This window comes from Streptomyces longisporus (assembly GCF_039532765.1).
GTDB lineage: Bacteria > Actinomycetota > Actinomycetes > Streptomycetales > Streptomycetaceae > Streptomyces > Streptomyces longisporus.
In genome coordinates, this window is record NZ_BAAASG010000004.1 from 167,298 (window position 1) to 282,640 (window position 115,343).

Here is a 115,343-nt window from a genome sequence, read left to right on the forward strand (position 1 = left end):
GCGCCAACGCGTGCGCGACGGCCAGCGCCACCGACTGCAGCCGCCCGGAGGACAGCGGGCCACCCGCCGTCACATGCTGGTGGAGCGTGGGGCCCGGCACGAACTCGCTCACGATGTACGGATTCCGCCCGGACAGGTCGGCATCGAGGACCCGCGCCGTGGCCAGCTCGCCGACCCGGCTCGCCGCACCGAACTCCCGCCGTACGCGGGCGAGCGCGACCTCGTCGTACTCCTTGCCCGGCAGCAGGAACTTCACCACGACCCGCCGCCCCGCCCGGTCCCGGGCGAGCCACACCACCCCCTGCCCGCCCCGGCCCAGCTCACGCTCGCAGACGTATCCGCCCACCGACAGCTGCATCCGTGGATCCATGCCCCCGCCCCCAGCCCCGCCCCCGGTCCATGGCCGTTCTCCAGCGTATCGGCCCCCTTGGGCCGTGACAGGGCTCTTGTCCGGGTTTCACGCCTCAGCCCGAGCGGGGATCCACATGGATCTTGGGGCCTGGCCCGGCGCCGGGCGGGCGCTCGCCGGAGAGTACGGGGCCTGCCCCGTCGAGGCCCACGGTGGCGGCGACCAGGGGCCTGGGGTCGACCGACCCGGCGGCGTAGGCGCGGATCGTGGCGTCGAGGCCCGGGGAGGCGGAGAGGATGCCCACCGCGGTGACGTCCTTGAGGGCGAGCGTGCGGGTGTCGATCCTGCTGGGCTCGCCGGCCAGCCCGATGTACACGACCCGGCCGGACGGCTCGACCACATCCAGGGCCCTGTCCGGCAGATGGGCGGCGTTCGAGGCGTCGACGACCGCGTCGTAGGGCAGGTCCGGCAGGGAGTCCCCGGACCAGACGTGCTCGAAGCCCAGCGCGCGGGCGAAGGCGAGGGAGCTGCCGGTGCTGCCCATGAGGTGGACCTCCGCACCGGTCGTACGGAGGAACATCGCGGCCAGCAGTCCGATGGTCCCCGGGCCCAGGACCAGGACTCGGTCCCCGGGGCGCGGTGCGGCGGCCTCGGCGGCCCGCAGGGCGTTGCCGCCCGGCTCCACCAGCGCCCCGAGCACGGCGTCGACGGCGTCGGGCAGGGCGTGCAACGAGGAGGCGGGGACGGCGAGTCGCTCGGCCAGGGCGCCTGGCCGGTCCCCGCGTATGCCGACCTCCTGCCGCTTCTCGCACACGTGCCGGCGGCCGCGCAGGCAGCGGCGGCACGTGCCGCAGCCGAGCATGGTGTCACCCATGACGCGGCGCCCGAGCCAGCCGGTGTCGACACCGTCGCCGACCGCCGCCACCCGCCCCGCCCACTCATGACCGAGCCGCATCGGATAGGCGGCATGGCCCTGGTGGAGGTAGGCCATCGCGCCGGTGAAGAACTCCACGTCGGTGCCGCACACGCCGACCCGTTCGACGTCGACGACGACTTCGCCGGGGCCCGCCACCGGCGCCGCGACCTCCTGTACGGCGTACTCGCCGGGGCCGGTCAGGACGAAGGCGCGCATCAGGCGACGGCTCACCGGGGCCCGAGGACGTGCTGACGCTGGGTGCCCAGCTGCTGGATGCCGAGCTCCATCACGTCGCCCGGCTGGAGGTACACGGGCGGGGTGAGGCCCATGCCGACGCCGGGCGGAGTGCCCGTGTTGATCAGGTCGCCGGGCTCCAGGACGAGGAACTGGCTGAGGTAGTGCACGATGAAGTAGGGGTCGAAGATCATCGTCTTGGTGTTGCCGGTCTGCCGGCGCACCCCGTTGACGTCCAGCCACATGTCGAGCGCGAGGACGTCCTCGATCTCGTCGGTGGTGGCCAGCCACGGGCCCGCGGGGTTGAAGGTCTCCGCGGACTTGCCCTTGGCCCACTGCCCGCCCCGCTCCAGCTGGAAGGCACGCTCGCTGACGTCGTTGACGACCACATAGCCGGCGATGGCCTCGCGCGCCTCTTCCACCGAGTCCAGGTAGCTCGTGCGCCTTTTGATGACGATGCCCAGCTCCACCTCCCAGTCCGTCCTGGTGGACCCGCGCGGGATCCGCACGTCGTCGTTCGGACCGACCAGGGTATTGGGCGACTTGGTGAACAGGATCGGCTCGTCGGGCACGGCCATGCCGCTCTCGGCCGCGTGGTCGCGGTAGTTGAGGCCGATGCACAGGATCTGATGCGGGCGGGCGACGGGGGCGCCGATGCGCTCCCCGGCGAAGCGGGACACCTGCCCGGCCGCCGCCCGCTGTGTCACGAGCGGGCGGACGCGGTCGAGGCCGCCCGCGCCGAAAAACGCCTCGTCGAAATCCGTGACGACGTCCGAGAGGTCCACGTAGGTCTCGTCGTCGATGCGGGCGACGGGCTTTTCGGCGCCGGCGGCGCCGATGCGCATGAGGTACACGAGCTCAGTCTCCAGGGTGGGTTCGGCGGGGTGGGTGGCCCGGCGGGGCTTCAGCGGTGGGGCTCCCCGAGGGGACCGAGCAGGGCACGGATCTCGTCGGCCGCCTCGACCAGGGTGCTCAGCGGTGTCCGGTAGGTCAGCGCACTGACGCTGACGGCTCCGGACGGCGTCCTCGGCGAGGTCGCGTACACGGGCAGGGCGAGGCAGTTGACGCCGGGCTCGTTCTCCTGGTCGTCGAGGGAGTAGCCCCGCTCACGTATGGTCTCCAGCTCGCGGTGCAGGGCGTCGGCGGTGCACAACGTCCGCGGGGTGCGCCGCTCCAGGGCAGAGCCGCCGATCCATGCCTCCACCTCCGCCAAGGTCTCCAAGTGGCGGGCCAGCAGCAGCTTCCCGACTCCGGTGGCGTGCGCGGGGTTGCGGCCGCCCACCATCGACGTGAGCCGGACGGCACCGCTGGGCGGATCGACCTTGGCACGGTAGACGACCTCACGGCCGTCGAGGACCGCGTAGTGCGCGGTCTCCCCGAACCGCTGCGCCAGCGCCTCCAGGACCGGGCGGACCCGGACGTGGTCGGGCCGGGACTCGTGGTGGGCGAAGGCCATCCGCAGGAACTCGTCCCCGAGCGCGTAGTGGCCGCGGGCGTCCTGCCCGGCGAGCCCCGCCCGGCGCAGGGCCGCAAGCGCCCGGTGCACGGTCGGCTTGGGACTGCCGATCACCCGGGTCAACTCCTCGAGGCCCACGCCCTCGGGATACCGGGCAAGCTCCTTGAGGACGGCGAGCACCCGGTCCGACCCCACGAGCCGGCCGCCGTCGGCGTCGGTCGGGCCGTCCGTGCCGGGGTCTGTCGCACCCTCGTGCGTCTGCGTACCCTTCATGATGTTCCGGACTCTAGAGCGCCGTACCGACTATTGGAAGAGGCCATGGTGACGCTCCGCAGCGCGCAGTGGTACGAGGGCCAGGACCGCAATGCCTACATCCACCGGGCCTGGATGCGGCGGGGCGCTCCGGACGACGCCTTCACGGGCCGCCCGCAGATCGCGATCGCCAACACCGCATCCGACCTGACCCCCTGCAACGCCCACCTGAACGAGGTCGCGGCGTCCGTGCGCAACGGCGTGTACGAGGCGGGCGGGATCCCCCTAGACCTGCCCGTGGTGTCGCTCGGCGAGACGAACGTCCGTCCCACGGCCATGCTGTGGCGCAACATGGCGGCGATGGCCACCGAGGAGATGCTGCGGGCCAACCCCGTCGACGGCGTCGTCCTGCTCGGCGGCTGCGACAAGACGATCCCGTCGCTGCTGATGGCCGCCGCCTCGGTGGACCTGCCCGCCGTCGTCGTACCCGGCGGTCCGATGCTCACCGGAACCTTCCGCGGCACGCCCCTGGGCTGCGGCACCGACGTGTGGCGGCTGTCCGAGGAGGTCCGCGGCGGCACCCTCTCCCAGGAGGAGTTCACCCGCTCCGAGTCGTCGATGATCCGCAGCCGCGGCCACTGCAACACCATGGGCACGGCCTCGACGATGGCGCTGGTGGCCGAGGCCCTGGGCACGGTCGTGCCCGGTACGGCCGGAACTCCCGCCCCCGACAGCCGACTTCTCAAGGCCGCACACCGCACCGGCCGGCTGGCGGTGGACATGGTGGGCGCCGACCGGCGGCCCGGTTCCTTCCTCACCAAGGCCTCCTTCCACAACGCGATCGTCGCGCTCGCCGCCGTCGGCGGCTCCACCAACGCGGTCGTCCACCTCCTCGCCATCGCGGGGCGCCTCGGCATCGACCTGTCCCTCGACGACTTCGACCGCATCGGCTCCCGGGTACCGGTCCTCGTCGACCTCCAGCCGGCCGGCCGTTTCCTCATGGAGGACTTCCACCGCGCCGGCGGCCTCCTTGCCGTCCTGCGCGAAGTCCGCGACCTGCTCGACCCCGACGCCCTGACCGTCACCGGCAGCCCCCTGGTCGACTTCCTCGACGACGCCCCGATCTGGGACACGGAGGTCATCCGCCCGCGCGCCCAACCGCTCGTCGCCGAGGGCGGAATCGCCGTCCTGCGCGGCAACCTCGCCCCCGACGGCGCCCTCGTCAAACCGGCCGCCGCCTCCCCGCACCTGCTGCGCCACCGCGGCCGGGCGGTCGTCTTCGACTCGATCGAGGACTTCCACGCCCGTATCGACGACCCGGACCTCGACGTCGACGCCGACAGCGTGCTGGTCCTGCGCGGCTGCGGCCCCAAGGGCTACCCCGGCATGCCCGAGGTCTCCAACATGCCGCTCCCGAAAAAGCTCCTCGAACAGGGCGTCCGCGACATGGTCCGGGTCTGCGACGGCCGGATGAGCGGCACGGCGTACGGCACCGTCGTCCTGCACGTGGCCCCGGAAGCCGCGGCCGGCGGCCCCCTGGCGCTGGTGCGCACGGGGGATGTCATCTCCCTCGACGTCGAAGCCCGCCGTATCGACGTCGAGGTACCCGCCGACGAACTCGCCCGCCGAACCCCGAACAAGGAGACCCTCACGGGTTTCGCCAACCCCCGCCGCGGCTGGGAACGCCTCTACGTCGACCACGTCCTGCAAGCCGACACGGGCGCCGACCTGGACTTCCTCGTCGGCTCCAGCGGCTCGGAGGTGAGCCGCGAGTCGCACTGAGCGACGCACCTCTTGGGGACTGGGGCAAGTCGCGGGGTCGCGGGCCACGGGAAGGTGTCGCGCTGATGGGGGGCTGGTCCGGGAAGACGGAGCGGGTGGTGTTGCGCTGCCGGCAGGTAACCGCGATGGCGGTGAGCCGGCACAGTTCGCCCGCCGGCCGCCGACAGGCCACCGACCGGGTCGGAGACCGTTTCAAGGCCGGCGGTATCACCGGAGACGCAGAGCGGCCTCCCTCGTCCGGCAGGACCTGGCGGTCTACGCGTGGGAGACGCCCGCCGCCACGGGGATCGGCCGGTGGGTGGTGAGTGCTCGGTCGAGGTCGGTCATCAGGTCCTCCGGGTCCTCCAGGCCGATGGACAGCCTGACCAGGCCGGCGGCCGGGCGGGCCTCCGGGGCGACGGGTCGGTGGGTCAGGGAGGCCGGGTGCTGGATCAGTGAGTCGACGCCGCCCAGGGACACCGCGTGGGTGAAGAGGCTGACCGCCGAGGTGGTGTGCGCGGCCTGTTCGTAGCCGCCGCGTAGGTCGACGGAGATCATCGCTCCGGTGCCCTTCAGCTGTCGGCCGAGCAGCCCCTGCTGGTCTCCGTCGAGCCCGGGGTAGTGGACGCGGTCGACGCTCGGGTGGGTCGTCAGCCATGCGGCGATGCGCCGGGCGTTCGCCTGCTGGGCTCGTACTCGCACCGGGAGCGTGGCGAGCCCCCGGTGCAGGAGGTACGCGCCCAGCGGGTGCAGCAGACCGCCGGTGACCGCGCGGACCCGGCGCAGCGCGGCGGCCTGCTCCTCGCCGCACGCGATGACACCGGCGATCACGTCGCCGTGCCCGCCCAGGTACTTGGTCGCGCTGTGCAGCACCATCGCAGCACCGAGGTCGACGGGATTCTGCAGGACCGGCGTCGCGAACGTGTTGTCGACGAGCACCGGAACGCCCTGGGCCGCCTCGACGACGGCACGGATGTCGACCAGTTCGAGGGTCGGATTGGCGGGCGTCTCCAGCACGATCATCGCGGTGTCGGGGCGGATGGCGGCGGCCACGTCCGGCGCCGAGCAGTAACTCACCTCCGTGCCGAGGAGGCCCGAGGCCAGCAGATGGTCCGTGCCGCCGTAGAGGGGGCGGACGGCCAGGACATGGCGGCGGCCGGTCTCCTTCACGGTCGCCAGGATCGCCGCGGTCATCGCCGCCATGCCCGAGGAGAACGCCACGGCGGCCTGAGCGTGCTCCATCTGGGCCAGCGCCGACTCGAACCGCGCCACGGTCGGGTTCCAGAGCCGCGCGTAGACGGCTCCGCCGTCCGCGTGCGGTGTCCCTCCGCCCGCCATGGCCTCGTAGGACAGCCCGCCGGTCTCGATGTCCGGCAGCGGACTGGTCGACGACAGGTCGATGGGAAGCGCGTGGACGCCGAGCTCTGTCAGGTCCTCACGGCCGGCGTGGACCGCCAGGGAGTCGAGTTGCAGATACGACGAGTTCATGCCCAGAGGGTGAGGCGATCCACAACCTTCCGCAAGAGTCATTGTGGAAGCCATGGCCAAGGGCCGATATTGGTGCAGATTCGGCAAGAGGAGGGCTCATGACAGGCCGGCAGCTGAAGAAAACACAACCCGCCGCGGCGGGGCTCGACGGCACCGATCTGGCCATCCTGGTCGCGCTCCTGGAGGACGGCCGGATGACCAACGCGGCGCTCGCGGCCCGGGTGGGCGTCGCCGAGTCGACCTGTGCCTACCGGGTCCGTGCGCTGCGGGAGTCCGGTGTCATCACGAGCATCAACGCCCGGCTCGACCTCGGCGCGCTCGGCCACCCGATCCACGCCATCATCAAGGTCCGTCTCGGCAGCCACAGCCGCGAACATGTCCGCACCCTCTACGACCGGCTGGTCAAGGTTCCCGGAGCCCTGACGGTGTGGCACGTCGGCGGGGACGACGACTTTCTTCTGCATGTGGCCGTGGCCAGCCCGGAAGAGCTACGGGATCTCATCCTGGAGCATGTGACCGTCCACCCGATGGTGCGGCAGACCGAGACCCAGCTGGTCTTCGAGGTCCGCGACGGCCGCGGCGTGCTGCCCGAGTGAACCCGGGCCACCGAGAGTCTTGTCCGTGGGAAGTGTTTCCTCATCGGCAAGCGACCGCTTAGTATGCGATGGACCCCGGTCAGACAGAGCAGTCCCCTGGAGGCACCGCATGCAGGCATGGCAAGTGCACGAGAACGGCGAGCCGAGCGAGGTGATGCGGCTCGAGGAGGTGGAGCGGCCCACGCCCGGGGACGGCCAGGTGCTGCTGAAGGTGCGTGCCGCGAACATCAACTTCCCGGACGTGCTGATGTGCCGGGGCCACTACCAGGTGCGCCCGCCGCTGCCGTTCACGCCGGGCGTGGAGATCTGCGGGGAGACCGAGGACGGCCGGCGGGTCATCGCCAACCCCGCCCTGCCGTACGGCGGTTTCGCGGAGTACGCCCTCGCGGACGCCGTCACCCTGCTGCCCGCGCCCGACTCGCTGGACGACGCCGAGGCCGCCGCCCTGCACATCGGCTACCAGACCGGCTGGTTCGGTCTGCACCGTCGCGCTCACCTGGAAGCAGGCGAGACGCTGCTCGTCCACGCCGCCGCAGGAGGGGTCGGCAGCGCGGCCGTGCAGCTCGGCAAGGCGGCCGGGGCCACCGTGATCGGGGTCGTCGGCGGGGCCGACAAGGTGGCCGCGGCCAGGGAGTCGGGCTGCGACGTCGTCATCGACCGCAAGAGCGAGGACGTCATCGCCGCCGTCAAGGAGGCCACGGGCGGCCGCGGCGCCGACGTCGTCTACGACCCGGTCGGCGGCGAGGCCTACGCCCAGTCCACGAAGGTCGTCGCCTTCGAGGGCCGGATCGTGATCGTCGGCTTCGCCAGCGGAGTCATCCCCAACCCGGGGCTCAACCACGCCCTGGTGAAGAACTACTCGATCCTCGGACTGCACTGGGGCCTGTACGGCACCAAGAACCCGAAGCTGATCGCGCACTGCCACGAACAGCTCACCGAGCTGGCCGCCCGGGGCGCCATCAAGCCGCTGGTCAGCGAGCGCGTGCCGCTGGCCGGGGCCGCGGCCGCCGTACAGCGTGTCGCCGACGGCGTGACCACCGGCCGCGTGGCCGTCCTGCCGTCCCTGGAGAACGGAGCCGCCGCATGACCGACGCAGCCGAACTGCGCAGCCGCACACAGGAGTTGCTGGCCGCCCACCCACCGGCGACCACCGACCGCCTGGACTTCCTGGGGGCCCGCTTCGACGCGGGTCTGGCCTGGGTGCACTACCCCGAGGGCCTGGGCGGGCTCGGCGTGCCCCGCTCCCTCCAGGCCGTCGTGGACGCCGAGCTGGAGGCCGCCGGCGCCCCCGACAACGACGCGCGCCGCAACGGCATCGGACTCGGCATGGCCGCCCCCACCATCCTCAAGTACGGCACCGAGGAGCAGAAGCAGCGCTATCTGCGGCCCCTGTGGATCGGCGAGGAGGTCTGGTGCCAGCTGTTCAGCGAGCCCGGCGCCGGCTCCGACCTCGCAGCCCTCGGCACCCGGGCCGTCCGGGAAGGCGACGAGTGGGTGGTCAACGGACAGAAGGTGTGGACGTCCGGCGCGCACAACGCCCGCTGGGCCATCCTCATCGCCCGCACCGACCCCAACGTGCCCAAGCACGCGGGCATCACCTACTTCATCTGCGACATGACCGACCCCGGTGTCGACGTCCGCCCACTGCGGCAGATCACCGGTGAGGCCGAGTTCAACGAGGTGTTCCTCACCGACGTTCGCATCCCCGACTCCCGCCGCCTCGGTGAGATCGGCGACGGCTGGCGCGTCGCGCAGACCACCCTGAACAACGAGCGCGTCGCCATCGGCGGCATGCGGCTGCCCCGCGAGGGCGGCATGATCGCCCCGGTCGCCAAGACCTGGCGCGAGCGCCCCGAGCTGCGCACCCACGACCTGCACCAGCGGCTGCTGAAGCTGTGGGTGGAGTCCGAGGTCGCCCGGCTCACCGCCGAACGCCTGCGCCAGCAGCTCGTCGCCGGGCAGCCCGGCCCCGAGGGCGCCGGCATGAAGCTCGCCTTCGCCCGCCTCAACCAGGAGCTCAGCGGTCTGGAGGTCGAACTCCTCGGCGAGGAAGGGCTGTTGTACGACGACTGGACCATGCGCCGCCCCGAACTGGTGGACTTCACCGGCCGTGAGGCCGGCTACCGCTACCTCCGCGCCAAGGGCAACAGCATCGAGGGCGGGACCAGCGAGGTCCTGCTGAACATCGTCGCCGAACGCGTCCTGGGCCTCCCGTCCGAGCCGCGCACCGACAAGGACGTCGCATGGAAGGACCTCGCCCGATGAGCGCACAGCCCGATCTTCTCTACTCGGAGGAGGAAGAGGCCCTCCGGTTGGCCGTACGGGACCTCCTCGCCGACCACTGCGACGCGCCCGGCGTCATCGCACGCACCGAGTCCGACGCCCCGCACGACCTCGCGGCCTGGAAGGCCCTCGCTGACGGCATGGGCCTGGCGGGCCTGCTGGTGCCCGAGGCGCAGGGCGGCCAGGGCGCCACGCACCGCGAAGTCGCCGTCGTACTGGAGGAGCTGGGGCGCGCGGTAGCCCCCGTGCCCTACCTCTCCAGCGCCGTGGTCGCCACCGAGGCCCTGCTGGAGTGCGGGGACGAGGAGCTGCTCGGGCGGCTGGCCTCCGGGCGGGCCATCGGCGCGCTCGCGGTGGCGCTGCACCGCGCCCCCGGCACCGCCTTTCCCGCCGTACGACTGGAGAACGGCACCCTGCACGGGGAGCTGACCGGCATCGCGGACGCGGCTGCCGCGGACGTGCTGCTCGTACCGGCCGAGGACGGCGGGCTGTACGCGGTGGACGCGTCCGAGGCCACCGTCACCCCGCAGGTGTCCCTCGACCTCACCCGGCCGCTTGCGACCGTCACCCTGAACGGGGCGCAGGGGCGTCGGCTCGGTGGCGCCGAACCCGCCGTACGACGTGCCCTGCGGTCCGCGGCCGGGCTGCTCGCCTCCGAGCAGTTCGGGCTCGCCGACTGGGCGTTGACGGAAACCGTGCGCTATCTGAAGGAGCGCAAGCAGTTCAACCGGCCCGTCGGCGGCTTCCAGGCGCTCAAGCACCGCCTCGCCCAGCTGTGGCTGGAGGTCGTCAACCTCCGCGCCGCCGCCCGCAATGCCGCAGACGCGCTCGCCAACGGGGATTCCGCCGGGGAAGTGGCGGTGGCGGTGGCCGTGGCGCAGGCCTACGCGGCGCCGGTCGCGGTGCACGCCGCCGAGGAGGCGCTCCAGCTGCACGCCGGCATCGGCATGACCTGGGAGCACCCCATCCACCTGAACCTCAAGCGGGCCAAGGCCGACTCGATCGCCTACGGCACGGCCGGCGCCCACCGGTCCGCCGTGGCCGAACTCGTCGACCTCCAGGCACCCTGACGTCCCCCGACGGTCACCCGGTGAAGCCCGCCCCACCTGGGGCGGGCTTTTCCATGCCGTCGTACGGCAGGAGTGAACGGACAACGGCGGTCCGGCCAACTCCTGGCACGTACAGGGCCCTTGGGGCCCTTTCCGCCCGATACTCCCTGTGGTTCGGACCCGCCCCACAGGGAGGCAGAACATGGCCCTCGTCACCCGTCGCAGAGCCCTCACCGCGTTCGGCGCCACACTCGCGGCAGTGCTCGCCCCGCCCGCCGGACGTGCGTTCGCCGGTGGACACAGGCACCGTGTCCCGTTGTGGCGCGCCCACGCCCACAACGACTACGAGCATCCGCGTCCCCTCTTCGACGCCCTCGACCACCGCTTCGGCAGCGTCGAGGCCGACATCTTCCTCGTCGGCGACCAGCTCCTCGTCGGCCACACCGCGGACGAGCTCGACCCGAAGCGGACCCTGGAGTCCCTCTACCTCGACCCCCTGGCCGACCTGGTCAAGGCCAACCACGGTTCCGTGTACCGCGGCCACCGCAGGCCGCTCCAGCTGCTCATCGACATCAAGACCGAGGGCTCGTCGACGTACCTCGAACTCGACCGCCATCTGCGCCGCTACAAGCACCTGTTCACGACCTGCGCCCACGGCCGCATACACCCCGGCGCGGTCACCAACGTGATCTCCGGCGACCGTGCCGCCCGGATCCCCATGGAGGCCCAGACCGTACGGCGGGCCTTCTACGACGGCCGGCTCACCGACCTCGGCACCTCGGCGCCCGCCTCCTTCATCCCGCTGATCAGCGACAACTGGCAGCTCAACTTCACCTGGCTCGGCGACGGACCGTTCCCCGAGGCCGAGCGGCAGAAGCTGCGCGGCATCATCGGCCAGGCGCACGCGCGCGGCCAGAAAGTGCGCTTCTGGAACACCCCCGACCTGGCCGGGCCCGCCCGGGACGCCCTGTGGACCGAACTGCTCGACGCCGGCGTCGACTACTTCAACACCGACGACCTCGCCGGGCTCGAGGCGTTCCTGGACGCCCACCGGGTGGCGTAGACACCACACGTTCGGCGGACAGGTCAGCCGCACGGACGAACCCTCCGCTACGCCACACTTGCGGCCGAACGCCGCGAACCGGAAGTGGCGGCGCAGCGGAGGAGGGTGACAATGGCAATTTCCATCTCAGTGGTGGTGCTGCTGCTGGTCCTGGCGGTGATCTTCACCCGCAACGGCGGACTGAAGATCTCCCACGCCCTGGTGTGCACACTGCTCGGCTTCTACCTGGCCGGCACGAACATCGCGCCCACCATTCACAGCGGCGTGACGGCGACGGCAGGCATCGTCAGCAGCCTCAGGCCCTGAGGTCCACGACGCCGTTCATGGCGTCGTTCATGACGTCGAGAACACCCCGATTCCGTTCGGGACCGGCCGTTCCGCATCGCCGGACGGATGATTGCGTACGGAGACGGTGGCCGACCCGGACACGCGGGCGACCAAAGTCGTCGATCCGCCGCCGTCCAGGCTGAAGGCATCGGTCGAGCCCAATGCCCGCAGGGTGTCGGCCACTTCGGCGATCGTCAGGCCCTTGCGGTAGGCGGGTGCACCGTCCAGGGCGAACAGCAGCAGCCGCTTCCCGCCGTTCGCGATGCCGACGGCCGTACGCACGGCCCCGGTCCTGTCGTCCAGGCCCGCGAGGGGCTGGCCGCCCTTCAGGACGGGGTAGCCGCCGAGCGCGAAGCTGTACGCCTTGCGGGTGGTGGCGGAGACCAGCCGGTGCGTCACCGTCACCGGCTCGCCCTTGAAGAACTTCCGCAGCCGCTGCGCGCCCGACTCCCGGCCGACGAGCACCGTGGTTCCCACGGCGATGGCACCCTTGCCGGGGGTGCCGGAGGTGGCGACGACCCGGCCCCTGCGGACCGTCACCTCGTAGGTGTCCGTGCTGCAGGCGGCCGCCCGGTCGGTGTCCGTGCCGCAGGTGGCGCGGACCCGGGAGGCACTGCCCCAGTCGGAGGTGAAGGCGCCGACCGAGTTCTCCGGGAGCGCGAACTGGTTGAACCCGCCCAGCCGCAGCCGTCCCGCCGGAGTGCCGACCGACCCGGCGAGGGTCAGACGGTCCAGCCGGGCCCTGCGGTCCACGCCCACACCGAGCACGTCCCGGGTGGTGGTCCCCGGCGGCAGGGCCGGCCCGAAGCGCTGGCCGTCCGGCACGGACGCCTTGAGCACATGCCCGTTCGCGATCGCCGGTCCGTCGCTCGAGCCGGTCACCTCGACGCCCGGGTGCTGGGACTCGGAGATGTCGAAGAAGTCGCCGTTGATGCCCGCGACGGCCCCTTGTGCGTCGGCCATCCTGGAGACGGTGGCACGTGCGGCCACGGCTCCCGGATACAGCAGGCCGAGGCGTACGTGCCTGTTGCGCAGGTCCACGGTGAGCAGATGGGCGTGGGTCACACCCTTGGCTCCCTGGACGTCGAACTGCTTGTAGGTGACTCCCGGCGCGAGCGCTGTGCCGCTCTCCACACCACTGGCCGGTGCCGCCCCCACCAGGGCCGCACCGGCCAGTGCGCCGAATGCCGTGAGAAACGCCAGTGCCGATCTGACCGACGTCCGAACCGTTGCCTCGGATCTGCCTGCTGCGAAACGCTTCTGATGACGCGTCACAGTTCCCCCTGAGGGATCGTCAACTGTCTCGGGTCTCAGGGGAAGTGCATCAGATCGCGGTGGTCCGCGGGACGGCTATGCGCCGACTACGCGAGAACGGGTGAGAAAACGCACCCCCTCGGGTGCCTCCAGCGAGAAACCGCTGCCGCGGCCTGCTACGACGTCCACGATCAGCCGGGTGTGGCTCCAGACCTCGTACTGGCTGCGCGACATCCAGAAGGTCACCGGCTCCGGCACCCCCTCGACCTGCAGTTCCGCGAGCAGCACATCCGAGCCGCCGGTGCGGAACTCGCCCTCCGGGTAGCACATGGGCGCGCTGCCGTCGCAGCAGCCACCCGACTGGTGGAACATCAGCGGACCGTGCGAGGCACGCAGCCGGCGCAGCAGGTCGGCGGCGGCGGGGGTGAGTTCGACGCGCGGGGTCTCCTCATGCATGAGTTCAGGGCAGCACGGGCAAGGTTGCGAGAGGGTTGCAGCACCCCGCGCCCTCACTCGGGGCGTCGAGCCGCCACGAAGACACTCAGCCGGTAGGTGGTCGGTTGCCTCAGCCGTCCGCAGAGTGTGTCCACGCGAGCCGCCGACCAGTCGATCCGCCGGTCCGTGACCCGCAGACGCCGGAGATGCGCCCGCCATTCGGACTCGTCCTGAGTCTCGAACACGACCGCCCAGCGGCCGGCCCCGGGAGCGAGATGTTCGGCGGCATGCCGCCGCTCTTCCCGTTGCCGGTGTTTTCGCCTGCGCTGCCCTGACACCGGATCAGCATCGTCGCCGCACCCCACCGCGGCAAGGCGATTACGGCTGCCCGGGCGCCGCATAACAACGCAGCGACACCACCTGCTCCGGTGCCCAGCGCTGTTCGACGACATCGAGCAGTTCCCAGCCCAGGCGCTCGTACAGGGCCGTCGCCGCGGTGTCGGAGCCGACGACGTCGAGCACGGGATGCAGCCCCAGTGTCCGGGCCTCCTCGACGGCTCGTGCCACCAGCGCGGCGCCCAGCCCGTGCCCGCGTGCGGCCGGTGACACGAACAACCGGCCGACCACGGCGGTGACGTCGACGCCGACCCCCGCGCGGGCGGCCCACACTGCGGGCGCCGTGTCCCCCTCGGCGGCCCGGGACAGACTGAGATGGCCGACCACACAGCCGTCGCACTCGGCCACCCAGGCCGCGAGCTGAGAGCGTGTGGTCAGCCAATCGGCCGGGTGGCGGGGCCAGTTGACGGGGTAGCCGCTGTGCCGGTGGACGGCGGCCAGGACCTCGACGCAGGCGGCGAGGTCACCGTCCGTTCGCGGCCGGACGAGTTCGGACGGGTCGGTGGTCCTCATGATCAGCACGCATCAGGTGTCGGCAGCGACCGGCTGCGGCGTCAGCCGTTGGTGGCCCTTGCGGTCGTAGTACCGCGTCATCGCGAAGCCGAAGAGCAGGCCCAGGGCCGCGCCGACCGCGATCATGATCCAGGAGCGGGTCAGGCCGGCATCCCCACGGGCCTCGAAGTACAGGATGGCGCGGACACCGTCGCTGAGCTGGCGCATGGGCTCGAAGTGGGACAGGAAGCGGTAGAAGCCGGGGACGGCCTGGAGGGGGACGGTGGCGCCCGAGGACGGCAGGCCAAGGACGATGAACACGAACATCGACACCAGCTGCCCGATGCCGCCGAACGCCGCGTTGATGGCCTGCACACCCAGGCCGACCGCGAGGGAGGCGCAGTAGGAGTAGATCCACAGCAGTGGGATGTGGCCGGCGTCCATGCCCAGGACGCTGATGGTGGCGAGCATGACCAGGGAGACGCTGAGGACCGTGATGCCCGCGGTCATAACCATCTTCAACAGCAGTGTCTGGGTGCGGTTGATCGGGACGGTGGGGCGGCGGGTGTGCCAGGGGCCGATCTCGTTGTCGGCGTAGCCGAGGGCGGTGTCGACGGCGTTGCTGATGACGTTGCCGCCGAGGAAGCCGGCCAGCACCAGCAGCAGCGTGTAGTAGAAGGCGCTCAGCCCGAGGCCGCTGTGGCTGCCGATCGGGTGGCCGACCTGGGTGACGACGTTCACCGGGTCGGCCAGCAGCAGCTTGGTCGTGGAGTTCGCCCGCGTTCCCACGGCCGCGGTCAGTTGTCTGCCGATGGTCTGCGAGGCCTGGTGCGCCGCCGCCGTGGTGATCTGACTGGCGAGGGAGGAGCCCAGGCTGCCCTTGCCGGGGTTGGTGAGCACCGTCATCGTCGGCCGCGCGGTGGCTCCGGGCGTGGTCAGCGCGGTGATGGACGCGGTGAAGTCGGAGGGGATGACCAGGGCGCCGTAGACCTTGCCGGAGTCGAGGTCGTCCCGGGCCTGGGCGAGGGTGCGGGTGCGCCACTCGGCCTTGTCGTTCGACCTGTCGGCGGTGATGGCCGCGGCGATCTGCGTGCCCGCGTTCTGCTGCTGCCCGGCCGGCGGTCTGCCGGTGTCGGCGTTGACCAGGGCGATGGGCAGATGGTGCAGATCGCGCTGTGGGTTGACGATGCCGCCCATGTACAGCAGGGCCAGCAGGAAGGCGAGCAGTCCGGTCAGGACGGTGGGCATGAGCCACAGCTTGGGGCGGCCCAGCAGGGTGACGGCACGGGCCCGGGGGCTGGCGTCGGCCATGGTTCTCCGTAGGTTGGGGGGACGGAACGTCTGCCTCACGGCTCCTCTACAGCAAGCAGAGCCTACGGAGGAGCGGGCGCCGCGGCAGCCGGGCCGCGCGCGACAGTTCCCTAACCGCACGGCGGCGTGACGGCTCCCGGGCAACCCACGGTCCGAGCGGCCCCTCCTACCTGTTGACCCATCAGTCGGACGACCCCGCGAGGAGTGTCTGTTGGACGGCATCGAGTCCTCCGCCGCACCCACCGGCCCGGCCCAGGACACAGGCGCCCCACGGCGCGCGGTGTCCCGCCGCCGGTTCATGGTGTACTCCCTGGCGGCGTCGACGCTCACCGTCGCGGCCCCGCTCGCCTGCGACACCTCCCCGGCGCAGGGCTCCGAGCCCGCCCGCGGACCGTCCGACGTCCTCGTGACCGGCGCCGACGCCGAGATGCTCGTCCTGGAGGTCACGCACGCCAACAGGATCGTCGTACGGCTGCCCCGGGTCGAGGTCGGCCAGGGCATCACGACCGCCGTCGCCATGATGATCGCCGAGGAGCTCGACGCCCGCCTCGCCGACGTCGACATCCCCCTGGCGGACGCCCGGACCAAGGGCAACCAGTACACCGGCGGCTCGAACTCGGTCGTCTCCCTGTACGGCCCGGCCCGCCGGCTCGCGGCCACCGCACGCGCCAGACTGGTCACTGCCGCCGCCAGACGCTGGCATCTGCCCGCCTGGAGCCTGCGCACCGGGAACACGATGGTGATCGCACCGGACGGCCGCACCGCCACCTTCGGTTCGCTGAGCGCGAGCGCCGCCCGGATCCGCCGTACGGCCGTGTCCGCCGAGCCCAAGCCGGCCTCCCGGCACAAGCTGATCGGCCGGCCCACGACGCGTATCGACGCCCGGGACATCGTCACCGGAAAGGCGCAGTACACCGGGGACCTGTCGGTGGCCGGTGCGAAGCCGACCGTGGTGGCCCGGCCGCCGACGCTCGGCGGGAGGCTCGTCTCGGTCGACGACCGGGCGGCCCGCGCCCTGCCCGGTGTGCACGCCGTCGTCAAGGTTCCCGGCGGGGTCGCCGTGGTCGCCGAGTCCTTCCACCACGCCTTCCAGGCACGCGACGCCCTGAAGATCAAGTGGGCGCCCGGCCCGCTGGCCTCTCTGTCCGACGCGCAGATCCGTTCCCGGCTGAGGGCCGCGGTCCCGCACCTGGGCTCTCCGCCGCACGGATCGACGCAGGTGGAGGCCGAGTTCGAGTTCGCCTTCGTCAGCCACGCCCCGATGGAGGTGCTGACCGCGATCGCCGACGTACGCGCCCACACGGCCGAGATCTGGTTCTCGTCGCAGACGCCGACGGACGCCCGCGACAGCATCGCCTCGGCGACCGGACTGCCGGCGTCCGCGGTCACCGTGCATGTGCTGCGCGGCGGCGGCTCCTTCGGACGGCGGCTGAACTTCGACGCGGCCATCGAGGCGGCCCTGATCTCGAAGGCGGCCCACCGGCCGGTCAAGCTGATGTGGAGCCGGGGCGACGACACCCGCCACGGCAGGATGCGCCCCGCCACCCACCACCGCTTCCGCGCCAGCCACGCCGACGGCAGGGTGGTCGCCTTCAGCCATGCGATGGCCGGGGTGGGCGAATCGTCCGCCGACAAGGGAACCGCGAACCAAGCGGCCTTCGTACGGCGGCCGGGGCGCGTGCAGACGGCCGGGCCGCGGCCCGGCGACTCCGGGCTGTACCACTTCGGGCGCCTCTCCGCAGATGCAGGCGGTATCGAACTGGCGATCCCGCTGGGCGCCTGGCGGTCCGTGGACTCCGGGATGGTGCGCACCGCCGAGGAGATCGTCGTCGACGAGATCGCCGGGAGCCTCGGCAAGGATCCTGTCGCCTTCCGCCGTACGACACTGCGCAGCAGGTCCGTCAAGGCGGTCCTCGACAAGGTGGCCGCCGCCGGGAGTTGGGGCCGGACCATGCCGGACGGGCACGCGCAGGGTGTGGCGGTCCACGAGGAGTACGGCTCCTGCGTGGCCTGTCTCGCCGAGATCGACGCGACCGATCCGAAGCACCCCCGGGTGACCAAGGTGGTGATGGCGGCCGACGTCGGCACCGCCGTCAATCCGCGCGGCCTGGAGGCGCAGCTCATGGGCACCGCCGTCGACGGGATCTCCACCGTGCTGCAGGCCGGCCTGCACATCGACCGCGGCGCCGTGCGCGAGGGCAGCTTCGCCGACTTCCAGTGGGCCCGCCAACGCCATGCCCCCCTGCACTTCGAGGCGCACATCATGCCGTCCGCGGGGGAGCCCGGCGGCGCCGGCGAACTCGGCGTCCCGGCCGCCTCCGGAGCCGTCGCCAACGCCTACGCCCGCGCCACCGGCACCAGGCCCCGCCGCTTCCCGCTCAACTTCTGACCGCCCCCGGACCAGCCTCCGAGAAGGTATCGATGCCCTCCTACTCCTTCACCCTCAACGGCAGACCGGTCACCGTCGAGGCCCCCGCCGACATGCCGCTGCTCTGGGTGCTGCGCGACCTGCTGCACGTCACCGGCCCCAAGTACGGCTGCGGCGTCGGCGTCTGCCGCGCCTGCACCAGCCATCTCGACGGGGAGGAGTTCCAGCCCTGCGTCGTGAAGGTCAAGGAGTGCGCGGACCGCACGGTCACCACCATCGAGGGCCTGGCCGACGGCGACACCCTGCACCCCGTGCAGCAGGCCTGGATCGACTGCGACGTCTCGCAGTGCGGCTTCTGCCAGCCCGGGCAGATCATGGCCGCGGCGGCCCTGCTGAAGAAGACGCCCGAGCCGAGCGACGCCGACATCGACGGCATCGAGAACGTCTGCCGCTGCGGCACCTACGCCCGCATCCGCGAGGCCATCAAAAAGGCGGCGGCCGACCTCCGTTCCTGACGATTCTTCGGTCTGCGCGACGACACGCGGGGTGAGTGGCCCGGCTCACATGGCCAGAAGGGCATGTCACCGACACCATGGGGGACGTCATCCGCAGGCTGAAGGGAGCGGCGATGTTCCGCAAGGTGCTGGTAGCCAACCGTGGTGAGATCGCGATCAGGGCGTTCCGCGCAGGCTACGAGCTGGGCGCAAGGACCGTCGCCGTCTTCCCGCACGAGGACCGAAATTCGCTGCACCGGCTCAAGGCCGACGAAGCGTACGAGATCGGCCAGCCGGGCCACCCCGTCCGCGCGTATCTGTCCGTCGAGGAGATCGTCCGCGCGGCGCGCCAGGCGGGCGCCGACGCCGTCTACCCCGGTTACGGCTTCCTGTCCGAGAACCCGGAGCTGGCCAAGGCCTGCGAGGAAGCGGGCATCACCTTCGTCGGGCCGAGCGCGCAGACCCTGGAGCTGACCGGCAACAAGGCCCGTGCGGTGGCCGCCGCCCGCGCGGCCGGCGTCCCGGTGCTGGGCTCCTCCGCGCCCTCCACCGACGTCGACGAACTCGTCCGCGCCGCCGAGGAGATCGGCTTCCCGGTGTTCGTGAAGGCGGTCGCGGGCGGCGGCGGGCGCGGTATGCGGCGCGTCGAGGACCCGGCGCAGCTGCGCGAGTCCATCGAGGCGGCGTCCCGCGAGGCGGCCTCCGCGTTCGGCGACTCCACCGTCTTCCTGGAGAAGGCCGTCGTCGACCCCCGCCACATCGAGGTGCAGATCCTCGCCGACGGCCAGGGCAACGTCATCCACCTCTACGAGCGCGACTGTTCCGTCCAGCGCCGCCACCAGAAGGTCGTCGAACTCGCCCCCGCACCCAACCTCGACCCGGAGCTGCGCGACCGCATCTGCGCCGACGCGGTCCGCTTCGCCCGCGAGATCGGCTACCGCAACGCGGGCACCGTCGAGTTCCTGCTGGACCGCGACGGCAACCACGTCTTCATCGAGATGAACCCCCGCATCCAGGTCGAGCACACGGTCACCGAGGAGGTCACCGACGTCGACCTCGTCCAGTCCCAGCTGCGCATCGCCTCCGGCGAGACCCTCGCCGACCTCGGCCTGTCCCAGGAGACGGTGAAGCTGCACGGCGCGGCCCTGCAGTGCCGTATCACCACCGAGGACCCGGCCAACGGCTTCCGCCCTGACACCGGCCGCATCAGCGCCTACCGCTCACCCGGCGGCTCCGGCATCCGCCTGGACGGCGGAACCACGCACGCGGGTACGGAGATCAGCGCCCACTTCGACTCGATGCTGGTCAAGCTGACCTGCCGAGGCCGGGACTTCAGGGCCGCGATCGGCCGGGCCCGGCGCGCCGTGGCCGAGTTCCGCATCCGCGGTGTGGCCACCAACATCCCGTTCCTGCAGGCGGTCCTCGACGACCCGGACTTCCAGGCCGGGCGCGTGACGACGTCGTTCATCGAACAGCGCCCGCACCTGCTCACCTCCCGCTCCTCCGCCGACCGCGGCACCAAGCTGCTCACGTACCTGGCCGACGTGACCGTGAACAAGCCGAACGGCGAGCGCCCCGAACTGATCGAACCCGTGAGCAAGCTGCCGGTGCTGCCCGCGGGCGAGCCGCCCGCCGGCTCGCGTCAGCGGCTGGTCGAGCTCGGCCCGGAGGGGTTCGCCCGCGCGCTGCGCGAGTCGCCGACCATCGGCGTCACCGACACCACCTTCCGCGACGCCCACCAGTCGCTGCTCGCCACCCGCGTCCGCACCAAGGACCTCCTCGCGGTCGCCCCGGTGGTCGCGCGGACCCTGCCCGAGCTGCTGTCCCTGGAGTGCTGGGGCGGAGCGACGTACGACGTCGCCCTGCGCTTCCTGGCCGAGGACCCCTGGGAGCGCCTGGCCGCTCTGCGTGAGGCCGTCCCCAACATCTGTCTGCAGATGCTGCTGCGCGGCCGCAACACCGTCGGCTACACCCCGTACCCGACCGAGGTGACCGACGCCTTCGTGCAGGAGGCCGCCGCCACCGGCATCGACATCTTCCGCATCTTCGACGCACTCAACGACGTCGGCCAGATGCGCCCCGCCATCGACGCCGTACGCGAGACGGGCACGGCGATCGCCGAGGTGGCCCTCTGCTACACCTCCGACCTGTCGGACCCCAACGAGCGCCTGTACACGCTGGATTACTACCTTCGCCTCGCGGAGCAGATCGTCGAGGCGGGTGCGCACGTCCTGGCCGTGAAGGACATGGCGGGCCTGCTGCGCGCCCCGGCCGCCGCCAAGCTCGTGTCCGCGCTACGGCGGGAGTTCGACCTCCCGGTCCACCTGCACACCCACGACACGGCGGGCGGCCAGCTCGGCACCTATCTCGCCGCGATCCAGGCGGGCGCGGACGCGGTGGACGGCGCGGTGGCGTCGATGGCGGGCACGACGTCCCAGCCGTCGCTGTCGGCGATCGTCGCCGCGACCGACCACTCCGACCGCCCGACCGGCCTCGACCTCCAGGCGGTCGGCGATCTGGAGCCGTACTGGGAGAGCGTCCGCAAGGTCTACGCCCCCTTCGAGGCGGGCCTCGCCTCCCCGACCGGCCGCGTCTACCACCACGAGATCCCCGGCGGTCAGCTCTCCAACCTGCGCACCCAGGCCGTCGCGCTCGGCCTCGGCGACCGCTTCGAGGAGGTCGAGGACCTGTACGCCGCCGCCGACCGGATGCTGGGCCGCCTGGTCAAGGTCACCCCGTCCTCGAAGGTGGTCGGCGACCTCGCCCTGCATCTGGTGGGCGCCGGGGTGGATCCCGCCGAGTTCGAGGCGACCCCGAACCGGTACGACATCCCGGACTCCGTCATCGGCTTCCTGCGCGGCGAGCTGGGCACCCCGCCCGGCGGCTGGCCGGAGCCCTTCCGCACCAAGGCACTCCAGGGCCGCGCCGAGCCCAGGCCCGTGCAGGAGCTGAGCAGGGAGGATCGCGAGGGCCTGGCGAAGGAGCCCCGCGCCACCCTCAACCGGCTGCTGTTCCCCGGTCCGACCCGCGACTTCGAGACCCACCGTCAGGCCTACGGCGACACCAGCGTGCTGGACAGCAAGGACTTCTTCTACGGGCTGCGCCCGGGCAAGGAGTACGCCGTCGACCTCGAACCGGGTGTCCGGCTGCTGATCGAGCTGGAGGCGGTCGGCGAGGCCGACGAGCGCGGCATGCGGACCGTGATGTCCACCCTGAACGGCCAGCTCCGCCCGATCCAGGTGCGCGACAAGGCGGCCGCCTCCGACGTCCCGGTGACGGAGAAGGCCGACCGCACCAACCCGGGCCATGTCGCCGCCCCGTTCGCCGGCGTGGTCACCCTCGCGGTCGCCGAGGGCGACGAGGTGGACGCCGGTGCGACGGTGGCCACCATCGAGGCGATGAAGATGGAGGCCGCGATCACCGCCCCCAAGGCGGGCACCGTCGGTCGGCTGGCCATCAACAGGATCCAGCAGGTGGAGGGCGGCGACCTCCTCGTCGAGATCGGCTGAGCCGGGGCACTCCGCGGCGGGGGCCGGGGTCGATGCCGACGGCATCGACCCCGGCCCGCTGCCTCGACGTCGACCGCCGGCGGGCAGGTAAAGTCTGTGGGATGCCGAGAGTCAAGGTCAGTGTCGTCGTGCCCGTGTACAACACCGGGAAGTACGTCGACGAGTGCGCGCCGTCGCTGCTGGGACAGTCCCTGCCCGCCGACGAGTACGAGGTCATCTACGTCGACGACGGTTCGACGGACGACACCCTGGCCCGCCTGGAGAAGATCGCGGCAAAGCACCCGAACGTGCAGGTGCACACCCGCCCCAATTCGGGCTGGCCCGGCGCACCGCGCAACCTGGGCATGAGCCACGCCCGGGGCGAGTACATCCAGTTCGTCGACCACGACGACACCCTCGGCCCCGAGGCGCTGGAGCGGCTCTACGAGTTCGCCAAGCGCAACGACGCCGACGTGGTGCTCGGCAAGATGTCCACCACCATGGTCCGGCCCCGACGGCTGTTCCGGCACACGGTAGACGCCTGCACCATCGAGAACGACGAGCTCATGCAGAGCATGTCGCCGCACAAGATGTTCCGGCGCGCCTTCGTCGAGGAGCACGGCCTGCGCTTCCCGGAGGGTCCCTGGATCCTGGAGGACCTGCTCTTCGTCAGCGCCGCCTACCTCAAGGCGGAGCGGATCTCGATCCTCGCCGACTACCCCTGCTACTACTGGATGAAGCGGGACGACGGCGGCAACAACACCCAGCACCGGTTCAGCCCCCGGCACGGCTTCTGGTCCAACTGCCGCACCATCGTCCGTCAGATCAAGGACGGCACCGAGGCCTCCGACGACATCGACGCCCTGCAGAACCGGCTTCTGCACCGCCTCTACCACGTCGAGATCCTCTCCCGCACCCGCGAGCCCGAGATCCTGCGCGAGGACCCGGCCGAGCAGAGGCAGCGCTTCGAGGCGGCCCGCGAACTGGCGCTGACGGAGTTCCCGGCGGCCGTACGCGAAGGCCTGCCCACCGTGTCCCGGCTGCGCGCCGACCTCCTCGAACGCGGCGACTTCGACGGCGCGGTGGCTCTGGCCGAGCGGGTCCGCGAGGTGAAGGCCCGCAGCGAGGTCGGCGCACTGCGCTGGGAGGGCGGCCGGCTGGTTGCCGACGTCACCCTCGACCTGCTGCGCGGTGACGGCGAACCCCTGGCCCTCGTCGAGCGGGACGGCAAGCGATGGCTGGACCCCGAGCTGCTGGCCGGCGTGCCCGGCGCGGAGGACGGCTGGGAGGTCCGCGACCCGTTCCGGCTGGCGTACGCGGAACTGGTGGTCAAGGACCGCGACCGCGAGGACTGGTGGTACCCCGAGGGTGACCTGGAGGTGCGCCTGGAGCCGCTCGGAGAGGGCCGCTCACGGCTGGTCGCCTCCGGACGGCTGCTCCTCGACCCCGAGCGCCTGGCCGGCGGCCGTCCGCTGGAGCGCGGGGTGCACGACGTGTGGGCGTACGTCCAGCTCCTCGGCATCGACCGGATGGTCCGCGTCACCGGCGACGGCACCCCGGGCGCCCCGGCCACGGGCCCGGCACTGACCGGTGGCCGCCTCGCGCTCCCGTACTGGACGGCCGGCGGCCAGCTCGCCCTCGACGTGGACCAGCGCCAGCGCAGGCTCGGCCCCGACACGGCCGGCGCCGCCGCGGCGAACACCGGACGCGGCAGGCGTTCCCTGCCACTGCCGTACATAGCGGCGGCGGCCGGAGCCCCGGCCCGCATCAAGGTCACGGTCTCCTCCCTGACCCTGGACGCCGAGCTGATCCCCGCCCCCGAGGGCATAACGGCCGAACTGCGCCTGCCCGCCCGTCTCGCCCTTCCGGCCGGCCGCCACCCGGTCACCCTTCCGAAGACGGACACCCCGGTCGCCCACGCCGTCGTCCGCGACGGCGCCCTGCTCCGCCTGGAGGGCCCGGCGTACGAGCCCGGCACCGGCCGCCGGCTCCTCGACTCGGTCGCGGACAACGGGCAGGTACGCCGGGTACGGCGGCGGTTGGGCCGCTGAGTCTGCGGCCCTACCGGGTGCCGGCGGACCGGCGCAGACGGACGGTGGGGGATTGAACCGGAGCCGACACCGGGGCGCCGCGCAGGCCCGGGAAACAGGGCTTCGGCGTTGGTGCGGTTGACGGCCGCGAGTATGCCGGGATCGACGCCGGTGTCCAGGCCGTTCGCGGAGTACTGCCCGGCCGCGGTCGGGGCGAAGGGCCAGTCGCTGCCGAAGAGGACGTGTCCGGGGCGGGCGAAGGCGAGCAGGGGGGCGGGGCCGCCTGGCCGCAGGACAGCGGGGTGTCGAACTAGCAGCCGCGCAGGTCGTTCGGCGGGCTGCGTCCGGTGTCGCTCGCGATCGCGACGGCCTTCCGGTGTGAGGCGTACGGCACGAAGCCGCCCGCGTGGCCGAGGCTGCAGTTGTCGTGACGATCGCTACGGCAAGAGGGGCGGAAACGTCCGTCAATGGTTGGGATCGCCGATGTCGACCGCGCGCCTCCGAGAGCCTTGACCCGGCGTCTGTGCTCCAGGATGCTGTGTTGCGGCACATGAAATCTGTGCCGTATTGAGCAACATCTGACTCAGTCTCGTACCAGCCGAGGAGTGGCCATGACGCACCAGGTCCGTGGAGTCGTCGCGCGGGGCAAGGGCGCCCCCGTCAGCCTGGAGACGATCATCGTGCCCGACCCCGGTCCGGGCGAGGCGCTGGTGAAGGTCGAGGCCTGCGGGGTCTGCCACACCGATCTGCACTACCGCGAGGGCGGCATCAACGACGAGTTCCCCTTCCTGCTGGGCCACGAGGCCGCGGGCGTGGTGGAGTCGGTGGGGGAGGGCGTCACCGATGTCGCCCCCGGTGACTTCGTGATCCTCAACTGGCGTGCCGTGTGCGGGCAGTGCCGGGCCTGTCTGCGCGGGCGCCCCTGGTACTGCTTCAACACCCACAACGCCAAGCAGAAGATGACCCTGGAGGACGGCACCGAGCTGTCCCCGGCGCTGGGCATCGGCGCGTTCGCGGAGAAGACGCTGGTCGCGGCGGGGCAGTGCACCAAGGTCGACCGCGCCGCCTCTGCGGCCGCCGCCGGCCTGCTGGGCTGCGGCGTGATGGCGGGCATCGGCGCCGCGATCAACACCGGCAACGTCGGCCGCGGGGACAGCGTGGCGGTCATCGGCTGCGGTGGCGTCGGCGACGCCGCGATCGTCGGGTCGAACCTGGCCGGCGCCGCGAAGATCATCGCGGTGGACCTGGACGACCGGAAGCTGGAGACCGCCCGCAAGCTGGGCGCGACCCACACCGTCAACTCCAGGGAATCCGACCCCGTCGACGCGATCCGCGAGCTGACCGGCGGCCACGGCGCCGACGTCGTCATCGAGGCGGTCGGCCGCCCGGAGACGTACAAGCAGGCCTTCTACGCCCGCGACCTCGCCGGCACGGTCGTCCTGGTCGGTGTGCCGACCCCGGAGATGAAGCTGGAGCTGCCGCTCCTGGACGTCTTCGGACGCGGCGGATCGCTGAAGTCGTCCTGGTACGGCGACTGCCTGCCCTCCCGCGACTTCCCCATGCTCATCGACCTCTATCTGCAGGGCCGTCTGGACCTGGACGCCTTCGTCACCGAGACCATCGCCCTGGACGAGGTCGAGAAGGCCTTCGAGCGGATGCACGGCGGCGACGTGCTGCGCTCGGTGGTGGTGCTCTGATGGCCGCCCGCATCGAACACCTCGTCACCTCGGGCACGTTCTCGCTGGACGGCGGCACCTGGGACGTCGACAACAACGTATGGATCATCGGCGACGACCACGAGGTGATCGTCATCGACGCGGCCCATGACGCCCAGGCCATCGCCGAGGCCGTCGGCGACCGGACCCTGCGGGCGATCGTGTGCACCCACGCCCACAACGACCACATCGACGCCGCGCCCGACCTCGCGGCGCGCACCGGCGGCCCGGTCCTCCTCCATCCCGACGACCTGCCGCTGTGGAAGCAGACGCACCCGGAGCGTGCGCCCGACGCGGAACTGGCCGACGGCCAGGTCCTGACGGTGGGGGGCGTCGAGCTGACCGTGCTGCACACGCCCGGCCATGCCCCCGGAGCGGTCTGCCTGTACGCGCCGGCGCTCGGCGCTCTCTTCAGCGGTGACACGCTCTTCGCGGGCGGACCGGGGGCCACGGGAAGGTCGTACAGCCACTTCCCGACCATCATCGAGTCCATCCGGGAACGGCTGCTGTCCCTGCCCGGCGGCACCGTCGTGCACACCGGCCACGGGGACGCGACCACCATCGGTGCGGAGGCCCCGCATCTGCAGGACTGGATCGCACGCGGTCACTGACCTGCTGACCTGCTCGAAGGCACTGATCCTGGTGCCGACCCCTGCCTTGCTGCTGTTGCCTATAGCGCTCACTGTTGCGCTAAATGGAACATCCGGCAGGGGTCATCGGGGCCCCTGAACTCCTTGACAAGGGTTCAGGGCGACCTCAGACTGATGTTGCGCTTACCGCAATCCGTTTCGTTATACGCACCGAGGTGTCATGATGATTCCCGTGTGCCGTCTCGCGGATCTCCCGCGAGGTGAGGCCTTCCGGCTCGACATCGATCCGCCGGTCTCGGTGTTCCATACCGATGACGGCGAGGTCTTCGCCATCGATGACACCTGCACCCACCAGGACGCCTCGCTCGCCGACGGCTGGCTGGAGGGCTGCGAGGTGGAATGCCCGCTGCACGCTTCCAAGTTCGACCTGCGCACCGGCGCCGTCGACGCCCCGCCGGCCAAGCTGCCGGTGCGGACGCACGAGGTGGTCGTCGAGGACGGCATGATCTACGTCCAGGTGTCGACCGACGCCCCCAACCTGCCGCCCTGCATCGCCTCCCGCCTCGCCGGAGGTCCCGCGTGAGAACGGTCGCCGTGGTCGGCGCCTCGCTGGCCGGCCTGTCGGCGGCACGCTCACTGCGCAGGCAGGGCTACGACGGGCGGCTCGTCGTCATCGGCGACGAGACCCACCGCCCGTACGACAGGCCACCGCTGTCCAAGGAGTTCCTGGCCGGCACGATCGGCGAAGCCGACCTCGTGCTGGAGACGGACGACGAGGACCTGCAGGCCGAGTGGCTGCTCGGCGCCCGCGCGAGCGGCCTCGACCGCGACCGCCGTGCCGTGCGGCTCGCCGACGGCAGTGAGCTCCGCGCCGACGGCATCGTCATCGCGACCGGCGCCGCCGCACGCACCCTGCCGGGTGCGGAGGGGCTTTGCGGGGTGCACACCCTGCGCACCCTGGACGACGCCCGCGCCCTGCGGGACGAACTGGCCCGCGGTGGACGCCTCGTGGTGATCGGCGGCGGCTTCATCGGGGCCGAGGTCGCCTCCACGGCCTACGCCCTCGGGCTCGACGTGACGGTGATCGAGGCGGCCCCGACGCCGCTCGCCGGCCCGCTCGGCGAGACCATGGGCGCCATCGTCTCCGCGCTCCATGCGGATCACGGCGTACGGCTGTTGTGCGGTGTGGGCGTCAAGGGGCTCAGCGGTGAGCGTCAGGTCGACGCGGTCCTGTTGGAGGACGGTCGCAGCGTCCCCGCCGATATCGTCGTCGTCGGTGTGGGTGCCCGCCCGTGCGTCGAGTGGCTGGAAGGCTCCGGCGTCGCCCTCGACAACGGGGTGAAGTGCGGCGCGGACGGCCGCACCAGCCTCGCCGGTGTGGTCGCGGTCGGCGACTGCGCCAACTGGTACGACCCCCGCGCGGGCACCCATCGCCGCGTGGAGCACTGGACCGGCGCGCGCGAGCGCCCGGACGCCGCCGTCGCCACGCTGCTGGCGGGCGGCGCGGTGGAGCCGGGTGTGCCCCGGCCGCCGTACTTCTGGTCGGACCAGTACGGCGTGAAGATCCAGTTCGCCGGTCATGCGGCCGGCGCCGACAGTGTGACGGTCGAGGAGGGCGCTGCGGACGACCGCAACGTCCTGGCCGTCTACCGGCGTGCCGGACAGCCGGTCGCCGTGCTCGGGATGAACCAGCCGCGGCTGTTCACCCGCTGGCGCAAGCAGCTTGGCGCTCCGCGGTGAGCAGCGAGATGGGTCGTGTTTCGCCCGCGCCGCCGTTGTGGCTGGTCGCGCCCCCCGGCGGAGCCGGATATCGATACAGCCCCGCGCCCCTTCGGGGTGCTTCCCAATCCCCTCCGAGGAGTGCACCGTGACCTCGACCAGCCTGCCGGACAGCCTGATCGCCACCCTTCCCGGCTCCTCCTACACGGATCCGGCGATCTTCGCCCAGGAGCAGGAGCGCATATTCGAGACGATGTGGTTCTGCGTCGCGCGCTCCTCCGAGCTGGCCAAGCCCGGCGCCTTCCGCACCGTCGACGTGGGCCGCGAGAGCATCCTCGTCACCCGCGCCCGGGACAACTCGATCCGCGCCTACTTCAACGTGTGCCGCCACCGCGGTGCCAAGCTCTGCACCGAGGAGACCGGCGAGGTCAAGCGGGCCTTCCAGTGCCCGTACCACGCCTGGACCTACGACCTGAACGGCAAGCTGGTCGCGGCCCCCAACCTCACCAAGATGCCCGACGTCGGCCGCACCGAGTACGGCCTGGTCAGCGTGGCCGTGCGGGAATGGCTCGGCTACGTCTGGGTGTGCCTGGCGGAGAACCCGCCCTCCTTCGAGGAGGACGTCGTCGGCGAGGTCGTCGCCCGACTCGGCGACGTGGAGTCGATCGAGCACTACGACATCGACAACCTCTCCGTGGGCAAGCGGATCGTCTACGACGTGAAGGCGAACTGGAAGCTCATCATCGAGAACTTCATGGAGTGCTACCACTGCGCCACGATCCACCCCGAACTCACCGAGGTGCTCCCGGAGTTCGCCGACGGCTACGCCGCCCAGTACTACGTCGGGCACGGCGCCGAGTTCGGTGAGGAGGTGCAGGGCTTCACCGTCGACGGCTCCGAGGGCCTGGACCGCATCCCCGGGGTCGCCGAGGACCAGGACCGCCGCTACTACGCGATCACGGTCAAGCCGCAGGTCTTCATCAACCTCGTCCCCGACCATGTGATCTTCCACCGGATGTACCCGGTGGCCGTCGACCGCACGATCGTCGAGTGCGACTGGCTCTACCTCCCGCACGTCGTCGAGAGCGGCAAGGACGTCAGCCGGTCCGTGGAGCTCTTCGACCGCGTCAACCGCCAGGACTTCGACGCCTGCGAGCGCACACAGCCGGGCATGAGCTCCCGGATGTACGCCAAGGGCGGTGTGCTGGTGCCCAGCGAGCACCACATCGGAGCCTTCCACGACTGGGTGAACGAGCGCCTGGGTCTCTCGCAGGCGTGACTCAGCCCAGGTAGCCCATACGGTGACTGATCTCCTCCGCACCCTTGATCAGCACGGGCGCGAGCTCGCGCATCCGCTCCTCCGTGAAGCGGTACGAGGGCCCGGAGGCGGTGACCGCCGCGATGACCTCGCCGTCCCGGTCCAGGACCGGGGCGGCCATGGCGTGCAGACCGATCTCCAGTTCCTCCATGGTCCAGGCGTAGCCGGCCTCCCGTACCTCGGCAAGGGTCTTCTCGAGCTTCGCCTTCGAGGTGATGGTGTGCGGCGTGACCTTCTTCAGGCCTGCCTCGGCCAGCAGCGCGGCGCGCTCCTTGGCGGGCAGGTACGCCAGCAGGCACTTGCCGCTGGACGTGGCGTGCAGCGGGGTCAGCTGTCCGACCCAGTTGTGCGCGGTGACCGCTCCGGGGCCGCGCACCTGGTACAGGTTGATCGCGTAGTGCTCCTGCAGCACCGCGATGTTCACCGTCTCACCGATCTCCTCGGCGAGCCGCTCGCAGACCGGGCGGCCCTGCTGGGTGATGTCGATGCGTCCCGTCACCGCGCCGGCCAGGCGTACGATGCCGAAGCCGAGCCGGTACTTGCCGCGCTCGCCCGCCTGCTCCACCAGACCGCGCGCCTCCAAGGCGCCGAGAAGGCGGAAGGCGGTGGACTTGTGAACATCGATCTCGGCGGCCACTTCACTGACGCCCGCCTCGCCGCGCTGCGCGAGGATCTCCAGGACGCTGATGGCTCGGTCGACCGACTGCACTCCGCCGGCCTGCGAATTTGACGTTTCGGTGTCTTGGCTGTGGTTGCTCACTCCGAAACTATACGCGCAGTAAACAACACGACTGCAAGTAACCGTGGCGAAATCAACAACCCGTAAGTTGCGTGGCTCGCAACCTAGTGCGTATAGCGCTACTGGTACTAGCATGCCTCGCGTATCTACGGCGCGAGCGAGACGAGGCACCATGGCTCCCCAATACGACTTCGTCATCGTCGGCGGCGGTTCGGCCGGCAGTGCACTGGCGAACAGACTCTCAGCTGATCCGGCGAACAAGGTGCTGGTCCTGGAGGCAGGCCGCTCCGACTACCCCTGGGACGTCTTCATCCACATGCCCGCGGCACTGACGTACCCGATCGGCAGCCGCTTCTACGACTGGAAGTACGAGTCCGAGCCCGAGCCCCACATGGGCGGCCGGCGCATCTACCACGCCCGCGGCAAGGTGCTCGGCGGCTCCAGCAGCATCAACGGCATGATCTTCCAGCGCGGCAACCCCATGGACTACGAGCGCTGGGCGGCCGACCCCGGCATGGAGACCTGGGACTACGCGCACTGTCTGCCCTACTTCCGGCGGATGGAGAACTGCCTGGCCGCCGACCCGGACGACGAGTTCCGCGGCCACGACGGCCCCCTCGTCCTGGAGCGCGGCCCGGCCACCAACCCCCTCTTCGGCGCCTTCCTCAAGGCCACCCAGGAGGCGGGCTACGCCCCCACCGAGGATGTCAACGGCTACCGGCAGGAGGGCTTCGCCAAGTTCGACCGCAACGTCCACCGCGGCCGCCGTCTTTCGGCCTCGAAGGCGTACCTCAAGCCCGCCAGGAAGCGGCCCAACCTCACCGTCACCACCCGTGCCCTGGTCACCCGTGTCCTCTTCGAGGGCAAGAAGGCCGTCGGCGTCGAGTACCAGCGCGGCAGGGGCGCCCTGAAGCAGGTCCGCGCCAAGGAAGTCATCCTGTGCGGCGGCGCGATCAACTCCCCGCAGCTGCTGCAGCTGTCCGGCGTCGGCAACGCGGAGGAGCTGCGCGCCCTCGGCATCGACGTCGTGCACCACCTGCCGGGCGTCGGCGAGAACATGCAGGACCACCTGGAGGTGTACATCCAGTACGCCTGCAAGCAGCCCGTCTCCATGCAGCCGTATCTGGCCAAGTGGCGGGCCCCCTTCATCGGCCTGCAGTGGCTGTTCCGCAAGGGCCCCGCGGCCACGAACCACTTCGAGGCCGGCGGCTTCTGCCGCAGCAACGACGACGTGGACTACCCCAACCTGATGTTCCACTTCCTGCCCATCGCGGTCCGCTACGACGGCTCCGTGCCCGCCGGCGGCCATGGCTACCAGGTCCACGTCGGGCCCATGTACTCCGACGCCATCGGCTCGGTGAAGATCAAGAGCAAGGACCCGCGCGAACACCCGGCGCTGCGCTTCAACTACCTCTCCACCGAGCAGGACCGCCGGGAGTGGGTCGAGGCGATCCGCGTCGCCCGCAAGCTCCTCAACCAGCCCGCGCTCGCGCCCTTCAACGACGGCGAGGTCTCGCCCGGCCCGTCCGTGGAGACGGACGAGGAGATCCTCGACTGGGTCGCCAAGGACGGCGAGACCGCCCTGCACCCGTCCTGCACCTGCAAGATGGGCACCGACGAGATGTCCGTCGTCGACCCCACCAGCATGCGCGTGCACGGCGTGGAGGGCCTGCGGGTGGTCGACGCCTCGGTGATGCCGTACGTCACCAACGGCAACATCTACGCCCCCGTGATGATGGTCGCCGAGAAGGCCGCCGACCTGATCCTCGGCAAGGAGCCCCTGGCGCCGTCGAAGGCCGCGTACTACCGCCACCGCGACGCCCAGAAGCAGGCCGGGTAGCAGGCCTTGGACGCCACCGGGCTGAGGGCGCTGCTGGACGGCGTCCGCTACGAGGTGCTGCCCGCGAAGGCCACCGAGGACAAGGTCCTCGCCCATGTCCCGCGCGACGTCGTGGTCACTGTCACGGCGTCGCCGGTCAAGGGTCTGGAGCCGACCCTCGCCCTGACGGGCCGGCTCGCGGCGCACGGCTACCGCGTCGTGCCGCACGTGCCCGCACGGCTGCTGCGGGACGAGGTGCATCTGAAGGAGGTCGTCGAGCGGCTGCGCGAGGCGGGCGTGGACGACGTCTTCGTGCCGGCGGGGGACGCGGACCCGCCGGCCGGGGTCTACGACGGGGCCCTGCCGGTGCTGCGCAGGCTCACCGAGCTGGGCGAGCCCTTCGCCCACGTGGGCATCACCGGCTACCCCGAGAGCCATCCCCTCATCCACGACGACCTCACCATCCAGTCGATGTGGGACAAGCGCGCACACGCCACGTACATCGTCAGCAACCTCTGCTTCGACCCGCGCGTGCTGGGGGAGTGGATCGCCCGGATACGGCGGCGGGACGTCTCCCTGCCCGTGTACGTGGGTGTCGCCGGGCCCGTGCAGCGGACCAAGCTGCTGGCGATGGCGACGAAGATCGGGGTGGGGGAGTCGACGCGGTTCCTGACGAAGCACGCATCGTGGTTCCTGCGGTTCGCTGCACCCGGGGGCTATTCGCCTGACCGGTTGTTGCAGCGCAGCGAGGCTGCCCTCATCGCGCCTTCGGCGGGAGTGGCGGGCCTGCACGTGTTCACTTTCAACCAGATCGCTGAGACCGAAGCGTGGCGGCGGGCGGTGCTGGAGAGGCTTGGCGGCTGAGGGGGGTGCAGCGGGCGTGCTGGGGGCTGCGCCCCCAGACCCCCCTTCGGCCCTTAAGGGGCCTTGTCCTCAAACGCCGGACGGGCTGGATGTGCCGGCCGGGCTGAGAGGGCCGGCCGGGCTGAGAGTGCCGGCAGGCGGCCGTATACGAAGGCGGGGCGGGTCCGATCCGGACCCGCCCCGCCTTCACCCTCCGCTCAGCGGAAGACCACCGTGCGGTTGCCGTCCACCATCACGCGGCTCTCGCTGTGCCACTTCACCGCGTGCGCCAGTACCTGGGCCTCCACGTCCCGGCCGACCGTGACGAGCTCGCCGGGGTCGAGGGAGTGGTCCACGCGGACCACGTCCTGCTCGATGATCTGGCCCTCGTCCAGGTCCGAGGTGACGTAGTGCGCGGTCGCGCCGACGAGCTTCACTCCGCGGTCGTAGGCCTGGACGTACGGGCGTGCGCCCTTGAAGCTGGGCAGGAAGGAGTGGTGGATGTTGATCGCGCGGCCCTCCAGCTGCTTGCACAGGTCGTCGGAGAGGACCTGCATGTAGCGGGCGAGCACCACGAGGTCGACATCCAGCTCGCGCACCAGCTCCAGCAGCCGCGCCTCCGCCTCCGGCTTGGTCTCCTTGGTCACCGGGACGTGGTGGAAGGGGATGCCGTAGGTCTCCGCCAGGCCCTCGAAGTCCCGGTGGTTGGAGACGATCGCGGGGATCTCGATGTTGAGGGCGCCGGTGCGGCGGCGGAAGAGCAGGTCGTTGAGGCAGTGGCCGAACTTGGACACCATGATCAGCGTCCGGGTCGGGGTCGAGGCGTCCCACAGCTTCCAGGAGATGCGGTAGGCCTCGGCGACGGGACCGAACCGGTAACGCAGAGTTTCCAGATCCGCGTTTGGATCGGAAACGTCGAAGTGGACCCTCATGAAGAAGCGGCCCTGGAGTCGATCATCGAACTGCTGGCTTTCCAGGATGTTGCCGGAGTTCCTGACGAGGAAGCCGCTCACGGCATGGACCAGTCCCGCGCTGTCGGGACACGAGAGAGTGAGGACGAACTCACGGCCAGGTTGCGGGCGAGGGGACATGTGCGGCCTCCGTCGGTGCGTATTGCACAACAAGGTGAGCGATACGCAACATGGTCAGGCCGGTGGGGCCCTCGGTCAAGAGAGGAAGGGGCATTGGGTCCCTTGCGAAATCGTCATCCGCCAACCTCTTGACGTCTGTCTGGACATTCGTCAGGGTGTTCCACCACAAGCAATTGAATGCACGATGCGCAACGAATTTCGGTTGAAAGGCTTGGCGCGTGGCAGATCTGTATGTGGACGGAGAGTGGCGCGAGCCGGTGGCCGGCGGGCGCCGAGACATCCGCTGCCCCGCCGACGGCACCCTCTCGGCGACCGTAGCCGAAGGGACGCGTGCCGACACGGAGGCGGCGATCGCCGCGGCCCGCCGGGCCTTCGACGAGGGCCCCTGGCCCCGCACCCCCGAGCGTGAGCGCGGCGCACTGCTGCTGCGCACCGCCGACATCCTCGAGCGCGACGCCAAGGAGTTCGCCCGCGCCGAGTCGCTGGACACCGGCAAGCGGCTGGTGGAGAGCGAGTACGACATCGCCGACGTCGTCTCCTGCTTCCGCTTCTACGGCGGGATCGGCGGCACCGACGCCGGACGGGTGATCGACACCGGCCGCGAGGACGCCATCAGCCGCGTCGTGTACGAGCCGGTCGGCGTGTGCGGACTGATCACCCCCTGGAACTACCCGCTGCTGCAGGCCAGTTGGAAGGTCGCCCCGGCGCTGCTGGCCGGCAACACGATCGTCCTGAAGCCCAGCGAGCTCACCCCCTCCACCTCCATCCTGCTGATGAAGGCACTGGAGGAGGCCGGACTCCCGGCCGGCGCCGCCAACCTCGTCCTGGGCACCGGCCCGGAGGTCGGCGCACCGCTGTCCGAGGACCCGCGCGTCGACATGGTCTCCTTCACCGGGGGCCTGGAGACCGGCAAGCGGATCATGGCCACCGCGGCCGCCACCGTGAAGAAGGTGGCGCTGGAGCTCGGCGGCAAGAACCCCAACGTCGTCTTCGCCGACGCCGACTTCGAGACGGCCGTGGACATGGCTCTCACGGCCGTCTTCCTGCACTCCGGGCAGGTCTGCTCGGCCGGTGCCCGGCTGATCGTCGAGGACTCGCTGCACGACCGCTTCGTCGACGAGGTGGTCCGTCGCGCCCGGCTGATCCGCCTGGGCGGGCCCTTCGACGCCGACGCCGAGACCGGAGCGCTGATCTCCGCCCAGCACCTGGCGAAGGTCGAGGCGTACGTCGCCGCGGGCATCGCCGAGGGCGCCGTACTGCGCTGCGGCGGTCAGCGGCCCACCGACCCCGACCTTGCGAACGGTCACTACTACCCGCCGACCGTGCTCGACGCGTGCACGCAGGACATGCGGGTGGTGCACGAGGAGTCCTTCGGACCCGTGCTGACCATCGAACGCTTCACCGACGAGGACGATGCCGTACGCATCGCCAACGACACCGAGTACGGTCTCGCCGGCGCCGTCTGGACCGAGGACGCGGGCAAGGCCCAGCGGGTCGCCCGGCGGCTGCGCCACGGCACGGTGTGGATCAACGACTACCACCCCTACGTGCCGCAAGCGGAATGGGGTGGCTTCGGGCACTCGGGCACGGGCCGGGAGCTGGGACCGACCGGCCTGGACGAGTACCGAGAGCCCAAGCACATCTGGCAGAACATCCAACCCCGGCCGCAGCGCTGGTTCCGCGGCTGAACGCCGAAATGAGGTCGATCGTGACCCCCACACAGACAGAGGTGCCGCAGCGGCGTGGCACCCCCCAGGACTCGGACGGGACGCCCGTCATATCCGTGCGCAATCTGTGGAAGGTGTTCGGGCCGAAGGCCGACCGGGTGCCGGGCTCAGAGGAGCTGTGCGGTCTTTCCCGCCGCGAGCTGATGGACCGCACCGGCTGTACCGCCGCGGTCCGTGACGTGAACTTCGACGTCCGCAAGGGCGAGGTGTTCGTGGTCATGGGACTGTCCGGCTCCGGCAAGTCCACCCTCGTACGATGTCTGACCCGGCTGATCGAGCCCACCTCGGGTGAGCTCGTCTTCGAGGGCCAGGACATCCGCGAGGCGGACGCGGCCAAGCTGCGTGACCTGCGCCGCCGCAAGTTCTCCATGGTCTTCCAGCACTTCGGGCTGCTGCCGCACCGCCGGGTCGTCGACAACGTGGCCTTCGGCCTGGAGATCCGCGGCATGAGCAGGGCCGAGCGCACCAAGCGGGCCCTGGAGGTCGTGGAGCTGGTCGGCCTGGCCGGCTACGAGAACTCCTACCCCGACCAGCTCTCCGGCGGTATGCAGCAGCGCGTGGGCCTCGCCCGGGCGCTCGCCGGAGACCCGGACGTGCTCTTCTTCGACGAGCCGTTCTCCGCGCTCGACCCGCTGATCCGCCGTGACATGCAGAACGAGGTCATCCGGCTGCACCACGAGGTCGGCAAGACCATGGTGTTCATCACCCACGACCTCTCCGAGGCGCTGAAGCTGGGCGACCGCATCCTGATCATGCGCGACGGCAAGATGGTCCAGTGCGGCACCGGCGACGAACTGGTCGGCGCCCCGGCCGACGACTACGTCCGCGAGTTCGTGAAGGACGTGCCGCGCGGCGACGTCCTCACGCTGCGCTGGATCATGCGGGCGCCGGAGGACGGCGACGAGCTGGACGGACCGGAACTGGGCCCGGACGTCGTGGTGAAGGAGGCCACCCGGGCGGTGCTGGCGGCCGACAAGCCGATCAAGGTGGTCGAGGACGGCAAGCTGCTCGGCATCGTCGGCGACGAGGAGATCCTCGCGGTGGTCGCCGGGCAGGAAGGCGGCGCGTGATGACCGTCGCCGTAGAAAAGCCCGAGCAAACGGAGACGGCAGAGCCGGTCGCGCCCGTCAAAGCGGCTCGAAAGATCAGCCGGCCCATGGTCGTCGGCGCGATCGTGGTCGTCTGGCTGGTGCTCTTCGCCGTACTGCGCGGCAAGCAGACGCTGTCCCTTGCGGCGGCCGACCTGACCGATCTGCACCGCTGGATCAACGACTTCAACGACTCCATCGGCGCCAACCGCAACTCCAACCCGCTCTTCCTTTACTTCTTCAACGAGATCCGGCTGGTCATCGACAACCTGGTGACCTTCATCCAGCATCTGATCTCGCAGCCGACCGGGGCCCGCCCGGTCCCGGAGATCGGCTGGCTCGGTGTCGTCGGCATCGCCGGCTATGTCTCCTGGGCCGTGGGCAACTGGCGGGTCGCGCTGCTGGCCGTCGCAGGGTTCACCTTCTTCGGGCTGCAGGGGCTGTGGCAGGAGAGCATGGACACCCTCTCCCTCACCCTCTCCGCGGTGTTCGTGGCGCTGCTGTTCGCGATCCCGCTCGGGGTGTGGGCGGGGCTGTCGGACCGGTTCAACCGGATCGTCACGCCCTTCCTGGACTTCATGCAGACGATGCCGACCTTCGTCTACCTGGCACCGCTGACGCTGTTCTTCCTCATCGGCGGCGCCTCCGCCACCATCGCCACCGTGATCTACGCGGCGCCGCCGACGATCCGTATCACCGCGCACGCCATCCGCAACGTGTCCAAGACGACGGTCGAGGCGGCCGACTCCCTGGGAGCCACCCGCCGCCAGTCGCTGCTGAAGGTCCTGCTGCCGATGTCCAAGCGGACCGTGGTGATGGGCGTCAACCAGACCATCATGGCCGCCCTGGCGATGGTGACCATCGCGGCCCTGATCAACGCGCCGGGCCTTGGTGTGATCGTCCTGCAGGCACTGCAGTCGCTCGACGTCGGCACCGCCTTCAACGCGGGCCTCGCCATCGTCGTCATGGCGATCGTCCTGGACCGGGTCACCACCGCGGCGGCCGCACGCGAGGAGAACGCGCGCAACGCCAAGCACGACTTCGCGAAGTGGCGGCGGCCGCTGCTGGGCGCCGGCGCGGCCGTCACCGCGGTCCTGATCTATCTGTCGCACACCTATCTGTGGGCGGCCGACTTCCCCGGTGACGGCACCGTCGGCAGTCACATCGCGAGCGCGGCGGACAGTGCGACCAACTGGGCGCAGGACAGTCTCTCGGGCGTGACCAACGCCATCCGTGACGTCATCACCAACGGCCTGCTCAACCCGTTCCAGACGCTGGTCACCGACTCCCCGTGGTGGCTCGTCGGCGCGGTGCTGGTGGCACTGGGCGTGGTGCTGGGCGGCTGGAAGTCCGGGGTCACCACGGCCGTGTGCGTGGGCCTGCTGGTCGGCACCGGTCTGTGGTCGGACGCCATGACCACGCTGGCCTCGACGCTCGTCGCGACGGTGCTGGTGATGGTGCTCGGCATCGTCTTCGGGGTGTGGATGGGGCGCAGCATGATGGTGGACCGGCTGATCCGGCCCACCCTGGACGCCGCCCAGGTCATGCCGCCCTTCGTCTACCTCGTGCCGTTCCTCGCGCTGTTCGGCCCCACGCGCTTCACGGCCATCGTCGCCGCGATCGTCTACGGGGCCCCCGTCGCCATGAAGATCATCGCGGACGGGATCCGGGCCGTGCCCGAGACCACCGTGGAGGCGGCCACCTCCGCCGGGTGCAACACCTGGCAGATCATCACCAAGGTTCAACTGCCGATGTCACGCAGTGCCCTGACGCTTGCGACCAACCAGGGCCTGATCTACGTGCTGTCGATGGTTGTTGTGGGCGGCCTGGTAGGGGCAGGCGCTCTCGGCTACGACGTCGTGGCCGGTTTCTCACAGGGGCAGCTGTACGGGAAGGGGCTTGCCGCGGGTCTGGCCATCGTCCTTCTCGGAGTCATGTTCGACCGGATCACTCAGGCCGCGGCGCGCCGCGCCAGCGCATAAGGAGCACGACACCATGGCAAGACACTGGCGAGCCGGCGCGGCCGGCCTGGCCGTCCTCGGCCTCACCCTCACCGCGTGCGGCGGGGCGAAGGTCGGCGACAGCTCCTCCGCGGGCTCGGGAAGCTCGGGCAAGTGCGGCACCTTCAATCTGGCCGTCAACCCGTGGGTGGGCTACGAGGCGGACGCGGCGGTCGTCGCGTACGTCGCGCAGCACAACCTCGGCTGTACGGTCACCAAGAAGAACCTCAAGGAAGAGATCGCCTGGCAGGGCTTCGGGACCGGCGAGGTCGACGCCGTCCTGGAGAACTGGGGCCACGCCGACCTGGTGAAGAAGTACATCGACCAGCAGAAGACCGCCGTGGACGCCGGGCCGACAGGCAACAAAGGCATCATCGGCTGGTACGTGCCGCCGTGGCTGGCCAAGGCGCACCCCGACATCCTCGACTGGAAGAACCTCAACAAGTACGCGTCGAAGTTCCAGACCTCCGAGTCGGGCGGCAAGGGCCAGCTCCTGGACGGCGACCCGTCGTACGTCACCAACGACGAGGCGCTGGTCAAGAACCTGAAGCTGAACTTCAAGGTGGTGTACGCGGGCAGCGAGACGGCGCTGATCCAGGCCTTCCGCACCGCCGAGAAGAACAAGCAGTGGGTGATCGGGTACTTCTACGAGCCGCAGTGGTTCATGTCCGAGGTCCCGCTGAAGAAGGTCACCCTGCCCGCGTACAAGACGGGCTGTGACGCCGACGCGGCCAAGGTCGCCTGCGACTATCCCGTCTACGACCTGAACAAGGTCGTCAGCGCGAAGTTCGCCAAGTCCGGCAGCCCCGCCTACAACCTGGTGAAGAACTTCACCTGGACGAACGACGACCAGAACGAGGTCGCCAAGTACATCGCCCAGGACAAGATGACGGACGACGCGGCGGCCAAGAAGTGGGTCGAGGCCCACAAGGACAAGGTGGACGCCTGGATCAAGTAGCCCGGCCCCGACAGCCGGACTAGGAAGACGGTCGAACATGCCCGGCGGGCGGCGTGCACTGGTGTGCGCCGCCCGCCGGGCATCGCCATGTCCCGGGCGGCTTCTCCGGTCCGTTTTCCGACGTCACGCACCCCTTGACACCCCCTCCCGCGACGGGCACGCTGAGTTGCGCAACCTGAATCACGTTGCGCAGAAAGCAACTCGACGGTTTTGAATTTCGGAGGTGCGGCGATGGCGGGACCCCGAGTGGTGATCATCGGAGCGGGCGTCGTGGGAGCGGCCCTCGCTGACGAGATCTCCGCGCGAGGCTGGACCGAAGTGACCGTGGTCGACCAGGGCCCGCTGCCCGCCACGGGAGGCTCCACCTCACACGCGCCGGGCCTGGTCTTCCAGACCAACTCCTCCAAGACCATGACCGAGCTGGCCCGCTACACGGTCGAGAAGTTCTGCTCCCTCGACGTCGACGGCAAGCCCTGCTTCCTGCAGGTCGGCGGCCTCGAAGTGGCGACCACCCCGGAGCGCCTCGCGGAACTGCACCGCCGGCACGGCTGGATCACCGCCTGGGGCATCGAGGCCCGGCTGCTGAGCGCCGACGAGTGCGTCGAGCAGCACCCGCTGGTCAACCGGGACAAGGTCCTCGGCGGCCTCCTCGTCCCCACCGACGGGCTGGCCAAGGCGGTCCTCGCGGTGGAGGCACAGATCCGCCGCGCCACCGAGCGCGGCGTCACCTTCCTGGCCCGCCACGAGGTCCTCGACGTCCAGCAGGCCGACGGCCGCGTCACCGGCGTCCTCACCGACCAGGGCGAGATCGCGGCCGACATCGTCGTGTGCTGCGCCGGCATCTGGGGCCCGAAGATCGCCCGCATGGTGGGCATGAACCTCCCGCTGACCCCGCTCGCCCACCAGCTCGCCTGGACCGGCCCCGTACCGGCACTCGCGGGCCAGACCGAGGAAGCGGTCCGCCCGATCCTGCGCCACCAGGACGCCGACCTCTACTACCGCGACCGCTTCGACGGCATCGGCATCGGCTACTACGGCCACCGCCCGATGCCGATCACCGCCGACGAGATCCTCTCCTTCGACGAGTCCGCGCCCATGCCGTCGGTCCTGAAGTTCACCGAGGAGGACTTCGAACCGGCTTGGGCCGAGACCCAGTCCCTGCTCCCCGCCACGCAGGAGGCCAAGGTCGAGGAGGGCATCAACGGCCTGTTCTCCTTCACCACCGACAACTTCCCGCTGCTCGGCGAGTCCCAGGACGTCAAGGGCTTCTGGGTCGCCGAGGCCGTGTGGGTCACACACTCGGCGGGCGTCGGCCGGGCCATGGCCGAGTGGCTGGTCGACGGCTACTGCTCGTCCTTCGACCTGCACGAGTGCGACGTCAACCGCTTCGAGCCGCACCAGCTGTCCCCGGAGTACGTCCTGGCCCGCGACTGCCAGAACTTCGTCGAGGTCTACGACATCCTCCACCCCCTCCAGCCGTCCGGGAAGCCGCGCCCGATCCGCACCAGCCCCTTCCACGCCCGCCAGCAGGAGCACGGCGCCTTCTTCCTGGAGGCCAACGGCTGGGAGCGCCCGCAGTGGTACGAGGCCAACGCCTCCCTCGTCGAGGGCCGCAACATCCCCACTCCGAACGACTGGGCGGCGCAGTTCTGGTCGCCCATCGTCGGCGCGGAGGCGCAGGTCACCCGCGAGACCGTCGCGATGTACGACATGACGGCCCTCAAGCGCCTCGAGGTCAGCGGCCCCGGCGCCGCCGACTTCCTGGAGAAGCTGGTCACGGGCAAGGTCGCCAAGTCCGTCGGCTCGGTGACGTACACCCTCCTGCTCGACCACGACGGCGGCATCCGCAGCGACGTCACCGTCGCCCGCCTGGCCCGCGACCTCTTCCAGGTCGGCGCCAACGGCAACCTGGACCTCGACTGGTTCACCCGCCACCTCCCCGCCGACGGCACCGTCCAGGTCCGCGACATCACCCCCGGCACCTGCTGCATCGGCCTGTGGGGCCCGCTGGCCCGCAAGGTGCTGCAGCCGTTGACGGACGAGGACTTCTCCAACGAGGGCCTGAAGTACTTCCGCGCCAAGCGCGCCTACATCGGCTCGGTGCCGGTGACCGCGATGCGCCTGTCGTACGTCGGTGAGCTCGGCTGGGAGCTGTACACCACCGCCGACCAGGGCCAGAAGCTCTGGGACACCCTGTGGGAGGCGGCGCGGCCGCTCGGCGGCATCATCGCCGGCCGCGGCGCCTTCAACAGCCTCCGCCTGGAGAAGGGGTATCGGTCCTTCGGCACCGACATGACCTACGAGCACGACCCCTACGAGGCCGGCGTCGGGTTCGCCGTGAAGCTCGACAAGGGGGACTTCGTCGGCAAGGCGGCACTTGAGCGCCGCAAGGAGAACGTGCGGCGCAGGCTGACCTGCCTCACCATCGACGACCCGCGGTCTGTCGTCCTCGGCAAGGAGCCGGTGTACGAGGGTGACCGTGCGGTCGGGTATGTCACCAGCGCGGCGTACGGCTACACGATCGGTAAGGGCATCGCGTATGCGTGGCTGCCGAGCGAGCTGGCCGCTCCTGGGACCACGCTGCAGATCGGGTACTTCGACCAGCGCATCGAGGCGGTCGTGGCCGAGGAGCCGTTGTTCGACCCGACGATGTCCCGTCTCCGTGGGTGAAGCGTTCGTAGTGCCGCGATTCGTCGTCGATCGGCTGCAGGTTCGTTGTGGCTGGTCGCGCCCCGCGGCGGAGCCGCTGATGAATACCGCCCCGCGCCCCTATCGGGGCGCTCTACTCCCGCCCAGTCAGAAGGAGTGCCGTCGGTGACTGCCCAAGTGCTTGACGGGAAGGCGACCGCCGCTGCGATTCGGCGTGAACTTGCCGAGCGCGTCGCCAAGTTGACCGCCGACGGTGGGCGGCCGCCGGGGCTCGGTACTGTGCTGGTCGGTGATGATCCCGGCAGTCACGCCTACGTCGGCGGGAAGCACCGGGACTGTGCTCAGGTCGGGATCGCTTCCATCCGGCGTGATCTGCCCGCGGACGCGACCCAGCGGCAGGTCGAGGACGTCATCGACGAACTCAACGCCGATCCGGCCTGCACCGGCTACATCGTCCAGCTGCCGCTGCCGGGGCACCTGGACGCCAACGCGGTGCTGGCCCGTATGGACCCGGCCAAGGACGCCGACGGACTGCACCCCGTCAACCTCGGCCGGCTCGTCCTGGGCACCGAGGCGCCGCTGCCCTGCACCCCGCGCGGCATCGTCGAACTGCTCCGCCGCTACGAGGTGCCCCTCGCGGGCGCCCGGGTGTGCGTCATCGGACGCGGGATCACGGTCGGACGGCCCATCGGCCTGCTGCTGACCCGCCGCTCCGAGAACGCCACCGTGACCCTCTGCCACACCGGCACCAAGGGCCTGTCCTGGCACGTACGCGAGGCGGACATCGTCATCGCGGCGGCCGGCTCGCCCGGACTGATCACCAAGGACATGCTGCGCCCCGGCGCGGCCGTCCTGGACGTCGGTATCACCCGCACCGAGAACGGGCTGGTCGGCGACATCCACCCGGAGGCCGCCGAGGTCGCCGGATGGCTCGCCCCGATGCCCGGGGGTGTGGGCCCCATGACCCGCGCGATGTTGCTGGCCAACGTCGTCGAGGCCGCCGAGAGGAACGCGAACGCCGTATGAACGCGCTGAACACCCCCCTGGCGGAGCTGGACCCCGAGGTCCACGAAGCGCTCGCCGCCGAACTCCACCGTCAGCAGTCGACCCTCGAAATGATCGCCTCCGAGAACTTCGCGCCCACCGCCGTGATGGAGGCCCAGGGCTCGGTCGCGACCAACAAGTACGCCGAGGGCTACCCCGGCCGCCGCTACTACGGCGGCTGCGAACACGTCGACGTCACCGAGCGGCTCGCGATCGAGCGCATCAAGTCCCTGTTCGGCGCGGGCTACGCCAACGTCCAGCCGCACTCGGGCGCCCAGGCCAACACGGCGGTCTTCTTCGCGCTGCTCCAGCCCGGCGACACCATCCTCGGCCTGGACCTCGCGCACGGCGGCCATCTCACCCACGGCATGCGCATCAACTACAGCGGCAAGATGCTGAACGTGGTGCCCTACCACGTGTCCGAGGCCGACAACCTGGTCGACATGGACGAGGTCGAGCAGCTCGCCAAGGAACACCGCCCCAAGATGATCATCGCGGGCTGGTCGGCCTACCCCAGGCAGCTGGACTTCGCGGCCTTCCGCCGGATCGCCGACGAGGTCGGCGCGCTGCTGATGGTCGACATGGCGCACTTCGCGGGCCTGGTGGCGGCGGGGCTCCACCCGAACCCGGTCCCGCACGCCCATGTCACCACCACGACCACCCACAAGACGCTCGGCGGCCCGCGCGGCGGAGTCATCCTCACCAATGAGGCGGACCTCGCCAAGAAGATCAACTCGGCGGTGTTCCCGGGTATGCAGGGCGGCCCTTTGGAGCACGTCATCGCCGCCAAGGCGGTGTCCTTCAAGGTCGCCGCGTCCCCGGAGTTCGCCGAACGCCAGGCCCGCACCCTGGCCGGCTCCCGCATCCTGGCCGAGCGTCTGACGCAGCCGGACGCGGCGGCGGCCGGGGTGAAGGTCCTGACCGGCGGCACCGATGTCCACCTGGTCCTCGTGGACCTGCGGGACTCGACGCTCGACGGCCGTCAGGCCGAGGACCTGCTCCACGAGATCGGCATCACGGTCAACCGCAACGCCGTCCCCTTCGACCCGCGTCCGCCGATGGTCACCTCGGGCCTGCGCATCGGCACCCCGGCGCTGGCCACCCGCGGCTTCACGGAGGAGGACTTCACGGAGGTCGCCGACGTCATCGCGCTGGCCCTCCAGCCCGAGCCCGACATCGCGGCCCTGCGCGCCCGCACCGTGGCCCTGGCCGCCAAGCACCCGCTCTACCCGCACCTTTCCGGTACTTCAGGAGACGCCCGATGAGCCCCACCACCCCCGGCGCCGACCTCCCCGACCACCCGGACTTCCTCTGGCGCACGCCCGAGCCGAAGCGGTCGTACGACGTCGTGATCGTGGGCGGCGGCGGCCACGGCCTGGCCACCGCCCACTACCTGGCCAAGAACCACGGCATCACCGACGTCGCCGTACTGGAGAAGGGCTGGCTCGCGGGCGGCAACATGGCCCGCAACACCACGATCATCCGCTCCAACTACCTGTGGGACGAGAGCGCCGGCATCTACGAGCACGCCCTCAAACTGTGGGAGGGCCTGGACGAGGAGCTGGACTACCCGATCCTCTTCTCCCAGCGCGGTGTGCTCAACCTCGCCCACAGCCTCCAGGACGTCCGGGACAGCGTCCGCCGTGTCGAGGCGAACCGTCTCAACGGCGTCGACGCCGAGTGGCTCGACGCGGAGCAGGTCAAAGAGGTCTGCCCGATCGTCAACATCTCACCCGACGTGCGCTACCCGGTCCTCGGCGGCACCTACCAGCCCCGCGCCGGCATCGCCAAGCACGACTACGTGGCCTGGGGCTTCGCCCGCTCCGCGGACGCGGCGGGCATCGACATCATCCAGAACTGCGAGGTCACCGGCCTGGACGTGGTCGGCGGCCGGGTCGTGGGCGTCCAGACCAACCTCGGCCCGATCGCGGCCGGCAAGGTGGCCCTCTGCTCCGCGGGCCACACCTCGGTCCTCGCCGCCATGGCGGGCATCGACCTCCCGGTCCAGAGCCACCCACTTCAAGCCCTGGTGTCGGAACTCCTGGAACCGGTGCACCCCACCGTGGTGATGTCCAACGCCGTCCACGTGTACGTCAGTCAGGCGCACAAGGGCGAGCTGGTGATGGGCGCGGGCATCGACGCGTACAACTCCTACACCCAGCGCGGCGCCTTCCACATCATCGAGGACCAGATGGCGGCGGCCCTGGAACTCTTCCCGGTCTTCGCCCGCGCCCACGTCCTGCGCACCTGGGGCGGCATCGTCGACGTCAGCCCCGACGCCTCGCCGATCGTCGGCCTCAGCCCCGTCGACAACCTCTACCTCAACTGCGGCTGGGGAACGGGCGGTTTCAAGGCCACCCCGGGCGTCGGCTGGGTCTACGCACACACCATCGCCCACGACACCCCCCACCCCCTCAACGCCCCCTTCTCGCTCGACCGTTTCACCACCGGCGCGCTCGTCGACGAGCACGGCGCTGCCGCGGTGGCCCACTAGGGAGCCCGAACCATGCTGTTGATCTCATGCCCGTGGTGCGGGCCCCGCGACGAAGCCGAGTTCCACTACGGCGGCCAGGCGCATGTGGCGTACCCGCAGGACCCGTCGGCGCTGACCGACGAGGAGTGGGCCAAGTACCTGTTCTTCCGCGACAACCCGAAGGGCCCCTTCGCCGAACGCTGGACCCACTCGGCGGGCTGCCGCCGCTGGTTCAACGCGGTACGGGACACGTCGACGAACGAGATCCTGGCGGTGTACCGGACGGGGGAGGCACGCCCGGCCACTGTCGAGCCCCGGCCGACCACTCCTGCCTCGCCGGCGGCCACTCTTGAGCCCCGTTCAGCAAATCCAGCCCGTCCGGCGTTTGAGGACGAGGCCCCTTCAGGGCCGAACGGGGGCCTGGGGGCAGAGCCCCCAGCGACGTCCACGGCGACGGGCCTCCGCCTCGCGACCGGCGGTCGCATCAACCGCGCCGAACCCCTGACCTTCACCTTCGACGGCACCGAATACCAGGGCTTCCGCGGCGACACCCTGGCCTCGGCTCTCCTGGCCAACGGCGTCATCGCGGCCGCGACCAGCATCAAACTCGGCCGACCCCGCGGCATCTTCTCCGCCGGTGTGGAAGAACCCAACGCCGTCATCCAGATCGAGGAACCCTTCCCCGAGCCCATGCTCCCGGCGACGACCGTCGAGCTCTACGACGGCCTGGTCGCCACCAGCCTCCCCGGCCAGGGCCGCCTGGCCACCCGACCGGACCCCGCCCGCTACGACGCCGTACACGCCCACTGCGACCTGCTGATCGTCGGCGCGGGCCCGGCCGGCCTCGCGGCGGCAGCGGCCGCCGCGAGCAGCGGCGCCCGCGTCATCCTCGCCGACGACCGCCCCGAACTCGGCGGCAGCCTCCTCGGCACCGGCGAACTCCCCGGCTGGGCGGACGAGTTGGGCGCCCGGCTGGAGTCCGCCCCCGAGGTCCGCGTACTGCGCCGTACCACCGTCTTCGGCTACTACGACGACAACCACCTCCTGGCCGTGGAGCGCCGCACCAACCACCTCGGCGCCGCGGCCCCGGCGAACATGTCCCGCGAGCGCGTCCACCGCATCCGCGCCCGCCGTGTCGTCCTCGCCACCGGCGCCCACGAACGCTCGCTGGCCTTCGCGGACAACGACCGCCCCGGCATCATGCTGGCCGCCTCGGCCCGCACCCACCTGCACCGCCACGGCGTCCTGCCCGGCCGTCACGCGGTCGTGTTCACCACCAACGACAGCGCCTACGCCGCCGCACTCGACCTCGCCGCGGCAGGCGTCCGGATCGCCGCGATCGTCGACACCCGCCCCGCACCGGGCGAGTGGGCGGACCGCGCCCGCGCCGCGGGCATCGAGGTGCTCGCCGGGTACGCGGTGACCGGCACCGAGGGCGAGGCGCGGCTGACCGCCGTGAGCGTGGCGCCGTACGGGGAGACCGCGGCGCAGCGGGAGTTCGCCGCGGACCTGCTGCTGGTCTCCGGCGGCTGGAACCCGGTGGCGCACCTGTTCAGCCAGGCGGGCGGCAAGCTCCGCTACGACGAGGCGCTCGGCACCTTCGTGCCCGACGTCGTCCGGCAGGCCGTCGAGGTCGCGGGCAGCGCGAACGGCACCTTCGACCTGGCGGCCGTGCTCGCCCAGGGTGCCGCCGCCGGTGCCCGGGCGATCGAGGCCGAGGGCTACACCCCGGACGCCCCGGCGCTCCCGGCCGTGCCCGCCCAGCCGCAGGGAACGCCTCCCATGCAGGTCTTCACCGTCCCCGGCCGCGAAGGCGCCCCCCGCTTCGTCGACCTCCAGCGCGACGTCACGGTCGACGACCTGGCGCGCGCGACCGGCGCCGGCATGCGCTCGGTCGAGCACACCAAGCGCTACACCACGGCCGGTACCGCCAACGACCAGGGCAAGACCTCCGGCGTCCTGGCCAGCGGTGTGGTCGCCGACCTGCTCGGCGTGGACATCTGCGCGCTCGGCACCACCACCTTCCGGCCGCCCTACACGCCCGTCTCCTTCGCGGCCCTGGCCGGCCGGGACCGGGGCGTGCTGAGCGACCCCGTCCGCACCACCGCCCTGCACGGATGGCACGTCGAACACGGCGCGCTGTTCGAGAACGTCGGCCAGTGGAAGCGTCCCTGGTACTACCCGCAGGACGGCGAGGACATGGACACGGCCGTGCTGCGCGAGTGCGCGGCCACCCGCGAGAGCGTGGGCTTCATGGACGCCTCCACCCTCGGCAAGATCGACGTACAGGGCCCGGACGCCGGCGTCTTCCTCGACCTGCTCTACACCAACATGATGAGCACCCTGAAGGTCGGCATGATCCGCTACGGCGTGATGTGCAAACCGGACGGCATGGTCTTCGACGACGGCACGGTCATCCGTCTCGCCCCGGACCGCTTCCTGGTCACCACGACCACCGGCAACGCGGCGACCGTACTGGACTGGATGGAGGAGTGGCTGCAGACCGAGTGGCCGGAGCTGAAGGTGCACTGCACCTCGGTCACCGAGCAGTGGGCCACCGTCGCCCTGGTCGGCCCGAAGTCCCGCGACGTCCTCGCCTCCCTCGCTCCCCAACTGGCCGTCTCCAACGACGACTTCCCGTTCATGGCCTGGCGGGAGACGACCGTCGCGGGCATCGAGGCGCGCGTGTGCCGGATCAGCTTCTCCGGTGAACTCGCCTATGAGATCAACGTGTCGCCGTGGGAGGCCCTCGCCCTGTGGGAGGCCGTGTACGAGGCCGGTGCCCCGTACGGCATCACCCCGTACGGCACCGAGACCATGCACGTCCTGCGCGCCGAGAAGGGCTACCCGATCATCGGGCAGGACACCGACGGCACGATCACCCCGCACGACCTGGGGATGAGCTGGGCGGTGTCGAAGAAGAAGCCGGACTTCATCGGCAAGCGCTCCTTCGCCCGCGCCGACACCGTACGCCCGGACCGCAAGCACCTGGTCGGCCTGCTCCCGGAGGACCCCGGCACCTTCCTCCCCGAGGGCACCCAGCTGGTCGCCGACAGCGAGCTGCCCGCGCCACCCGTCCCGATGCTCGGCCATGTCACCTCCAGCTACCGCAGTGCCGCCCTGGGCCGCACCTTCGCGCTGGCCCTCGTCAAGGGCGGCCGGGACCGCATCGGCGAGCGGCTGTACGCACCCGTGGGCGACCGCCTGGTCCCGGTGACCGTGGCCGGCCCCGTCCTCTACGACCCCGAGGGAGCCCGCCGCGATGGCTGACACCGCACTCACCACCCCGCCCCGCAGCCCCCTGGCGCCCTACGCCGACCGCCTGGCCGCGGCGACCCGCACCTCCCAGGGCGCCGTCCGGCTGGCCGAACTCCCCTTCCTGGCCCAGGTGAACGTCCGTCTGGACGCCAAGGGCGGAGCGGCCGACGCCGTCGGGCTCGCGCTGGGCCTGCAGCTGCCGCTCGAACCCAACACGGCCGTCCGCGCGGGGGAGTCGACCGCGCTGTGGCTCGGCCCGGACGAATGGCTGGTGGTGGGCCCGCCGGGCAGCGAGCGGGACCTGGAGAACCGGATCCGGGCGGCCGCCGGAGAGGAGCCCGTCGCCGTCACCGACGTCTCCGCCCAGCGCACCACCCTCCTCGTCTCCGGCCCCAGCGCCCGCGACCTGCTGGCCCACGGCTGCGCACTGGACCTGCACCCGCGCGCCTTCGGCAGCGGCCGCTGCGCCCAGACGACGCTGGGCCGCACCCAGGTCGTCCTGGTCGCCCGGGACGAACCCGGCGCCGGATTCTGGGTCCTGGTCCGTTCGTCCTTCGCCGGCTACCTGACGGACTGGTTGTTGGACGCTGCGACCGAATACATCTGAGCGGGCGGTGCGGGGGCGCGGCCCCCGCACCGCAAGCCCCCGCGGCCGCTACATCCGCTGCCACAGGGCCGGCGTGCCCTCCGGTGACCAGGCACCCTGCGCCTGGTGGGTCTGCAGGCACTGGTAGCGCACGCCCGCGACGGTCACCGTGGCGCCGACCTCGTAGACACGGCCGACGGACCATGCGCTCGCCGTGGCGGAGCCCTGCGGGGCGGGCGGGCCGGTCTGCACGGACGCCGTCTTCAGGGTGAGGCCGAAGGTGCTGAGGATCGGGTTGACCGGCTGGAAGAAGGTGGTCCCGCCGGCCGTGCAGTCGCCGGAGCCGCCGGAGGTGACGCCCTGCGCCTGGGCGCCGGAGAGGAACGGCCCGCCGGAGTCACCCGGTTCGCTGCACACCGTGGTCCGGGTCAGGCCGTCGACGGTGCCCTGGGCGTAGTCGACCGACGCGTTGTGCTGCTCGATCGTGCCGCAGTGCCATCCGCTGGTCGAGCCGGAGCGGCAGACCGACGCCCCGACGAGACCCTGGACCGAGCCCGCGACCTGAGTGTTCCTGCCGCCCGAGCCCTTGACGTCGGCCGTGGCGGTCCAGTTGCTGTTGACGGCCACCCAGGACATGTCCTTGCCGGGGAAGGTGGACGCCTGGAAGGTGCCCTGGTCGGCCTTGTTGTAGCCGGTGGTCTTGTCGCCGGCCTTGCCGCAGTGGCCGGCGCTGACGAAGCCCTGCTGCTGGCCCTTGGTGATGGAGAAGCCGATGGAGCAGCGGGCGGCGTTGTTGATGTAGTAGGCCTCGCCGCCGACGAGGTCCGCCATCAGCCGCGGCCGGTCCTTCGTCAGCCGGACCGCCACACCGCGGTCCGCCACCCCCGCGGCCTTGAGAAAGGCGGCGGCCGCCGACTGCCTGGTCGCCTCGACGACGACCCGGTTCGCCGGCACGTCCACGTACCAGACCGGGGTGTCGTGCGTCTTCACACGGACGGCGGCCGCGTCCAGCTTCGCCTTGACGGCATCGAGGGCGCTGAGCGGCGCCTTGACGACCACGGCCTTGGCGCCCTGCGCCTTGATGGCGGGCACGTCCTCGGCATGGGTGGTCGCGACGGTGAGCTCGGCGGAGGTCTTCCCGCTCACCCAGGCTCCGGCGAAGTGCCCGCCCAGGGCGTTGTGCAGCCGGCCCGCACGGGTGCCCGCCTCCTCCTCGTTGACCAGCCGGGTGGCCGCCTGCGCCCGCGTCAGATGCAGGTCGCGCTGCATCGCGCTGAGGATCTGCGCGGACGGTTTGTCGGCGCCGAGCGACCGGGCTCCGGCGGGCAGGGGCCCCGGTGCGGGCGGCGGGGCGGCCGCCGCGACCGCGGGGATCCCGGTGAGGACGAGGGTGCCGAGTGCGGCCAGGGCGGCGCGGTGCCTGCCCGCTGCATGTCTGCCGACCATGCGGTGTACCTCCTGAGTACGGGGGAGACTGAGGCGAATCCGTAGGCGGCCTTGCCGCAAAGGCCCGGAACGATGTCAAAGGCGAGCGTCTTTCGCGCTTTGGGGGACGCCTGGGGTGCCATGTGCAGTACGACGGGCATGGGTGAGCGTCGGCCGGAGGCAGTTCCCGTGCGGCCGTCTTCGCAGGAGCGCTACAGGCTGACGACCACCAGCGCGGTGTCGTCGGTGTTGCCCGTGGCGGGGAGGAGGTCGGCCAGCAGGGCGTCGGCCAGGTCCTCGGGAGCGGTCCGGCGGTGGCGGGCCAGGCAGTCGGCGAGGCGGCCCAGGCTGGTGTCGATGTCCTCGCTGCGGCGCTCGATCAGACCGTCGGTGTACAGCACCAGGGTGTCGCCCTGTGCGAAGGGAACACGGGCCTGGGGGCGGGCGACACGGCCGGGGCGCGCGTCGATCGGCGGGTCGGTGGCCTGGTCGAGGAAGGACACGGTGCCGTCGGGGTGCAGTACGGCGGGCGGCGGATGGCCGGCGCAGCTGTAGGTGATGCTGTGCCCGCCCCAGTCGATGAAGGTCGTCGCCACCGTGGCGGACTCGGCCCCGTCGACGGAGCAGGCGTACATGTCGAGGGCCTCCAGCGCCTGCGCAGGTCCCTCGGCGACCCGGGTGGCCGCGCTCAGCGCGCTGTGCAGCTGCCCCATGGCGCAGGCGGCCGCCAGACCGTGACCGACGACATCGCCGACCGCGACCGCCATCCGGTCGCCCGGCAGGTCCACCAGGTCGTACCAGTCACCGCACACGTTCAGGTCACCGATGGCGGGCCGGTAGCGCACGGCGGCCTGATGAGGACCGAGATGCCTCGGGGTGGGCATCATCGCCGTCTGCAGGGCCAGGGCGACCTCGCGCTCATGGGCGTGGGCCCTGCGCAGCCGCTCGTTGACCTCCTGCAGTTCCCGGGCGCGGGTGTAGAGCTCGGCCTCCAGCACGCTCGCCCGGTCGCTGTCGGCCAGGCTGCCGCGGGCACGCAGGAGTTGGGTGACCTCCTCGACCCGGTGCACGACCAGCACCACCTTCCCGTCCGGGCCGAGGACGGGGGCGTTGACCGGGCTCCAGAAGTGCTCCTGCCAGTGGCCGGGGCGCTGGGCGTCCTCGATGTCGTAGCGGAGCACCGCCATGGTGTCCCGCTCGCCGGTGGCCACCACGCGCAGCATCGACTCCCGGGTCTCCCGCATGCCGGCGGCGGCCGGGTCGTTGGGGTTCTCCGGAAAGACGTCGAAGATGTAGCGGCCGAGGAGCTGCTCCCGGGAACGCCCGGCCAGCTGCGCGAAGTCGTCGTTGACGTCGACGTAGACCAGCTCGGGCGTCAGCAGCGCCACCATGCCGGGCAGGGCCTGGAAGACCGCCGCGTAGTCGATCGGTTGCGGTTTCCTCATGTGCTGCCTGCCTTGGCGCCAACCATCAGTGTGTTCCCACGATAGAAGCGAATGCGGCAGGCGGCCGTTCAGACAGAGGGCGAGGCCGACATACGGGCGCGGCGTCGAAGAGCAGCCGCGCGTGCAGCTCGAACACCGCCACCAGGTCGACGGCATCCCCGTTGATCTCCCGGTGCACGAACAGGCCGTCGGCGCCGGCGAGGGCGTAGCCGGTCAGGATCTGTACGTCGGCCTCGGCCAGGTCCGGGAACAGTTCCCTGACCACCTCGGCCGTCCGCTGCCGGGCGATGTCGCGGACCTGGAGGAACACCGCGCGGCCGCGCGGCTCCGTGGGGCGGCGCTCCAGGGCGAGCATCAGGCCCAGGCGCAGGAAGTCCGGGACGTCGACCAACGCCTTCGCGACGTTCGCCGCCATCGCCGTGACCCGCTCCAGCGGCGTTCCGTCCTCTTCACCCGGCAGCTCGACGGCTGGCGAGCAGCCCGCACTTGGCGCCGACCGCCGCGATGGACGTGCCCTCGTAGCCGCGCTCGCCCGCGATCTCCACGGTGGCGTCGAGAATGCGGCGGCGGGACTGCACACCGTTGGCAGGCGCTACAGCAGGATCGAGGGGCGGTTGCGGACATCAGCCCTGTGGGAGGTCCTTGACGAATACGATCCCGTCGCTGTCCGCCAGGTGGGCCGGGTCGAACGGGGCGTAGCCGAACCAGGGGGACACGCGGAGCGCGGGCCGGGTGTCGCCTAGGGCGGCGGCCAGCCGGGAGGCGTCCACGACGCACCGGTCCTCGGGGAGGGCGTACAGGAGCCCTTCGAGGGTGTCCGGCGGTGGGGTGTCCACTCCCTGGTGCCGGATCGTGCCGAGGGCCGTGGCGACGAAGGCGTACGCCTCACCCAGCCGGGTGCTCGCGAGCGCACCTGCGCTCCACCACTCCAGCCGCATCCCGCCCATCCGCATCGAGCTCTTCTCCCGCTGGAGATGGGCGTTGTGGGCGTGGACGAGCACCGGGCCCCGTTCGGCGAGGGCGAGCAGGTTGTGGGCCATCATCTGGTCGCGCACGCTCGCCAGTCGGGCCAGGCGGGCCGGTGAGGTGTCGGCCATCCAGTGGTGGTAGCGCAGCAGGCCGGTTGCGGTACGTCCGTACAGGCGCGCCCGGTCCCAGTCGTCCCGGGAGGTCGCCGCGATCAGGTGCGGTGTCTGCGCGTCGAGCAGCGCCACCAGGTCGTCGGTGAGAAGTCGCAGCTCCCGGGCCTCGGCCGACCGCCCGACGGACCGGGCCGGGTCCGTCATCACCGCGGGATCGGTCCACCGGTCGTCGGTGCCGAGCAGGCGGTCGAGGCTTTCCGCGGTGCAGGGGAGCAGGGCCGTGTCCACCCGGGCCGCCAGGTAGTCGTGGAGCGCGGTGAGAGCCTCGCGGGGGCTCGCGGCGCCGGTCATCTCCAGGGGGCCGTCGAGACCGGCGAAGCGGAGCCGCTCGGACTCGGGGCGGCCGTCGTTGTGGGAGCGCATCCAGCGGACCAGTGCGCGGTTGGCCGCCAAGGCGCCCCAACCGTGGCTGAATCCGTGCTCCATGACCTCGTCGAGGGTGCCCGTGCCGGCGCTGACGTACTCGTCCACGACCAGGCCCCGCAGGCAGTCGCTCTCGATCGTGATCGTCCGGTAGCCCTCCTGCTCGACCAGCTGCCGGAAGAGCTCGTTGCGCAGGTCGAGCAGGGCGTCCTCGCCGTGGGTGGGCTCACCCAGCGCGAGGATCCGCGGACGGGCCGGCAGCAGCCCCATGACGGCGGCCGCCTCTAAGGCATGGGTGGTGTCCTTGATGTCGGGTGCCATGCCTTCAACGCTATCGTTGAACCTTCGGTGGAGACTTTCGCGCGGAATCGGCGGACTCGTGGGACGTAACCCTCAAAGCGGTGAGCGGCTCAGACCGGTTGATCTGGCGCGCGGTCATGGTCTGTCCACGCAGGCGATCAGGAACTACGAGGAGGCCGGCATCCTTCCGGCCGCCGCTCGCACACCCCACGGCTACCGCACCTACACCCCGCTGCACGCGGCAGCCCTGCGTGCGTTCCTCGCCCTGCTGCCCGGCCACGGCCATCGGACGGCGACGTCGATCATGCGGGCCGTGAACGAGGAAGCGGCCGAGGAGGCGTTCCGACTCATCGACGAGAGCCATGCCCAGCTCCTCGAAGACCGCCGTACCCTCCAGGCCGTGGAGAGCGCCCTGCGCGACCTGGGCCCCCGCACGGCGTCCGAGCCGGAGGCAGGCGCCGGGGGCGTGTTCATCGGTCCGCTGGCGGGCAAGCTCGGCATCCGGCCAGCGACCCTGCGCAAGTGGGAGCGCGCCGGGCTGGTGCGTCCCGGTCGCGACCCGCTGACCGGGTACCGCGTCTACGACGAGTCCGCTGTGCGGGACGCACGGCTGGTCCACCAGCTCAGACGGGGCGGCTATCTGCTGGAGCAGATCGCCCCGCTGATCGAGCAGGTTCGGGCGGCCGGCGGTCTTGAGCCGCTGGAGGCCGCACTGGGCGACTGGCGCAGCCGGCTGTCCGCCCGCGGGCGGGCGATGCTGACCGGCGCCGCCGAGCTGGAGGCGTACCTCCGCAAACGTGGCTGAGACTCCTGCGTCGCCGCAGGCACCGCTGGAATTGCCGAGCGGGCACCGCCAAGGTGGTGACCATGTGCTGGAGTGCGACGGCCGATCTCGCGGCGGGTGCCGGGATCACCTGCGTCGGGGTGGCCTGCGTGACGCGCGTGCACCGGATCGGCGATCTCCCCCTTGCCGCGCTGCCGGTGCTGCTCGGCGTCCATCAGCTGGTCGAGGCGCGGGTCTGGCAGGTCGGGGGCGGCACCGGATGGGCCACTGTCGCCTGGGCCGTGATCGCACTTCCCCTGCTTGCGGTGTGGGTGCCGCTGGCCGTGCTCAGCGCCGTTCCGAGGGATGCCGCAGCCCGGCTGACGATTCCCCTGGTCTGCGGCGTCGCGACCGCGGCCGTGCTGGCGTACGCCGTCGCCACCCGTCCCGTGCGGGCCGAGATCCGCGGGCACACCGTCGGCTACGTCATCGGGCTGCCCTATGCGGGCCTGCTCATCGCGGGGTATCTGCTGGCCACGGTCGGGGCGTTGCTGCTGTCCGGTGACCGCTGGCTGGTGGCGCTCGGCGTGCTGGCCGGGGTGGGGGCGCTGGTGTGCTGGGCGCTGTGGCGGCTGGAGTTCGTCTCGACCTGGTGCGCGGTCGCGGCGGCGTGCTCGGTGGTGGTGCTCGGGTGGGTGGTGGGCCGGCGGCCGAGGTCTCGCAGCACCGTTCGGCCTGCCCCCGACACGGTGTGAACCGGCGCGCTGAGGACGCTTCCGCGGCCGGGAGACGCAGGTCACATTCGGCCATGTCACAGGGGGCCCGGCCACCCCGTCTCAGAGGGTGTGGGCACTGACGACGGCAGGGGAGCGCACACCATGGACGCGTGCCGTGGGGGCACCTCGGGGGGAAGGGGATCGGCGTGAGCAAGGTCGAGGAGTTCGAGGAGCTGCGGCCGCTGCTGTTCTCGATCGCCTACCGGATTCTGGGCAGCGTGAGTGAGGCCGAGGACGCGGTGCAGGAGGCGTGGCTGCGGTTCGACGGCTCGGCGACCCGGCCCGCGTCGACCAAGGCGTACCTGTCGGCCGTGGTGACCCGGATCTCGATCGATGTGCTGCGTTCCGCGCGGGTGCGGCGGGAGGAGTATGTCGGGCCGTGGTTTCCCGAGCCGCTGCTCGCCGACCCGTACCAGGATCCGGCGCGGTCGGTGGAGCTGGCCGACTCGGTGTCGATGGCGGCGCTGGTGCTGCTGGAACGGCTCAGCCCGCTGGAGCGGGCGGTGTTCGTGCTGCGCGAGGTGTTCGCCTTCGGGTTCGACGACATCGCGGCGGCGGTGGGGCGCTCGGAGGCGGCATGCCGGCAACTGCTGGTGCGGGCGCGGCGGCACATGCAGGACGGACGGCCCCGGTTCGCGGCGGACCGTGAGGGCCGGGAGGAGCTGGCGACGCGGTTCTTCGACGCGCTGAGGAACGGCGATGTGGGCGGGCTGCAGAGCCTGCTGGCCGCCGATGCGCAGCTGGTCGGGGACGGTGGCGGCAAGGCCCCGCAGCTGGCCAGGGCGGTCATGGGCGCGGAGAACGTGGCCCGGCTGCTGGGCACGGTCTTCCCCTGGCTGATCCGGGTCGACGTGACGTTCGAGCTGCACGAGGTCAACGGCCAGCCCGGCGCGATCTTCCGCGACCGGGACGGCAGGATCCTGCAGACCATGGCCCTCGATGTCCTCGACGGCCGGATCCAGACCGTCCGCGCGGTGCTCAACCCCGACAAGCTCGGCCACCTCGGCCCGGTCGGCGACGCGTGGGCCGTCGACCGCGAGGTCAAGCGGGCCCGCCGCCAGGGCAACTGACCGCCGAGAGGTCCGCCTGCTCATGACGTGGTGCTCACGCGGGTGCGGATCGCCACCGTGTCGCCGAGGACCGGTCGGCAGTTCGGCGCGCGTCACTGCCAGCCGAAGCGGCGGTCCACCAGGGCCGCGAACTCCTCCAGGGTCAGTATGGCGTCGCCGTTCTGGTCGGCGGCGTCGAAGAGGGCGGAGGAGTCCTCGGCGTCCCCCAGGGCCCAGAACGGCAGATCTCCCGACGCGGCCAGGGTCGGGCCCTTGGTCCGCAGGGCGATGATCACCTCTTCCCGGGTCAGCGTTCCGCTGTTGTCGAGATCGAGCGCCTCGAACAGTTTCCGTGCCTTGTCACTCATCTTGTCGCCCCCGTTTCCTTTCACCCGTCACGAAGGAGAACGCCTCTCCCGTCACCCCGGTTCCCCGCCGTACCCGCTAGAGGGCCCGGGCGACGAGCAGGGCGACGTCGTCGTGGTCGTCGGGGTGGCGCAGCCCGTAGAGCAGGAGGTCGCAGGTCTCCTCCAGGGAGCGGTGGGGTTCGTCGAGGAAGCCGAGCAGGACGCCGAGGCGGTCGTCGATGGGGTGGTGGCGGGTCTCGACGAGGCCGTCGGTGTACAGGACCAGCAGATCGCCGGGGTCGAGCCGGGCGGTGGTGGTCTCGAAGGCGATGCCGCCGACGCCGAGCGGGGCACCGGAGGGCAGGTCGAGCAGCTCGGCGGCGCGGCCGGGGCCCGCCAGGGCGGGCGGCATGTGGCCGGCGTTGGCGAACTGGCACCGCCGCGTGTGCGGGTCGTAGACCGCGTAGAGACAGGTGACGATGTAGTGCTCCAGATCGCAGGTGATCTTGTCGAGGTGCTGGAGCACGGCGTCGGGGGCGAGGTCGAGGTCCGCGTAGGCGCAGGTGGCGGTGCGCAGCCGGCCCATGGTGGCGGCGGCGTCGATACCGTTGCCCATGACGTCGCCGACGACCAGGGCGGTCCGGTCGTCGCTGAGGGGGATGACGTCGTACCAGTCGCCGCCGACCTCGCTGGTGGCCTGGGCGGGCTGGTAGCGGGAGGCGAGTTCCAGCCCCGCGTGCTCGGGCGGGTGGTCGGGCAGCAGGCTGCGCTGGAGGGTGAGGGCGGTGTTGCGCACGCTCTGGAACCAGCGGGCGTTGTCGATGGCCACGGCCGCACGCCCGGCCAGCTCGCTCGCAAGGACGACGTCGTCCTCGTCGAAGGGGAGCGGGTTGGTGGTGCGCTTGAGGTCCAGGGCGCCCAGTATCTCGCCGTGCGCGATCAGCGGTACGGCGAGATAGGAGTGGACGCCGGCCCGGGCCAGCAGCGAACCGGCCTCGGCGTCCCGGGCGATGCGCGGCAGATCGCGCTCGCCGACATGCCGTACCAGCACCGGCCGGCCGGTGTGCACGCACAGGGTGACCAGGCGGTCCCCCTCGTAGGCCGCGAGGCCGCCGGGCGGGTCGGCCGCGCGCAGCGCCACGGTCGGCTGGGCCGCCTTGAGCGCGAGGGCACGGAAGAGCTCCGGGCCGTCGTCCGGCCGGCGCGAACGGCGACAGGCCAGCGCGGAGTCGAGGACGTCCACGGCGACCACGTCGGCGAGCTGCGGCACGGCGATCTCGGCCAGTTCACGGGCGGTCTCCTCCACCTCCAGCGTCGTGCCCACCCGCACCGAGGCGTCCGCGATGAGGGCCAGGCGGCGCCGGGCCCGGTCGGCCTCGGCGGCGGCCCGGTGCCGTTCGGTGACGTCGACGACCGAGGCGGCCGCACCCAGCACCCGCCCGCCGGGATCCTCCAGACGGTAGAAGGACAGCGACCAGGCGTGCTCGTGCTCGGGATCGGTCCGCGGGCGGCCCACGTGGTACTGGTCGAGCAGCGGGGTCCCGGTGGTGAGCACCTGCAGCAGCGCGCTCTCGATGGTGCCCACGTCGGGCAGCGGCAGGGTCTCCCTCAGTCCACGGCCCACATGGTCCTCGGCGGGGATGCCGTCGATGCGCTCCAGCGCCGGGTTGACCAGGAGGTACCGCAGATCCGGATCGAGCAGGGCCAGGCCGATCGGGGACTGGTTGATCAGCCGCTCGCACAGGGCCAGGTCGGTCTCGACCCGCTGCAGCAGATTGTGGTCGGCGGCGATGCCGAGGGCGTACATGTCCCCGAGGTCGTCCTGGAGCCGCATGTTGCGGAACTCCATCAGGCGGGTGCTGCCGTCCTTGTGCCGGATGGGGAAGGCGCCCGCCCAGCTCCGTCCGGTCTCCAGCACCTCCGCGAAAAGCTTGACCACGGACTTCAGGTGCTCGGGGTGGATGAACAGCCGGGCCGCGTACTTGCCGAGGGCCTCCTGTGCGCTGTATCCGAACAGCTCCTCGGCCTGCGGGGTCCAGAACACGATGCGTCCGTCGGCGTCGACGACCGTCGCGGCCACGCTCAGGACGTCCAGCAGACCGGTCGGCGGGGGCGACTCGAAATCGTCCGCAGCACCGTCGGACCCGAAGGATTCGGCTGTCATCCCGCAACCACCTCCACCGTTCGGCGGGATCCGCGGACCCCGGCCGACATCACCGCCATCCGGGTTCCGACCAGCGGCACTTCCATGCTCCCTCCGGTCCGCGAAGGGCGGAAGCGCTGCGGACGGGGCGGGGGAGTCCGCCAGAGCCGTGCGGATCGGGCGGACAAGCAGGAACATGGTCGTGTAGAGGACGGCACCCGGATGGCACCCATGGATCCTGCGCGAGAAGCATCCGACGGGCCGACGCCCTCAGGGCCGCGCGAACTCCTCGACGCGTCCACCGACGCGGCGGCGGTCGTGTCCGCGGCGGGCGTCGTGCTCGGCTGGACCCGGGGCGCGGAAGCACTGCTCGGCCTCCCCGCGTCCGAGGTGGTCGGCGGCTCCGCCGCGCGCCTGGTGGCGATGCCCGCCGACCCGGCACGGGTGGCTGCCGTGGCGCAGCGGTGCCGCGCCGGAATGGGCTGGAGCGGTCTCATCTCCGTCCGGCACCGTGACGGCCGGAGCCTCGATGTCGACCTGCGGGTCTCCGCGTCCTTCCGGATCGGCGCGGACGAGTGCTTCCTGCTGTCGGCACGGGAGCGGCGGCAGCAGTGGTCGGTCGGCCAGTCCGTCCTCGACGGGTTCCTGACGCGTTCCCCCATCGGCATGGCCGTGATGGACGAGGAACTGCGCTATGTCTGGCTCAACGACACCCTGGAACGCTTCGGCGGAGTGCCCCGCGAGCAGCGGCTGGGACGTCGGCTGAGTGAACTGCTGCCCGGGCTGCAGGGGGCCGCCATCGAGGGACTGATGCGCAAGGTCCTGGACACCGGAGTCCCCGTCACCGACTACGAGTACCTCGGCTGGAGCTGGGCCGACCCGCACCGCCAGCACGCCTACTCGACGTCCTTCTTCCCGCTGGTGGACGCCGACGAGTCCGTCACCGGAGTCTGCTACATGGTCCAGGACGTCACCGAGCGGTGGACCGCCCGCCGGCTGCTGACGCTGGTCAACGAGGCCGGCACGTGCGTCGGCACCACCCTGGACGTGATGCGGACGGCTCAGGAACTCGCCGACTTCGCCGTACCCCGCTTCGCCGACTTCGTCGTCGTGGACCTGCTGGAGCCCGTGCTCAGCACCGAAGGCCACGGCGCATGGCTGACCGACGCCGGGCCGGCCTCCGTCGGACCGGTGATGCGTCGCGCAGGAATGAGCTCGGTGCGCGAGGGCTGCCCGGAGGCCGTGGTACGGGTCGGGGACCGAGCGGGATTCCTGCCACCCGCGCACGATGTGAACCTGCTCGTCGACGGCGAGCCGATCCTGCTGCCCGTCCTCGATCCGTCCGACGAGCGATGGATCACCGAACAGCCCGAACGAGCAGCAAAGATAAAGGAGTTCGGGCTGCACTCCTTCATCGCCGTGCCGATGCGGGCACGCAACACCATCCTGGGCATCACCACGTTCATGCGGTCGCTCAATCCCGTCCAGTTCCAGCCCGACGACGTCCTGCTGGCCCGGGAGCTGGTGGCACGGGCGGCGCTGTGCGTCGACAACGCCCGCCGGTACACCCGGGAACACACCGCGGCCGTCACCCTGCAGCGCAGTCTGCTGCCGCAGGCCCTGACCGGCGGAACCGCGGTGGAGGTGGCCTCGGCCTATCTGCCGGCGGATCCGACGGACGGGGTGGGCGGCGACTGGTTCGACGTGATCCAGCTGTCCGGGGGCCGGGTCGGCCTAGTCGTCGGCGATGTGGTGGGGCACGGCATCACCGCCGCGGCGACCATGGGACGGCTGCGCACGGCGGTGCAGACCCTCGCCGACATGGAGCTGCCGCCCGACGAACTGCTCGCGCACCTCGACGACCTGGTGCTGCGGCTGAGCGCCGAGCGCACCGACGACGAGGCGGCCCACCGCAGCACCACCGCCTTCCTCGGGGCGACCTGCCTGTACGCCGTCTACGACCCGGTCACCCGGCGGTGCACGATGGCCCGCGCCGGACACCCGCCGCCGGTCGTCGTGGCACCCGACGGGCAGGTGTCCTTCCCGGAGCCGCCGGCCGGGCCGCCGCTCGGCCTCGGCGGGATGGCGTTCGAGGCCACCGAGATCGAGCTCGCCGAGAACAGCCTGATCGGCCTCTACACCGACGGCCTCATCGAGGGCTCCGACGGCGACATGGAGCTGGGCATGTCCCGGCTCGGCGAACTGCTGTCCCGCTCCGACCTCGACCTCTCCACGCTGTGCACCTCCGCGGTACGGCAACTCGTGCCCGTGCCGCAGCCCGACGACATCGCCCTCCTCCTGGCGCGCACCCACGCCCTCGGTGCCGACCACGTCGCCTCGTGGCAGGTGCCGGTGGACCCGGCCGCCGTCGCCGACGTCCGCGCCCGCGCCACCCGCCAGGTCGCCGCCTGGGGGCTGGAGGACCTGGCCATGACGACGGAACTCGTCGTCAGCGAACTGGTCACCAACGCGATCCGCTACGCCGAACCCCCCATCCGGCTACGGCTCATCCGCGACTCCCACCTGACCTGCGAGGTCGCCGACGCCAGCAGCACGGCCCCCCGGCTGCGGCACGCCCGCAGCACCGACGAGGGCGGCCGCGGCCTCTTCCTGGTCGCCCAGCTGACCGATCGCTGGGGCGCCCGTTACACGCCCGACGGAAAGATCATCTGGGCGGAGCAGGAGATTCCGTGACGGGGTGCGGCGGGGCGACTCCTTGACAGACGCCGCCGGGCGACTCCTTGACAAGGGTGGCGGCCGACCCGAGACTGACGTTGCGCTGCGCGCATACAGTTTCGCAATACGCACCGAGGTGGGTCATGAAGCTTCCGGCGTGCCGTCTCACCGATCTGCCGCGAGGCGAGGCGTTCCGACTCGAGTCCGACCCGGCGGTGGCCGTGTTCCACACCGATGACGGCGAGCTCTACGCGATCGACGACACCTGCACCCACCAGGACGCCTCGCTCTCCGAGGGCTGGCTGGAGGGCTGCGAGGTGGAATGCCCGCTGCACGCCTCGAAGTTCGACCTGCGCACCGGCGCCGTCGACGCCCCACCGGCCCGGCTGCCCGTCCGCACCCACCGGGTCCTCGTCGAGGACGGCACGATCCACGTCGAGCTGTCCGAGGCCCCGCCGAACCTCCCGCCGACATGCGTGGCCGCCCGCCTCCGGGGGACTGCGCCGGCGGGAGGGGTGGCGTGAGGACCGCCGCGACGAGCCTTGTCACCCCGGCGACGGGCAGCCGGTCGTCGGGGCCGCCACGACCGCCTTCGCCGACCGGCGGGCACCGGCGGGAGACCGGTTGGATCTCGCCCGCCCCCTGTGCTGCTGCATGTGGCCGGGACCCGTGGGCGTGGTGGTCGCCGACAAGGAGTGCTGCATGCGTACCAGGCGGCCGTTCGCCGGTGCACCGGGAGGTCGGTTGGGCCTTGTCCTTCGTGCCCGGCGCGGTGTTGGGGTGCGATCTGCGAGGGGCGGGGCCGTTGACGGCGAGTGCCGTCGTGCGTGCGCCGGACGGCTGGTCGGCGGGTCTGGCCCGGGCGTCCTCGCCGGTCCGCTGGGAACGGGGAGGGCCTGGTTGGGCCTTGTCCTTCGTGCCGGGCGCGGTGTGGGGTTGCGATCTGTGAGGGGCGGGGCCGTTGGCGGCGAGTGTCGTCGTGCGTGCGCCGGACGGCTGGTCGGCGGGTCCGGCCTGGACGCCCTCGCCGGTCCGCTGATGACGGCGAGCCCCGGCCTCGGCTCCCCGGTACCGCCCGGCACCCCCGCAGAGCGCTGCGGCGCGGGCCGTTGCCGCGTCCACCGCAGACAGCACCGCGCAGTCCGGTGGCCCGCCGTCGTGCTCCCGGTACGCGGCCCCGGCTCCCGCCCCGCAGCCGAGCCGGGCCACGGCCGTCGCCTCGTTGGAAGCGGCGAGCGTCCGTCGTACCGGTACCGAGTGCGCAGCCAGTTCGACGCAACCGGTGTGCACCCGACCCGCCCGTGTCCTCGTAAGGCCGGTTCCTCGTGACCGCCATGGTCCAGGCGTCCGCCCCGCCGCACCCGGGGATTGCGGAACTGCATCCGCAGGGACTGCCGCGGCCCGGCCGGACGTTGGTGATGGGCGTTGTGAACGTCACCCCGGACTCGTTCTCCGACGGCGGGCTGTCGTTCGCCCCGGAGGCGGCCGTCGCGCATGGACTTGCGCTGCTCGAGCAGGGGGCGGACATCGTCGACGTGGGCGGGGAGTCGACCCGTCCCGGCGCCGCGCGGCCGACGCTCGAGGAGGAGCTGCGGCGCGTCCTGCCCGTCGTCCGGGAACTCGCCGCGGCGGGCGCCGTCGTCAGCGTCGACACCATGCGGGCCGAGGTCGCCGCCCGTGCGCTCGACGCGGGCGCACGGCTGATCAACGACGTCTCGGGCGGCCTGGCCGACCCCGCGATGCTGCCGACGATGGCCCGCGCCGACGCGCCGTACGTGCTGATGCACTGGCGCGGCCACGCCACCGGGATGCAGGCGAACGCCGTCTACGGCGACGTCGTCACCGAGGTGGTCGACGAACTGCGGCTGAGGATCGAGGCCGCACTGCAGGCGGGCATCCGCCCCGGCTGCCTGATCCTCGACCCCGGCCTGGGCTTCGCCAAGGAGGCGGAGCACAACTGGCAGTTGCTGGGCCGCCTCGGGGAGATCCGCGCGCTGGGCCACCCCGTCCTGGTCGGTGCGTCGCGCAAGTCGTTCCTGGGGCGTCTGCTGGCGGATCCGGCAACCGGTCAACCCCGCCCGGCACAACAGCGCGACGCCGCAACCACCGCTGTCTCCGCACTCGCCGCCGCGCAAGGCGCCTGGTGCCTACGGGTACACGACGTGACGTCGACACTCGACGCGGTACGGGTGACGGCCCGCTGGCGCGCGGAGACACCTGCCTGACGGCAACCAAGCAGCGCGGCGCCTAGCCCAGATACCCCATCCGATGACTGATCTCCTCCGCCCCCTTGAGCAGCACCGGCGCCACCTCGCGCATCCGCTCCTCGGTGAACCGGTACGCCGGCCCGGACGCACTCAGCGCCGCGATGACCTCGCCGTCACGGGAGCGGATCGGCGCCGCCATGGCATGCAGCCCGACCTCGAGTTCCTCCAGCGTCACCGCATAGCCGCGCTCCCGGGCCGCCGCGAGGTCCTTCTCCAGCTTCGCCCTGGCCGTCAGCGTGTGGGGCGTGAGCTTCTGCAGCCCGGACGCCGCGAGCACGTCCGCGCGTTCCTCCGGCGACAGATGCGCCAGCAGGATCTTCCCGCTGGACGTGGCGTGCACCGGGGTGAGCTGCCCGACCCAGTTGTGTGTGCCGACCGCGCCCGGACCGCGCACCTGGTAGAGGTTGACGGCGTAATGCTCCTGCAGGACCGCGATGTTGACCGTCTCGCCGATCTCTTCGGCGAGCCGCTCGCACACCGGCCGGCCCTGCTGGGTGATGTCGAGCCGGCCGGTGACCGCACCGGCCAGCCGCACGATCCCGAAGCCGAGCCGGTACTTGCCCCGCTCGGCCGTCTGCTCCACCAGACCGCGTGCCTCCAGCGCGCCGAGCAGGCGGAACGCGGTCGACTTGTGGACGTCGATCTCGCCGGCCACCTCGCTGACGCCCGCCTCGCCGCGCTGGGCGAGGATCTCCAGGACGCTGACGGCACGGTCGACGGACTGCACCCCGTTCACCGCGGGAGCAGCAGTTTCGCCGTCTGCCGTGTAGTTGCTCATGACGCAACTATACGCATGCGTCCTGCTCGATGATCGGGCCTTCGTCGAGCTCGTGATGGGCGCATCGGGGAAGCGAAGTCCACTGCTGCAACCTCGTCCAGCCCTTCTGGAGGTTGCGCATCGCGCAACCTTCCGCGCTATTGCGCACTGATGTCGCCCGTCTCTTGACAAGCGCCCGACCTCGCCCCAAGCATGTTGCGCATAGCGAGCTTTGTTGTGTAATTCGAGACACCCGGTCGGGCCGCCCGCAACCCGGAGGTTCCTTATGAGCATCACCGTCGTCGGCGCGTCGCTGGCAGGCCTGAGCACGGTCCGCGCGCTGCGCGCAGAGGGCTACGACGGCGAGATCGTCGTCGTGGGGGAGGAGCGCCACACCCCCTACGACCGCCCACCGCTGTCCAAGGACTTCCTCAAGGGGGACATCGACGCCGAGGCGCTCGCGCTCGGCGACGCGGACGAGTACGAGGCCCTCCAGGTCACCTGGCTGCTCGGCGAGCGCGCCGTACGCCTCGACCCCGCGGACCGCTCCGTCACCCTCGCCAAAGGACGCCGACTGCGCGGCGAGGGCGTCGTCGTCGCGACCGGCGCCAGCCCCCGCCTGCTCCCCGGCATGGACGGACTGGCCGGGGTCCACACCCTGCGCACCCTCGACGACGCCGAGACCTTGCGCACCGAACTGCTCGACGGACTGCCCCGGGTCGTCATCATCGGCGCCGGCTTCATCGGCGCCGAGGTGGCCTCCACCGCCCACCGGCTCGGCCTGCACGTCACCGTCGTAGAGGCCGTCGACGTCCCGCTCGAACGCCAACTGGGCCGCGAAATGGGCCTGGTGGTCTCCTCCCTGCACACCGACCACGGAGTGCGCCTGCTGTGCGGAACCGGCGTGGCGGGACTCACCGGCGAGGACCGGGTCACCGGGGTACGGCTGGCGGACGGGCGCGTGCTGCCCGCCGACATCGTCGTGGTCGGCGTAGGCGTACGGCCCGCCACCGACTGGCTCGCCGGCTCCGGCGTACAGGTGGACGACGGCGTGGTGTGCGACGCGGGCGGCGCGAGCAGCCTCCCGGGCGTGGTCGCCGTCGGCGACGTCGCCCGCTGGCCCAACCCCTTCACCGGACACCACGCCCGTATCGAGCACTGGACCAACGCCACCGAGCAGGCGAAGACCGCCGCCCGCACGCTGCTCACCGGCGAGTCGGCCGCGCCCGCCCGGGTCACCGCGCCGTACTTCTGGTCCGACCAGTACCAGGTGCGCATCCAGCTCGCGGGCCACGTGGCCCCCGGCGACCGCCCCGAACTCATCGAGGGCAGCCTCGACAGCCGCTCCTTCGTCTCCGTCTATCTGCGCCAGGGCACCCCGGTCGCCGTGCTCTCCCTCAACCAGCCGAAGCTCTTCAACCGGCTCCGCCGCACCCTCGCCCCCGCCGCCGCGGCCGCCGTGTCATGAGCCGCACGCCTCAACAGCCCCTGAAGGACACGCAGACGACCGCCGTCCCGCGGCATCTGCGCTACACCTGGGACCACGAGTGGCTGGTCGTGGACGAGGGCAACGCCACCGTCGGCATCACCGCGTTCGCGGCCGATGCCCTCGGCGACGTCGTCCACCTGCGGCTGCCCGAGGTCGGCAGCCGCGTCGAGGCGGGCGAGAGCTGCGGAGAGATCCGGTCGCTGACGGCCGTCAGCGGCCTGTACGCCCCCGCCTCGGGCGAGGTCCTCGAAGTCAACACCGCGCTGGCCGACGCGCCGGGCGTCGTCAACACCGCTCCCTACACCGTCGGCTGGTTGTTCCGGCTGCGGGTCGAGAACATCGCCGGCACCCTGTCCGCCGACGCGTACGCAGCCCACTGCGCCCACACCCGAGGAGTCCGCCGATGACCCTGTTCAGGGCGCTCGCCGACAAGCACCCCCTCTACGCAGGTCTGTAACCGACAACCAGCCCGCAGGGGCGTGCCCGCGACCCGCGTCGGCACGACCCGCCAAACCCCCCGGAGTGTGGCGTGGCAATCAGCGTCTTCGACCTGTTCTCCATCGGCATCGGTCCGTCCAGTTCGCACACCGTCGGCCCGATGCGCGCCGCCGCGATGTTCGCCGCCCGGCTGAAGCAGGACGGCCTGCTCGCCCAGACCACCGCGGTACGGGCGGAGCTGTTCGGCTCCCTCGGCGCCACCGGCCACGGCCACGGCACCCCCAAGGCCGTGCTGCTCGGCCTGGAGGGCAACGAGCCGCACACGGTCGACGTCGCCCAGGCCGACCTCGACGTCGAGCGCATCCACGCCACCGGGCGCATCCGTCTCCTCGGCGCCCAGATCGGCCCGGCCCACGAGATCGGCTTCGACGTCTCGACCCAGCTGGTCCTGCACCGTCGGCGCTCGTTGCCGTACCACGCCAACGGCATGATCCTCTTCGCTTACGACGCCGACGGCGTGCCGCTGCTGGGGAAGACGTACTACTCGGTCGGCGGCGGCTTCGTCGTAGACGAGGACGCCGTCGGGGCGGACCGGATCAAGCTCGACGACACGGAGCTCGCCCACCCCTTCAGCACCGGCGACGAGCTGCTCCGACTGGCCCGGGAGACCGGTCTGTCGATCTCCGCGCTGATGCTGGAGAACGAGAAGGCCTGGCGGACGGAGGAGGAGATCCGCTCGGGGCTCCTCGGCATCTGGCGGGTCATGGAGGGCTGTGTGTCGCGCGGCCTGGCCCTGGAGGGCATCCTCCCGGGCGGCCTGAAGGTACGGCGCCGGGCCGCGGCCGCGGCCCGCCAACTGCGCAGCGAGGGCGACCCGTTGGCCCGTGCGATGGAATGGGTCACGCTCTACGCGATGGCGGTGAACGAGGAGAACGCGGCGGGCGGCCGGGTCGTCACCGCCCCCACGAACGGCGCCGCGGGCATCATCCCGGCCGTTCTGCACTACTACCTCAACTTCGTGCCCGGCGCCGACGAGGACGGCATCGTCCGCTTCCTCCTCGCGGCGGGCGCCATCGGCATGCTCTTCAAGGAGAACGCCTCCATCTCCGGCGCCGAGGTCGGCTGCCAGGGCGAGGTCGGCTCCGCCTGCTCGATGGCCGCGGGCGGCCTCGCCGAGGTGCTCGGCGGCAGCCCCGAACAGGTCGAGAACGCAGCCGAGATCGGCATGGAACACAACCTCGGCCTCACCTGCGACCCGGTCGGCGGCCTGGTCCAGATCCCCTGCATCGAGCGCAACGGCATGGCCGCGGTCAAGGCGGTCACGGCGGCCAAGATGGCACTGCGCGGAGACGGCCGCCACCACGTCTCCCTCGACAAGGTCATCAAGACCATGAAGGAGACCGGCGCCGACATGAAGGTCAAGTACAAGGAGACGGCGCGGGGCGGGCTTGCCGTGAATGTCATCGAGTGCTGAGAGCGCCGGCGCTGCCCCGAGGGTCCGCAGAAACTGGCGGCCTGCCTGGGCATCTTCGACCTCGTACTGTTCCGGCCGCCGGTGGACCAGGAGCAGCTCGCCGACTGGTACCGGGCGGCGTCCGTCCTGGTCATGCCCTCCCACAGCGAGTCCTTCGGCCTGGTCGCCGTCGAGGCACAGGCGTGCGGCACCCCGCCGAGGCCCGCCACGCCCGCTCCTTCGGCTGGGACACCGCCGCGGCGGCGACGGCGAAGGTGTACACGGCGGCGATGCGCGCGCGCCGCCTCGTCGGCTGAAGGGCCCTATGACGCGATCGACACGAACTGCACACCTGTAGTGCGAAAACGTCGGTTAGTGTGCATTGCTGAGTGACGAAAAGGGGGCAGAGCAGGCGGAGGGCGAAGCAGTGTCGGACGAAGGGCGGCTCGTCGCCGGGCGCTACCGGCTGGTCGAGCGCATCGGCCGGGGCGGTATGGGCACCGTGTGGCGCGCCGAGGACGAGGAGCTCACCCGTCAGGTCGCGCTCAAACGGCTCCACACACCACCGCACCTGTCCGACGCCGAGATCACCACGCTGTACGAGCGCGTCCGCCGCGAGGCGCGCAGCGCCGCCCGGGTCGTGCACCCCAATGTGGTCGTCGTCCATGACGTCGTCGACGACGACGGGCAGCCGTGCATCGTCATGGAGTACGTCCCCGCCGGCACCCTCGCCGATGTCCTCGACGGCGGCCGGACGCTGCCGCCGGAGGAGGCGGCACGCATCGGCCTCGGTGTGATCTCCGCCGTACGGGCCGCGCACGCGGCCGGCGTGCTGCACCGCGACATCAAGCCCGGAAACGTCCTGCTCGGTCCCGGTGGCCGGGTCGTCCTGACCGACTTCGGTATCGCGCAGACCGCCGGGTCCTCGACCCTCACCCAGACCGGGGAGATGATCGGCTCCATCGACTTCATGGCCCCCGAGCGGATCCGCGGCCACAAGCCCGGCCCGGCCTCGGACCTGTGGTCGCTGGGTGCGACGCTGTACCAGGCGGTGGAGGGACGTCCGCCGTACCGTCGCGACACGCCCATGGAGACCGCGTACGCCATCGCCGTGGACCCGCTGGAGCCGATGCTCAAGGCCGGTCCGCTGGAACCGCTCATCGAGGCCCTGCTGTCGAGGGACCCCGAGGACCGGCCCACGGCGGAGCAGACGGAACGGGCGCTGCGGGCCACCTGGTCCACGGGGCCGCCGACCGAGCGGTCCTCCGTCGTCCCCGCCGACCCCCGGGACGACGCCTCGACCGCGCACCACACGTCCGCGGCGCCGCCGACACCACCGGCGCCGACCGGCAGGAGCGCACGGCGTCGCCGTCGCGGCCGTAGGGGCCGTGTCCTCGTGCCGGTCCTGGCGGTCCTGGCCGTGGCCGCCACCGCCGTGACGCTGTACATGTCGTCGCACCGGGCCGGCCGGGACGGAGCGGGCGCGGTGACCACGCCCACCGCGTCCGTGTCGCCCTCGCCCGTCCCCGACGGCTACCACCTGGTCCGCGCCGACCGGCTCGGCGTCTCCTTCCCCGTGCCGGACGGCTGGCAGCCGAAGAAGCAGTCGAGCGACGAGGTCACCTACACCGACCCGACCGGCCTGGCCGGCATCACCATCGGCACGGTGGACCCCGCGGGCTCCAACCCCGTCGGCCACTTCAAGGACATCGAGGCGAACACCAAGGCCAACTACTCCGTCTACCGCAGGCTGCGCATGCAGGAGACGACCTTCCGGGGCAAGCCGGCGGCCGTGTGGGAGTTCACCTTCCAGGGCCGGGCCCGCGTCTTCCGCGCCATCGACCTCGGCTACGGCACCGCGGGCGGCCGGGAGTACGACATCTATCTGTCGGCCCCGGAGGCCAAGTGGAGCACCTACCGCCCGGTCTTCGACAACGTCAGGGACGGGTTCACGGAACAGCCGCGGTGACCCCGACGCGCTGCTGAGCCCTATGTGCTCGGGAACGGGCCGCGGGCGGGGCGAGGGGCTGCCGTGACCGGTGACGGGGCTGTACATCCGTACTCCGCCCGGGAACTCGTCCACGGCAGGGATCTCGGACCGTACCCGCCGCCGACCGGCCATCCTGTCCGGCGCGCGCTGCACGAAGTGCACCCGGAATCCGACCCGGGCGGCCGGCTCGCACCGGCCGACCTCGGGCACGGGCACCGCATCCGTCAGGTCTCGCCCGGGGTCCGGCGCTGTTCGAGGCCCAGTCGGCCCTGTGGGGCGTTCATGGTTCCCAAATATACCCCCTGGGGTACCCGTGGTACTGTCGAGGACAGATACCCCAGGGGGTATTTTTCGACGGAAGGGAGTGCCTCGTGTTCTTCGTCGACACGATCGAAGTGGCCGGCCTCGGCAACCGGAGCTACCTGGCGGGCGGCGGGCTGACGGCCGTCGCGGTGGATCCGCCGCGCGACATCGACCAGGTGATCGCGGCGGCGGCGCGGCGGGGAGTGCGGATATCGCACGTGGTCGAGACCCACCTGCACAACGACTACGTCACCGGCGGCCTGGAACTGGCCCGCGTCACGGGCGCCGCCTATCTCGTCCCGGCGGGGGCCAGGGTCGCCTTCGAGCGGGTGCCGGTCGACGACGGGGACCGCACCGAGATCGATGCCGACGGCGGGCTGGTTCTGCACGCGGTGGCGACCCCCGGCCACACCCCGCACCACATCTCCTACGTCCTGGAGGAGCACGGAACGGCGGTCGCCGTGTTCACCGGCGGCTCGCTGCTCATCGGCACCGTCGGACGGCCCGACCTGGTCGAACCGCGGCTGACCGAACGCCTCGCCCGCGCCCAGCACGCCTCCGCACACCGCCTCGCGGCCGAACTGCCCGACGAGACGCCGGTTCTGCCCACCCACGGCTTCGGCAGCTTCTGCTCCTCGGCCCAGGCGGAGGGCGGCGTGACGACCATCGGCAAGGAGAAGGCGTCCAACGAGGCGCTCACCCGCGATGCGGACACCTTCGTCGCCGACCTGCTGGCCGGACTGGACGACATCCCCGCCTACTACGTCCACATGGGCCCCGCCAACGCCGCCGGACCCGCGCCCGTCGACCTCACCCCGCCCGCCCCTGCCGACGCCGACGAGATCGCTGCCCGGCTCGCGGCGGGGGAGTGGGTGGTGGATCTGCGCAACCGCGTCGCCTTCGCCGAAGGGCATGTCGCCGGCTCCGTCAACTTCGAGGCCGAGGGGCAGCTCGCCACCTATCTGGCCTGGCTGATCCCTTGGGGCAAGCCACTGACGCTGCTGGCCGAGTCGGCCGAACAACTCCTCGCCGCCCAGCGGGAGTTGGCCCGGGTGGGCATCGACCGCCCGGCCGCAGCGGCGACCGGTGATCCGTCGGACTGGGTGCGCGCGGGCGAGACCCCCGTCTCCTTCCCGCGCGCCACATTCGCCGACCTGGCGGACCGCCGACGGGACGGGCACGTGGTCGTACTCGACGTCCGGCGGCAGAGCGAACGAGCGGGCGGCTTCGTGGACGGGGCCGTCCACATCCCCCTCCATACCCTGCACCAGCGGCTCGGCGAGGTCCCCGACGGTCAGGTGTGGGTGCACTGCGCCGGCGGTATGCGCGCCGCCATCGCGGCATCCCTGCTGCATGCGTTTGGCCGGGACGTCGTCGCCGTCGACGACGCCTTCGACGCGGCCGAGAAGGCCGGACTGACCGTGAGGAGCGGACCGTGTCGTTGAACCGGTTCAGGAGCGGGCCCGGCCGGGTCGATGCGCTGCGGGCCGCCGAGCGCACCGGACACCTGGACGGCTTCCCGGCGGAGCAGGACGCCGTACTGCTGGACGTCCGCGAGTCGTACGAGTGGCACACGGGCCACGCCCCGGGCGCGGTTCACGTCCCCCTGTCCGCGCTGGCGGCGGGTGCCCCGTTGCCCGAGCGGGTGGCGGGCCTGCCCTTGGTGGTCGTCTGCCGTTCGGGCAACCGGTCCCGGCAAGCGGCCGAACTCCTGGTCGCACGGGGCGCCGACGCGGTGGACGTGATCGGCGGGATGCGCGACTGGGCCCGCCTCGGCCTGCCCGTGGTGGACCGGTGCGGCGAGAGCGGAACGGTGACGTGAGCGTTCTCCTACTGGCCCTGGTGGCCGGTGCCGTCATCGGTCTGGCGCTCGGCGCGCTCGGCGGAGGCGGCAGCGTCCTGGCCGTCCCCGCCCTGATCTACCTGCTCGGTTTCACCCCGGTTGCGGCCACCACCGCCGGACTGGTCATCGTGGCCGTCACCACGGCCACCGCACTGCCCGCGCACGCCCGGGGCGGTCATGTCCGCTGGCGCACCGGACTGCTGTTCGCGGCAGCGGGCATCGGACCCGCCATGCTCGGCGGCCTGGTGGCGGCGCGGCTGCCTGCGGCGGTGCTCACCGCGGCCTTCGCCCTGGTGGCGCTGGTCGCAGCGGTGCGCATGCTGCGCCCGCGGCCCGGCCCGCCCGATGCCGTCCCTACGGTCCGCCCCGGCCGGGCGGCCGCGGCGGGGGCCGGGCTCGGGGCGGTCACCGGAGTCCTCGGAGTGGGCGGCGGCTTTCTCGCCGTACCGGCCCTGGTGAGTGTCCTCGGGCTGCGCATGCGGGCGGCGGTGGGGACGAGCCTGCTGGTCATCACCCTCAACTCGGTCGCCGCCCTGGCGCTCCGCGCCGGCACGGCCGACGGACTGGACTGGGCCGTGATCGCGCCGTTCGCCGGAGCCGCCGTCCTCGGCGCCTGGGACGGCAGGCGCCTCGCCACCAAGGTGTCGGGGCAGGCACTGCAGCGGATCTTCGCCCTGGTGCTGCTGGGTGTGGCCGGTTTCATGCTGATCGGCTCCGCCGTGTGAGGACCGCCGACGCGTACGGCCTCCTCAGGCCAGTGACAGGAACAGCTTCTCCAGACGGGCGCGCATCTGCTCGACGTCCTCGCCGTTCCTGCGGCCGGACTCGACGTCGGTCAGGCACTGCTGCAGACCGGTGGCGATGATGGCGAAGCCCGCCCGGTCCAGGGCGCGGGAGGCCGCGGCGAGCTGGGTGATGACGTCCTCGCAGTCGCGCCCCTCCTCGATCATCCGGATCACACCGGCGATCTGGCCCTGAGCGCGACGCAGCCGGTTCAGCACTGCCTTCAGTTCCGCACCCGCGAGCTCCATGTCCACGACGACTCCTCCGTCAACGTATACCCCTAGGGGTACTGTACGTCCCGATTCGGGACGGCGTCGAACACCCACGAACTCAGAGCTCGACAAAGGATCACAACTGCCGTGACTGCTTCCCCCGTTCCCTCCGCCCTCGCCACCGACCAGATCCATGGCCTGCTGCACCGGCTCACGGTCATCGACGTGCGCACGCCCGGCGAGTACGCCTCCGGCCATCTGCCCGGTGCGCTCAACATCCCCCTGGATCAGGTCCGCCGCGCCCTGCCCGACATCCGGCACGCCGCCGGACGCGGCGACGTCCTGGTCGTGTGTGCCTCCGGGGGCCGTTCGCAGAACGCCTGCGCGCTCCTTACCGAGCAGGGCATCCCGGCGGCGACGCTGACCGGCGGCACCGCCGCCTGGGCCGCCGCAGGACACGACCTGCACCGGCCGGCTCCCCGGGCACGGGCAACCTGGGCCATGGAGCGCCAGGTGCGCTTCACCGCGGGCACGCTGGTGCTCCTGGGGCTGGCGCTCGGCCTTCTCGTGCACCCGGCCTTGCAGCTCGTCTCGGCAGCGACAGCGGGCGGCCTGGTCTTCTCCGCGCTCACCGACACCTGCGGAATGGCGGCCCTGCTCGCCGGACTCCCGCACAACCGGCCCCGCCCGGCCGACCTCGACGCCACGTTGACGGCGCTCCGCAGCGGCTGACATCCGGGACGGCCCGTCGGCCAGCCGGCTCGTGCGCGGGCCGCCCGCCTTCAACTCGCGGTCGCCTCGCCGGCTTACGCACGGTCGCCGAGCACCAGATGGGCGTCGCGCGCGTGCCGGAGGACGTCGGCCTCCCGCCGCCGGCCGTACGCGAAGGTGACACGGACCCGGTCGTAGGGCAGCCGCAGGCCTTCGAGGGCTGAGCGCCTGCTCGAACTCCGTGCGGGCAGGACGTTGGCGCAGACGTCGGGCCAGAGCCAGAAACCCGGCTCGTCGACGGCGCGGCGGGCCTCGTCGCCTTCACCGCGTGCGCCGGTCGCTGCTATCGGCGACGGTGCGGACCGCCGCGATCTCCGAGTGCCACGGCCCCCGGAGATCGGAACCACTCCGCTAGTCTGACAGCGGAGGTGGTCAAGTGGCCGAAAAAGCAGGGGAGTTGACGGAGGCCCCGGAGTCCACGACCGTCGTCGTGATCGGTGCGGGCCCGGCCGGTCTGACGGTCGCCAATCTGCTGCGACGCAGCGGGATCGACTGCATCGTCCTGGAGCGCCGCAGCCGCGAGTACGTGGCGCAGCGCCAGCGGGCCGGCATCGTCGAAACCCGCGCCGTGCGGATGTTCGACTCCTGGGGGCTGGCCGACCGCGTCCTCGGCGGGATCCCGTACGACGGCATCCTGGAGCTCCGGGTGGACGGCGAGAGCCACCTGGTGTCGGACGACGACGGCTCCGAAGGCCCCCGGGCCCGCCTCTGCCCCCAGCAGGTACTGGTCCAGAAGCTGACCGCCGCATACCTCGACGACGGCGGCGATCTGCGTTTCGAGGCCGCCGACGTCTCCCTGCACGACCTGACCGGCGACCGCCCGACCGTCCGCTACCGCACCGCCGACGGCACCCCCCGCAGCATCACCTGCGCCTTCGTCGCCGGCTGCGACGGGGACCACGGCACCAGCCGCACCGCGCTCCCCGCCGGCGCCCTCACCGCGTACTCCCACGACCACGGCATCGGCTGGCTCACCGTCCTCGCCGACGCCCCGCCCCCGGCCCACCCGCTCCTCGCCGTCAGCCGCGACGGCTTCGCCGCCCACTTCCCCCGCGGACCGCAGACCAGCCGCTACTACCTCCAGTGCCCGCCCGACGACCACCCCGACGCCTGGCCCGACACCCGCATCTGGGACGCCCTGCGCACCCGGCTCGCCGACCCCGCCCTCCCCGCGGGCCCGATCACCGACCGCGAGACCTTCCGCCTCCGCAGCCTCGTCCACGACCCCATGCAGTACGGCCGCCTCTACCTGGTCGGCGACGCCGCCCACATCGTCTCGCCGATGGGCGGAAAGGGCATGAACCTCGCCCTCTACGACGCCGACGTCTTCGCCCGAGCCGTCCGGGACTCCGTCCGCGACCACGACGACACGGCCCTGCGCAGCTACTCGCAGCGCTGCCTGCGCCGGGTCTGGAACGACCAGGAGTTCTCCCACTGGCTCACCCGCACCCTCCACGACGCGGGCGACGCCACCGCCTTGGGCCCCTTCCACCGCAACCTGGCCCGCGCCCGCCTGGACCGTCTCCTCACCTCACCCACGGCGGGCCGCGCCTTCGCGGAACTGATGACGGGGCTTGACCTGGCCCAGTGATCGCAGAGCCCTGAGGGCCGAGGGATATCGGATGGCAAGAGTCGACCGCGAACTGGCACGCTGCGTCTCATGGATCACGCGGAGGTGCTGCTCATCGGAGGACGCGCCGGGGTCGGCAAGACGACCGTCGGGTGGGAGGTGTCGGCTCTGCTGCGGGCCGCGGCCGTCGCTCACGCGATCATCGACGGTGACTTCATGGGACAGGTGCACCCGGCCCCGGAAGGCGATCCGCATCGCGCGGAGATCACCGAGAGCAATCTGACCGCGGTATGGGCGAACTTCGCCCGGCGCGGTTACCGCCGTCTGATCTACACGAACACGGCGAGTGTGCTCCCCGAGGCGGCGGGCATGTTCGAGCGCGCCATGGGGGCGGAGGTGCGGGCCGTACGGGTCCTGCTCACCGCCTCCGATGCCACCGCCCGAGAGCGGCTCGTACGGCGGGAAATCGGCTCGGAGCTGCAAAAGGAGCTCGAGGGCAGTGCCCGCAAGGCCCGGATCCTGGACCGGCGGGCCCCCGCGGAGGCGGTGCGTGTCATGACGGACGGACGCACCGTCGGTGACGTCGCGCGCGAGGTCGTCGCCCTCACCGGCTGGGCGGGGCAAGGGAGTTGACCTCATCACGGAGCACCGGCAACCGTCGGGTCGCGCCGTAGGGTGGCGGACATGAGCATCGACGGTGTTGCGCTGCGTCCGGTGACCGAGCCCGACCTGCCTGTCATGGAACGCTTCCTCATCGATCCGCAGACCGTTGTGCCGTTCCAGTGGTGGGGCTGGTCGGACACCGGGCGCTGGCGGCGCCAGTGGGCGGAGAACGGCCTGCTGGGCGACGACGGAGGGTATCTGATGGTGGTGCGCGGCGCGGAGCGGCTGGGGTTCGTCGCCTGGCGGCAGGTCAGGCCCACCCGGACCACCACCTACTGGAACATGGGCATCAACCTGCTCCCGGAGGCGCGCGGACAGGGCGTCGGAACCGAGGCGCAACGGCAGTTGGTCCACTATCTCTTCGCGCACACCACGGTCGTACGCGTCGAGGCGGACACCGAAGCGGACAACATTGCCGAACAACGGGCCCTGGAAAAGGTCGGATTCACCCGCGAGGGCGTCCTGCGCAGCATCGCCTTCCGCGACGGACAGTGGCGTGACGGAGTGCGCTACAGCATCCTGCGCGGCGAACTGGCCTGAGCACCGCCCTCAGAACCCCGAGCACCCCGCTCACAAAACAAAGGCAAGGAGGTCAGTCACTCCTTGCCACTCTCAACTTATAGCGCACCGGGGGGCTTGCGGCAAGGCCCCCGGTCGTGCCGCACAATCGCACGCCGAGGCCACAAGCTGCGGAAATGGGAGTTTCACGACGTGCATGTCCTGTCTGGTGACACGACCCCCCTGACCACCCGTGCGTTCGACCTTCCCGACCGACTCGCCCACAAGGCCGACCCGGCCCTGATCGCCGGCGACGAGCAGCACTTCGCCGCGATCGCCGAGAACCTCGGGCAGACGATCGCCGACCTGTCCGCCCGCCTGGAGACCGAGCTCAAGGGACCCGGCGGCCTCGGCCGGCAGGCGATGGACCGTGACATGGAGGTGCACCGGCTGACCGGCCGACTGCGCGCCCTGCGCCGCTTCGGCCTGGACCTGTGCCTCGGACACATCGTCAGCGCGGACGACCCCGAGCCCGTCTACATCGGACGACTGGGACTGACCGACAGCACGGGCCGGCGCCTGCTGATCGACTGGCGCTCTCCCGCGGCCGAGCCGTTCTTCGCGGCGACCCACGCCAACCCGATGGGCCTGGTCAGCCGCCGACGCTATCGCTGGACCCGCGGCCGGATCAGCGACTACTGGGACGAGGTGTTCACCACCGACGGGCTGGAAGGGCGCGCCGCGCTCGACGACCAGTCCGCGTTCATCGCCAGCCTGGGCAGCAACCGTTCGGCCCGCATGCGGGACGTGCTCGCCACCATCCAGGCCGACCAGGACGCCATCATCCGGGCGGGATCCCGCGGCGCTCTCGTCGTCGACGGCGGCCCCGGCACCGGCAAGACCGTTGTCGCCCTGCACCGCTCCGCCCACCTTCTCTACTCCGACCCCCGCCTCGGTCACCGTCGGGGCGGCGTACTGTTCGTCGGCCCGCACCGGCCCTACCTGGACTATGTCGCCGACGTCCTGCCGAGCCTCGGCGAGGAGGGCGTGCAGATCTGCATCCTGCGGGACCTCGTCGAGGAGGGAGCCGAGGCGGGCGTCGAGAGCGACCCCGAGGTGGCCCGGCTGAAGTCGTCCGCCGAGATGGTGAAGGCGATCGAGAAGGCCGTCCGGTTCTACGAGGAGCCGCCCACGGAGGCGATGACGGTCACCGTCGACTGGACCGACATCCGGCTGAGCGCCGACGACTGGGCCGAGGCGTTCGACGCGCCGGAACCCGGCACCCCGCACAACGAGGCGCGTGAGCAGATCTGGGACAAGCTGCTCACGATCCTGGAGGACCGATACGACGGCGACGACATCCCGCCGGAGCAGTTCCGCAGGGCGCTGCGGCAGGACAAGGAGCTGGTCGGGACCCTCAACCGGGCATGGCCGCTGCTCGAAGCGGCCGACCTGGTCTCAGACCTGTGGTCGGTGCCGGCCTATCTGCGGATGTGCGCGCCCTGGCTGGGCCGCGAGGACGTCCGCAGGCTGCAGCGGGCGGATGCCCAGGCCTGGACGGTGTCCGACCTGCCGCTCCTGGACGCCGCCCGGCAGCGGCTCGGCGACCCGGAGACCGCCCTGCGCAAGCGCCGGCACGCGGCCGTCCTCGCCGCCCAGCGCGAGCGCATGGCGCAGGTCGTGGACAACCTCATCGACGCGGCGGCCGATTCCGGCGCCGACGGTGACGACGGCGAAGGCCTGGTGAGGATGTTGCGCGGCCAGGACGCCAAGGTCAGCCTGGTCGACGAGGCCGAACTGACCGTCGTCGAACCGGATCTGCTGGCCGGCCCGTTCGCGCACGTCGTCGTGGACGAGGCCCAGGAACTCACCGACGCGGAATGGCAGATGCTCCTGCTGCGCTGCCCGTCCCGCAGCTTCACCATCGTCGGTGACCGCGCGCAGGCCCGGCACGGGTTCACGGAGACATGGCAGGAACGGCTCGGACGGATCGGGCTCGACCGTGTCGACGTGGCCTCCCTGAGCATCAACTACCGCACCCCGCAGGAGGTCATGACGGAAGCCGAGCCGGTCATCCGGGCCGTACTCCCGGACGCCAACGTGCCGACCTCGATCCGCAGCAGCGGCATCCCGGTCGTACACGGCGCCGTCTCGGAGCTGGACTCGATCCTGGACACCTGGTTGGCCGAGCATGCCGAGGGGATCGCCTGTGTCATCGGCGACCCCGCTTTCCCGGCCACATCCCGGGTCCGGTCGCTGACCCCGGAGCTGTCGAAGGGCCTCGAGTTCGACCTGGTCGTCCTCGTCGACCCGGAGGCGTTCGGCACGGGCATCTCAGGAGCGGTCGACCGCTATGTCGCCATGACCCGAGCGACGCAGCAACTCGTCGTCCTCACCAGCTGAAACCTTCGGCAGCCGTCGAAGATCCCGTCGGAGACGACGAAGCCCTGCTCGCGGCCGCCACGGCAGCGAGCGGGCCGTATGCGGCGAGGCGGACGCACTTGGCCCCTGCCATCCTTGGCATAGCAGCTTAAACCAGGGCAAAATCGGGCGGGAGGTGCAAGGCTCCCCGGCGCCCGGGGGCATCGAGGCGCTTCACGGAACAGGCCCGTGGGAGACGTGGATGGAGTGGCTGGTCTCGCTGGTCGGCGTCGGACTGGTCCTGGCTGTCCTACGGGATCTGTTCCACACGCTCTGGCACCCCACCCGTCACGGCGGCATCAGCCGATTCGTCATGACGAGCATGTGGCGACTGGCCCGCCGCTCCCGGCTCCGTCCCCGCATGCTCGGCCTCGTCGGGCCGCTGGCCATGGTGACGGTGGTGGGACTCTGGGCCGTCATCATCATCCTGGGCTGGGCGATCATCTACTGGCCCCATATGCCGGGCGCGTTCACGCTCACCCCGGGTTCCAGAGCGGCGCAGCAGCCCGCGCTGCTCGACTCGGTGTACCTGTCCCTGGTCACCGTCGCCACCCTCGGCCTGGGGGACATCACGCCAGGCGAAGGCTGGCTCCGCCTGGCCTCGCCGTTGGAGGCCCTCGTCGGCTTCGCCCTCCTGACGGCCACGGTCTCCTGGGTCCTGGAGATCTACCCCGCGCTGACCCGCAGACGGGTTCTGGCCATCCGGCTCGCGCTGCTGCACCGATCGGCTCCGACGACCGAGCACATCGACAGCGTGGCCGGAGCGGCGCTGCTGGACGGCCTCGCCACCGAGGTCGTACGAGTCCGTATCGACTTCACCCAGTACGCCGAGGCCTACTACTTCCACGACGGCGAGGACCACTCCTCCCTGGCGGCCGTCCTCGGCTATGCCGTCGCCCTTGCCCGGCAAGGGCAGGCGGCTCGGCGGCCGGACGTGCGACTGGCCGGGGACCTGCTCGCCGGCGCCCTTGACGACCTCGCCACCATTCTCGACCAGCGCTTTCTGCACCTGGACGGCACCACGACGGAGGTCTTCGCCGCGTACGCCGCCGACCACGACCGCAAAGTCACGCAGCCCTGAGCGCTGCGGGCATGGCGGAGGCAGGACCGCGGCAGGTACGTTTGTATCGCTACAAGAAAGCGGTTGCCATGTAGCACTCGCCCCCCTCCTCGACCCGACACAGGAGTACGTCCGTGCCCAACGCCACCGCGGTCATCAACCTCGACATCGAGGGCCCGAGGATCAGCCGTCACCTCTACGGTCACTTCGCCGAGCATCTCGGCCGCTGCATCTACGGCGGTTTCTGGGTCGGGGAGGACTCGTCGATCCCGAACGAGGGCGGTATTCGCCTCGACGTCGTGCAGGCGTTGCGTGCCCTGGACATCCCCAACCTGCGCTGGCCGGGCGGCTGTTTCGCCGACGAGTACCACTGGCGTGACGGCATCGGCCCGCGCGAGCAGCGGCCGAGCATGGTCAACACGCACTGGGGTGACGTCGAGGAGAACAACCACTTCGGCACCCATGAGTTCATGGCGCTGTGCGAGCTGCTCGGCGCCGAGCCGTACATCAGCGGCAACGTCGGCTCCGGCACCGTGCGCGAGATGAGCGAGTGGGTCGAGTACCTCACCCGCGACGGTGACAGTCCCATGGTGCGGCTGCGCAAGGCCAACGGCCGCGAGGAGCCCTGGCGGGTGAAGTTCTGGGGCATCGGCAACGAGACCTGGGGCTGCGGCGGCAACATGCGCGCCGAGTACTCCGCCGACCTGGCCCGCCAGTACGCCACGTACTGCCGCGACCACGGTGACAACAAGCTCTACCGCATCGCCTCGGGCGCCTCGGACGCCGACTACAAGTGGACCGAGACGCTGATGCAGCAGATCAGCTGCTTCGGCTGCGAGGCCACCCCGAAGAACTTCTTCCAGGGCCTGTCCGTGCACTACTACACGCTGGCGGGCCCCTGGGAGGCGAAGGGCAGCGCGACCGTCTTCGACACCGACGACTACTACCGCACCATGGTCGCGGCCCGCCGCATCGACCGCATCCTGACCGGCCACTCGACCGTCATGGACGTCTACGACCCGGGCCGTACGGTCGGGCTGGTCCTGGACGAGTGGGGCACCTGGTGGGACGTCGAGCCGGGCACCGACCCGGGCTTCCTGTTCCAGCAGAACACCCTGCGTGACGCGCTGGTGGCCTCCACCCACTTCGACATCTTCCACCGGCACGCCGCCCGCCTTTACATGGCCAACATCGCGCAGACGGTCAACGTCCTGCAGGCCATGCTCCTCACCGACGGCGACAGCCTGGTGCTGACCCCGACCTACCACGTGTTCGAGATGAACAAGGGCCACCAGGACGCCACTTCGCTCGCCGTCCATCTGCGCGGCGACGCCCTGCGGCGAACGGTCGGCGACACGGAGCTGGAGACCCTGTCCGCCTCGGCCAGCGTCAAGGACGGAGCGGTGCTGATCTCGCTGTCCAACCTGGATGCGGAGGAGCCCGCGGAGGTGACGCTCGACCTGCGCGGCTGTGCCGTCGGCGAGCCGAACGCCCGCATCCTGACGGCAGACCGGCCGCAGGACCACAACACGCCCGGCACGCCTCAGATGGTCGCCCCGCGCCCCTTCGACGGCCTCAAGGCCACCGACCAGGGGCTCGCTCTCACACTGCCGCCGCACTCGTTCGTCACGGTCAGCGCCCCGCTCGCCTGACGCGACTCGACTGCGATCTCCGACTCCGGCCGCCCGGGCACGGTGTGCAAGATCCCGCGGCTCTCTCTTCGCGGCCCCGTGCACTCGGGTGCGGTTTGGCATGCGACTGGATTCCGGGACGGCAGACCAGGGGTGAGGGTGACCACGATCCAGGACGTGGCGAAGGCGGCCGGGGTCTCACCGATGACCGTCTCGAACGTCATCAACGACCATCCGAACGTCCGACCCGCGACGCGCGAGAAGGTGCTCGAGGCCATGGCCCGGCTCGACTACCGGGTCAACGTCGCGGCCCGCAATCTGCGCAAGGGCCGAACCGGAACCATCGGCCTCGCCGTTCCGGAGGTGAACAGCGCCTACTACGGGCTGCTGGCCGCCACCATCATCGCCGCAGCCGAGCGGCGCGGACTCAGGGTGAGCATCGAGCAGACCGCCTCCCGGGACAACGAGCTGGACGCCCTGTCCCTCTCCCGCAACCGGCTCTACGACGGGCTCATCCTGAGTGCCGCGGGCATGGGGCAGGGCGATGCCGAGCGGCTCAGGGTGGACCATCCGGTGGTCATCCTCGGCGACCGGATCTTCGGCGGCCCCGTGGACCACGTCGCCATGCCCAACTTCGAGGCGTCCCACGCCGCCACCCGGCATCTGATCGAGCGGGGCTGCCGGCGTATCGCGTTCGTGTGCGGGGCGGTCGAGGAAGTGGACACCTCCAGCCTGCGCATCGCCGGCTACCGGAGGGCCCTGGAGGACGCGGGCCTGTCCGCGGACCGCGCCCTGGTGCAGCACGTGGGCCGTCTGGGCATGCGCGAAGGCGCCGAACGGGCCCGCGAGATGGCGAGGAGCGGGCTCGACTTCGACGGCGTGTTCTGCGTGACCGACTCCCTCGCCATGGGCGTGCTGCGGGGCCTCGCCGACGTGGGGACGCGCGTACCCGACCAGGTGAAGGTGATCGGCTTCGACAACGTCTCGGAGAGCGAGTTCTTCATCCCCTCGCTGTCCAGTGTCGATCCGGACCACGACGGCATGGCAGAGCGGGCGGTCGACCTCCTGATCCGGCGCATCGGACAGACCGAGCCCCCGGCCCCGCACCAGGACGTCGTCGGCGGCTTCTCCCTGGTGATCCGGGAGTCGACGGGCGGCTGACCCACCTCGCCCCTGAGTGACCGCACCCCAATGGCTCCACGGTGGGGAAGTTTTTGCCTGTGGCCGATTCCCGGCGCAGGCGGCCCGGTGACGCGGGGCTCCGCGGGTTTCGCCGATGCAAAGTGGGGCCGAAAAGGGGGGGTCAGTGGGTTGCTGATGTTACGGCCGTGTTGACCACGTCCCTGGCGCGGCGCACCCTCGCATATGCGTGGCAGTTACATCTTGTCTGCTGGTGAGTCGTCGTCGCGTCCGGGAAACCGCAGGTGCGACGGCATCCATCGTGCAGACCTGGAGCAGGAGGCACCGCATGTGCGGCATCACCGGCTGGATCTCCTTCGACCGCGACCTGCGCACCGAGGCGGCCGTATTGGATGCAATGACCGAGACGATGGCCTGCCGTGGCCCCGACGACCGCGGCACCTGGGTGCAGGGACCCGCGGCCCTCGGGCACCGCAGGCTGGCGATCATCGATCTGCCCGGCGGCCGCCAGCCGATGACCGTCGACACCCCGCACGGGACCGTGGCACTCGTCTACTCCGGGGAGACATACAACTTCACCGAGCTGCGACGTGAACTCACCGGCCGCGGCCACCGTTTCACCACCGACTCCGACACCGAGGTGGTCCTGCACGGCTACCTCGAATGGGGCGAGCAGGTCGCGGAACGGCTCAACGGCATGTACGCGTTCGCCGTGTGGGACGGCCGCCGGGACAAGCTGGTGATGATCCGCGACCGTATGGGCATCAAGCCCTTCTACTACTACCCGACACCCGACGGCGTCCTGTTCGGCTCCGAACCCAAGGCGATCCTCGCCAATCCGCTGGCGCCCGCCCGCGTCGCACTGGACGGCCTGCGCGAACTGTTCACGATGATCAAGACGCCGGGGCATGCCGTGTGGGAGGGGATGGCGGAGGTCGAACCGGGCACCGTCGTCACCGTCGACCGCACGGGGGTGCAGCGCCGCGTCTACTGGCAGCTGGAGACCCGGCCCCACACCGACGACCGCGACACCACCATCGCCACCGTACGCTCCCTCCTCGACGACATCGTGCGCCGACAACTCGTCGCCGACGTGCCCCGCTGCACCCTGCTCTCCGGCGGCCTCGACTCCTCCGCGATGACCGCGCTCGCCGCCCGCCAACTCGGAGAACACGGCGAGAAGGTACGCAGCTTCGCCGTCGACTTCGTCGGCCAGACCGACCATTTCGTCGCCGACGAACTCCGCGGCACGCCCGACACCCCGTTCGTCCACGACGTGGCCCGCACCGCCCACACCGAACACCAGGACATCGTGCTGGACGCGCAGGCACTCGCCGATCCCGACATCCGCGCGAAGGTGATCCGGGCCCGCGACCTGCCCGCCGGGCTCGGCGACATGGACGCCTCGCTGTATCTGCTGTTCCGTGCCATCCGGGACCAGTCGACCGTCGCCCTGTCCGGCGAGTCCGCCGACGAGGTCTTCGGCGGCTATCTGCAGTTCTTCGACGAGGAGGCCCGCCGCGGCGGCACCTTCCCCTGGCTGGTCAACTTCCGCCGCCACTTCGGCGAGGACGCCGAGGTCCTGCGCCCGGACCTGCTGGCCTCCCTCGACCTGGACGGATACGTCGACGACGGCTACCGCACCGCCGTCGGCGGTATCCGCCGCCTGGACGGCGAGAGCGACTTCGAGTACCGGATGCGGCAGATCTGCCATCTGCACCTCACCCGCTTCGTCCGCGTCCTGCTCGACCGCAAGGACCGCGCGAGCATGGCCGTCGGTCTCGAGGTCCGGGTCCCGTTCTGCGACCACCGCCTGGTGGAGTACGTCTACAACACGCCCTGGTCGCTGAAGTCCTTCGACGGCAGGGAGAAGAGCCTGCTGCGCGAGGCGACCGCCGATCTGCTCCCGAAGTCGGTGTACGACAGGGTCAAGAGCCCCTATCCGTCGACCCAGGACCCCCGGTACGCCACCGCGCTCCAGGACCAGGCCAAGGACCTGCTGGCCCAGCCCGCCCACCCCGTCTTCGACCTCGTCGACCGCGACCGCCTGCACCGCGTCGCCCACCGCGACACACCCGTGAACACCCAGTCCGAACGGCGCGGCCTGGAACGCGCGCTGGACCTCGCGGTGTGGCTGGACATGTACCGGCCGGACATCGAACTCGACTGAGGCGGGCGCGGTACCGCTTCAGCAGCGGGGCAGCGGATCGGTCTCGTCGATGACGTCGCTGTCCTTCACGAAGCCCCAGCCGCCATGACTGAGGTGAGGGGTGTCGGCGAGTGTGTAGATCCAGCGGTTGGGGTGCGGACCGCCGCCGCCCGTGGGATCACCCTCGTATCGACAGGTGAACCAGTTGGTGTCGGAATTGAGGTAGCCGACGGTCTGCCCGGCCCACTGGACGCGGATCCCCGGCTTGTTCCGGCACCACCAGTGGTTGCTGAGGGCGTCGACGTCGCAGTCGTACGCGACTGCGCGGCCGGCTGCGGCACTGCCGGAGGGCTGCGCGGCGGCGGCACTCGTCAAGGTGCTGACAAGGACGAACGCGCACGCCACGGAGCCTGCGAGCCGGACGGCGCGGGGCGAGGTCTTGTTCATGAGCATCCCGAAAGTAGGTGACGTCGTTGCGGTGTCCGGAGCCGGCGCGGTTCAGCCGGCGTGGACCCTGCCCTGCTTCACGACGTAGTGCGCCGGCTGGGAGCAGCCGATGGACGGGGTGATCAGCAGGCTGACGGTGAGGGGCGCGGGTTCCATGCTCGCGGTCGAGAACTCGCAGACGGACCGGCTGCCGGTCAGCGGGTACCAGAACCATCCGTCGACCTCGCCCACCGTGACCCGGTCGGACTCCTTCCACGTGCCGCCGGTGTGCGTGTAGACCTGCAGCCGCACCGAGGCGGCGTACTCGTCGTGAGTCGATCGCAGCGCGGTGAGCGTGATCTTGTAGTCGCTGCCGAGGACGGACGAGGCGATCTGCTGGGTCCGGGGTGCCGCGGTCCGGGCGTTGGAGGCGGTGGCTCCGGCGGTCCCGAGGACGCCCGCCAGCAGAAGGGTGACGCCCGTGGTTGCGGCGCGACGGGCGCGGTGATTGCGCAGCAGTTTCATGATTCCCCCGTTGGGTCGAGTGGCGCGGTGCGGCCGGTCGCCGCGGTGCTTGGCGGCCACGCCCCGCCGAGGATGTTCGTCCGTGTGCCGGGTGGGCGGGAAGCATTTCGAAGGTGGTCGAATCATGGGCGGTTCGTCTGGCCCGTCTGCTGCAACCGTCCTTCGTCCCCGTCCAGGAGCCGGTGGCCCATGAGCGTCACCGAGTGCCGTACGTACTGCCCCTCCCGCCTGCTTGCCACCAGCCCTCCGTCCCGGAGGACGGCGAGCTGGTAGCTGGCGCTGGGCAGGGCGATGCCGACAGCCGTCGCCACCTCGGAGGTGGTCCGGGGGCCGCCGCGGGCCACCTCGATGAGGACCGAGGCCCTGGTGCGGCCCAGCAGACGGTCGAGTCCGTTGTCGTTGAGGGGGATCGAGTCGAGCGGCCGTGCGGTGACCGGGTAGACCAGGACCGGCCCGAGGGCGGGATCGGCAAGGGCGGTGGGCCTGCGCCAGCAGAAGTAGGACGGGAGCAGAAGCAGCCCGCGGCCCTCCAGATGGAGGTCGCGATGGGTGGGGTACTCCACTTCCAGGACGGGTGCCCGCCACCGGGCGAGCGGCCGCAGGCTCTCCAGCAGGGCCAGGACACCGCCGTCGAGGAGGACACGGGAACGCAGGTCGACCTCGTCACGGATGGCTCTGCGAGCGTGGGCCCAGCGCGGTTCGAGCAGTGTCGTGGCGGAGACTTCCAGGGCCTTCGCCAGAGAGCGCAGGCCGCGGTCTCCCGGTCGGCCGAGTGCCGTGGTCCACCCGGGCAGCGGCCGAGCGGCAGCGAGCCTGCCCAACTCCTGCCGCAGCCGACCGGGAGGAGTGGCCTGAATCTCCTCCAGTGCCGCGGGCAGACCGCCTTCAAGGACGGTCGGGGTGAGGAAGTCGGGGATGTACCCGACGGGCGGGACGAGTGTCTGCAGCGTGTGCAGAGCGCGGCCGGCCACCGGGTCCGTGGCGATCCGTTCGCGGACGGAGCGACGCCATGACCCGAACTCGAGCGGCCCCTGGTGTGTGACCAACCGGCAGGTGGCGCAGACGAGTTCCCACAGGGGGTCGGGCCGACGTGCGATGCGGATGTTCTGTAAGTCCTGGGTGGTGAAATGGATACGGAGCATGCGGCCTCATTCGCGGACAGTGGGGGGTTGGCCGAGGGCGAAGAGCGCTGAGCGTCATCATGGGGGACGACTGACAAATACGGTGCTTGGTTGCGGCCTTGAGACAGACACCCGGGGAGATCGGCTGGATGCCGCCGTACTCGGCTGCCCCTGACCGAGCACGCCGCGTCGCACCGTGAAAACCCTGTGGAAGCGGTGTCAGTGGTGCCGTTTATGCTGCACCGGACGATCACGCGGGGACCAGGGGAGGGCGCGGCATGTTGGGGAGGCTGTTCGGCAGGGGCGCGGAGAGACCGGTGGCGGATCCGCACGCCCTTCCCGTTCCACGCCGGCAGAGGAACGGGACGTACACGCTGCACGCCCTGGGGGACGCGCGGGTGCTGGCCCTGGTGGAGGCCGCGAAGACGGCTGACTGGGAGGCGGTCAAGACGGCGCTTGCCCCCTTCGATCTCGGCCGCGACCACCAAGTCCTGGCCGAGCTGGCCGACTTGGACGGCCTGCAGGACTGGATCGGCCGCGCCGTCGAACAGGACAAGGAGCACCGGGCGACGGCCCTGCTGATATCCGGAGCGCGCCACATCACCTGGGGCTGGGAGGCGCGCACCTCCGCCCGTGCCGTGAACGTGAGCCAGGAGCAGTGGCGGGTCTTCCACGAGCGGCTGCACATCGCCGAGGAACATCTGCTGGAGGCCGCCGAGTTGCGGCCCGACTGGCTCACGCCATGGCGCCGCCTGCTCACCTCCGGCCGCGGCATGTCACTGGGCCGATCCGTCAACGAGGCCCGGCTCGACGCCGCCCTGCGCCGCGACCCGTTGGACCTGGAGACCCACATCGAATGGGTCTCGCAGCTCCAGCCCCGGTGGAGCGGCGAGGCGGGCGAGGCCCTGGCGTTCGCCCGCGAGGCGTTCGCCGACGCGCCCGAGGGCCATCGCATCGGCTGTGTCATCGCGATGGCACACATCGAGGACTGGGTCGAGTCCGACGACAAGAACTGCCTCGTCACTCCGGAGATCCAGGACGAGCTGCTGGAGGCGGCCGAGCACAGCATCCTGCATCCCGCCTACGAGCGACGCCCGGGCTGGCAGGAGGACTTCAACATCTTCGCCATGGCCCTGTCGCTCGCCTCCGAGCGCATCGCGCTGCCGCGCGTCTTCCGCGAGCTGGACGGCGCCTACACCCCATGGCCCTGGAAGTACATGGCCAAGCCGGAAGAGATGTACACCCGCGCCCGGCGCAACGCCTGAACCCCACCCGCCCGCTGCTCGTCGCTCACCACACCCCGGACTGCCTGATGACTCTGCCCGACACCACCGTCGAACCGGCCGGCGCCGACCGCACCTTCCAGGTGGATCTGCGCGGCCTCGTCGACCTCCTCTCCCACCACCTCTACTCCAGCCCCCGCGTCTACCTGCGAGAACTCCTGCAGAACGCGGTGGACGCGCTGACCGCCCGGCACGGCCTCGCGCCGGGCGCCCCCACCGACGCCTTCGGCATCCGCCTGTACGCCGACGGTTCGGTGGTACGGGTCGAGGACGACGGCGTAGGTCTCACCGAGGCCGACGTGCACACCTTCCTGGCCACCATCGGCCGCAGCAGCAAGCGTGCGGAGCGGATCGCGGAGCAACGCGCTGATTTCATCGGCCAGTTCGGCATCGGCCTGCTCTCCTGCTTCCTGGTCGCGGACGAGATCCACGTTCTGAGCCGCTCCGCCCGCATCCCCGACGCTCCCGCCGTGGAGTGGCGGGGACGCGGCGACGGCAGCTACACCGTCCGCACCCTGTCCGCCTCGGCCCGCCCTGGCCCCGGCACCACCGTCACCCTGACCCCGCGCGCCGACGCGGCCGAGTGGACCCGCCCGGCTCAGGTGCACGCCCTGGCCCGGCACTTCGGTTCGCTGCTGCGCCACCCCGTGACCTTCGACGACGGCACGGGCGGCCCGGGCGCACCCGTCAACCCCGAGCCCGCACCCTGGTCGCGCAGCCATCCCACACCGGGAGCCCGCTCGCGAGCGCTGGCCGCGTACGGCGAGGAGGTCTTCGGGTTCAAGCCGCTGGACACCGTCGAGCTGGACCTGCCGGCCGTGGGTCTCAAGGGCATCGCATGCATCCTGCCCGAGACGGTGCCGGCCGGACGCCGTCACGGCCACCGCGTGCACGTCAAGGGGATGCTGCTGTCCGAGCAGGCCGAGGAGATCCTGCCCGAGTGGGCCTTCTTCGTCCGCTGCGTCGTCGACGCCGAGAGCCTGCGCCCGACGGCATCCCGCGAGTCCCTGTACGAGGACGACACCCTCGCCGCGGTCCGTGACGCCCTCGCCGAGCGGCTGCGCGCATGGATCGCCCGCGCCGCCGCCAGCGACCCGGACCTGCTCGGCCGCTTTCTGCAGGCCCACCACCTGGCCGTGAAGTCGCTCGCGGTGCACGACGACGAGATCCTGCGGATGCTGCTGCTCTGGCTGCCGTTCGAGACCACCGACGGACACGCCACGCTGGACGAGTTCGCGCGCAGCCACCGCACCGTGCTCGTGACGTCGAGCGTGGAGGAGTTCCGGCAGGTCGCGGCGATCGCCTCGGCCGCCGGGCTCGGTGTCGTCAACGGCGGCTACACCTACGACCGTGAACTGGTCCACCGGCTGCCGGAGATCAGGCCCGAGGTCAGCGTCGCCGACCTCGACCCGGCGACCCTGACCGCCCACCTCGACCCCGTCGACCGGGAGACGGAACTGGCCGCCGCGGCCTACCTCGCCCAGGCCCGCGACGCCCTCGCCGTCTTCGACTGCGACGTGGCGCTGCGCACCTTCCAGCCGGCCTCCGCCCCCGCCCTCCTCCTCGACAGCCGCGAGGCCCGGCACGAACGCACCCGCTCCCAGCTCGCCCGCGAGCAGCAGGGCGGCATCTGGGGCGACATCCTCGGCGCTCTGCGCCAGGAGGCCCCGCGCGCCCAGCTGATCCTCAACCAGCTCAATCCGCTGGTGCGCACCGCTGTCACCATCGACGAGCCCGAACTGGCCCGCACCAGCGCCGAAGCCCTCTACGGGCAGGCCGCGATGCTGTCGAGGCGTCCGCTCAGGCCCGCCGAGTCGAGCCTCATCAACCGCTCCTTCCTAGACCTCCTCGCCCACGCCCTCCGCAAGGACAGCTGACGATGCCGACCGCACCCCAGAACACCGACGAGCTGTACCAGGCGCTCCAGGAGAACGATCGGCGCCCCTACGGCCGCACCCGTACCGTCATCGCCGAGGAACTCGTCGACGCCGCCGAGCAGTTCGCGGAGCCGCTTCCGCTGGTCCATGCACTCCTCGAACTCCAGGAGGCGTACACCTACGGCTCCGAACCCCGGAAGTCGCCCGTCGTCTTCGCCCGTCTGCTCACCCTCTTCGACGAGCAGCCCGACGTCTTCGACGACCGCACGCGCCACCAGCTGTTCTGGCGGTTCAAGTGGGTGGCCCACGCCCTGCTTCAGCTGCCCGAAGTACCGCTGCCCAGCTTGCGCCAGTGGCTGACGGAGATGCGCGACCGGTACGAGATGGCCGACCTCGGTCTGCAGCCCTACTACGGACAGGCCTACCGGCTCGCCGCCCACGTGGGCGAGGACACCGCCCTCGCCTACGAGCTGTGGGCGGGCCGCACCCGCACCAGGCTCAGCGACTGCGAGGCCTGCGAGATCTGCGAGCGCGCGCTGTACCACCTCGAAGCTGGTGACGACGAGCGGGCCCTGCGCACCTGGGAGCCTGTCCTGGCCGGGAAGGAGTCCTGCCACGAGGAGCCGGCCCGCTCCATCTCGTACGCGCTGTTGCCCCTGTTGCGCACCGGCGGCATCGATCAGGCCCGCGCACTGCACCTCGCCGGCTACCGCGGCTGCCGCCGCAACCCCTCCATGGCCCAGGAGGTCGCCCGGCACCTGGAGTTCTGCGCGCTGACCGGCAACGAGGCACGCGGACTGGAACTGCTCGCCGAGAACCGGAACCTGTTCGACGAGGTCGACTCGCCGCTGGACCAGCTCGGTTTCCTCACCGGCGTGGAGGTCCTCCTCCAGCGCATCGAGCTGCTCGGCCACGGCGAACAGCCCGCCGCCGGGTACGCGGGCCGCGCCTGGACGGTGGCCGGCCTGCGCGCCGAGGTGCGCGGCCGCGCCGACGACCTCGCCGCCCGCTTCGACGCCCGCAACGGCACCACGGCCCACACCGACCGCCGCCGCGCCCGCCTCGACCGTGCCCCGCTCCTGGACGCACTGGAACTGACCCTGCGTCCCCGCAGCCTCGACGACGTGGCCCCGGCCGCCCCGGTCGCCGCGCCCGCCGCCCGCACGGCCGCCGCCGTCCCAGACTCGCTGCCGGAACTCGTCCTCCGGGCAAGGAAGTTGGACGAGCAGGGGCACCCGGACGCCCAGGCCTGCTGGGCGCGGCTGCGCACGCTCGTCGCCGCCCGCGACTACACCCACCCCGAAGACCCGGCCGTGGGCCCGCTGGTACGACTGCGCGCCGACCTGCTGGCCGACGAGGCGAACCGGGCGGGCAACAAGGACGAGTTCGCCGTGGCCGCCGAGCTCCACGAGGAGGCCGCGGCCCTGTACGACGCCGTCGGACAGCCGGGAGAGGCGACGCTGGCCCGCGCCTGCGCTCTGCTGGCCGGCGCTGAGATCCGCGCGGAGAGCGCCACGGAAGGAGCCGATGAAGCCGAGGCGAAGGCCGCCGCGCTGACCGCCGCCCACGCGTCCATGGTCCGTCTGCACGAGGAGACGCCCGGACTGGCCCCGTTCCAGGAGGCCCGCCTGTTGCGACTGCGGGCGACCGCGCTCGCCCTGCGCCTGCAGACGTCACGGAGCGACGAGCACGTCGCACCGGTGCTCGCCGAGGTGGACCTGCTGCACGCCTTCGCCACCCGGCACGACATCGTCGGGCAGATCTCCGGCGCCCTGCAGCTGCGGGCCAGCACCTACGCCATCTCCGGACACCTGCCCGCCGCCGTCACCCAGACCGACGCTCTCCTCGACCGGCTGAAGGAGCACGGTCCCGCCTGGCACCTGCCCCGCACGCTCGGCCTGCGCGGCCGCCTCCAGCTCGGCCTGCGGGACGCCAAGGCCGCGCACGCGGACCTCAGCGAGGGGCTGCGACTGGCCGCCGACTGGCCGGCCGACGCCGTCGACACCACCCGCCTCCACGGTGATCTGGCCGAGGCCTGTATGCATCTGGGCCGCCCCGACGAGGCCCTGCGGCACCTGACGCGCTCCGCGGAGCTGGACCTGCGCCACGGCAGCCGCACGGACGCGTACTGCGCCTACAGCAACGCGGCCCGGCTCAGCCTCGACCTTGGCCGCGTGGAGGACTGCATCGCCCTGCTCGACTCCCTGCTGGCCGAACCGGACATCGCGGCCGGAGAGGTGGACGACCGGCTCGTCGCCCAGCTGCGCCTGACCCGGGCCCGCGCGCTGCACGAGGGGGAGGACCTCAAGGCCGCCACGGCGGAGTTCGTCGCCCTCGCGGCCGAGTCGGCCTGCTGGGACGACGACCCGGGAAGCCATGCCATGATCGCCGCCGAGACGGCCGTACTCCTGGGTGAAGCCGGTGAGTTCGGCCGGGCCCGCGAGGCCGCGGACCAGGCACTCGGCGCCCACGCCCGGGCCCCGCGTTATGAGCAGCTCAGCAACTGCCTGCGGGAACTCGCCCGCCTCCAGGCCCAGCAGCAGGGTCCCGACGGCCTGGCCGACGCCCGTGCCTTCCTCGCCGACGCCGGCCGGATAGCCGACGAGGCCCGCACCGCCGGGTACGAGGCCCACGGCCGCTCCCTGGACACCGCCCTGGCCTACGAGCACGGACGGGTCAACGCCTACGCCGGCGAGTACGAGGACGCCCTGGCCGCCCTGGACAAGGCCCTGGCGCTGCTCGGCGAACCGGGAACGGACGACGGCCGTGCCGGCGAGTGGGCCGAGTGCATCCGCCTCGCGGCTGCCGTCGAGGGCCTCTACCTGGAACGCCCGGCCCCCGCTCTCACCCGCCTCGACGCGGCGATCTCCCGCCTGACCGCTCTGGGCCACACGGAGCGGACCGAGCCGCTGACGTCCCTGGCGGGCCGGCTGCGCGACGAGGAGTGACGCGATGGTGTCGGAGCGACGTCCTGCCCCGGCACCCGACCCGCAGATCCTCGCCCACGCCCTGGTCGCCTGCGCGGAGCAGTTCGCCGCATCGCGCTCGCGGTCCCGGCGGATTCGGGTGATCCTCGGCGCCCTCTGGCCGTCTACGCGTTGACGGTACGTCAGTGACTTCAGGCCGTGACGTGGAGGACGGCCCATCTGGTGGTCCTCCCGGGGCGACAGGAGATTCCGTGCCGGGTGGAGAGGGCTGCGACGATGCCGGTCCCGCGGCCGTTCTCGTGGTGTTCGGCGAGGTGAGGGCCGCGGCGCGAAGGCCGTCGTCGACGTACGGGCCCCGCGTCGGTGACCTCGATACGGAGCCCGCCGCAGTGGCCGTCCTCAGGAATGGACAGCCGCAGCACTGCCGGGGGCTGCGCATGGACGATCGCGTTGGTGGTCAACTCCGAGATCACCAGGAGGGCGTCGTCGGTCGTCGCCGGGGGCACCAGCCACCGGGCGAGAACGGTACGTGCCCGTCGGCGTACGACGGAAACGGCCTCGGGGATGTGCGGCACCCGGAGGTCCTCGATCCGCGAGGGCGGCTCTGTCCCGGCGTCAGGCGTGTGCGTGGCGGGGGTGCTCACCTAGGTCGCCTCCACTGGTCTCTGCTTCTCGTGCGGCCGGTGGCGTCCGGTCACTCGGCTGTGGCGAGTATCTGTGCCAAGGCCGTGACGGCCTGTTCGGCGTCGAGGCCTTCGGCGCGGACGGTCACGGTGCTTCCGAGGGTGGCCCCCAGGGCCATGACGGCGAGCACACCCGTCGGATTGACCGTCCGGTCGCCGTACTCCAGCCGTATGGCACTGTCGAAGGTGGCCGCGGCCCGGGCGAGTCGACCCGCGGGACGGGCGTGCAGATTGGCGGGCAGGACCACGGCCGCCTCATGCCTGGACGGGGTCGTCGCGGTCGTGGTGGCGGGCTCAGAGCTTGTGGACATGACGGGCCTCCTTGGCGGCGTCGGCGACGGTCTTCAGGTCGGCGCCGGATGCGGCGGTGACGACGGCTGCTACGGCTCCTTCGACGAAGGGGGCGTCGACGATCAGCACGTCGGGGTGGGGATGGTCTTCCAGGACGGTGCGGGCGGTCAGCACGGAGCTGCCGAGGTCGGGCAGGACGACGACACCCTGACCGCGGTCGACGCCGCGGATGGCATCGAGGACGAGGTCGTAACTGGTGCCGATCCGGCCGTCGTCGGTGCCTCCGGCCGTTGCGAGGGGGACCGTGTCGGAGCCGATCTGCTGCACCAGCAGGCGAAGGCCCGCGGCGAGCTCGGCGCTGTGGGACACGAGTACGATGCCGACAGATGCGCTCATGAACAGCTAACGTAGATGTCGGAACAGCGTTCAGCAATAGTGAACCGAGGAGAATTTTTCGATGGTGCAGGCGGTGCAGCGAGCGGTGCAGATACTGCGGGAGCTCGCGTCCACCGGTCCGCGGCTCGGAGTGACCGAGCTGGCCGACCGCCTGGGCGTGGCCAAGCCGACCGTGCACGCGCTGCTGCGCACGCTGGAGGCCGAGGGTCTTGTGGTGCAGGACCGGGACAGTTCGAAGTACCAGCTCGGCCCGGAACTGGTGCAGCTGGGCAACGCCTACCTGGACACCCAGGAACTGCGAACCCGCTCGCTGACCTGGGCGGACCAGCTCGCGAACCGGACGAACGAGGCGGTCTGGGTGGCCGTGCTCACCGGTGATCACGTCCTGGTGGTGCACCATGCGTTCCGGCCTGAGGGCGCCGTGCAGATCCTCGAGGTGGGCGCCAGCATTCCGTGGAGCACGTGTGCCCTGGGCAAGGCGATCGTGGCCTTCCTGCCGGCCGGGGAGCGTGAGCGGCTGCTCGCGGGTGAGCGGGCGGTGCTCACGGGGGCCAGCATCACGGCCCCGGAGGAGCTGGCCGGGCAGTTGAAGGAGGTCCTCAGGACGGGCTATGCGATCGAGGACCAGGAGTCCGCCATCGGGGACGCCGGTATCGCCTCTCCCGTCTTCGACCGCTCCGGCGAGGTGGTCGGCTCGCTCGGCATCGTCGGCCCCGTCGAGCGGATTCTCGCCGAATCGGCACGTCAGGAGCTTGCGGTCGCCGTCCGGGAGACCGCCCGCAACCTCTCCCGCGACCTGGGCGCCCCGCGCGGGGCGGCCGCCCGCACCGCCTTGAGCTGACCCCTGCCTGATCCAGGCCCCTCGGCGTCCCGCCGGGGGGCCTTCTTCGTATCGGTCTGCCCGTCAATGCAACGCGAGGGCTGCCGAACCTCTTGACAGGCCGGAAACGTGGGCTTAATTTCCGGAACAACGTTCATCCATAGTGAACGACCTCTAGTCGGAGGCTTAAAGCCGCCCGGCTTTCCCCTCCCTTCACAGCCCGCTCCCCGCGGAGGAGGTGAGACGCCCGAGCCGCCGCTCGGCGCTGGGCGCCTTTCATGGAAGAAAACACCTACCCACAGAAGCTTCTGGCCGAGGTTCTGGGCACCGCGATGCTGGTGTTCATCGGCGTCGGTTCGGTTCCCGCCACCCTCATCGTCAACGGCAAGGCCCCGTTCACCTTCGCCGACCTGGGCATGATCTCGCTGGCGTTCGCCACGGTCGTCATCGCGATGATCTACGCGATCGGCCACATCTCCGGCTGTCAGATCAACCCGGCCATCACCCTCGCGCTCGCCGCGACGGGGAAGATGCCCTGGCGGGACGTCCCCGGTTACATAGCCGCCCAGGTCGCGGGCGCCGTACTGGGAGCCCTCGCGATCATCGGGGTGCTCGGCCACAAGGCCGTGACCGTCGGTCTGGGCATCGCCTCCTACGGCCCTCAAGTCGGCGCCGGCCAGGCCTTCTTCGCCGAAGCCGTCGGCACCGCCGTTCTCGCCTTCGTCGTCTTCGGTGCGATCGACCGCCGCTCGGCGGGAGGGTTCGCCGGGCTCGCCATCGGCCTCGCCGTGTTCGCCGTCATCATGGTCGTCGGACCCGCCACCAGTTCCGCCATCAACCCGGCCCGTGTCGTCGGGCCCATGCTGGTCGGCCAGTTGTTCAACGGCACGGTCCACTGGAACCAGCTGCCGGTCTATCTGATCGGCGATGTCGTGGGAGCGGTCGCCGCCGGTTTCCTCTACGTCGCCCTGAACGCCCGCCGAGGCATCGCCACGATCGCCGAGTCGACCCCCGAGCCCGTCGCAGCCGCCGAAGGAGCCCTGTCATGAAGAAGCTGATCAACGCGCCTGAAGCGGTACTGGCCGACGCGCTGTCCGGGATCGCCGCCGCGCACCCCTCGCTGAAGGTCGACGCGGAGAACAGGGTGATCGCCCGCGCCTCGGGCACCAAGCCGGGCAAGGTCGCCCTCGTATCCGGCGGCGGTTCGGGGCACGAACCCCTGCACGGCGGCTTCGTGGGACGGGGCATGCTGGACGCGGCCTGCGCCGGTGAGGTGTTCACCTCGCCCGTGCCGGGCCAGATGCTCACCGCGGCCCAGGCCGTCGACGGCGGCGCGGGCGTGGTGTTCATCGTGAAGAACTACACGGGCGACGTCCTCAACTTCCAGATGGCCGCCGAACTCGCCGTCGAGGAAGGCATCACCGTGGAGACCGTGCTGGTCGACGACGACGTCGCCGTCCAGGACTCCACCTATACGGCCGGCCGCCGGGGCACCGGCGCCACGGTCTTCGTCGAGAAGATCGCCGGGGCGCTCGCCGAGCAGGGCGCCGACCTCGCCGCCGTCGCCGAGATGGCCAAACGGGTCAACGCCTCCTCCCGGTCCTTCGCCGTGGCACTGACCGCCTGCACCACGCCCGCCTCCGGCAAGCCCGGCTTCGATCTGCCCGAGGACGAGATGGAGGTCGGCGTCGGCATCCACGGTGAACCCGGGCGGCGCCGCGAGAAGCTCCGTCCGGCCAGGGAGATCGTGGCCACCGCCCTGGACGCCATCCTGGGCGATCAGCCTCTCGACGCCGGTGACGAGACCATCGTCATGGTCAACGGTCTCGGCGGCACCCCGCTCATCGAGTTGTACGTGGTCTTCAACGAGGTCGCCGCCGCACTCGCGGACAAGGGCGTGGTGATTGCCCGTAACCTCGTCGGCAACTACGTGACCAGCCTGGACATGGCGGGTGTTTCCCTCACCGTGTGCAAGGCCGATGCCGACATGCTGTCCCTGTGGGACGCACCCGTGAACACCCCGGCGCTGCGCTGGGGCAGCTGAACCGAGCCGGGGGCGGGGCGCGGCCACCCGCGCGGGCCGGGCAGGTGCCTTCCCGCGGCCGGCCCGCCCGGACCGCACCCCCGCGCGCCGTCGCCCCCGCCCCCGGCTCACCACACCACCCGCCCACCCCGTACCGACCCCGAACGGAGACCCCGTGGACACCGACCTCGCCCGCACCTGGGTGCAGGCCATCGCAGCCGCCGTGGACCAGCACAAGGACCACCTCACCCAACTCGACTCGGCCATCGGCGACGCCGACCACGGCACCAACATGCACCGCGGCTTCTCCGCCGCCGTCACGGCCCTGGCCGACTACGAGCCGGACACCGTGGGGGCCGTACTGGTCAAGACCGGCACCACCCTCATCTCCACCGTCGGCGGCGCCTCCGGACCGCTGTACGGCGGCGCCTTCCGGGCCATCGGCAAGGCCCTGGACACCGCCACCGCCGACCCACAGCAGCTCGCCGCGGCACTCGCCGCCGGTCTCGCGAGCATCGAGAAGCTCGGAGCGGCCTCGCCCGGCGACAAGACCATGATCGACGCCTACGCCCCCGCACTGGCCGCCTTCCGGCAGCAGACGGACCTGGGAGCCGACTTGGGCACGGCTGCCCGGGCTGCTGCCGACGCCGCCGAACAGGGCATGCGCGCCACCGCCCCGATGCAGGCCCGCAAGGGCCGCGCCTCCTACCTCGGCGCCCGCAGCATCGGCCACCAGGACCCGGGGGCCACCTCCACAGCCCTCGTCTTCCGCGCCCTCGCCGAGACGCTGGGGGCCCGGTGACCGACCGCCGTACCTTCACCGGGCACACCGCCGCACCCGGCACGGCCCTGGGCGTCCTCCACCGCACCGACCGGCCCTTCACGAGGACGGCGTTGCCTCACCGCGCCGGCGGCGATCCCACGCAGCAGATCACGGACGCCTTCGACGCCGTCGCCGCACGCCTGCTCGAACTGTCGACCTCGCTGCGCGCACAGGGCAAGGACGAACAGGCCGACATCATGGAGGTCAACAGCTACATCGCCCAGGACCAGGATCTGCGCGACCAGGCCGTCAAGGGGGCGAAGGACGGCCGGCCGGTACCCGTCGCCGTACGGCAGGCCGTCGACGCCTACGCCGGAACCATCGCCGCCCTGGACGACCCCACCCTCGCCGAGCGCGCCGCGGACGTCCGCCAGGTCGGCCGCCGCGTCCTCGCGCACCTGCACGGCGACACGGGTCCCGCCCCGGACCAGCCCCTGGTCCTGGTCGCCCAGGAGATCGGCGCCGCCGACCTGCTGGAACCCGGCCGGACGGTGACGGCCGCCATCTCCCTGACCGGCGGCCCGAACTCGCATGCCGCCATCGTCGCCCGTTCGCTGGGCGTTCCCTTCCTGCTGGCCGCGGACCCGCGGCTGCTCGACCTGCCGGACGGCCAGGAGATCCTGCTCGACGCCGACCAGGGCAGCGCTGTCGCCCGCCCCGACGAGGAGGAACGCACCAGGGCGCTACGGGCGATGGAGGCCGCCCGGACCCGCAGGCTCGCCCTCGCCGAGGAGCGTGACCTGCCCGCGGAGACACTCGACGGTCACCGCATCGTGCTGCGGGCGAACGTGGCCACCCCGGCCGAGGCCCGCGCGGCGCTGGCCACGGGCGCCGAAGGTGTGGGCCTGCTCCGCACCGAGCTGCCCTTCCTCAACCATCGCGCCTGGCCCACCCGCGCTCAGCACGCGGCGACCCTCGTTCCCGTCCTGCGTGCTCTCACCGGGCAGGTCGTCACGGCGCGCACGCTCGACTTCGCCGACGACAAGCTGCCGCCGTTCCTCGCCGCAAGCCGCGAGGACGGGCGGCTCGGGCGCGGTCTTCCCCTCATGCTCGCCCAACCGGACGCGTTCGCCGACCAGTTCCGCAGCCTGCTCGGCGCCGGAGCCGACACCGACCTGCGCATCATGATCCCCATGGTCGCGAGCGTCGACGAACTCCGCGCCTGCCGACGCCTCCTCGAGGCCGCGGCCGCCGAAGCCGGCGTCCCGGTGCCACCCCTGGGCATCATGGTGGAACTGCCCGAAGCGGTCACCGCGGCCGACGACCTCGCCCGCGAAGCCGCCTTCTTCTCCATCGGCAGCAACGACCTCACCTGCCAGATCCTGGGTCTGGACCGGCGCGACCCCGCCGCCACCCCCGCCATGGCGGCACACCCCGCCGTACTCGACGCCATCGCCCGCGTGGTCACCGCCGCCCACCGCCACGACCGCCAGGTCTCCGTCTGCGGCGACGCCGCCGCACACCCCCTGGTGACCCCCCTCCTCATCGGCCTCGGCTGCGACAGCCTCTCGGTCGGCCCCGCCGCCCTCGACGAGGTCCGGTCCCGCATCCGCCGCCTGCGCCACGACACCTGTTCCTCCCTGGCGGCCGTCGCCCTCACCCGCGAGACCCCCGAAGAGGTCCGGCGACTCGTCGAGCAGTGCTGCGGACGGTCGCTGCCCTGGGAAGAGGGCACCTGAACCATGGGGAGGCGGCTTCGTCCGCGATCGGGAGCACGGGTTGGCGGGCACCGCCGAGAGAAGCGCCTCGGTGAGCAGGCCGACCTTCTCCGTCACCGATGTCGCGGGCCGGCCGGCCTGTTCGAGCAGCGCTTCGAACCGCCAGGCGTCGACCTCGTCGGCGGCGAGACGGATCGCGTAACCGGCACCCTCCCGTACGAGGACGCTGCTGCGGGAACCGGAGGTACGGGCAGGTTCCAGCTCCCGCCGCAGCCGCGAGACGTACGCCTGCAGAGCACCGACCGCGCTGGGCGGCGGATCCTCGTCCCACATGGCGTCGACCAGCCGGTCGCAGGTGACCACAGCGCCCCGCGCCAGCACCAGCAGCACGAACAGCGCACGCGGCCGGGGCCCGCCGAGGCTCAGGGCCCGTCCGCCACGCGTCACGGTCAGCCCACCGAGAACACCGACGTGCGGCCCGGCGGCCTCACGGGACTCCGGCCCCGGGGCGCCCGCTCTCGGCCCCTCACCGCCGGCGTGCTCCATACACCCCATAGTGCCTGGCATGCGCCCACGCAGAGTGGCCCCGCACGGGTGGCGGGGCCCCTGGTCGGCCGTGTGATCAGTGCCGCGCGAACTGGACCTGGGTCGGTTGCACGACGTCCGGCCGCAGGGCGATCCCGCTGACGGTCAGCTGTTCCCCGTAGATGTCCGTGACTCTGATCGAGCCGCCGCATCCGGCGCCGTCGGCGGAAACGAAGTAGTTGTAGTCGGTGCGCGGCAACTGCCGCCAGCCGCCCGAGGTGCGGACCTCCAGCCGCGCCACCGGGTTCCGGTGGCCGATCACCTGGATGCCGCACCAGTAGGGGCTGGACCCGGTCTTGTACCTGATCGACATCGTGCCGGCCGTGCCGGGGCTCACCAGCTGCCAGGTGATCGGCAGCCGGCCGACCTTGAGGTCGGCGAGCTTGGCGAAGGCCTGCTGGCTGAGGTCCAGTTGCCCGGGTGCGCAGGGCAGGGGGCATTCGTTGGTGATCCGTACGGTGACGGAGGCACCGTTGGCCGCGTGGACGAGCACGTACGCACCGCACGCCCTGGACGTCTCGTAGTCGGTGGTGTTCATCGCGGCGATCATGAGGTCGTCGCTGGGCCCGAACAGACAGGCGCCGTTTCCGTCACCGGCCGCGTAGGCAGTGGCAACCCCTGTATAGGTGGTGTTCGGCCTGATCCGACCGGCCGGTGCTGCCGTGGTGGACGCCGTCCGCCCGGAGTGTGGCGTGTCCTTGGCCGAGGGGCGAGCTGACGGCTTGGTCGCAGCGGCCTTCGGCGTCGGCGTGCCGGTCGTGGTCGGGGACGCCGACGTGGCCGCGGCGCGCGCCTCGGCCGAGCCGGCGGCCCTCACCTGGGAGGCGGAGGGGGTGCCTGCGGCAGACCCTGCATTCGCCCCGCCGCCGGGGAACACCCCCATGACCATGTAGGCGAGAACGCCCGCGGCGGCCAGTGCCCATGTGGTGCCCAGCAGGAGTCGGCGTCTGCGCCGGCGCTCCCGCGCGGCCTGCCTCGCTGTCTTCATACCTGTCCGTTCGGAAGAGGGAACCGATGCTGCAGTGCTCAGTTGCCGCCGACCGCGAAAAGGTTGCCGACCTTTTCCCCGGTGTGTTGCCGGCGGTTCCGGTCTTCCCAGCCGGACGGCGGCTGCGGCAGCGCACCAGAAGCACGCCACCGCAGCCGCTCGCAGGCCCCGAGGATCAGAGGGCCGTGAAGGTCCACAGCAGGTTCGTACTGCTGCCGTACGTCCACTGCTTGGTGACGGAGCCCGAGGCCGAGTTGCCGCCGCCATCGAGGACCAGGCCGGTGGTGCGGTTGGCGATCGAGTAGCTGCCGCCCCGGTTGGTGATCTTCCACTGCTGGTTGGGGCCGCCGTTCCAGGCGGCCTGTCGGGCTGGGGAGCCGTCCGTCGTGGCGCCCCAGCCGTCGGCGACCATGCCGTTGGTGCGGTTGACCAGCTTGTAGTAGCCGTCCGCCACCGACACCGCCTGCCACTGGAGGTTGGGACTGCCGTCCCAGGTCCACTGCTTGAGGTTGGACCCGGAGGCCACGTTGCCGCCGCTGTCCAGGGCGAGCCCGTCGGTGACGTTGGTGATCCGGAAGTACGTCGCTGGGTTGAACTGGACCCTCAGCGAGGTGATCTGGTCGTTGTTGCCGGTGACCCGCAGATCGGGGTTGTCGGCGGTGAAGGTCCAGGAGGTGCCGGTGAAGTTGTCCCCGGAGTAGCCGGTCACCTGGTAGCCGGGGGACGGCCGCAGGGAAGAGATGGTGTCCGTGCCCAGTCCGGCCGCGGTCAGATCGGCCGCGGTGTAGTCGCCCACGGCGAACACGGCAGAGTTACCGGTGTAGTTGACGTCCGTGAAGGCGACGGCGCCGGCGGCCGGCAGCAGGCCCGGGATCGTACCGGAGAAGGCCAGTTTCAGGACGTAGGCGTTGGCGCTGTACGGCGCCGAGGAAGGCAGGGTGACCGTGAGGCCGGAGGAGCTCTGGACCGGCGCGGGCAGGTCGATGTAGGTGCCGGCGGTGGTACCGAGGAGCTTCACCGAGGTCAGCGACGACAGGTTGATGCGGTCCGAGCTGAGCGTCTTGATCGTCAGCGAGCCGCCCGGCCAGCCCAGGACGGTGGCGTACAGGGTGTTGTCGGCCTTGTTGCGGGTGAAGCGGATGTCCTGCGCCGTACCGGCGTGCGGGGTGGTGAACGAACCGCCGCCCATCTTCGTCGGGCCCTCGCCGTACACCGCCCAGGCGCGGGTCCCGTACAACGACTCACCGAAGCGCTTCAGATGGTCGCCGATACCGAGCAGGATGTCCTTCTGCGCCTGGGGGATGGTGCCGTCGGCCATCGGCGCGATGTTCAGCAGCATGTTGCCGTTCTTGCTGACCCGGTCGATGAACGAGTGCAGCATCTGCTGAATGGTGTAGTAGCCGATGCCCTGGGTGTAGCACCAGCTGGAGCTGGAGATGCTGTCGTCGGTCAGCCAGTACGGGGTGGTGATGTCGGCCGGACCGCCGCGCTCGTAGTCGAAGACCTCGCCCTTGTTGTCCAGGCCGTCCTTGAAGGTGGCGACGACCTCCCGGCCCCAGCTGTTGGCCTGGTTGTAGTAGTACGACAGGAAGTTCAGGCGCTGGGTCTCGTCGATGGCGTCCAGCTTGAAGTCCTGCCACAGGATGTCGGGCTGGGCGCGGTCGATGACCTCCTTGAGCTTGTCGTACCAGAGCTGGTTCTCCGCGGCCGAGCCCAGCTGGCCGTAGAGCTTCTTCAGGCTCGGATCCGTCTGGGCGGGGGCGTACTCGTAGTAGCCGTTGAAGTTGTACGCGTGGTGCATGGCGACCAGCAGTTTGAGGCCCTTGGCGCGGATGGCCGTGGAGAAGAGCTGCAGCAGGTTCAGCCCCGGGCCCTTGTTCACCGAGTTCCACTCGTTGACCTGGCTGTCCCACATGGAGAAGCCGTCATGGTGCTCGGCGACCGGGCCGGCGAACCTGGCGCCCGCGTCGACGAACAGTTGCGCCCACTCGTCGGGGTCGAAGTTCCCGCCGGCCGACTTCAGCTTCGGCGCGAACTTCACGAAGTTGCCGGCCAGGTCCTGCGCTCCGTTGATGAAGTTGTGGTACGGCCATGCCGACGGCTGGCCGTAGGTCGCGATGTGGTGCTGGTTGGCGTTGCTGCCCGCGTTGTACATGTTCCGCGGGTACCACTCGCTTTCGTACGCCGGGACGCTGAAGACGCCCCAGTGGAAGTAGATCCCGAACTTCGCGTCCTGGAACCACTCCGGCGCCGGCGGGTGCTGGTCGACCGAGTTCCAGTCGGGCGTGTACGTGCTGGGCGCCGCCTGTGCCGTACCGGCGCCGAACACACCTCCGGCGACGGCGGCAGCGGCCACGCAGGTGGCGCCGGCCAGGAAGTGGCGTCTGCTGAGCGAACTGGACATGGAACATCCCTGGTTCAGAAGGGGACAGGGGAATGCAGCGGGCCGCTTGTTACGGATGAAGGTCCGCCATGTCTCCCGGGGATGTCAACCGGCGTGCAGGGATGAAAAGCACTGTGCAGTCAGGTGACTTGACCATGTTCTGGCGGATTTGGTCCGTTATGAGATCACGCAAACATGGCATGTCTGTCGTGGGTCTCGCGTGTCGAGAGGGCCGACTCAGTTCTGTGGATTGATGGGATGCATCTCCCGCCTTCGCGGCATCCGTCGCGCCTTCGAGACTGCTGTGACCTGGCATTTCATTTCGAGGTTGACGAGGGTCTGGACAGTTCACCGGAGTCGAGCCTATAAACATCCCATCTCTACCGCACGGCGATACGCAGATGTCGTCGAGGCGAAACATCTCCCGCCCAGGGACGAGCGCGAGGAAGCATCGATGAGACTCAGAACCGCCCTCTGTTCAGCCGTCTCCGCCGTGTCCGCACTGGCTCTGCTCAGTGCGTGCGGCAGCGGCTCCACCACCTCGGCGTCGTCGGGCGACAAGCCGCTGGTCGGCGTCGACTACCCGCGCTCCGACACCGACTTCTGGAACTCCTACATCAAGTACACGCCCCAGTACGGCAAGGAGCTGGGGCTGGACCTGAAGACCACCAACTCGCAGAACGACGTCGCCAAGCTCACCGCCAACGCGCAGACTTTCATCAGCCAGGGCGTCAAGGGCATCGCGATGGCCCCGCAGGACACCGCCGCCATCGCGCCCACCCTCGCGCAGCTGGAGGCGAAGAAGATCCCCGTCGTCACCGTCGACACCCGCCCCGACAGCGGCAAGGTGTTCATGGTCGTGCGCGCCGACAACCGCGCCTACGGCGAGAAGGCCTGCCAGTACCTGGGCACCAAGCTGGGCGGCAAGGGCAAGGTCGTCATGCTGGAGGGCGGTCTGGACTCCATCAACGGCCGTGACCGCACCGAGGCGTTCAACGACTGCATGAAGAAGAACTACCCCGGTGTCAAGGTGCTCGGTGAGGCCACCAACTGGGACGGCGCGACCGCCGCGCAGAAGCTCCAGACCGACCTGACCGCCAACCCGGACATCAAGGGCGTCTACATGGAGTCCAGCTTTGCCCTGGCCGGCACGCTCCAGGTGCTCAAGCAGAAGGGCTTGTTGGTGGACCCGAAGGACAAGAAGCACGTCTTCGTCGTGTCCAACGACGGCATCCCCGAGGAGCTCAAGTCCATCGCCGCGGGCAAGATCGACGCCACTGTCTCCCAGCCGGCCGACCTGTACGCCAAGTACGCCCTGTACTACCTGAAGGCCGCGATCGACGGGAAGACGTTCCAGCCCGGCAAGACCGACCACGACAGCACCATCATCAAGGTCCGCGACGGCGTGCTCGAGGACCAGCTCTCCGCCCCGCTCGTCACCGCCGACGGCGCCACCTACGGCGGTGTGCCCAGCGTCAAGAGCGACGACAAGTCGCTGTGGGGCAACAACCTCGGCTGATCCTCCCCCGGAACACGACGGCCCACGAGAACAAGGCGGTTGAGATGAGCGACGGGGAGCGAGCAGTGACCCCCGCGCCCGCCCCGGCGGACGACGGGCGGGCCCCCGCAGCCCCGCCCGTCGTCGAGGCGACGGGCATCGTCAAACGATTCGGTCCGACGGTGGCCCTGAACGGCGCCCGGATCACCATCAGGCCCGGCGAGACCCATGCGCTCGTCGGCCGCAACGGAGCAGGCAAATCGACCCTGGTGTCGGTCCTCACCGGCCTTCAGGCCCCCGACGAGGGAACGGTGACCTTCGGCGGGGAGCCGGCCCCCAAGCTCGGCGACCGTGACGCCTGGCGCCGGCGCGTGGCCTGCGTCTACCAGAAGTCGACGATCATCCCCACGCTGACCGTCGCCGAGAACCTCTTCCTGAACCGGCACGACCACGGATCGAGCCGTCTCATCAGCTGGCAGGCCACCCGCCGCCGCGCACAGGACCTGCTGTCGGCCTGGTCCGTGAACGTCGACCCGCAGACCCCGGCCGCCGAACTGAGCGTCGAGCAGCGGCAGTTCGTCGAGATCGCCCGCGCGCTGTCCTTCGGGGCCCGGTTCATCATCCTCGACGAGCCGACCGCCCAACTCGACGGGGCGGCCATCAACCGGCTCTTCGACCGCATCCGAGACCTGCAACGCCAGGGCGTCACCTTCCTGTTCATCAGCCACCACCTCCAGGAGGTCTACGAGATCTGCGACATGGTGACCGTGTTCCGCGACGCCCGGCACATCGTCACCGCCCCGGTCGCGGACCTGCCCCGCGCCGACCTCGTCGCCGCCATGACCGGCGAGGCGGCCGCCGACCGGCGCGCGGAACGGGCCGCCACCCTCGACGCCGGCGCCACGGCCGCACTGAACGTCCGCGCGCTGCAGGGCGAGGGGTACGACGACGTCAGCTTCCGGATCGGGGCCGGCGAGATCGTCGGCCTCGCGGGGGCCGCCGGCAGCGGTCGTACCGAGGTCGCCGAGACCGTCGTAGGACTGCGCGCGGCAGCGGCGGGTGAGGTGGAGATCGCAGGGAAGCGGCCACGGCCGGGCAGCGTGCCCGCGGCGCTCGCCGCAGGCGCCGGGTTCGTTCCCCAGGACCGCCACCACCAGGGCTTCGTGCCCGACATGTCGATCGCGGACAACGCCACGCTGTCCGTGCCGAAGCGGCTCGGTGCGAACGGGTTCCTGAGCCGCAGCCGCCGGGACCGGCTCGCCGAGGGCATGATCGAGAAGCTGGCGATCAAGACTCCCGGCCCCGACCTGCCCGTCTCCGCGCTCTCCGGCGGCAACCAGCAGAAGGTCGTCATGGCCCGTGCCCTGGCCGACGACCCCCGGCTGCTGGTCCTGATCAACCCGACCGCGGGCGTGGACGTGCGCTCCAAGGAATTCCTCCTCGGCAAGGTCGAGGAGACCGCGCAGACCGGTACCGGAGTGCTCATCGCCTCCGACGAACTGGACGACCTGCGCATGTGCGACCGGGTCCTGGTGATGTTCCAGGGCCGAGTGACCTCAGAGATCGCCCGCGGCTGGCACGACCACGACCTCGTGGCCGCGATGGAAGGAGTGGACCTCCATGCCTGAAACCGTCCTCGCGGACACCGCCGCGGCGGGCGCCCCGGAGCCCGAGGCGAAGCGGACCGCGCTGCTCGGCGGCCGGATACCGCTGGCCCGGCTGCGCGACCTGGCGCTCGTCCCGGCCATCGTGGTCATCGCGATCGTCGGACAGATCGTCAACCCGGTGTTCCTGCAGGCCGACAACCTCATCAACGTCCTGCAGACCATGTCCGAGATGGCCCTGCTTGTCCTCGCCCAGACGATGATCCTGATCGTCAAGAAGATGGACCTGTCGCTCGAGTCCACCATGGGCCTCGCACCCGGCGTCGCGGCCTGGCTGGTGGTACCCGCCGGCGCGGGCCACGGACTGGGCCTCCTGCCCGGCGCCTGGGCCATCCCCGTCACGCTCGCCACCGGTCTGCTGATCGGCGTGATCAACGCCCTGCTGATCATCCGCTTCGGCCTCAACGGCTTCATCGTCACCCTCGGCATGCTGATCGTGCTGCGCGGTGTCCTGACCGGTATCTCCGGTGGCCAGACCTTCTTCCAGCTGCCGCAGTCGATGCTCTACCTCGGCACCACCGAATGGTTCGGGATGCCCGCGTCCATCTGGGTCTGCCTGGCGCTGTTCGCCGTCGCGATCGTGGTGCTCGGCTGGACCAGCTTCGGCCGCTCCCTCTACGCCATCGGCGGCAACGTCGACGCCGCGAAGGCCGCCGGTATCCGCACCGACCGGGTGCTGTGGATCGTCATCGTCACCGGCAGCCTGCTCGCCGCCCTCGCCGGGCTGATGCTCTCCGGACGCCTGGCCTCGGTCGCCTCCGCGCAGGGCAACGGCTACATCTTCACCGTGTTCGCCGCCGCCGTCATCGGCGGGATCAGCCTCAACGGCGGCAAGGGCACCATGTTCGGGGCCTTCTGCGGCATCCTGCTGCTCTTCATGATCCAGAACGTGCTCACGCTGGCGGGCGTCCCCGCGCAGTGGATCGGCGCTCTCAACGGCCTGATCATCCTGGTCGCCCTGGCCATCTCACGCATCACCGGCGGCAAGGTCCAGGAGTGAACCGGGCGGCCCTCCCGGCCGCCCGGCACCCTCCGCCCCACCGCCCTCTCGTCGCAAGGGGCCGTATCGCCCCTGCTCTCACAGGAGTTGCCGCCATGTCATCCGCCCCGTCCGCTTCCCCGGCCTCTGCCCGTATCACCGCCCTGGACGTGCTGGACGTGCGTTTCCCGACGTCCGAGCATCTGGACGGGTCGGACGCGATGAACCCCGAACCCGACTACTCCGCCGCCTATGTCGTCCTGCGCACCGACGCCTCCGACGGTCTGGAGGGCCACGCGCTGGCCTTCACCACCGGCCGCGGCAACGACGTCCAGGCCGCCGCCATCGCGGCCCTCGCCCCGCACGTGGTCGGCCTGTCCGTCGAGGAGGTCTGCGGCGACCTCGGCGCGTTCTCCCGCTCCCTCGTCCACGACCCCCAACTGCGCTGGCTGGGCCCGGAGAAGGGCGCCATCCACATGGCCACCGGCGCCGTCGTCAACGCGGCCTGGGACCTGGCCGCCAAGCGCGCCGGCAAGCCCGTGTGGCGCTTCCTCGGCGAAATGACACCGGAGGAGCTGGTCGCGCAGGTCGACTTCCGCTGGCTCTCCGACGCCCTCACCCCCGAGGAGGCCCTGGAGATCCTGCGCCGCGCCGAGCCCGGCCGCGCACAGCGCATCGGCCACCTGCTCGACCGGGGCTACCCCGCCTACACCACCACCCCCGGCTGGCTCGGCTACTCCGACGAGAAGCTTTCCCGCCTGGCCCGCGAGGCCGTCGCCGACGGCTTCACCCAGATCAAGCTGAAGGTCGGCGCGGACCTTCAGGACGACATACGGCGCATGCGCGTCGCCCGCGAGACCGTCGGCCCGGACATCCGCATCGCCGTCGACGCCAACCAGAGATGGGACGTCCAGCCCGCCATCGACTGGATGCACGCCCTGGCCCCGTACGACCCGTACTGGATCGAGGAGCCCACCTCCCCGGACGACATCCTCGGCCATGCCGCGGTCCGCGAGGCGGTCACCCCCATCAAGGTCGCCACCGGTGAGCACATCGCGAACCGGGTCGTCTTCAAGCAGCTCCTGCAGGCCGGCGCGGTCGACATCGTGCAGATCGACTCCGCGCGGGTCGGCGGAGTGGGCGAGAACATCGCGATCCTGCTCCTTGCCGCGAAGTTCGGCGTCCCCGTCTGCCCGCACGCGGGCGGCGTGGGCCTGTGCGAGATGGTGCAGCACCTGTCGATGTTCGACTACGTCGCCGTCTCCGGCACCACCGAGGACCGCGTCATCGAGTACGTCGACCACCTGCACGAGCACTTCGTCGACCCGGTGCGCATCGTCGACGGCCACTACCTGCCGCCCACGCTGCCGGGGCTGAGCGCGCAGATGCACGCCGAGTCCCTCAAGGAGTACGCCTACCCCGACGGCCCCGTCTGGACCGCTCGTGTCTGACGCCCTGGCCCTCGTCGACGCCCACCACCACGTGTGGGACCTGCACCTCAGGCCCCAGCCCTGGCTGGACGAGCCCGGTCACGAGCCGATCCGCCGCAACTTCAGCTCGCACGCCCTGCGCTCGGCCGCGACCCGGCCGATCGCCGGACGGCGACTGACGAGCACGGTGGTCGTCCAGTGCATCGCCTCCGTGCCCGAGACCCGCGACCTCCTCGCCCTGGCCGACAGCGACCCGCTGATCGGCGCCGTGGTCGGCTGGGCGGACCTGACGTCCCCCGCGATCGGCGACGTACTCGACGACCTGCGGGCCGGGCCCGCAGGACGGTACCTGCGCGCCGTACGGCACCTCGTACAGGGCGAGTCGGATCCGCAGTGGCTTCAACGCCCGGACGTCGAACGGGGGTTGCGAGCGGTCGCGGAGCGCGGGCTCGGATACGACGTGCTGGTCCGCAGCCACCAGCTCCCCCAGGCGATCCGCCTCGCGGAACGGCTGCCGGAGCTGCCCCTCGTCCTGGACCACGCGGGCAAGCCCTCCGTCGCGCGGCGCGAACTGGACGACTGGGCACGGCAGTTGCGGCTGCTGGCCCGGCATCCCCAGGTCCACTGCAAGGTGTCGGGTCTGGCCACGGAGGCCGACCACGAGAAGTGGACCGTCGACGACATCCGCCCGGTGTGGGACGTCCTGCTCTCCGCCTTCGGTCCCGACCGGCTGATGTTCGGCTCCGACTGGCCCGTCTGTGTCCTCGCCGGCGGCTGGAACCGCTGGGCCGCCACCGTCGAGGAACTCCTGAACGACTGCTCCGGCACGGAGACCCAGGCCGTGCTCGCCGGCACCGCGACCGCCTTCTACCACCTGAGCCCTACTCCTACCCCTACCCCTACTCCGACGAAGGCGGGGACGCCGTGCTCCTGACCGAACTGCTGCACCCCGGCATCCTCGAATCCCTGGCCGGAGCCGGCCACGGCGCCCGCGTGCTGCTCGCCGACGGCCACTACCCCGCGAGCACCGCCACCGGTGAGCGCGCCAGAACCGTCCACCTCAACCTCGCCCCCGGCCTGCTCGACGTCACCACCGTGCTCGACGTCCTGCTGCGCGCCCTGCCCGTCGAAGCGGCCCACGTGATGGTGCCGCCCGAGGGCGAACCGGAGCCGCCCGCCATCGCCGAGTACCGCTCGAAGCTGGCGCCCCTCCCGGTCGACACGCTCGGCCGCTTCGAGTTCTACGACGCCGCCCGCTCACCCGACCTGGCACTGGCGATCGTCACCGCCGACACCCGCACCTACGCCAACCTGCTGCTGACCATCGGCGTCCGCGCTGAAGGGACCCTGACCACACGATGACACTAGCCGTCCGCTACCTGTCCGCCCGCACCCTGGACGCGGCGCCCGCACGCACTGCGCCGCCCGGACCCGGTGAGGTGGAACTCGCCCCCGCCTATGTCGGTATCTGCGGTACCGACCTGCACATCTTCCACGGCGACATGGACGCCCGGGTGGCCGCGCCCGCCGTCCTGGGCCACGAGATGTCCGGCCGCGTCGTCCGCGTCGGCCCCGGCGTCGAGGGCTGGCATCCCGGCGACGCGGTCACCGTGATGCCGCTGCGCTGGGACGACACCTGCCCGGCCTGCCGCGCCGGCCACCAGCACATCTGCCAGCACCTGGACTTCATCGGCATCGACTCGCCGGGAGCGATGCAGCAGCGCTGGACCGTGCCCGCCTCCACCCTGATCCGGTTGCCCGCCACCCTCCCCTTGGACCGGGCCGCGCTCGTCGAGCCCACCGCGGTCGCGGTGCACGACGTGGGCCGGGCTGCCGTGAAGGACGGCGAGCGCGTGGTGGTGGTCGGTGGCGGCCCCGTCGGTGTCCTGATCGCATTGGTGGCGAAGGCCGCCGGGGCCGACGTCCGGGTGGTGGAGCTGAGCGCCCACCGGCGGCTGCTCGCCGAGGAGTTGGGACTGACCGTGTGGGATCCCGCCGCCGAGGATGTGGCCGAGCTGGTCGGCGCGTGGACCGGGGACGCGGGCGCGGACGTCGCCTTCGAGGTGTCCGGCGCGGCAGGCGGCGTGGACACGGCGGTCGACGTGCTGGGAGTGCGCGGCCGCCTGTGCCTCGTCGCCATCCACCCCCGCCCCCGCGAGGTGAACCTGCACCGCTTCTTCTGGCGCGAACTCACCCTCGTCGGCGCCCGGTTGTACGACCGCTCCGACTTCGAGAAGGCGGTCGCCCTGGTCGCGGACGGCACCATCCCGGCCGAGCGGCTGATCAGCAAGGTCGTGCCGCTCACCCAGGCCCCGGCCGCATTCGAGGCCCTGGAGGGCGGCGGCGACGTGATGAAGATCCTCGTGGACTGCACCGACGACGCCCAGGAGGCCGCCGTATGACCGCCTTCGACCTGACCGGAAAGCTCGCCGTCGTCACCGGCGCCCGGCGCGGCATCGGCCGCGCCATGGCCCGCGCGCTCGCCGAGGCCGGCGCGGACGTCATCGGCGTCAGCGCGTCCCTGGAGCAATCCGGCAGCGCGGTGGAGAAGGACGTCACCGCCGCGGGCCGCAGCTTCGAGGCGATCCGCACCGACTTCGCCGACCCCGACGCCGTACGGGCCCTGGGCGCGGACCTCGCCGGGCGTGAGCGGCCGGTCGACATCCTGGTCAACAACGCGGGCACGATCCGCCGCGCCCCCGCCGCCGAACACACCGATGCCGACTGGGAGTTGGTGCTCCAGGTCAACCTCAACGCGCAGTTCGCGCTGACCCGCGCGGTCGGCGCGTCGATGGTCGCCCGCGGCCGGGGGAAGGTCATCTTCACCGCCTCGCTGCTCAGCTTCCAGGGCGGTATCACCGTCCCCGGCTACACCGCCGCCAAGCACGGCATCGCGGGTCTGACCAAGGCGCTGGCCAACGAGTGGGCGCCGCACGGCGTCAACGTCAACGCCCTCGCGCCGGGCTACATCGCCACCGACAACACCCAGGCCCTGCAGGACGACCCGGTGCGCAGCAAGGCGATCCTGGACCGCATCCCGGCCGGACGCTGGGGCAGCGCCGACGACCTCGCGGGCGCCACCGTCTTCCTCGCTTCGGACGCGGCCGCCTACATCCACGGCACCGTCCTCCCCGTCGACGGCGGATGGCTGGGCCGATGACCGCCGACCTGCCCTCGGTGCTGGCCGGAGCCCGTCTTCTGCCGGTGCTGACCGTGCCGTCCACCGCGACCGCCGGCCCGCTCGCCGACGCGCTCGCGGCGGGCGGTGCCCGGTCCGCCGAGGTCACCTTCCGCACCCCGGACGCCGAACAGGTGCTCAAGACGATGGCCGCCCACGGTGGCCTCACCGTCGGCGCCGGCACGGTGCTCACCCCCGAACAGGCGGAGCGGGCCGTCGCGGCCGGGGCCCGCTTCGTCGTCTCGCCCGGCTTCGACGACGAGGTCGTCGCCAAGTGCCGTGAGCTGGGCGTGCCCGTGGTGCCGGGGATCGCCACCGCCACCGAGTTGATGCGTGCCCTGAGGGCGGGCCTCGACACCGTCAAGCTCTTCCCCGCCGAGCCGCTCGGCGGCCTGCGGACGCTGCGTGCGCTGGCGGCCCCTTTTCCCGGGATGCGCTTCGTGCCCACGGGCGGGATCGACGCGTACCGCATGGCCGCCTACCTGGCCGACCCGGCGGTGCTCGCCGTCGGCGGCAGCTGGATGGCCACCGCGGACCACCTTCGCCGCGGTGACTACGAGGAGATCCGCAGACTGACCGCCGATGCGGTCGAAAGGAGCAGGACGTGACCGACGTGGTGGCCCTCGGCGAGGTCATGCTGCGCTTCGACCCGGGCGAGGGGCGCATCCGCACCGCCCGCACCTTCCAGGTCTGGGAGGGCGGGGGCGAGTACAACGTCGTCCGCGGACTGCGCCGCTGCTTCGGCCTGCGCACGGCCGTCGTGACCGCGCTCGCCGACAACGCCGTGGGCCGGCTGGTCGAGGACCTGATCCTGCAGGGCGGTGTCGACACCTCGCTGATCCGCTGGGTGCCCGACGACGGCATCGGCCGCAGTGCCCGCAACGGCCTGAACTTCGTCGAGCGCGGCTACGGCATCCGCGGCGCACTGGGCGTCAGCGACCGCGCGCACACCGCCGTCTCCCAGCTGGACAAAGGGGACGTCGACTGGGATGCGGTGTTCTCGGCCGGGGTGCGCTGGTTCCACACCGGCGGCATCTTCGCGGGCCTGTCCGACACCACGGTGGACGTCGCGGACGAGGCCATGGCCGCGGCCCGCCGCCATGGCGTCACCGTCTCCTACGACCCCAACCACCGCCCCAGCCTCTGGGCCGGCCGGGGCGGCGCCGAACGGGCCCGCGAGGTCGACCTGCGGCTCGCCCGGCAGGCCGACGTGGTGGTGGGCGCCCTCGGGTTGGCCGGGACCCACCCAGGACAGACGCGTGTCGGCGCCGACGAGGTGGCGGACGCGCTCGCCGAGGTGGCCGGCCTGCTGCCCGCGGCGAAAGTACTGGCGACGACCCTGCGCGAGGTGCCCTCGGCCGGCGTCAACGACTGGTCCTCGGCCGGCTGGTCCGCCGAAACGGGCTTCGTCACCGGCCCGCGGATGCCCGGACTGCACGTCCTGGACCGCATCGGCTCCGGCGACGCCTTCGCCGCCGGACTGATCCACGGACTGCTCACCGGCGCAGGCCTGGAGCGCGCCCTGGCCTACGGCACCGCCCACGGCGCGCTCACCATGACCACCCCCGGAGACGTCTCCATGGCCTCGCTCGCCGAGGTCGAGGCGCTCGTCGCGGGCGCATCGGCCCACGTCAGACGCTGACCGACGCCCCCACCCGTCACTCCAGGAGCACGTCTTGCACCACCGGATGATCCAGCACACGTCCGTCGCCCTCACCGAGCTCGGCTTCGGGGCCTCCGTGATCGGCAACCTCTACCGCGTCACCCCGGTGGACGAGGCGACGGCCGCCGTCGACGCGGCCTGGGAGGCAGGCATACGGTACTTCGACACCGCGCCGCACTACGGCCTCGGCCTCTCCGAGCGCCGGCTCGGCGCCGCCCTGCGCGACCGGCCCCGTGAGGAGTACGTCGTCTCCTCCAAGGTGGGCCGCCTCCTGGTCCCCAACGAACGGCCGCGGGGCGTCGACGACGAGGGCTTCGTCGTACGGGACGACCTGCGCCGGCAGTGGGACTTCAGCCGGGACGGCGTGCTGCGCTCCATCGAGGACACGCTGGAGCGCACCGGCCTGGACCGCCTCGACATCGTCTACCTCCACGACCCCGACGACCACTGGCGCCAGGCCGCCGACGAGGCCATGCCCGCCCTGGCCGAACTGCGCGACCAGGGAGTGATCGGAGCGATCGGCGCCGGCATGAACCAGTCCGCCATGCTCGCGCGCTTCCTGCGCGAGACCGCCGCCGACGTGGTGATGCTCGCCG

Annotated in this window: 97 protein-coding genes and 3 pseudogenes (2 of these 100 cut by a window edge); 71 read left to right on the forward strand and 29 right to left on the reverse strand. The window is 71.3% G+C overall.

Annotated features, from left to right (window positions below; translation table 11 throughout):
- From ABD355_RS07585 to ABD355_RS07600, 4 genes are all read right to left on the reverse strand, one after another.
- Positions 1–370 carry the 5' end (the start) of a serine/threonine-protein kinase gene (locus ABD355_RS07585; protein ID WP_344399323.1) on the reverse strand. It extends 1,268 nt beyond the left edge of the window, so only the first 370 of its 1,638 coding nucleotides appear in the window; it begins with the start codon at positions 368–370; its stop codon lies beyond the left edge, outside the window.
- 94 nt (positions 371–464) lie between these two features.
- Positions 465–1,481, reverse strand: a complete 1,017-nt coding sequence (locus ABD355_RS07590) for a zinc-dependent alcohol dehydrogenase (protein ID WP_344399324.1) — start codon at positions 1,479–1,481, stop codon at positions 465–467.
- Positions 1,482–1,492: 11 nt separating this feature from the next.
- A complete protein-coding gene (locus ABD355_RS07595) occupies positions 1,493–2,353 on the reverse strand; it encodes a fumarylacetoacetate hydrolase family protein (protein WP_344399325.1) in 861 nt (286 codons plus the stop codon).
- A 50-nt stretch (positions 2,354–2,403) separates the two neighbouring features.
- Positions 2,404–3,228: an IclR family transcriptional regulator gene (locus ABD355_RS07600; RefSeq protein WP_344399326.1), complete on the reverse strand. Its 825-nt coding sequence runs from the start codon at positions 3,226–3,228 to the stop codon at positions 2,404–2,406.
- Between the two features lie 45 nt (positions 3,229–3,273).
- Here ABD355_RS07600 and ABD355_RS07605 point away from each other — a divergent pair, with 45 nt between their 5' ends.
- Entirely contained in the window at positions 3,274–4,989 is a 1,716-nt protein-coding gene (locus tag ABD355_RS07605; protein WP_344399327.1) for an IlvD/Edd family dehydratase, read from the forward strand.
- Positions 4,990–5,244: 255 nt separating this feature from the next.
- Here ABD355_RS07605 and ABD355_RS07610 read toward each other — a convergent pair whose 3' ends face one another.
- Entirely contained in the window at positions 5,245–6,456 is a 1,212-nt protein-coding gene (locus ABD355_RS07610; protein ID WP_344399328.1) for a trans-sulfuration enzyme family protein, read from the reverse strand.
- Positions 6,457–6,554: 98 nt separating this feature from the next.
- On the opposite strand from ABD355_RS07610, the gene ABD355_RS07615 reads away from it, so the two are divergent.
- From ABD355_RS07615 to ABD355_RS07640, 6 genes are all read left to right on the forward strand, one after another.
- Positions 6,555–7,052, forward strand: coding sequence for an Lrp/AsnC family transcriptional regulator (locus ABD355_RS07615; protein WP_344399329.1), 498 nt, complete (start codon positions 6,555–6,557; stop codon positions 7,050–7,052).
- Between the two features lie 109 nt (positions 7,053–7,161).
- Positions 7,162–8,139, forward strand: a complete 978-nt coding sequence (locus ABD355_RS07620; protein ID WP_344399330.1) for an NADPH:quinone oxidoreductase family protein — start codon at positions 7,162–7,164, stop codon at positions 8,137–8,139.
- Positions 8,136–9,317, forward strand: coding sequence for an acyl-CoA dehydrogenase family protein (locus ABD355_RS07625; RefSeq protein WP_344399331.1), 1,182 nt, complete (start codon positions 8,136–8,138; stop codon positions 9,315–9,317). The genes ABD355_RS07620 and ABD355_RS07625 overlap by 4 nt, the downstream gene beginning before the upstream one ends.
- Positions 9,314–10,405, forward strand: a complete 1,092-nt coding sequence (locus ABD355_RS07630; RefSeq protein ID WP_344399332.1) for an acyl-CoA dehydrogenase family protein — start codon at positions 9,314–9,316, stop codon at positions 10,403–10,405. The genes ABD355_RS07625 and ABD355_RS07630 overlap by 4 nt, the downstream gene beginning before the upstream one ends.
- A gap of 181 nt (positions 10,406–10,586) precedes the next feature.
- Positions 10,587–11,447, forward strand: coding sequence for a phosphatidylinositol-specific phospholipase C/glycerophosphodiester phosphodiesterase family protein (locus tag ABD355_RS07635; protein WP_344399333.1), 861 nt, complete (start codon positions 10,587–10,589; stop codon positions 11,445–11,447).
- Between the two features lie 111 nt (positions 11,448–11,558).
- On the forward strand, positions 11,559–11,753 hold the full coding sequence (locus ABD355_RS07640; RefSeq protein ID WP_115914139.1) for a hypothetical protein: 195 nt from the start codon (positions 11,559–11,561) through the stop codon (positions 11,751–11,753).
- A 27-nt stretch (positions 11,754–11,780) separates the two neighbouring features.
- On the opposite strand, the gene ABD355_RS07645 is transcribed toward ABD355_RS07640, so the two are convergent.
- The 4 genes from ABD355_RS07645 to ABD355_RS07660 form a co-directional block, all read right to left on the reverse strand.
- Positions 11,781–12,932, reverse strand: a complete 1,152-nt coding sequence (locus ABD355_RS07645; RefSeq protein ID WP_344399334.1) for a phosphodiester glycosidase family protein — start codon at positions 12,930–12,932, stop codon at positions 11,781–11,783.
- A 192-nt stretch (positions 12,933–13,124) separates the two neighbouring features.
- Positions 13,125–13,484 carry a DUF779 domain-containing protein gene (locus ABD355_RS07650; RefSeq protein ID WP_344399335.1) on the reverse strand — a complete coding sequence of 120 codons (360 nt, stop codon included), beginning with the start codon at positions 13,482–13,484 and terminating at the stop codon, positions 13,125–13,127.
- Positions 13,485–13,841: 357 nt separating this feature from the next.
- A complete protein-coding gene (locus tag ABD355_RS07655; RefSeq protein ID WP_344399439.1) occupies positions 13,842–14,372 on the reverse strand; it encodes a GNAT family N-acetyltransferase in 531 nt (176 codons plus the stop codon).
- 12 nt (positions 14,373–14,384) lie between these two features.
- Positions 14,385–15,662 (reverse strand): YhgE/Pip domain-containing protein, encoded by a 1,278-nt coding sequence (locus ABD355_RS07660; RefSeq protein ID WP_344399336.1) that lies wholly within the window; start codon positions 15,660–15,662, stop codon positions 14,385–14,387.
- A gap of 298 nt (positions 15,663–15,960) precedes the next feature.
- Between ABD355_RS07660 and ABD355_RS07665 the strand changes: the two genes are divergently transcribed.
- The 9 genes from ABD355_RS07665 (at position 15,961) to ABD355_RS07705 (ending at position 29,345) form a co-directional block, all read left to right on the forward strand.
- Positions 15,961–18,051, forward strand: a complete 2,091-nt coding sequence (locus ABD355_RS07665) for a xanthine dehydrogenase family protein molybdopterin-binding subunit (RefSeq protein ID WP_344399440.1) — start codon at positions 15,961–15,963, stop codon at positions 18,049–18,051.
- Positions 18,052–18,083: 32 nt separating this feature from the next.
- Positions 18,084–18,545 (forward strand): (2Fe-2S)-binding protein, encoded by a 462-nt coding sequence (locus ABD355_RS07670; protein WP_344399337.1) that lies wholly within the window; start codon positions 18,084–18,086, stop codon positions 18,543–18,545.
- A gap of 113 nt (positions 18,546–18,658) precedes the next feature.
- Entirely contained in the window at positions 18,659–22,033 is a 3,375-nt protein-coding gene (locus ABD355_RS07675; protein WP_344399441.1) for a pyruvate carboxylase, read from the forward strand.
- 101 nt (positions 22,034–22,134) lie between these two features.
- Positions 22,135–24,063 carry a glycosyltransferase family 2 protein gene (locus ABD355_RS07680; protein WP_344399338.1) on the forward strand — a complete coding sequence of 643 codons (1,929 nt, stop codon included), beginning with the start codon at positions 22,135–22,137 and terminating at the stop codon, positions 24,061–24,063.
- A gap of 590 nt (positions 24,064–24,653) precedes the next feature.
- Complete coding sequence (locus ABD355_RS07685) at positions 24,654–25,739, forward strand: S-(hydroxymethyl)mycothiol dehydrogenase (RefSeq protein WP_344399339.1); 1,086 nt, start codon at positions 24,654–24,656, stop codon at positions 25,737–25,739.
- On the forward strand, positions 25,739–26,368 hold the full coding sequence (locus ABD355_RS07690; protein ID WP_344399340.1) for an MBL fold metallo-hydrolase: 630 nt from the start codon (positions 25,739–25,741) through the stop codon (positions 26,366–26,368). The genes ABD355_RS07685 and ABD355_RS07690 overlap by 1 nt, the downstream gene beginning before the upstream one ends.
- A gap of 199 nt (positions 26,369–26,567) precedes the next feature.
- Positions 26,568–26,930: a bifunctional 3-phenylpropionate/cinnamic acid dioxygenase ferredoxin subunit gene (locus ABD355_RS07695; protein ID WP_030928447.1), complete on the forward strand. Its 363-nt coding sequence runs from the start codon at positions 26,568–26,570 to the stop codon at positions 26,928–26,930.
- Positions 26,927–28,087 (forward strand): NAD(P)/FAD-dependent oxidoreductase, encoded by a 1,161-nt coding sequence (locus ABD355_RS07700; protein WP_344399341.1) that lies wholly within the window; start codon positions 26,927–26,929, stop codon positions 28,085–28,087. The genes ABD355_RS07695 and ABD355_RS07700 overlap by 4 nt, the downstream gene beginning before the upstream one ends.
- A gap of 127 nt (positions 28,088–28,214) precedes the next feature.
- Positions 28,215–29,345, forward strand: a complete 1,131-nt coding sequence (locus ABD355_RS07705; protein WP_344399342.1) for an aromatic ring-hydroxylating oxygenase subunit alpha — start codon at positions 28,215–28,217, stop codon at positions 29,343–29,345.
- Position 29,346: 1 nt separating this feature from the next.
- Here ABD355_RS07705 and ABD355_RS07710 read toward each other — a convergent pair whose 3' ends face one another.
- The gene (locus tag ABD355_RS07710) at positions 29,347–30,093 is read right to left on the reverse strand and encodes an IclR family transcriptional regulator (RefSeq protein WP_344399343.1); all 747 of its coding nucleotides are present in this window, start codon (positions 30,091–30,093) and stop codon (positions 29,347–29,349) included.
- 202 nt (positions 30,094–30,295) lie between these two features.
- Here ABD355_RS07710 and betA point away from each other — a divergent pair, with 202 nt between their 5' ends.
- Positions 30,296–31,963 carry a choline dehydrogenase gene (betA, locus tag ABD355_RS07715; RefSeq protein ID WP_344399344.1) on the forward strand — a complete coding sequence of 556 codons (1,668 nt, stop codon included), beginning with the start codon at positions 30,296–30,298 and terminating at the stop codon, positions 31,961–31,963.
- 6 nt (positions 31,964–31,969) lie between these two features.
- Positions 31,970–32,806 (forward strand): methylenetetrahydrofolate reductase, encoded by an 837-nt coding sequence (locus ABD355_RS07720; protein WP_344399345.1) that lies wholly within the window; start codon positions 31,970–31,972, stop codon positions 32,804–32,806.
- Between the two features lie 197 nt (positions 32,807–33,003).
- Here the strand turns inward: ABD355_RS07720 and purU are convergent, their stop codons facing one another.
- The gene (gene purU / locus ABD355_RS07725; protein WP_099927114.1) at positions 33,004–33,876 is read right to left on the reverse strand and encodes a formyltetrahydrofolate deformylase; all 873 of its coding nucleotides are present in this window, start codon (positions 33,874–33,876) and stop codon (positions 33,004–33,006) included.
- 218 nt (positions 33,877–34,094) lie between these two features.
- On the opposite strand from purU, the gene ABD355_RS07730 reads away from it, so the two are divergent.
- From ABD355_RS07730 to ABD355_RS07775, 10 genes are all read left to right on the forward strand, one after another.
- The gene (locus ABD355_RS07730; RefSeq protein WP_344399346.1) at positions 34,095–35,564 is read left to right on the forward strand and encodes an aldehyde dehydrogenase family protein; all 1,470 of its coding nucleotides are present in this window, start codon (positions 34,095–34,097) and stop codon (positions 35,562–35,564) included.
- Between the two features lie 20 nt (positions 35,565–35,584).
- Positions 35,585–36,673 (forward strand): quaternary amine ABC transporter ATP-binding protein, encoded by a 1,089-nt coding sequence (locus ABD355_RS07735; protein WP_344399347.1) that lies wholly within the window; start codon positions 35,585–35,587, stop codon positions 36,671–36,673.
- Entirely contained in the window at positions 36,673–38,673 is a 2,001-nt protein-coding gene (locus ABD355_RS07740; protein WP_344399348.1) for an ABC transporter permease, read from the forward strand. Before ABD355_RS07735 ends, ABD355_RS07740 begins: the two co-directional genes overlap by 1 nt.
- Before the next feature lie 13 nt (positions 38,674–38,686).
- Positions 38,687–39,649, forward strand: coding sequence for an ABC transporter substrate-binding protein (locus tag ABD355_RS07745; RefSeq protein ID WP_344399350.1), 963 nt, complete (start codon positions 38,687–38,689; stop codon positions 39,647–39,649).
- A gap of 231 nt (positions 39,650–39,880) precedes the next feature.
- The gene (locus ABD355_RS07750) at positions 39,881–42,319 is read left to right on the forward strand and encodes a GcvT family protein (protein WP_344399352.1); all 2,439 of its coding nucleotides are present in this window, start codon (positions 39,881–39,883) and stop codon (positions 42,317–42,319) included.
- 144 nt (positions 42,320–42,463) lie between these two features.
- Complete coding sequence (locus ABD355_RS07755) at positions 42,464–43,324, forward strand: bifunctional methylenetetrahydrofolate dehydrogenase/methenyltetrahydrofolate cyclohydrolase (RefSeq protein WP_344399354.1); 861 nt, start codon at positions 42,464–42,466, stop codon at positions 43,322–43,324.
- Positions 43,321–44,607: a serine hydroxymethyltransferase gene (gene glyA / locus ABD355_RS07760; RefSeq protein ID WP_344399355.1), complete on the forward strand. Its 1,287-nt coding sequence runs from the start codon at positions 43,321–43,323 to the stop codon at positions 44,605–44,607. Before ABD355_RS07755 ends, glyA begins: the two co-directional genes overlap by 4 nt.
- Positions 44,604–45,836 (forward strand): sarcosine oxidase subunit beta family protein, encoded by a 1,233-nt coding sequence (locus tag ABD355_RS07765; RefSeq protein ID WP_344399356.1) that lies wholly within the window; start codon positions 44,604–44,606, stop codon positions 45,834–45,836. The genes glyA and ABD355_RS07765 overlap by 4 nt, the downstream gene beginning before the upstream one ends.
- 12 nt (positions 45,837–45,848) lie before the next feature.
- Complete coding sequence (locus ABD355_RS07770; RefSeq protein ID WP_344399357.1) at positions 45,849–49,085, forward strand: sarcosine oxidase subunit alpha family protein; 3,237 nt, start codon at positions 45,849–45,851, stop codon at positions 49,083–49,085.
- Positions 49,078–49,680 carry a sarcosine oxidase subunit gamma gene (locus ABD355_RS07775; RefSeq protein ID WP_344399358.1) on the forward strand — a complete coding sequence of 201 codons (603 nt, stop codon included), beginning with the start codon at positions 49,078–49,080 and terminating at the stop codon, positions 49,678–49,680. Before ABD355_RS07770 ends, ABD355_RS07775 begins: the two co-directional genes overlap by 8 nt.
- Positions 49,681–49,728: 48 nt before the next feature.
- On the opposite strand, the gene ABD355_RS07780 is transcribed toward ABD355_RS07775, so the two are convergent.
- The 4 genes and pseudogenes from ABD355_RS07780 to ABD355_RS07795 form a co-directional block, all read right to left on the reverse strand.
- On the reverse strand, positions 49,729–51,105 hold the full coding sequence (locus tag ABD355_RS07780; RefSeq protein WP_344399359.1) for an alpha-lytic protease prodomain-containing protein: 1,377 nt from the start codon (positions 51,103–51,105) through the stop codon (positions 49,729–49,731).
- Between the two features lie 191 nt (positions 51,106–51,296).
- On the reverse strand, positions 51,297–52,529 hold the full coding sequence (locus ABD355_RS07785) for a PP2C family protein-serine/threonine phosphatase (protein WP_344399360.1): 1,233 nt from the start codon (positions 52,527–52,529) through the stop codon (positions 51,297–51,299).
- Between the two features lie 25 nt (positions 52,530–52,554).
- Positions 52,555–53,107: pseudogene (locus ABD355_RS07790) on the reverse strand (TetR/AcrR family transcriptional regulator).
- 45 nt (positions 53,108–53,152) lie between these two features.
- The gene (locus tag ABD355_RS07795; protein WP_344399361.1) at positions 53,153–54,355 is read right to left on the reverse strand and encodes an erythromycin esterase family protein; all 1,203 of its coding nucleotides are present in this window, start codon (positions 54,353–54,355) and stop codon (positions 53,153–53,155) included.
- A 58-nt stretch (positions 54,356–54,413) separates the two neighbouring features.
- Here ABD355_RS07795 and ABD355_RS07800 point away from each other — a divergent pair, with 58 nt between their 5' ends.
- The 3 genes from ABD355_RS07800 to ABD355_RS07810 all read left to right on the forward strand — a co-directional run bounded on the left by ABD355_RS07800 (position 54,414) and on the right by ABD355_RS07810 (position 56,943).
- Positions 54,414–55,139: a TioE family transcriptional regulator gene (locus ABD355_RS07800; RefSeq protein WP_344399362.1), complete on the forward strand. Its 726-nt coding sequence runs from the start codon at positions 54,414–54,416 to the stop codon at positions 55,137–55,139.
- Positions 55,140–55,201: 62 nt separating this feature from the next.
- Positions 55,202–55,852: a DUF6629 family protein gene (locus ABD355_RS07805; protein ID WP_344399364.1), complete on the forward strand. Its 651-nt coding sequence runs from the start codon at positions 55,202–55,204 to the stop codon at positions 55,850–55,852.
- A gap of 167 nt (positions 55,853–56,019) precedes the next feature.
- On the forward strand, positions 56,020–56,943 hold the full coding sequence (locus ABD355_RS07810; RefSeq protein WP_344399366.1) for an RNA polymerase sigma-70 factor: 924 nt from the start codon (positions 56,020–56,022) through the stop codon (positions 56,941–56,943).
- Between the two features lie 92 nt (positions 56,944–57,035).
- On the opposite strand, the gene ABD355_RS07815 is transcribed toward ABD355_RS07810, so the two are convergent.
- Both ABD355_RS07815 and ABD355_RS07820 read right to left on the reverse strand, forming a co-directional pair.
- The gene (locus ABD355_RS07815) at positions 57,036–57,290 is read right to left on the reverse strand and encodes an EF-hand domain-containing protein (protein WP_344399368.1); all 255 of its coding nucleotides are present in this window, start codon (positions 57,288–57,290) and stop codon (positions 57,036–57,038) included.
- A 76-nt stretch (positions 57,291–57,366) separates the two neighbouring features.
- Positions 57,367–59,433, reverse strand: a complete 2,067-nt coding sequence (locus tag ABD355_RS07820; protein ID WP_344399369.1) for a SpoIIE family protein phosphatase — start codon at positions 59,431–59,433, stop codon at positions 57,367–57,369.
- 201 nt (positions 59,434–59,634) lie between these two features.
- Here ABD355_RS07820 and ABD355_RS07825 point away from each other — a divergent pair, with 201 nt between their 5' ends.
- The 3 genes from ABD355_RS07825 (at position 59,635) to folP (ending at position 64,313) form a co-directional block, all read left to right on the forward strand.
- Entirely contained in the window at positions 59,635–62,106 is a 2,472-nt protein-coding gene (locus ABD355_RS07825) for a SpoIIE family protein phosphatase (protein WP_425585709.1), read from the forward strand.
- Positions 62,107–62,231: 125 nt separating this feature from the next.
- Positions 62,232–62,612, forward strand: coding sequence for a bifunctional 3-phenylpropionate/cinnamic acid dioxygenase ferredoxin subunit (locus ABD355_RS07830; RefSeq protein ID WP_344399371.1), 381 nt, complete (start codon positions 62,232–62,234; stop codon positions 62,610–62,612).
- 810 nt (positions 62,613–63,422) lie between these two features.
- A complete protein-coding gene (gene folP / locus ABD355_RS07835; RefSeq protein WP_425585713.1) occupies positions 63,423–64,313 on the forward strand; it encodes a dihydropteroate synthase in 891 nt (296 codons plus the stop codon).
- Between the two features lie 22 nt (positions 64,314–64,335).
- Here the strand turns inward: folP and ABD355_RS07840 are convergent, their stop codons facing one another.
- On the reverse strand, positions 64,336–65,133 hold the full coding sequence (locus ABD355_RS07840; protein ID WP_344399372.1) for an IclR family transcriptional regulator: 798 nt from the start codon (positions 65,131–65,133) through the stop codon (positions 64,336–64,338).
- A 265-nt stretch (positions 65,134–65,398) separates the two neighbouring features.
- Here ABD355_RS07840 and ABD355_RS07845 point away from each other — a divergent pair, with 265 nt between their 5' ends.
- From ABD355_RS07845 to ABD355_RS07880, 8 genes and pseudogenes are all read left to right on the forward strand, one after another.
- Positions 65,399–66,580, forward strand: coding sequence for an NAD(P)/FAD-dependent oxidoreductase (locus tag ABD355_RS07845; RefSeq protein ID WP_344399373.1), 1,182 nt, complete (start codon positions 65,399–65,401; stop codon positions 66,578–66,580).
- A complete protein-coding gene (gcvH, locus tag ABD355_RS07850; RefSeq protein WP_344399374.1) occupies positions 66,577–67,008 on the forward strand; it encodes a glycine cleavage system protein GcvH in 432 nt (143 codons plus the stop codon). The genes ABD355_RS07845 and gcvH overlap by 4 nt, the downstream gene beginning before the upstream one ends.
- A gap of 122 nt (positions 67,009–67,130) precedes the next feature.
- Complete coding sequence (locus tag ABD355_RS07855) at positions 67,131–68,513, forward strand: L-serine ammonia-lyase (protein ID WP_344399375.1); 1,383 nt, start codon at positions 67,131–67,133, stop codon at positions 68,511–68,513.
- A gap of 15 nt (positions 68,514–68,528) precedes the next feature.
- Positions 68,529–68,809 (forward strand): annotated as a pseudogene (locus ABD355_RS07860) (glycosyltransferase); the annotation flags it as partial.
- Positions 68,810–68,919: 110 nt separating this feature from the next.
- Positions 68,920–70,461: a serine/threonine-protein kinase gene (locus tag ABD355_RS07865; protein ID WP_344399376.1), complete on the forward strand. Its 1,542-nt coding sequence runs from the start codon at positions 68,920–68,922 to the stop codon at positions 70,459–70,461.
- A gap of 392 nt (positions 70,462–70,853) precedes the next feature.
- Positions 70,854–72,230, forward strand: coding sequence for a rhodanese-like domain-containing protein (locus tag ABD355_RS07870; protein WP_344399378.1), 1,377 nt, complete (start codon positions 70,854–70,856; stop codon positions 72,228–72,230).
- The gene (locus ABD355_RS07875; RefSeq protein WP_425585710.1) at positions 72,221–72,607 is read left to right on the forward strand and encodes a rhodanese-like domain-containing protein; all 387 of its coding nucleotides are present in this window, start codon (positions 72,221–72,223) and stop codon (positions 72,605–72,607) included. The genes ABD355_RS07870 and ABD355_RS07875 overlap by 10 nt, the downstream gene beginning before the upstream one ends.
- The gene (locus tag ABD355_RS07880) at positions 72,604–73,353 is read left to right on the forward strand and encodes a sulfite exporter TauE/SafE family protein (RefSeq protein ID WP_344399379.1); all 750 of its coding nucleotides are present in this window, start codon (positions 72,604–72,606) and stop codon (positions 73,351–73,353) included. Before ABD355_RS07875 ends, ABD355_RS07880 begins: the two co-directional genes overlap by 4 nt.
- A 24-nt stretch (positions 73,354–73,377) precedes the next feature.
- Here the strand turns inward: ABD355_RS07880 and ABD355_RS07885 are convergent, their stop codons facing one another.
- Entirely contained in the window at positions 73,378–73,665 is a 288-nt protein-coding gene (locus ABD355_RS07885) for a metal-sensitive transcriptional regulator (protein ID WP_099927088.1), read from the reverse strand.
- A 105-nt stretch (positions 73,666–73,770) separates the two neighbouring features.
- Between ABD355_RS07885 and ABD355_RS07890 the strand changes: the two genes are divergently transcribed.
- Entirely contained in the window at positions 73,771–74,355 is a 585-nt protein-coding gene (locus ABD355_RS07890) for a rhodanese-like domain-containing protein (RefSeq protein WP_344399380.1), read from the forward strand.
- 74 nt (positions 74,356–74,429) lie between these two features.
- Here the strand turns inward: ABD355_RS07890 and ABD355_RS07895 are convergent, their stop codons facing one another.
- Positions 74,430–74,741, reverse strand: a complete 312-nt coding sequence (locus ABD355_RS07895) for a hypothetical protein (protein WP_344399381.1) — start codon at positions 74,739–74,741, stop codon at positions 74,430–74,432.
- 29 nt (positions 74,742–74,770) lie between these two features.
- On the opposite strand from ABD355_RS07895, the gene ABD355_RS07900 reads away from it, so the two are divergent.
- From ABD355_RS07900 to asnB, 8 genes are all read left to right on the forward strand, one after another.
- Positions 74,771–75,985 (forward strand): 4-hydroxybenzoate 3-monooxygenase, encoded by a 1,215-nt coding sequence (locus ABD355_RS07900; RefSeq protein ID WP_344399382.1) that lies wholly within the window; start codon positions 74,771–74,773, stop codon positions 75,983–75,985.
- Positions 75,986–76,054: 69 nt separating this feature from the next.
- Entirely contained in the window at positions 76,055–76,597 is a 543-nt protein-coding gene (locus ABD355_RS07905; protein ID WP_344399383.1) for an ATP-binding protein, read from the forward strand.
- Positions 76,598–76,648: 51 nt separating this feature from the next.
- A complete protein-coding gene (locus ABD355_RS07910) occupies positions 76,649–77,167 on the forward strand; it encodes a GNAT family N-acetyltransferase (RefSeq protein ID WP_344399384.1) in 519 nt (172 codons plus the stop codon).
- Positions 77,168–77,338: 171 nt separating this feature from the next.
- The gene (gene helR / locus ABD355_RS07915; RefSeq protein ID WP_344399385.1) at positions 77,339–79,528 is read left to right on the forward strand and encodes an RNA polymerase recycling motor ATPase HelR; all 2,190 of its coding nucleotides are present in this window, start codon (positions 77,339–77,341) and stop codon (positions 79,526–79,528) included.
- A 220-nt stretch (positions 79,529–79,748) separates the two neighbouring features.
- Positions 79,749–80,627 (forward strand): potassium channel family protein, encoded by an 879-nt coding sequence (locus tag ABD355_RS07920; protein ID WP_344399386.1) that lies wholly within the window; start codon positions 79,749–79,751, stop codon positions 80,625–80,627.
- Between the two features lie 113 nt (positions 80,628–80,740).
- Positions 80,741–82,258 carry an alpha-N-arabinofuranosidase gene (locus ABD355_RS07925; RefSeq protein ID WP_344399388.1) on the forward strand — a complete coding sequence of 506 codons (1,518 nt, stop codon included), beginning with the start codon at positions 80,741–80,743 and terminating at the stop codon, positions 82,256–82,258.
- 138 nt (positions 82,259–82,396) lie between these two features.
- Positions 82,397–83,398: a LacI family DNA-binding transcriptional regulator gene (locus ABD355_RS07930; RefSeq protein ID WP_344399389.1), complete on the forward strand. Its 1,002-nt coding sequence runs from the start codon at positions 82,397–82,399 to the stop codon at positions 83,396–83,398.
- A 307-nt stretch (positions 83,399–83,705) separates the two neighbouring features.
- The gene (asnB, locus tag ABD355_RS07935) at positions 83,706–85,547 is read left to right on the forward strand and encodes an asparagine synthase (glutamine-hydrolyzing) (RefSeq protein ID WP_344399390.1); all 1,842 of its coding nucleotides are present in this window, start codon (positions 83,706–83,708) and stop codon (positions 85,545–85,547) included.
- Between the two features lie 18 nt (positions 85,548–85,565).
- Here the strand turns inward: asnB and ABD355_RS07940 are convergent, their stop codons facing one another.
- The 3 genes from ABD355_RS07940 to ABD355_RS07950 form a co-directional block, all read right to left on the reverse strand.
- Entirely contained in the window at positions 85,566–85,973 is a 408-nt protein-coding gene (locus tag ABD355_RS07940) for a hypothetical protein (protein WP_344399392.1), read from the reverse strand.
- A 51-nt stretch (positions 85,974–86,024) separates the two neighbouring features.
- Complete coding sequence (locus ABD355_RS07945; RefSeq protein WP_344399393.1) at positions 86,025–86,477, reverse strand: hypothetical protein; 453 nt, start codon at positions 86,475–86,477, stop codon at positions 86,025–86,027.
- 122 nt (positions 86,478–86,599) lie between these two features.
- Positions 86,600–87,619 (reverse strand): ArsR/SmtB family transcription factor, encoded by a 1,020-nt coding sequence (locus tag ABD355_RS07950; RefSeq protein WP_344399394.1) that lies wholly within the window; start codon positions 87,617–87,619, stop codon positions 86,600–86,602.
- Between the two features lie 257 nt (positions 87,620–87,876).
- Between ABD355_RS07950 and ABD355_RS07955 the strand changes: the two genes are divergently transcribed.
- The 4 genes from ABD355_RS07955 to ABD355_RS07970 are packed head-to-tail and all read left to right on the forward strand — an operon-like array spanning position 87,877 to position 93,860.
- Positions 87,877–88,863: a hypothetical protein gene (locus tag ABD355_RS07955; protein WP_344399395.1), complete on the forward strand. Its 987-nt coding sequence runs from the start codon at positions 87,877–87,879 to the stop codon at positions 88,861–88,863.
- A gap of 47 nt (positions 88,864–88,910) precedes the next feature.
- Positions 88,911–90,758, forward strand: coding sequence for an HSP90 family protein (locus ABD355_RS07960; RefSeq protein WP_344399396.1), 1,848 nt, complete (start codon positions 88,911–88,913; stop codon positions 90,756–90,758).
- A 2-nt stretch (positions 90,759–90,760) separates the two neighbouring features.
- Positions 90,761–93,706: a hypothetical protein gene (locus ABD355_RS07965; protein WP_344399397.1), complete on the forward strand. Its 2,946-nt coding sequence runs from the start codon at positions 90,761–90,763 to the stop codon at positions 93,704–93,706.
- Between the two features lie 4 nt (positions 93,707–93,710).
- Positions 93,711–93,860, forward strand: coding sequence for a hypothetical protein (locus tag ABD355_RS07970; RefSeq protein ID WP_344399398.1), 150 nt, complete (start codon positions 93,711–93,713; stop codon positions 93,858–93,860).
- A gap of 16 nt (positions 93,861–93,876) precedes the next feature.
- Here ABD355_RS07970 and ABD355_RS07975 read toward each other — a convergent pair whose 3' ends face one another.
- Genes ABD355_RS07975 through dhaM form a run of 3 tightly spaced genes read right to left on the reverse strand, consistent with a single transcriptional unit; the run spans position 93,877 to position 95,055 of the window.
- Entirely contained in the window at positions 93,877–94,329 is a 453-nt protein-coding gene (locus tag ABD355_RS07975; RefSeq protein WP_344399399.1) for an ATP-binding protein, read from the reverse strand.
- Positions 94,330–94,379: 50 nt separating this feature from the next.
- The gene (locus tag ABD355_RS07980; protein ID WP_344399400.1) at positions 94,380–94,679 is read right to left on the reverse strand and encodes an HPr family phosphocarrier protein; all 300 of its coding nucleotides are present in this window, start codon (positions 94,677–94,679) and stop codon (positions 94,380–94,382) included.
- Positions 94,663–95,055, reverse strand: coding sequence for a dihydroxyacetone kinase phosphoryl donor subunit DhaM (gene dhaM, locus ABD355_RS07985; protein ID WP_344399401.1), 393 nt, complete (start codon positions 95,053–95,055; stop codon positions 94,663–94,665). Before dhaM ends, ABD355_RS07980 begins: the two co-directional genes overlap by 17 nt.
- A gap of 61 nt (positions 95,056–95,116) precedes the next feature.
- Here dhaM and ABD355_RS07990 point away from each other — a divergent pair, with 61 nt between their 5' ends.
- The 5 genes from ABD355_RS07990 to ABD355_RS08010 all read left to right on the forward strand — a co-directional run bounded on the left by ABD355_RS07990 (position 95,117) and on the right by ABD355_RS08010 (position 100,400).
- Entirely contained in the window at positions 95,117–95,896 is a 780-nt protein-coding gene (locus ABD355_RS07990; RefSeq protein WP_344399402.1) for an IclR family transcriptional regulator, read from the forward strand.
- A 257-nt stretch (positions 95,897–96,153) separates the two neighbouring features.
- Entirely contained in the window at positions 96,154–96,924 is a 771-nt protein-coding gene (locus ABD355_RS07995) for an MIP/aquaporin family protein (RefSeq protein ID WP_344399403.1), read from the forward strand.
- Positions 96,921–97,919, forward strand: a complete 999-nt coding sequence (dhaK, locus tag ABD355_RS08000; RefSeq protein ID WP_344399404.1) for a dihydroxyacetone kinase subunit DhaK — start codon at positions 96,921–96,923, stop codon at positions 97,917–97,919. Before ABD355_RS07995 ends, dhaK begins: the two co-directional genes overlap by 4 nt.
- 154 nt (positions 97,920–98,073) lie before the next feature.
- Entirely contained in the window at positions 98,074–98,700 is a 627-nt protein-coding gene (gene dhaL / locus ABD355_RS08005; protein ID WP_344399405.1) for a dihydroxyacetone kinase subunit DhaL, read from the forward strand.
- Positions 98,697–100,400 carry a phosphoenolpyruvate--protein phosphotransferase gene (locus ABD355_RS08010; protein ID WP_344399407.1) on the forward strand — a complete coding sequence of 568 codons (1,704 nt, stop codon included), beginning with the start codon at positions 98,697–98,699 and terminating at the stop codon, positions 100,398–100,400. Before dhaL ends, ABD355_RS08010 begins: the two co-directional genes overlap by 4 nt.
- Before the next feature lie 186 nt (positions 100,401–100,586).
- Here the strand turns inward: ABD355_RS08010 and ABD355_RS44585 are convergent.
- From ABD355_RS44585 to ABD355_RS08020, 3 genes and pseudogenes are all read right to left on the reverse strand, one after another.
- A pseudogene (locus ABD355_RS44585) lies at positions 100,587–100,946 on the reverse strand (AfsR/SARP family transcriptional regulator); the annotation flags it as partial.
- Positions 100,947–101,001: 55 nt separating this feature from the next.
- The gene (locus tag ABD355_RS08015) at positions 101,002–101,952 is read right to left on the reverse strand and encodes an expansin EXLX1 family cellulose-binding protein (protein WP_344399409.1); all 951 of its coding nucleotides are present in this window, start codon (positions 101,950–101,952) and stop codon (positions 101,002–101,004) included.
- 175 nt (positions 101,953–102,127) lie between these two features.
- Complete coding sequence (locus ABD355_RS08020; RefSeq protein ID WP_344399410.1) at positions 102,128–104,356, reverse strand: alpha-L-fucosidase; 2,229 nt, start codon at positions 104,354–104,356, stop codon at positions 102,128–102,130.
- 433 nt (positions 104,357–104,789) lie between these two features.
- On the opposite strand from ABD355_RS08020, the gene ABD355_RS08025 reads away from it, so the two are divergent.
- From ABD355_RS08025 to ABD355_RS08075, 11 genes are all read left to right on the forward strand, one after another.
- Positions 104,790–105,854 carry a sugar ABC transporter substrate-binding protein gene (locus tag ABD355_RS08025; protein ID WP_344399411.1) on the forward strand — a complete coding sequence of 355 codons (1,065 nt, stop codon included), beginning with the start codon at positions 104,790–104,792 and terminating at the stop codon, positions 105,852–105,854.
- A gap of 44 nt (positions 105,855–105,898) precedes the next feature.
- The gene (locus tag ABD355_RS08030) at positions 105,899–107,461 is read left to right on the forward strand and encodes a sugar ABC transporter ATP-binding protein (RefSeq protein WP_344399412.1); all 1,563 of its coding nucleotides are present in this window, start codon (positions 105,899–105,901) and stop codon (positions 107,459–107,461) included.
- The gene (locus ABD355_RS08035) at positions 107,454–108,497 is read left to right on the forward strand and encodes an ABC transporter permease (RefSeq protein WP_344399413.1); all 1,044 of its coding nucleotides are present in this window, start codon (positions 107,454–107,456) and stop codon (positions 108,495–108,497) included. Before ABD355_RS08030 ends, ABD355_RS08035 begins: the two co-directional genes overlap by 8 nt.
- Positions 108,498–108,592: 95 nt before the next feature.
- Complete coding sequence (locus ABD355_RS08040) at positions 108,593–109,927, forward strand: L-fuconate dehydratase (RefSeq protein ID WP_344399414.1); 1,335 nt, start codon at positions 108,593–108,595, stop codon at positions 109,925–109,927.
- Complete coding sequence (locus ABD355_RS08045; protein WP_344399415.1) at positions 109,920–110,840, forward strand: amidohydrolase family protein; 921 nt, start codon at positions 109,920–109,922, stop codon at positions 110,838–110,840. The genes ABD355_RS08040 and ABD355_RS08045 overlap by 8 nt, the downstream gene beginning before the upstream one ends.
- Positions 110,831–111,268 carry an RbsD/FucU domain-containing protein gene (locus ABD355_RS08050; RefSeq protein WP_344399416.1) on the forward strand — a complete coding sequence of 146 codons (438 nt, stop codon included), beginning with the start codon at positions 110,831–110,833 and terminating at the stop codon, positions 111,266–111,268. The genes ABD355_RS08045 and ABD355_RS08050 overlap by 10 nt, the downstream gene beginning before the upstream one ends.
- Positions 111,265–112,308, forward strand: a complete 1,044-nt coding sequence (locus tag ABD355_RS08055; protein WP_344399417.1) for a zinc-dependent alcohol dehydrogenase — start codon at positions 111,265–111,267, stop codon at positions 112,306–112,308. Before ABD355_RS08050 ends, ABD355_RS08055 begins: the two co-directional genes overlap by 4 nt.
- On the forward strand, positions 112,305–113,066 hold the full coding sequence (locus ABD355_RS08060) for an SDR family oxidoreductase (RefSeq protein WP_344399418.1): 762 nt from the start codon (positions 112,305–112,307) through the stop codon (positions 113,064–113,066). Before ABD355_RS08055 ends, ABD355_RS08060 begins: the two co-directional genes overlap by 4 nt.
- Positions 113,063–113,692, forward strand: a complete 630-nt coding sequence (locus ABD355_RS08065; RefSeq protein WP_344399419.1) for a bifunctional 4-hydroxy-2-oxoglutarate aldolase/2-dehydro-3-deoxy-phosphogluconate aldolase — start codon at positions 113,063–113,065, stop codon at positions 113,690–113,692. Before ABD355_RS08060 ends, ABD355_RS08065 begins: the two co-directional genes overlap by 4 nt.
- Positions 113,689–114,726 (forward strand): sugar kinase, encoded by a 1,038-nt coding sequence (locus tag ABD355_RS08070; protein ID WP_344399420.1) that lies wholly within the window; start codon positions 113,689–113,691, stop codon positions 114,724–114,726. Before ABD355_RS08065 ends, ABD355_RS08070 begins: the two co-directional genes overlap by 4 nt.
- Positions 114,727–114,772: 46 nt before the next feature.
- Positions 114,773–115,343, forward strand: the 5' portion of a protein-coding gene (locus ABD355_RS08075; RefSeq protein ID WP_344399444.1) for an aldo/keto reductase. Its footprint extends 431 nt past the window's final position; 571 of the gene's 1,002 nt are visible here — the first part of the coding sequence; its start codon is at positions 114,773–114,775; its stop codon lies beyond the right edge, outside the window.

Coding starts and splice junctions, on each gene's coding strand:
- ABD355_RS07590 (WP_344399324.1), bottom strand. CDS start 1,481: ATGCGCGCCTTCGTCCTGACCGGCCCCGGCGAGTACGCCGTACAGGAG.
- ABD355_RS07600 (WP_344399326.1), bottom strand. CDS start 3,228: ATGAAGGGTACGCAGACGCACGAGGGTGCGACAGACCCCGGCACGGAC.
- ABD355_RS07605 (WP_344399327.1), top strand. CDS start 3,274: ATGGTGACGCTCCGCAGCGCGCAGTGGTACGAGGGCCAGGACCGCAAT.
- ABD355_RS07610 (WP_344399328.1), bottom strand. CDS start 6,456: ATGAACTCGTCGTATCTGCAACTCGACTCCCTGGCGGTCCACGCCGGC.
- ABD355_RS07615 (WP_344399329.1), top strand. CDS start 6,555: ATGACAGGCCGGCAGCTGAAGAAAACACAACCCGCCGCGGCGGGGCTC.
- ABD355_RS07620 (WP_344399330.1), top strand. CDS start 7,162: ATGCAGGCATGGCAAGTGCACGAGAACGGCGAGCCGAGCGAGGTGATG.
- ABD355_RS07625 (WP_344399331.1), top strand. CDS start 8,136: ATGACCGACGCAGCCGAACTGCGCAGCCGCACACAGGAGTTGCTGGCC.
- ABD355_RS07630 (WP_344399332.1), top strand. CDS start 9,314: ATGAGCGCACAGCCCGATCTTCTCTACTCGGAGGAGGAAGAGGCCCTC.
- ABD355_RS07635 (WP_344399333.1), top strand. CDS start 10,587: ATGGCCCTCGTCACCCGTCGCAGAGCCCTCACCGCGTTCGGCGCCACA.
- ABD355_RS07640 (WP_115914139.1), top strand. CDS start 11,559: ATGGCAATTTCCATCTCAGTGGTGGTGCTGCTGCTGGTCCTGGCGGTG.
- ABD355_RS07650 (WP_344399335.1), bottom strand. CDS start 13,484: ATGCATGAGGAGACCCCGCGCGTCGAACTCACCCCCGCCGCCGCCGAC.
- ABD355_RS07655 (WP_344399439.1), bottom strand. CDS start 14,372: ATGAGGACCACCGACCCGTCCGAACTCGTCCGGCCGCGAACGGACGGT.
- ABD355_RS07660 (WP_344399336.1), bottom strand. CDS start 15,662: ATGGCCGACGCCAGCCCCCGGGCCCGTGCCGTCACCCTGCTGGGCCGC.
- ABD355_RS07665 (WP_344399440.1), top strand. CDS start 15,961: ATGGTGTACTCCCTGGCGGCGTCGACGCTCACCGTCGCGGCCCCGCTC.
- ABD355_RS07670 (WP_344399337.1), top strand. CDS start 18,084: ATGCCCTCCTACTCCTTCACCCTCAACGGCAGACCGGTCACCGTCGAG.
- ABD355_RS07675 (WP_344399441.1), top strand. CDS start 18,659: ATGTTCCGCAAGGTGCTGGTAGCCAACCGTGGTGAGATCGCGATCAGG.
- ABD355_RS07680 (WP_344399338.1), top strand. CDS start 22,135: ATGCCGAGAGTCAAGGTCAGTGTCGTCGTGCCCGTGTACAACACCGGG.
- ABD355_RS07685 (WP_344399339.1), top strand. CDS start 24,654: ATGACGCACCAGGTCCGTGGAGTCGTCGCGCGGGGCAAGGGCGCCCCC.
- ABD355_RS07690 (WP_344399340.1), top strand. CDS start 25,739: ATGGCCGCCCGCATCGAACACCTCGTCACCTCGGGCACGTTCTCGCTG.
- ABD355_RS07695 (WP_030928447.1), top strand. CDS start 26,568: ATGATGATTCCCGTGTGCCGTCTCGCGGATCTCCCGCGAGGTGAGGCC.
- betA (WP_344399344.1), top strand. CDS start 30,296: ATGGCTCCCCAATACGACTTCGTCATCGTCGGCGGCGGTTCGGCCGGC.
- purU (WP_099927114.1), bottom strand. CDS start 33,876: ATGTCCCCTCGCCCGCAACCTGGCCGTGAGTTCGTCCTCACTCTCTCG.
- ABD355_RS07740 (WP_344399348.1), top strand. CDS start 36,673: ATGACCGTCGCCGTAGAAAAGCCCGAGCAAACGGAGACGGCAGAGCCG.
- ABD355_RS07745 (WP_344399350.1), top strand. CDS start 38,687: ATGGCAAGACACTGGCGAGCCGGCGCGGCCGGCCTGGCCGTCCTCGGC.
- ABD355_RS07750 (WP_344399352.1), top strand. CDS start 39,881: ATGGCGGGACCCCGAGTGGTGATCATCGGAGCGGGCGTCGTGGGAGCG.
- glyA (WP_344399355.1), top strand. CDS start 43,321: ATGAACGCGCTGAACACCCCCCTGGCGGAGCTGGACCCCGAGGTCCAC.
- ABD355_RS07765 (WP_344399356.1), top strand. CDS start 44,604: ATGAGCCCCACCACCCCCGGCGCCGACCTCCCCGACCACCCGGACTTC.
- ABD355_RS07770 (WP_344399357.1), top strand. CDS start 45,849: ATGCTGTTGATCTCATGCCCGTGGTGCGGGCCCCGCGACGAAGCCGAG.
- ABD355_RS07775 (WP_344399358.1), top strand. CDS start 49,078: ATGGCTGACACCGCACTCACCACCCCGCCCCGCAGCCCCCTGGCGCCC.
- ABD355_RS07780 (WP_344399359.1), bottom strand. CDS start 51,105: ATGGTCGGCAGACATGCAGCGGGCAGGCACCGCGCCGCCCTGGCCGCA.
- ABD355_RS07785 (WP_344399360.1), bottom strand. CDS start 52,529: ATGAGGAAACCGCAACCGATCGACTACGCGGCGGTCTTCCAGGCCCTG.
- ABD355_RS07795 (WP_344399361.1), bottom strand. CDS start 54,355: ATGGCACCCGACATCAAGGACACCACCCATGCCTTAGAGGCGGCCGCC.
- ABD355_RS07805 (WP_344399364.1), top strand. CDS start 55,202: ATGTGCTGGAGTGCGACGGCCGATCTCGCGGCGGGTGCCGGGATCACC.
- ABD355_RS07815 (WP_344399368.1), bottom strand. CDS start 57,290: ATGAGTGACAAGGCACGGAAACTGTTCGAGGCGCTCGATCTCGACAAC.
- ABD355_RS07820 (WP_344399369.1), bottom strand. CDS start 59,433: ATGACAGCCGAATCCTTCGGGTCCGACGGTGCTGCGGACGATTTCGAG.
- ABD355_RS07825 (WP_425585709.1), top strand. CDS start 59,635: ATGGCACCCATGGATCCTGCGCGAGAAGCATCCGACGGGCCGACGCCC.
- ABD355_RS07830 (WP_344399371.1), top strand. CDS start 62,232: ATGAAGCTTCCGGCGTGCCGTCTCACCGATCTGCCGCGAGGCGAGGCG.
- folP (WP_425585713.1), top strand. CDS start 63,423: ATGGTCCAGGCGTCCGCCCCGCCGCACCCGGGGATTGCGGAACTGCAT.
- ABD355_RS07840 (WP_344399372.1), bottom strand. CDS start 65,133: ATGAGCAACTACACGGCAGACGGCGAAACTGCTGCTCCCGCGGTGAAC.
- ABD355_RS07845 (WP_344399373.1), top strand. CDS start 65,399: ATGAGCATCACCGTCGTCGGCGCGTCGCTGGCAGGCCTGAGCACGGTC.
- gcvH (WP_344399374.1), top strand. CDS start 66,577: ATGAGCCGCACGCCTCAACAGCCCCTGAAGGACACGCAGACGACCGCC.
- ABD355_RS07905 (WP_344399383.1), top strand. CDS start 76,055: ATGGATCACGCGGAGGTGCTGCTCATCGGAGGACGCGCCGGGGTCGGC.
- ABD355_RS07910 (WP_344399384.1), top strand. CDS start 76,649: ATGAGCATCGACGGTGTTGCGCTGCGTCCGGTGACCGAGCCCGACCTG.
- ABD355_RS07920 (WP_344399386.1), top strand. CDS start 79,749: ATGGAGTGGCTGGTCTCGCTGGTCGGCGTCGGACTGGTCCTGGCTGTC.
- asnB (WP_344399390.1), top strand. CDS start 83,706: ATGTGCGGCATCACCGGCTGGATCTCCTTCGACCGCGACCTGCGCACC.
- ABD355_RS07940 (WP_344399392.1), bottom strand. CDS start 85,973: ATGAACAAGACCTCGCCCCGCGCCGTCCGGCTCGCAGGCTCCGTGGCG.
- ABD355_RS07945 (WP_344399393.1), bottom strand. CDS start 86,477: ATGAAACTGCTGCGCAATCACCGCGCCCGTCGCGCCGCAACCACGGGC.
- ABD355_RS07950 (WP_344399394.1), bottom strand. CDS start 87,619: ATGCTCCGTATCCATTTCACCACCCAGGACTTACAGAACATCCGCATC.
- ABD355_RS07955 (WP_344399395.1), top strand. CDS start 87,877: ATGTTGGGGAGGCTGTTCGGCAGGGGCGCGGAGAGACCGGTGGCGGAT.
- ABD355_RS07960 (WP_344399396.1), top strand. CDS start 88,911: ATGACTCTGCCCGACACCACCGTCGAACCGGCCGGCGCCGACCGCACC.
- ABD355_RS07965 (WP_344399397.1), top strand. CDS start 90,761: ATGCCGACCGCACCCCAGAACACCGACGAGCTGTACCAGGCGCTCCAG.
- ABD355_RS07970 (WP_344399398.1), top strand. CDS start 93,711: ATGGTGTCGGAGCGACGTCCTGCCCCGGCACCCGACCCGCAGATCCTC.
- ABD355_RS07980 (WP_344399400.1), bottom strand. CDS start 94,679: ATGTCCACAAGCTCTGAGCCCGCCACCACGACCGCGACGACCCCGTCC.
- dhaM (WP_344399401.1), bottom strand. CDS start 95,055: ATGAGCGCATCTGTCGGCATCGTACTCGTGTCCCACAGCGCCGAGCTC.
- ABD355_RS07990 (WP_344399402.1), top strand. CDS start 95,117: ATGGTGCAGGCGGTGCAGCGAGCGGTGCAGATACTGCGGGAGCTCGCG.
- ABD355_RS07995 (WP_344399403.1), top strand. CDS start 96,154: ATGGAAGAAAACACCTACCCACAGAAGCTTCTGGCCGAGGTTCTGGGC.
- dhaK (WP_344399404.1), top strand. CDS start 96,921: ATGAAGAAGCTGATCAACGCGCCTGAAGCGGTACTGGCCGACGCGCTG.
- ABD355_RS08015 (WP_344399409.1), bottom strand. CDS start 101,952: ATGAAGACAGCGAGGCAGGCCGCGCGGGAGCGCCGGCGCAGACGCCGA.
- ABD355_RS08020 (WP_344399410.1), bottom strand. CDS start 104,356: ATGTCCAGTTCGCTCAGCAGACGCCACTTCCTGGCCGGCGCCACCTGC.
- ABD355_RS08025 (WP_344399411.1), top strand. CDS start 104,790: ATGAGACTCAGAACCGCCCTCTGTTCAGCCGTCTCCGCCGTGTCCGCA.
- ABD355_RS08030 (WP_344399412.1), top strand. CDS start 105,899: ATGAGCGACGGGGAGCGAGCAGTGACCCCCGCGCCCGCCCCGGCGGAC.
- ABD355_RS08035 (WP_344399413.1), top strand. CDS start 107,454: ATGCCTGAAACCGTCCTCGCGGACACCGCCGCGGCGGGCGCCCCGGAG.
- ABD355_RS08040 (WP_344399414.1), top strand. CDS start 108,593: ATGTCATCCGCCCCGTCCGCTTCCCCGGCCTCTGCCCGTATCACCGCC.
- ABD355_RS08055 (WP_344399417.1), top strand. CDS start 111,265: ATGACACTAGCCGTCCGCTACCTGTCCGCCCGCACCCTGGACGCGGCG.
- ABD355_RS08060 (WP_344399418.1), top strand. CDS start 112,305: ATGACCGCCTTCGACCTGACCGGAAAGCTCGCCGTCGTCACCGGCGCC.
- ABD355_RS08065 (WP_344399419.1), top strand. CDS start 113,063: ATGACCGCCGACCTGCCCTCGGTGCTGGCCGGAGCCCGTCTTCTGCCG.